The 114,872-nt window shown below is 40.4% G+C and carries 122 protein-coding genes and 5 tRNA genes (1 of these 127 only partly in view); 63 read left to right on the top strand and 64 right to left on the bottom strand.

The features are described from left to right. Nucleotides 1–118: 118 nt before the first annotated feature. From rplL to DX873_RS16695, 24 genes are all read right to left on the bottom strand, one after another. Nucleotides 119–502 (bottom strand): 50S ribosomal protein L7/L12, encoded by a 384-nt coding sequence (gene rplL / locus DX873_RS16810; protein ID WP_116185641.1) that lies wholly within the window; start codon nt 500–502, stop codon nt 119–121. Between the two features lie 55 nt (nt 503–557). Next, complete coding sequence (gene rplJ / locus DX873_RS16805; protein WP_116185640.1) at nt 558–1,076, bottom strand: 50S ribosomal protein L10; 519 nt, start codon at nt 1,074–1,076, stop codon at nt 558–560. Between the two features lie 27 nt (nt 1,077–1,103). Next, on the bottom strand, nt 1,104–1,793 hold the full coding sequence (rplA, locus tag DX873_RS16800; RefSeq protein WP_116185639.1) for a 50S ribosomal protein L1: 690 nt from the start codon (nt 1,791–1,793) through the stop codon (nt 1,104–1,106). A gap of 18 nt (nt 1,794–1,811) precedes the next feature. Beyond that, complete coding sequence (gene rplK, locus DX873_RS16795; RefSeq protein WP_116185638.1) at nt 1,812–2,249, bottom strand: 50S ribosomal protein L11; 438 nt, start codon at nt 2,247–2,249, stop codon at nt 1,812–1,814. Nucleotides 2,250–2,401: 152 nt separating this feature from the next. Next, complete coding sequence (nusG, locus tag DX873_RS16790) at nt 2,402–2,953, bottom strand: transcription termination/antitermination protein NusG (RefSeq protein ID WP_116185637.1); 552 nt, start codon at nt 2,951–2,953, stop codon at nt 2,402–2,404. A gap of 6 nt (nt 2,954–2,959) precedes the next feature. Next, the gene (gene secE, locus DX873_RS16785; protein ID WP_116185669.1) at nt 2,960–3,148 is read right to left on the bottom strand and encodes a preprotein translocase subunit SecE; all 189 of its coding nucleotides are present in this window, start codon (nt 3,146–3,148) and stop codon (nt 2,960–2,962) included. A 21-nt stretch (nt 3,149–3,169) separates the two neighbouring features. Further along, a tRNA-Trp gene (locus DX873_RS16780) sits at nt 3,170–3,242 on the bottom strand. 71 nt (nt 3,243–3,313) lie between these two features. Continuing rightward, nucleotides 3,314–4,501 carry an elongation factor Tu gene (gene tuf, locus DX873_RS16775; protein WP_116185636.1) on the bottom strand — a complete coding sequence of 396 codons (1,188 nt, stop codon included), beginning with the start codon at nt 4,499–4,501 and terminating at the stop codon, nt 3,314–3,316. A gap of 47 nt (nt 4,502–4,548) precedes the next feature. Beyond that, nucleotides 4,549–4,620: transfer RNA gene (locus DX873_RS16770), tRNA-Thr, on the bottom strand. Nucleotides 4,621–4,706: 86 nt separating this feature from the next. After that, nucleotides 4,707–4,779 (bottom strand) — tRNA-Gly (locus DX873_RS16765). Between the two features lie 77 nt (nt 4,780–4,856). Beyond that, nucleotides 4,857–4,939 (bottom strand) — tRNA-Tyr (locus DX873_RS16760). A gap of 23 nt (nt 4,940–4,962) precedes the next feature. Next, nucleotides 4,963–5,036 (bottom strand) — tRNA-Thr (locus tag DX873_RS16755). 101 nt (nt 5,037–5,137) lie between these two features. After that, nucleotides 5,138–5,440, bottom strand: coding sequence for a ribosome hibernation-promoting factor, HPF/YfiA family (gene hpf, locus DX873_RS16750; RefSeq protein WP_116185635.1), 303 nt, complete (start codon nt 5,438–5,440; stop codon nt 5,138–5,140). A gap of 55 nt (nt 5,441–5,495) precedes the next feature. Then, nucleotides 5,496–6,386, bottom strand: coding sequence for a tyrosine-type recombinase/integrase (locus DX873_RS16745; protein WP_116185634.1), 891 nt, complete (start codon nt 6,384–6,386; stop codon nt 5,496–5,498). Between the two features lie 91 nt (nt 6,387–6,477). Further along, the gene (gene rpsU, locus DX873_RS16740; RefSeq protein ID WP_116185633.1) at nt 6,478–6,672 is read right to left on the bottom strand and encodes a 30S ribosomal protein S21; all 195 of its coding nucleotides are present in this window, start codon (nt 6,670–6,672) and stop codon (nt 6,478–6,480) included. Between the two features lie 68 nt (nt 6,673–6,740). After that, complete coding sequence (locus DX873_RS16735; RefSeq protein ID WP_116185668.1) at nt 6,741–7,880, bottom strand: acyl-CoA dehydrogenase family protein; 1,140 nt, start codon at nt 7,878–7,880, stop codon at nt 6,741–6,743. A 36-nt stretch (nt 7,881–7,916) separates the two neighbouring features. Continuing rightward, nucleotides 7,917–8,765 carry a ComEA family DNA-binding protein gene (locus tag DX873_RS16730; RefSeq protein ID WP_116185632.1) on the bottom strand — a complete coding sequence of 283 codons (849 nt, stop codon included), beginning with the start codon at nt 8,763–8,765 and terminating at the stop codon, nt 7,917–7,919. 20 nt (nt 8,766–8,785) lie between these two features. Beyond that, nucleotides 8,786–10,393, bottom strand: a complete 1,608-nt coding sequence (locus DX873_RS16725) for an alanine/glycine:cation symporter family protein (protein WP_116185631.1) — start codon at nt 10,391–10,393, stop codon at nt 8,786–8,788. Nucleotides 10,394–10,478: 85 nt separating this feature from the next. Continuing rightward, entirely contained in the window at nt 10,479–11,486 is a 1,008-nt protein-coding gene (locus tag DX873_RS16720; protein WP_116185630.1) for a potassium channel family protein, read from the bottom strand. A gap of 2 nt (nt 11,487–11,488) precedes the next feature. Further along, entirely contained in the window at nt 11,489–11,716 is a 228-nt protein-coding gene (locus DX873_RS19120) for a PspC domain-containing protein (protein ID WP_116185629.1), read from the bottom strand. A gap of 8 nt (nt 11,717–11,724) precedes the next feature. Next, nucleotides 11,725–13,005, bottom strand: a complete 1,281-nt coding sequence (locus DX873_RS16710) for a DUF2851 family protein (protein WP_116185628.1) — start codon at nt 13,003–13,005, stop codon at nt 11,725–11,727. Nucleotides 13,006–13,026: 21 nt separating this feature from the next. Then, nucleotides 13,027–13,536, bottom strand: coding sequence for a DinB family protein (locus DX873_RS16705; RefSeq protein ID WP_116185627.1), 510 nt, complete (start codon nt 13,534–13,536; stop codon nt 13,027–13,029). A 3-nt stretch (nt 13,537–13,539) separates the two neighbouring features. Then, a complete protein-coding gene (locus tag DX873_RS16700; protein ID WP_116185626.1) occupies nt 13,540–13,851 on the bottom strand; it encodes a rhodanese-like domain-containing protein in 312 nt (103 codons plus the stop codon). A 116-nt stretch (nt 13,852–13,967) separates the two neighbouring features. Further along, the gene (locus tag DX873_RS16695; RefSeq protein WP_116185625.1) at nt 13,968–14,528 is read right to left on the bottom strand and encodes a TlpA disulfide reductase family protein; all 561 of its coding nucleotides are present in this window, start codon (nt 14,526–14,528) and stop codon (nt 13,968–13,970) included. Between the two features lie 134 nt (nt 14,529–14,662). On the opposite strand from DX873_RS16695, the gene DX873_RS16690 reads away from it, so the two are divergent. From DX873_RS16690 to DX873_RS16635, 12 genes are all read left to right on the top strand, one after another. Then, nucleotides 14,663–15,109, top strand: a complete 447-nt coding sequence (locus DX873_RS16690; protein ID WP_116185624.1) for a MarR family winged helix-turn-helix transcriptional regulator — start codon at nt 14,663–14,665, stop codon at nt 15,107–15,109. Nucleotides 15,110–15,117: 8 nt separating this feature from the next. Then, a complete protein-coding gene (locus tag DX873_RS16685) occupies nt 15,118–15,750 on the top strand; it encodes an NAD(P)H-dependent oxidoreductase (RefSeq protein WP_116185623.1) in 633 nt (210 codons plus the stop codon). Between the two features lie 24 nt (nt 15,751–15,774). Next, the gene (locus DX873_RS16680) at nt 15,775–16,350 is read left to right on the top strand and encodes a YceI family protein (RefSeq protein WP_116185622.1); all 576 of its coding nucleotides are present in this window, start codon (nt 15,775–15,777) and stop codon (nt 16,348–16,350) included. A 276-nt stretch (nt 16,351–16,626) separates the two neighbouring features. Continuing rightward, nucleotides 16,627–16,911 carry a GIY-YIG nuclease family protein gene (locus tag DX873_RS16675; protein ID WP_116185621.1) on the top strand — a complete coding sequence of 95 codons (285 nt, stop codon included), beginning with the start codon at nt 16,627–16,629 and terminating at the stop codon, nt 16,909–16,911. A 39-nt stretch (nt 16,912–16,950) separates the two neighbouring features. Continuing rightward, nucleotides 16,951–18,348 carry an anthranilate synthase component I family protein gene (locus DX873_RS16670; protein WP_116185667.1) on the top strand — a complete coding sequence of 466 codons (1,398 nt, stop codon included), beginning with the start codon at nt 16,951–16,953 and terminating at the stop codon, nt 18,346–18,348. Nucleotide 18,349: 1 nt separating this feature from the next. Continuing rightward, a complete protein-coding gene (locus DX873_RS16665; protein WP_116185620.1) occupies nt 18,350–18,922 on the top strand; it encodes an anthranilate synthase component II in 573 nt (190 codons plus the stop codon). 80 nt (nt 18,923–19,002) lie between these two features. Further along, nucleotides 19,003–19,998, top strand: coding sequence for an anthranilate phosphoribosyltransferase (gene trpD / locus DX873_RS16660; RefSeq protein ID WP_116185619.1), 996 nt, complete (start codon nt 19,003–19,005; stop codon nt 19,996–19,998). 81 nt (nt 19,999–20,079) lie between these two features. Next, the gene (gene trpC, locus DX873_RS16655; RefSeq protein WP_116185618.1) at nt 20,080–20,862 is read left to right on the top strand and encodes an indole-3-glycerol phosphate synthase TrpC; all 783 of its coding nucleotides are present in this window, start codon (nt 20,080–20,082) and stop codon (nt 20,860–20,862) included. An 89-nt stretch (nt 20,863–20,951) separates the two neighbouring features. Continuing rightward, complete coding sequence (locus tag DX873_RS16650; protein ID WP_116185617.1) at nt 20,952–21,653, top strand: phosphoribosylanthranilate isomerase; 702 nt, start codon at nt 20,952–20,954, stop codon at nt 21,651–21,653. Next, entirely contained in the window at nt 21,650–22,831 is a 1,182-nt protein-coding gene (gene trpB, locus DX873_RS16645) for a tryptophan synthase subunit beta (RefSeq protein ID WP_116185616.1), read from the top strand. The genes DX873_RS16650 and trpB overlap by 4 nt, the downstream gene beginning before the upstream one ends. Before the next feature lie 85 nt (nt 22,832–22,916). Continuing rightward, the gene (trpA, locus tag DX873_RS16640) at nt 22,917–23,678 is read left to right on the top strand and encodes a tryptophan synthase subunit alpha (RefSeq protein WP_116185615.1); all 762 of its coding nucleotides are present in this window, start codon (nt 22,917–22,919) and stop codon (nt 23,676–23,678) included. A gap of 32 nt (nt 23,679–23,710) precedes the next feature. After that, nucleotides 23,711–25,207 (top strand): M20/M25/M40 family metallo-hydrolase, encoded by a 1,497-nt coding sequence (locus DX873_RS16635; RefSeq protein ID WP_116185614.1) that lies wholly within the window; start codon nt 23,711–23,713, stop codon nt 25,205–25,207. Here the strand turns inward: DX873_RS16635 and DX873_RS16630 are convergent. The 5 genes from DX873_RS16630 to DX873_RS16610 form a co-directional block, all read right to left on the bottom strand. After that, nucleotides 25,204–25,869, bottom strand: coding sequence for a uracil-DNA glycosylase family protein (locus DX873_RS16630; protein WP_116185666.1), 666 nt, complete (start codon nt 25,867–25,869; stop codon nt 25,204–25,206). The genes DX873_RS16635 and DX873_RS16630 overlap by 4 nt on opposite strands. A 39-nt stretch (nt 25,870–25,908) precedes the next feature. Then, entirely contained in the window at nt 25,909–28,455 is a 2,547-nt protein-coding gene (locus tag DX873_RS16625; RefSeq protein ID WP_116185613.1) for a phosphoenolpyruvate carboxylase, read from the bottom strand. Nucleotides 28,456–28,622: 167 nt separating this feature from the next. Further along, entirely contained in the window at nt 28,623–29,384 is a 762-nt protein-coding gene (gene yaaA / locus DX873_RS16620) for a peroxide stress protein YaaA (protein WP_116185612.1), read from the bottom strand. Between the two features lie 91 nt (nt 29,385–29,475). After that, nucleotides 29,476–30,501, bottom strand: coding sequence for an RluA family pseudouridine synthase (locus DX873_RS16615; protein ID WP_116185611.1), 1,026 nt, complete (start codon nt 30,499–30,501; stop codon nt 29,476–29,478). A 2-nt stretch (nt 30,502–30,503) separates the two neighbouring features. Then, nucleotides 30,504–31,091 carry a PASTA domain-containing protein gene (locus tag DX873_RS16610; RefSeq protein WP_116185665.1) on the bottom strand — a complete coding sequence of 196 codons (588 nt, stop codon included), beginning with the start codon at nt 31,089–31,091 and terminating at the stop codon, nt 30,504–30,506. A 78-nt stretch (nt 31,092–31,169) separates the two neighbouring features. Between DX873_RS16610 and DX873_RS16605 the strand changes: the two genes are divergently transcribed. The 5 genes from DX873_RS16605 (at nt 31,170) to DX873_RS16585 (ending at nt 36,895) form a co-directional block, all read left to right on the top strand. Continuing rightward, nucleotides 31,170–32,144, top strand: coding sequence for a D-alanine--D-alanine ligase (locus DX873_RS16605; RefSeq protein WP_116185610.1), 975 nt, complete (start codon nt 31,170–31,172; stop codon nt 32,142–32,144). A 33-nt stretch (nt 32,145–32,177) separates the two neighbouring features. Then, nucleotides 32,178–32,636, top strand: coding sequence for a pantetheine-phosphate adenylyltransferase (gene coaD / locus DX873_RS16600; RefSeq protein WP_116185609.1), 459 nt, complete (start codon nt 32,178–32,180; stop codon nt 32,634–32,636). 165 nt (nt 32,637–32,801) lie between these two features. Next, on the top strand, nt 32,802–34,643 hold the full coding sequence (locus tag DX873_RS16595; protein ID WP_232520965.1) for a PAS domain-containing sensor histidine kinase: 1,842 nt from the start codon (nt 32,802–32,804) through the stop codon (nt 34,641–34,643). Next, nucleotides 34,630–35,043: a response regulator transcription factor gene (locus DX873_RS16590; RefSeq protein ID WP_116185607.1), complete on the top strand. Its 414-nt coding sequence runs from the start codon at nt 34,630–34,632 to the stop codon at nt 35,041–35,043. Before DX873_RS16595 ends, DX873_RS16590 begins: the two co-directional genes overlap by 14 nt. A 76-nt stretch (nt 35,044–35,119) precedes the next feature. Continuing rightward, entirely contained in the window at nt 35,120–36,895 is a 1,776-nt protein-coding gene (locus tag DX873_RS16585; RefSeq protein ID WP_116185664.1) for a M14 family metallopeptidase, read from the top strand. On the opposite strand, the gene DX873_RS16580 is transcribed toward DX873_RS16585, so the two are convergent. Beyond that, complete coding sequence (locus DX873_RS16580) at nt 36,885–37,484, bottom strand: NUDIX hydrolase (RefSeq protein ID WP_116185663.1); 600 nt, start codon at nt 37,482–37,484, stop codon at nt 36,885–36,887. The genes DX873_RS16585 and DX873_RS16580 overlap by 11 nt on opposite strands. A 7-nt stretch (nt 37,485–37,491) precedes the next feature. On the opposite strand from DX873_RS16580, the gene pyrE reads away from it, so the two are divergent. Next, entirely contained in the window at nt 37,492–38,133 is a 642-nt protein-coding gene (pyrE, locus tag DX873_RS16575; protein WP_116185606.1) for an orotate phosphoribosyltransferase, read from the top strand. Nucleotides 38,134–38,139: 6 nt separating this feature from the next. Beyond that, a complete protein-coding gene (locus DX873_RS16570) occupies nt 38,140–38,538 on the top strand; it encodes an SRPBCC family protein (protein ID WP_116185605.1) in 399 nt (132 codons plus the stop codon). Here DX873_RS16570 and DX873_RS16565 read toward each other — a convergent pair. Then, nucleotides 38,532–39,275: a biotin--[acetyl-CoA-carboxylase] ligase gene (locus tag DX873_RS16565; protein ID WP_116185604.1), complete on the bottom strand. Its 744-nt coding sequence runs from the start codon at nt 39,273–39,275 to the stop codon at nt 38,532–38,534. The genes DX873_RS16570 and DX873_RS16565 overlap by 7 nt on opposite strands. Nucleotides 39,276–39,357: 82 nt before the next feature. On the opposite strand from DX873_RS16565, the gene rsfS reads away from it, so the two are divergent. Genes rsfS through DX873_RS16535 form a run of 6 tightly spaced genes read left to right on the top strand, consistent with a single transcriptional unit; the run spans nt 39,358 to nt 44,060 of the window. Continuing rightward, nucleotides 39,358–39,735 carry a ribosome silencing factor gene (gene rsfS / locus DX873_RS16560; RefSeq protein ID WP_116185603.1) on the top strand — a complete coding sequence of 126 codons (378 nt, stop codon included), beginning with the start codon at nt 39,358–39,360 and terminating at the stop codon, nt 39,733–39,735. A 3-nt stretch (nt 39,736–39,738) separates the two neighbouring features. Then, nucleotides 39,739–41,679, top strand: a complete 1,941-nt coding sequence (ftsH, locus tag DX873_RS16555) for an ATP-dependent zinc metalloprotease FtsH (protein WP_116185602.1) — start codon at nt 39,739–39,741, stop codon at nt 41,677–41,679. Between the two features lie 53 nt (nt 41,680–41,732). Next, nucleotides 41,733–42,341 (top strand): LUD domain-containing protein, encoded by a 609-nt coding sequence (locus DX873_RS16550; protein ID WP_116185601.1) that lies wholly within the window; start codon nt 41,733–41,735, stop codon nt 42,339–42,341. Nucleotides 42,342–42,345: 4 nt separating this feature from the next. Further along, nucleotides 42,346–43,149, top strand: a complete 804-nt coding sequence (locus DX873_RS16545; RefSeq protein WP_116185600.1) for a phosphatidate cytidylyltransferase — start codon at nt 42,346–42,348, stop codon at nt 43,147–43,149. Then, nucleotides 43,139–43,804: a phosphatidylserine decarboxylase family protein gene (locus DX873_RS16540; protein WP_116185599.1), complete on the top strand. Its 666-nt coding sequence runs from the start codon at nt 43,139–43,141 to the stop codon at nt 43,802–43,804. Before DX873_RS16545 ends, DX873_RS16540 begins: the two co-directional genes overlap by 11 nt. Further along, nucleotides 43,797–44,060 carry an acyl-CoA-binding protein gene (locus DX873_RS16535; protein WP_116185598.1) on the top strand — a complete coding sequence of 88 codons (264 nt, stop codon included), beginning with the start codon at nt 43,797–43,799 and terminating at the stop codon, nt 44,058–44,060. Before DX873_RS16540 ends, DX873_RS16535 begins: the two co-directional genes overlap by 8 nt. Here the strand turns inward: DX873_RS16535 and DX873_RS16530 are convergent. The 4 genes from DX873_RS16530 to DX873_RS16515 form a co-directional block, all read right to left on the bottom strand. Further along, on the bottom strand, nt 44,057–45,325 hold the full coding sequence (locus DX873_RS16530) for a sterol desaturase family protein (protein WP_116185662.1): 1,269 nt from the start codon (nt 45,323–45,325) through the stop codon (nt 44,057–44,059). The two genes, DX873_RS16535 and DX873_RS16530, sit on opposite strands and share 4 nt — an antisense overlap. An 87-nt stretch (nt 45,326–45,412) precedes the next feature. After that, nucleotides 45,413–46,279, bottom strand: coding sequence for an RNA polymerase sigma factor (locus tag DX873_RS16525; RefSeq protein WP_116185597.1), 867 nt, complete (start codon nt 46,277–46,279; stop codon nt 45,413–45,415). 1 nt (nt 46,280) lies between these two features. Next, nucleotides 46,281–46,691: a YybH family protein gene (locus tag DX873_RS16520; protein WP_181899542.1), complete on the bottom strand. Its 411-nt coding sequence runs from the start codon at nt 46,689–46,691 to the stop codon at nt 46,281–46,283. A gap of 215 nt (nt 46,692–46,906) precedes the next feature. Further along, nucleotides 46,907–49,537: a valine--tRNA ligase gene (locus DX873_RS16515; RefSeq protein ID WP_116185595.1), complete on the bottom strand. Its 2,631-nt coding sequence runs from the start codon at nt 49,535–49,537 to the stop codon at nt 46,907–46,909. Between the two features lie 196 nt (nt 49,538–49,733). Here DX873_RS16515 and DX873_RS16510 point away from each other — a divergent pair, with 196 nt between their 5' ends. After that, nucleotides 49,734–50,123 (top strand): DUF1573 domain-containing protein, encoded by a 390-nt coding sequence (locus DX873_RS16510; protein WP_116185594.1) that lies wholly within the window; start codon nt 49,734–49,736, stop codon nt 50,121–50,123. Nucleotides 50,124–50,186: 63 nt separating this feature from the next. Here the strand turns inward: DX873_RS16510 and DX873_RS16505 are convergent, their stop codons facing one another. Continuing rightward, entirely contained in the window at nt 50,187–51,527 is a 1,341-nt protein-coding gene (locus DX873_RS16505; protein WP_232520964.1) for an aspartyl protease family protein, read from the bottom strand. Between the two features lie 150 nt (nt 51,528–51,677). On the opposite strand from DX873_RS16505, the gene DX873_RS16500 reads away from it, so the two are divergent. From DX873_RS16500 to DX873_RS16460, 9 genes are all read left to right on the top strand, one after another. Further along, nucleotides 51,678–52,871: a pyridoxal phosphate-dependent aminotransferase gene (locus tag DX873_RS16500; protein WP_116185593.1), complete on the top strand. Its 1,194-nt coding sequence runs from the start codon at nt 51,678–51,680 to the stop codon at nt 52,869–52,871. Further along, the gene (gene murB, locus DX873_RS16495; protein WP_116185592.1) at nt 52,868–53,884 is read left to right on the top strand and encodes a UDP-N-acetylmuramate dehydrogenase; all 1,017 of its coding nucleotides are present in this window, start codon (nt 52,868–52,870) and stop codon (nt 53,882–53,884) included. The genes DX873_RS16500 and murB overlap by 4 nt, the downstream gene beginning before the upstream one ends. A 198-nt stretch (nt 53,885–54,082) precedes the next feature. Then, nucleotides 54,083–54,649: an RNA polymerase sigma factor gene (locus DX873_RS16490; RefSeq protein WP_116185591.1), complete on the top strand. Its 567-nt coding sequence runs from the start codon at nt 54,083–54,085 to the stop codon at nt 54,647–54,649. After that, the gene (locus tag DX873_RS16485; RefSeq protein ID WP_116185590.1) at nt 54,646–55,404 is read left to right on the top strand and encodes an anti-sigma factor; all 759 of its coding nucleotides are present in this window, start codon (nt 54,646–54,648) and stop codon (nt 55,402–55,404) included. The genes DX873_RS16490 and DX873_RS16485 overlap by 4 nt, the downstream gene beginning before the upstream one ends. A 76-nt stretch (nt 55,405–55,480) precedes the next feature. Beyond that, nucleotides 55,481–55,690 (top strand): membrane or secreted protein, encoded by a 210-nt coding sequence (locus tag DX873_RS16480; protein WP_116185589.1) that lies wholly within the window; start codon nt 55,481–55,483, stop codon nt 55,688–55,690. Nucleotides 55,691–55,721: 31 nt separating this feature from the next. Next, nucleotides 55,722–56,285, top strand: a complete 564-nt coding sequence (locus DX873_RS16475) for an RNA polymerase sigma factor (protein ID WP_181899541.1) — start codon at nt 55,722–55,724, stop codon at nt 56,283–56,285. Nucleotides 56,286–56,345: 60 nt separating this feature from the next. Continuing rightward, nucleotides 56,346–57,221 carry a lipoyl synthase gene (gene lipA / locus DX873_RS16470; protein ID WP_116185588.1) on the top strand — a complete coding sequence of 292 codons (876 nt, stop codon included), beginning with the start codon at nt 56,346–56,348 and terminating at the stop codon, nt 57,219–57,221. Nucleotides 57,222–57,242: 21 nt separating this feature from the next. Continuing rightward, nucleotides 57,243–58,253 carry a type I glyceraldehyde-3-phosphate dehydrogenase gene (gene gap, locus DX873_RS16465; protein ID WP_116185587.1) on the top strand — a complete coding sequence of 337 codons (1,011 nt, stop codon included), beginning with the start codon at nt 57,243–57,245 and terminating at the stop codon, nt 58,251–58,253. A gap of 23 nt (nt 58,254–58,276) precedes the next feature. Continuing rightward, entirely contained in the window at nt 58,277–60,475 is a 2,199-nt protein-coding gene (locus DX873_RS16460; protein ID WP_181899540.1) for a response regulator, read from the top strand. Here DX873_RS16460 and lpxK read toward each other — a convergent pair. Next, entirely contained in the window at nt 60,472–61,470 is a 999-nt protein-coding gene (gene lpxK / locus DX873_RS16455) for a tetraacyldisaccharide 4'-kinase (protein ID WP_116185585.1), read from the bottom strand. The genes DX873_RS16460 and lpxK overlap by 4 nt on opposite strands. Before the next feature lie 48 nt (nt 61,471–61,518). Here lpxK and DX873_RS16450 point away from each other — a divergent pair, with 48 nt between their 5' ends. Beyond that, complete coding sequence (locus DX873_RS16450) at nt 61,519–62,613, top strand: Nif3-like dinuclear metal center hexameric protein (RefSeq protein WP_116185659.1); 1,095 nt, start codon at nt 61,519–61,521, stop codon at nt 62,611–62,613. Between the two features lie 3 nt (nt 62,614–62,616). Continuing rightward, nucleotides 62,617–63,396: a zinc ribbon domain-containing protein gene (locus DX873_RS16445; protein ID WP_116185584.1), complete on the top strand. Its 780-nt coding sequence runs from the start codon at nt 62,617–62,619 to the stop codon at nt 63,394–63,396. An 85-nt stretch (nt 63,397–63,481) separates the two neighbouring features. Here DX873_RS16445 and DX873_RS16440 read toward each other — a convergent pair whose 3' ends face one another. The 5 genes from DX873_RS16440 to DX873_RS16420 all read right to left on the bottom strand — a co-directional run bounded on the left by DX873_RS16440 (nt 63,482) and on the right by DX873_RS16420 (nt 67,409). Beyond that, a complete protein-coding gene (locus tag DX873_RS16440) occupies nt 63,482–64,837 on the bottom strand; it encodes an FAD-dependent oxidoreductase (RefSeq protein WP_116185583.1) in 1,356 nt (451 codons plus the stop codon). Between the two features lie 270 nt (nt 64,838–65,107). Then, the gene (locus tag DX873_RS16435; protein WP_116185582.1) at nt 65,108–65,656 is read right to left on the bottom strand and encodes a ClpP family protease; all 549 of its coding nucleotides are present in this window, start codon (nt 65,654–65,656) and stop codon (nt 65,108–65,110) included. A gap of 82 nt (nt 65,657–65,738) precedes the next feature. Further along, nucleotides 65,739–66,566, bottom strand: a complete 828-nt coding sequence (locus tag DX873_RS16430; protein WP_116185581.1) for a mechanosensitive ion channel family protein — start codon at nt 66,564–66,566, stop codon at nt 65,739–65,741. 24 nt (nt 66,567–66,590) lie between these two features. Further along, nucleotides 66,591–66,779, bottom strand: a complete 189-nt coding sequence (locus DX873_RS16425; RefSeq protein ID WP_116185580.1) for a hypothetical protein — start codon at nt 66,777–66,779, stop codon at nt 66,591–66,593. A 3-nt stretch (nt 66,780–66,782) separates the two neighbouring features. Continuing rightward, nucleotides 66,783–67,409, bottom strand: coding sequence for an RNA polymerase sigma factor (locus DX873_RS16420; RefSeq protein WP_116185579.1), 627 nt, complete (start codon nt 67,407–67,409; stop codon nt 66,783–66,785). 101 nt (nt 67,410–67,510) lie between these two features. Between DX873_RS16420 and DX873_RS16415 the strand changes: the two genes are divergently transcribed. Next, entirely contained in the window at nt 67,511–68,194 is a 684-nt protein-coding gene (locus DX873_RS16415; RefSeq protein WP_116185578.1) for a hypothetical protein, read from the top strand. 13 nt (nt 68,195–68,207) lie between these two features. On the opposite strand, the gene DX873_RS16410 is transcribed toward DX873_RS16415, so the two are convergent. Continuing rightward, nucleotides 68,208–69,359 carry an MFS transporter gene (locus tag DX873_RS16410; protein WP_116185577.1) on the bottom strand — a complete coding sequence of 384 codons (1,152 nt, stop codon included), beginning with the start codon at nt 69,357–69,359 and terminating at the stop codon, nt 68,208–68,210. A gap of 125 nt (nt 69,360–69,484) precedes the next feature. Between DX873_RS16410 and DX873_RS16405 the strand changes: the two genes are divergently transcribed. Continuing rightward, nucleotides 69,485–70,342, top strand: a complete 858-nt coding sequence (locus DX873_RS16405; RefSeq protein ID WP_116185576.1) for an AraC family transcriptional regulator — start codon at nt 69,485–69,487, stop codon at nt 70,340–70,342. Here DX873_RS16405 and kynU read toward each other — a convergent pair. Continuing rightward, nucleotides 70,325–71,608: a kynureninase gene (gene kynU, locus DX873_RS16400; protein WP_116185575.1), complete on the bottom strand. Its 1,284-nt coding sequence runs from the start codon at nt 71,606–71,608 to the stop codon at nt 70,325–70,327. The genes DX873_RS16405 and kynU overlap by 18 nt on opposite strands. A gap of 51 nt (nt 71,609–71,659) precedes the next feature. Next, a complete protein-coding gene (locus DX873_RS16395) occupies nt 71,660–72,169 on the bottom strand; it encodes a GNAT family N-acetyltransferase (RefSeq protein WP_232520963.1) in 510 nt (169 codons plus the stop codon). A gap of 21 nt (nt 72,170–72,190) precedes the next feature. Between DX873_RS16395 and DX873_RS16390 the strand changes: the two genes are divergently transcribed. Next, entirely contained in the window at nt 72,191–72,832 is a 642-nt protein-coding gene (locus DX873_RS16390) for an O-methyltransferase (protein WP_116185574.1), read from the top strand. On the opposite strand, the gene DX873_RS16385 is transcribed toward DX873_RS16390, so the two are convergent. The 6 genes from DX873_RS16385 to DX873_RS16360 form a co-directional block, all read right to left on the bottom strand. Beyond that, nucleotides 72,798–73,370, bottom strand: coding sequence for a phosphatase PAP2 family protein (locus tag DX873_RS16385; RefSeq protein WP_116185573.1), 573 nt, complete (start codon nt 73,368–73,370; stop codon nt 72,798–72,800). The genes DX873_RS16390 and DX873_RS16385 overlap by 35 nt on opposite strands. 3 nt (nt 73,371–73,373) lie before the next feature. Then, complete coding sequence (locus tag DX873_RS16380; protein ID WP_116185572.1) at nt 73,374–73,652, bottom strand: Sec-independent protein translocase subunit TatA/TatB; 279 nt, start codon at nt 73,650–73,652, stop codon at nt 73,374–73,376. Nucleotides 73,653–73,739: 87 nt separating this feature from the next. Then, nucleotides 73,740–76,052: a M1 family metallopeptidase gene (locus DX873_RS16375; protein WP_116185571.1), complete on the bottom strand. Its 2,313-nt coding sequence runs from the start codon at nt 76,050–76,052 to the stop codon at nt 73,740–73,742. 61 nt (nt 76,053–76,113) lie between these two features. Further along, the gene (locus DX873_RS16370) at nt 76,114–76,641 is read right to left on the bottom strand and encodes a DUF6702 family protein (RefSeq protein ID WP_116185570.1); all 528 of its coding nucleotides are present in this window, start codon (nt 76,639–76,641) and stop codon (nt 76,114–76,116) included. Nucleotides 76,642–76,728: 87 nt separating this feature from the next. Beyond that, the gene (locus DX873_RS16365) at nt 76,729–77,526 is read right to left on the bottom strand and encodes a hypothetical protein (protein ID WP_116185569.1); all 798 of its coding nucleotides are present in this window, start codon (nt 77,524–77,526) and stop codon (nt 76,729–76,731) included. Then, nucleotides 77,516–78,256, bottom strand: a complete 741-nt coding sequence (locus DX873_RS16360; protein WP_116185568.1) for a carboxypeptidase-like regulatory domain-containing protein — start codon at nt 78,254–78,256, stop codon at nt 77,516–77,518. The genes DX873_RS16365 and DX873_RS16360 overlap by 11 nt, the downstream gene beginning before the upstream one ends. A gap of 215 nt (nt 78,257–78,471) precedes the next feature. Between DX873_RS16360 and DX873_RS16355 the strand changes: the two genes are divergently transcribed. The 5 genes from DX873_RS16355 (at nt 78,472) to DX873_RS19195 (ending at nt 83,446) form a co-directional block, all read left to right on the top strand. Next, nucleotides 78,472–80,376, top strand: a complete 1,905-nt coding sequence (locus DX873_RS16355; RefSeq protein WP_147296681.1) for a hypothetical protein — start codon at nt 78,472–78,474, stop codon at nt 80,374–80,376. Next, nucleotides 80,376–81,542 (top strand): gliding motility-associated C-terminal domain-containing protein, encoded by a 1,167-nt coding sequence (locus tag DX873_RS16350; protein WP_116185566.1) that lies wholly within the window; start codon nt 80,376–80,378, stop codon nt 81,540–81,542. The genes DX873_RS16355 and DX873_RS16350 overlap by 1 nt, the downstream gene beginning before the upstream one ends. Nucleotides 81,543–81,623: 81 nt before the next feature. Next, the gene (locus DX873_RS16345) at nt 81,624–82,358 is read left to right on the top strand and encodes a M15 family metallopeptidase (protein ID WP_116185565.1); all 735 of its coding nucleotides are present in this window, start codon (nt 81,624–81,626) and stop codon (nt 82,356–82,358) included. A 39-nt stretch (nt 82,359–82,397) separates the two neighbouring features. Further along, nucleotides 82,398–83,162: a M48 family metalloprotease gene (locus tag DX873_RS16340; protein WP_116185564.1), complete on the top strand. Its 765-nt coding sequence runs from the start codon at nt 82,398–82,400 to the stop codon at nt 83,160–83,162. A 116-nt stretch (nt 83,163–83,278) separates the two neighbouring features. After that, the gene (locus DX873_RS19195) at nt 83,279–83,446 is read left to right on the top strand and encodes a DUF6747 family protein (protein ID WP_313777751.1); all 168 of its coding nucleotides are present in this window, start codon (nt 83,279–83,281) and stop codon (nt 83,444–83,446) included. Between the two features lie 97 nt (nt 83,447–83,543). Here DX873_RS19195 and DX873_RS16335 read toward each other — a convergent pair whose 3' ends face one another. Beyond that, nucleotides 83,544–83,930 carry an ankyrin repeat domain-containing protein gene (locus tag DX873_RS16335; RefSeq protein WP_116185563.1) on the bottom strand — a complete coding sequence of 129 codons (387 nt, stop codon included), beginning with the start codon at nt 83,928–83,930 and terminating at the stop codon, nt 83,544–83,546. A 207-nt stretch (nt 83,931–84,137) separates the two neighbouring features. Here DX873_RS16335 and gpmI point away from each other — a divergent pair, with 207 nt between their 5' ends. From gpmI to DX873_RS16310, 5 genes are read left to right on the top strand one after another with little or no spacing between them, the layout of a single operon-like run. After that, nucleotides 84,138–85,655: a 2,3-bisphosphoglycerate-independent phosphoglycerate mutase gene (gene gpmI / locus DX873_RS16330; RefSeq protein WP_116185562.1), complete on the top strand. Its 1,518-nt coding sequence runs from the start codon at nt 84,138–84,140 to the stop codon at nt 85,653–85,655. Nucleotides 85,656–85,666: 11 nt separating this feature from the next. Further along, complete coding sequence (locus DX873_RS16325; RefSeq protein WP_116185561.1) at nt 85,667–87,799, top strand: glycoside hydrolase family 97 protein; 2,133 nt, start codon at nt 85,667–85,669, stop codon at nt 87,797–87,799. A gap of 60 nt (nt 87,800–87,859) precedes the next feature. Continuing rightward, nucleotides 87,860–88,678, top strand: a complete 819-nt coding sequence (gene map, locus DX873_RS16320) for a type I methionyl aminopeptidase (RefSeq protein ID WP_116185560.1) — start codon at nt 87,860–87,862, stop codon at nt 88,676–88,678. Between the two features lie 40 nt (nt 88,679–88,718). Beyond that, entirely contained in the window at nt 88,719–89,093 is a 375-nt protein-coding gene (locus tag DX873_RS16315; RefSeq protein ID WP_116185559.1) for a GxxExxY protein, read from the top strand. Between the two features lie 26 nt (nt 89,094–89,119). After that, on the top strand, nt 89,120–89,884 hold the full coding sequence (locus DX873_RS16310) for a class I SAM-dependent methyltransferase (RefSeq protein ID WP_116185558.1): 765 nt from the start codon (nt 89,120–89,122) through the stop codon (nt 89,882–89,884). On the opposite strand, the gene DX873_RS16305 is transcribed toward DX873_RS16310, so the two are convergent. From DX873_RS16305 to DX873_RS16270, 8 genes are all read right to left on the bottom strand, one after another. Further along, nucleotides 89,885–90,889, bottom strand: a complete 1,005-nt coding sequence (locus DX873_RS16305) for an FAD:protein FMN transferase (RefSeq protein ID WP_116185557.1) — start codon at nt 90,887–90,889, stop codon at nt 89,885–89,887. Continuing rightward, the gene (locus DX873_RS16300; protein WP_116185556.1) at nt 90,890–91,249 is read right to left on the bottom strand and encodes a Na(+)-translocating NADH-quinone reductase subunit F; all 360 of its coding nucleotides are present in this window, start codon (nt 91,247–91,249) and stop codon (nt 90,890–90,892) included. Nucleotides 91,250–91,355: 106 nt separating this feature from the next. Next, the gene (nqrF, locus tag DX873_RS16295; protein WP_116185555.1) at nt 91,356–92,666 is read right to left on the bottom strand and encodes an NADH:ubiquinone reductase (Na(+)-transporting) subunit F; all 1,311 of its coding nucleotides are present in this window, start codon (nt 92,664–92,666) and stop codon (nt 91,356–91,358) included. 2 nt (nt 92,667–92,668) lie between these two features. Continuing rightward, complete coding sequence (gene nqrE, locus DX873_RS16290; protein ID WP_116185554.1) at nt 92,669–93,409, bottom strand: NADH:ubiquinone reductase (Na(+)-transporting) subunit E; 741 nt, start codon at nt 93,407–93,409, stop codon at nt 92,669–92,671. A 10-nt stretch (nt 93,410–93,419) separates the two neighbouring features. Beyond that, nucleotides 93,420–94,067, bottom strand: coding sequence for an NADH:ubiquinone reductase (Na(+)-transporting) subunit D (locus tag DX873_RS16285; protein ID WP_116185553.1), 648 nt, complete (start codon nt 94,065–94,067; stop codon nt 93,420–93,422). 1 nt (nt 94,068) lies between these two features. Further along, entirely contained in the window at nt 94,069–94,818 is a 750-nt protein-coding gene (locus DX873_RS16280) for a Na(+)-translocating NADH-quinone reductase subunit C (RefSeq protein WP_116185552.1), read from the bottom strand. 2 nt (nt 94,819–94,820) lie between these two features. After that, nucleotides 94,821–96,083, bottom strand: coding sequence for an NADH:ubiquinone reductase (Na(+)-transporting) subunit B (locus tag DX873_RS16275; protein WP_116185551.1), 1,263 nt, complete (start codon nt 96,081–96,083; stop codon nt 94,821–94,823). A gap of 1 nt (nt 96,084) precedes the next feature. Further along, nucleotides 96,085–97,437, bottom strand: coding sequence for a Na(+)-translocating NADH-quinone reductase subunit A (locus DX873_RS16270; RefSeq protein ID WP_116185550.1), 1,353 nt, complete (start codon nt 97,435–97,437; stop codon nt 96,085–96,087). A 150-nt stretch (nt 97,438–97,587) separates the two neighbouring features. On the opposite strand from DX873_RS16270, the gene DX873_RS16265 reads away from it, so the two are divergent. From DX873_RS16265 to DX873_RS16230, 8 genes are all read left to right on the top strand, one after another. Continuing rightward, nucleotides 97,588–98,832, top strand: a complete 1,245-nt coding sequence (locus tag DX873_RS16265; protein WP_116185549.1) for a type IX secretion system plug protein — start codon at nt 97,588–97,590, stop codon at nt 98,830–98,832. Nucleotides 98,833–98,858: 26 nt separating this feature from the next. Next, a complete protein-coding gene (locus DX873_RS16260) occupies nt 98,859–100,052 on the top strand; it encodes a DUF3667 domain-containing protein (protein ID WP_116185548.1) in 1,194 nt (397 codons plus the stop codon). A 3-nt stretch (nt 100,053–100,055) separates the two neighbouring features. Continuing rightward, nucleotides 100,056–100,442 carry a Co2+/Mg2+ efflux protein ApaG gene (gene apaG / locus DX873_RS16255; protein ID WP_116185547.1) on the top strand — a complete coding sequence of 129 codons (387 nt, stop codon included), beginning with the start codon at nt 100,056–100,058 and terminating at the stop codon, nt 100,440–100,442. 71 nt (nt 100,443–100,513) lie between these two features. Beyond that, nucleotides 100,514–102,142 carry an L-glutamate gamma-semialdehyde dehydrogenase gene (gene pruA / locus DX873_RS16250; protein WP_116185546.1) on the top strand — a complete coding sequence of 543 codons (1,629 nt, stop codon included), beginning with the start codon at nt 100,514–100,516 and terminating at the stop codon, nt 102,140–102,142. A gap of 91 nt (nt 102,143–102,233) precedes the next feature. After that, nucleotides 102,234–103,169: a GlxA family transcriptional regulator gene (locus DX873_RS16245; RefSeq protein WP_116185545.1), complete on the top strand. Its 936-nt coding sequence runs from the start codon at nt 102,234–102,236 to the stop codon at nt 103,167–103,169. A 97-nt stretch (nt 103,170–103,266) separates the two neighbouring features. Next, nucleotides 103,267–104,304 carry a DJ-1/PfpI family protein gene (locus tag DX873_RS16240; RefSeq protein WP_198412979.1) on the top strand — a complete coding sequence of 346 codons (1,038 nt, stop codon included), beginning with the start codon at nt 103,267–103,269 and terminating at the stop codon, nt 104,302–104,304. A 71-nt stretch (nt 104,305–104,375) separates the two neighbouring features. Continuing rightward, nucleotides 104,376–105,284, top strand: a complete 909-nt coding sequence (locus DX873_RS16235; RefSeq protein WP_232520962.1) for a prolyl oligopeptidase family serine peptidase — start codon at nt 104,376–104,378, stop codon at nt 105,282–105,284. A 155-nt stretch (nt 105,285–105,439) separates the two neighbouring features. Beyond that, on the top strand, nt 105,440–106,111 hold the full coding sequence (locus DX873_RS16230) for a hypothetical protein (RefSeq protein ID WP_116185543.1): 672 nt from the start codon (nt 105,440–105,442) through the stop codon (nt 106,109–106,111). A 259-nt stretch (nt 106,112–106,370) separates the two neighbouring features. On the opposite strand, the gene rsmG is transcribed toward DX873_RS16230, so the two are convergent. Beyond that, complete coding sequence (gene rsmG / locus DX873_RS16225) at nt 106,371–107,012, bottom strand: 16S rRNA (guanine(527)-N(7))-methyltransferase RsmG (RefSeq protein ID WP_116185542.1); 642 nt, start codon at nt 107,010–107,012, stop codon at nt 106,371–106,373. A 116-nt stretch (nt 107,013–107,128) separates the two neighbouring features. On the opposite strand from rsmG, the gene DX873_RS16220 reads away from it, so the two are divergent. Together DX873_RS16220 and DX873_RS16215 are read left to right on the top strand one after the other, a co-directional pair. Next, nucleotides 107,129–108,232 (top strand): fatty acid desaturase family protein, encoded by a 1,104-nt coding sequence (locus DX873_RS16220; protein ID WP_116185541.1) that lies wholly within the window; start codon nt 107,129–107,131, stop codon nt 108,230–108,232. Nucleotides 108,233–108,245: 13 nt separating this feature from the next. Beyond that, nucleotides 108,246–109,430 carry a pyridoxal phosphate-dependent aminotransferase gene (locus DX873_RS16215; RefSeq protein WP_116185540.1) on the top strand — a complete coding sequence of 395 codons (1,185 nt, stop codon included), beginning with the start codon at nt 108,246–108,248 and terminating at the stop codon, nt 109,428–109,430. 54 nt (nt 109,431–109,484) lie between these two features. On the opposite strand, the gene DX873_RS16210 is transcribed toward DX873_RS16215, so the two are convergent. Both DX873_RS16210 and trkA read right to left on the bottom strand, forming a co-directional pair. Further along, entirely contained in the window at nt 109,485–110,975 is a 1,491-nt protein-coding gene (locus tag DX873_RS16210) for a TrkH family potassium uptake protein (RefSeq protein ID WP_116185539.1), read from the bottom strand. Further along, a complete protein-coding gene (gene trkA / locus DX873_RS16205) occupies nt 110,975–112,324 on the bottom strand; it encodes a Trk system potassium transporter TrkA (RefSeq protein WP_116185538.1) in 1,350 nt (449 codons plus the stop codon). Before trkA ends, DX873_RS16210 begins: the two co-directional genes overlap by 1 nt. 196 nt (nt 112,325–112,520) lie before the next feature. On the opposite strand from trkA, the gene ubiE reads away from it, so the two are divergent. Together ubiE and porT are read left to right on the top strand one after the other, a co-directional pair. Beyond that, complete coding sequence (ubiE, locus tag DX873_RS16195) at nt 112,521–113,249, top strand: bifunctional demethylmenaquinone methyltransferase/2-methoxy-6-polyprenyl-1,4-benzoquinol methylase UbiE (RefSeq protein ID WP_116185536.1); 729 nt, start codon at nt 112,521–112,523, stop codon at nt 113,247–113,249. A 4-nt stretch (nt 113,250–113,253) separates the two neighbouring features. Continuing rightward, entirely contained in the window at nt 113,254–113,952 is a 699-nt protein-coding gene (gene porT, locus DX873_RS16190; RefSeq protein WP_116185656.1) for a type IX secretion/gliding motility protein PorT/SprT, read from the top strand. 6 nt (nt 113,953–113,958) lie between these two features. Here porT and DX873_RS16185 read toward each other — a convergent pair whose 3' ends face one another. Then, nucleotides 113,959–114,678, bottom strand: a complete 720-nt coding sequence (locus tag DX873_RS16185) for a TrmH family RNA methyltransferase (protein ID WP_116185535.1) — start codon at nt 114,676–114,678, stop codon at nt 113,959–113,961. 72 nt (nt 114,679–114,750) lie between these two features. Between DX873_RS16185 and tamL the strand changes: the two genes are divergently transcribed. After that, on the top strand, nt 114,751–114,872 hold the start of the coding sequence (tamL, locus tag DX873_RS16180) for a translocation and assembly module lipoprotein TamL (protein WP_232520961.1). 2,416 nt of this gene lie beyond the right edge of the window; the window shows 122 of its 2,538 coding nt (coding positions 1–122); its start codon is at nt 114,751–114,753; the stop codon falls past the right edge of the window.

Raw genomic sequence — 114,872 nt, 5'->3', positions numbered from 1 at the left:
ATTTTGATCGTGAAATATTACTGTGGGTGGTGTACGACTTAATACACTCCTATTAAATAGGCTAAGGCCTAACCACTATAATGGAAAGACCTTAACCAAATTTGTATGGTAAAAGCTATTATTTAAGCTCAACTTCTGCTCCTGCTTCTTCCAATGATTTTTTGATACCTTCTGCCTCATCTTTGGCAACACCTTCCTTAACAGCTTTAGGAGCGCTGTCAACAATGTCCTTAGCATCTTTCAAACCAAGACCGGTCAACTCTTTTACAAGTTTAACAACAGCCAATTTGGAACCACCTGCAGCTTTAAGGATTACATCAAATTCTGATTTTTCCTCAGCAGCTTCACCTTCACCACCACCAGCGGCAGCACCACCAGCAACGGCTACTGCAGCAGCAGCAGGCTCAATACCGTATTCTTCTTTTAATATATCGGCCAACTCATTTACCTCTTTTACTGTAAGGTTAACCAATTGTTCTGCAAAATCTTTTAAATCTGCCATTTTTCTATCGTTTAATAAAAATTTTTAAAAATATACTTAGTTTATTGTGCGCGAATTATTCTTTCTCAGATAATGTCTTGAGGATTCCGGCCAGTTTACCACCACCAGATTTAAGCCCAGAAATAACATTCTTGGCTGGTGATTGCAACAGTCCGATAATATCTCCAATAACCTCTTCTTTGGACTTGATATTAACAAGTGCCTCAAGGTTTTCGTCCCCTACATAAATGGCTTCCTCAATGAAAGCACCTTTAAGTACAGGTCTATCTGATTTTTTTCTAAAGTTCTTGATAAGTTTCGCAGGAGCGTTCCCTGTTTCTGAAAGCATCAAAGATGTGTTGCCCTTCAATACTTCAGGAAGTTCACCAAATTCCTTATCAGAAGCTTCCATTGCTTTTGCAAGCAAGGTGTTCTTTACGACCGCAAGTTTAATGTTTGCCTTGAAACACGCTCTTCTTAAATTGGAGGTGTCTACAGCATCCAAACCTGAAATATCCGCCAAATAAATATTGGTGTTTTCAGCTAACTGCGCAGTCAAGTCTTCTATTACGGTTGCTTTTTCTTCTCTTGTCATCGTTATAAATTATTGAACTACCAGTTATTAAACTGCTTTAGGGTCTAATTGAACACTAGGACTCATGGTACTGGACAAGTAGATGCTCTTCATATAAACACCTTTTGCTGCTGCTGGCTTCATTTTGTTCAATGTATCCAACAACTCTTTGGCATTTCCTGCAATTTTGTCTGCAGAGAAGGAAGCTTTTCCTATTGCCGCGTGTACAATTCCTGTTTTGTCCACTTTGAAATCAATCTTACCGGCCTTAACATCAGACACCGCTTTTGCAACGTCCATGGTTACGGTACCGGTTTTTGGATTGGGCATCAATCCCCTTGGTCCCAAAACTCTACCTAAAGGACCTAGTTTACCCATAACGCTTGGCATAGTGATGATAACATCAACATCTGTCCAACCGCCTTTGATCTTATCCAAATATTCATCCAACCCAACAAAATCAGCACCAGCTTCTTTAGCTTCTGCTTCTTTGTCTGGAGTCACCAATGCCAAAACCTTAACATCTTTACCTGTTCCATGAGGAAGGGTAACAACGCCACGCACCATTTGATTTGCCTTTCTTGGGTCTACCCCTAAACGAACTGCAAGGTCAATGGAAGCGTCAAACTTTACATTGGTTATTTCTTTTATCAAAGCTGATGCTTCATCCAAAGAATAGAGTTTATTCTTGTCTATCTTGGCGTGAGCTTCTTTTTGCTTTTTAGTCAATCTTGCCATTATAAATTGCTTTAGATTTTAAAAAGGTCTTTTTCCAGCTACTTTGAGTCCCATGGAGCGTGCAGTTCCTGCAACCATACTCATTGCAGATTCTACGGTAAATGCATTCAAATCGACCATTTTGTCTTCAGCGATTGCTTTTACCTGATCCCAAGTGACTGAACCAGATTTAACCCTGTTAGGTTCGCCAGATCCTTTTTTAATCTTAGCTGCTTCCAACAATTGAACTGCCGCGGGTGGTGTTTTTACAACAAACTCGAAAGATTTGTCTTTGTAAACGGTGATAACAACAGGTAAAACTTTACCTGGTTTGTCCTGTGTACGAGCATTAAACTGCTTACAGAACTCCATAATGTTAACACCAGCAGCACCTAAGGCGGGTCCAACCGGTGGCGATGGATTCGCAGCACCTCCCCTAACTTGTAATTTAACTACCTTATCTACTTCTTTTGCCATTGTTTTTAATTAAAATGAAAGTGTGTTAATTGGAAGCAACACAACTTTATATATGTAACAGCTCTATTTTTTAGTCTTGAGATTTTAGATTCTAGATTTGAGAAGTTGACAATAAAAAGTCTCACATCTCCCATCTATATTCTAATATCTACTTATACTTTTTCAACTTGCATGTAGCTGAGTTCCAATGGGGTTTTCCTTCCGAAAATCTTTACCATTACCTCCAGCTTACGCTTTTCTTCATTGATTTTTTCAACAGTTCCATTGAAGCCGTTGAAAGGACCATCAATAACCTTCACCGTTTCACCCAGCACAAATGGAATCGCAACATTGTCCGTATTAACAGCCAACTCATCCACCTTACCAAGCATACGGTTAACTTCAGCTTTTCTAAGCGGTACGGGATCTCCTCCTTTGGTCTCACCCAAAAAGCCAATTACATTGGTAATGGATTTGATGATGTGAACCATCTCTCCTCCCAAATTGGCCTTGATCATAATATATCCTGGAAAATAAACACGCTCTTTGCTGATTTTTTTTCCATTTCTGATCTGCACCACCTTTTCAGTTGGCACAAGTACCTCATCCAGATAATCCCCAAAGCCAGCACGTTCTACTTCACTCTCTATGTAGCCTTTGATTTTATTCTCTTGGCCACTGACAGCTCTTACCACATACCATTTTTTTTCCAGAACTTCAGACATACCGAACTATCCTATTATATTATCGAAATACAATCTGATCAACTTACTGAAAAGTGAATCTACCCCCCAAGTGGCCAAAGCAAACAAGATGGAAAAAACCGCAACCACAACCATAAGGTTAGATGCATTTTCCCTGTTCAGCCAGGTAACATTATTCCTTAATTCCTCAAATGATTCCTTAATGTAAGTGATCATAATTTTTACTGTATTTTCTAGCACGGGAGGAGAGACTCGAACTCCCGACACCTGGTTTTGGAGACCAGTGCTCTACCAACTGAGCTACACCCGTTTATAATTACACTGAAAGGTATCCCGAGAAATCCGGGACACCCTTTAGCGTAATACTTATTGTAAAATGAATTAATCCAAAATCTCAGTAACCTGACCTGCACCTACTGTTCTACCACCTTCACGGATAGCGAAACGTAGACCTTCGCTCAATGCGATTGGCTGGATCAAATCAACTGTAATGGTCAAGTTATCACCTGGCATTACCATTTCAACACCATCAGGCAAGTTAATGTTACCTGTTACGTCAGTTGTACGTACGTAGAACTGTGGACGGTAGTTGTTGTGGAATGGTGTGTGACGACCACCTTCTTCTTTCTTAAGGATATAAACCTCAGCTTTGAACTTAGCATGCGGCTTAACAGAACCTGGCTTACAGATTACCATACCTCTTTTGATATCGGATTTTTCAATACCTCTCAAAAGGATACCAACGTTATCACCAGCTTCACCCCTATCCAAAATCTTACGGAACATCTCTACCCCAGTAATTGTGGAAGCAAGCTTTTCAGCACCCATACCAATGATATCAACAGCATCACCTGTATTGGCAACACCGGTTTCGATACGACCAGTTGCAACAGTACCACGACCAGTAATGGTGAATACGTCCTCAACAGGCATCAAGAAGTCTTTATCAACATCTCTTTTTGGAAGCTCAATCCACTCATCAACTGCCTTCATCAACTCCATCACAGTATCAACCCATTTTTGCTCACCGTTAAGTGCTCCAAGGGCAGAACCAGAGATAACAGGTCCGTTGTCACCATCATACTCATAGAAAGAAAGCAATTCTCTTACTTCCATCTCAACAAGCTCCAATAGCTCTTCATCATCCACCATGTCAACTTTGTTCAAGAAAACAACGATACGTGGAATACCTACCTGACGTCCAAGAAGGATGTGCTCACGAGTCTGTGGCATAGGTCCATCAGTTGCAGCAACAACCAAGATAGCACCGTCCATTTGAGCAGCACCAGTAACCATGTTCTTTACGTAATCCGCGTGACCTGGACAGTCAACGTGTGCGTAGTGACGGTTTTCAGTTTGATACTCAACGTGAGACGTGTTAATTGTAATACCCCTTTCTTTTTCTTCAGGAGCATTATCGATAGAATCAAAGCTTCTAAGCTCTGACAACCCCGCATTAGCCAATACGGTAGTAATAGCAGCGGTCAATGTAGTTTTACCGTGATCCACGTGTCCAATAGTACCAATATTTAAGTGCGGTTTGGAACGATCAAAAGTTTCCTTTGCCATTTTAAATAATTTTAATCTTAGTTTATATTAGTGTACAAATCGTTTTGAGCCAATGACGGGATTTGAACCCGTGACCTCTTCCTTACCAAGGAAACGCTCTACCCCTGAGCTACACCGGCGTAAAGTGTTGAATCAACTACCTCTAAAATCCTTTAAAGGAAGAGATTCCTGCCTTCGCAGGAATGACATTATAGTCTTAATCTAGAGCGGGAGACCGGGTTCGAACCGGCGACATTCAGCTTGGAAGGCTGACGCTCTACCAACTGAGCTACTCCCGCATTTACTTTGGGCCTTGCCCAAAAAATCAATATTTCAAAAAACTTCCCAGTTCTCGTTGTTCTTGGAACAACTTTAGTGGGGAGAGCAGGATTCGAACCTGCGAAGGTAAAAACCAACAGATTTACAGTCTGTCCTCGTTGGCCGCTTGAGTATCTCCCCCGCCTTATTTTCAGTAACTTACGAGCCGATAGAGGGACTCGAACCCACGACCTGCTGATTACAAATCAGCTGCTCTAGCCAGCTGAGCTATATCGGCATTTATCCGCCTTTTTTCCATAAAAAAAGTCCGCTATTTCTAACGGACTGCAAATGTATATATTTATTTTTTTAATCAAAATAAATTTTCAAAAATTTTAATCATGCTTTGGCCCTTAATTTTTCTTTCTTTTTCACCAACTGCCTTTCTAAAGAACCGCATGCAGAATCCACAGCTTCCTCAAAGGATTTACATTGTTTTTTTACGATGAACTTATCTCTGGGAACAAGTACTTTGATTTCAACAATCTTATTTTCTTTTGCACTGGTGTTATCCACCTTTAAATAGACATCAGCGCCAACCACCTTATCATAGAACATATCCAGTTTATCCATTCTCTTTTGGATAAAATCAAGAAGTTTTCCATCAGCCACAAAATTTACCGATTGCGTGTTTACTTTCATATGGTGTAGTTTTTAGTGCTACCAAGGGCAGCTTAGTTAAACATTACAAGAAATATTATTTCTTGTTCCTTGGGTGGGCCTTGAGGTGAACTTTTTTCAATTCGGCTATACTGTTGTGTGTGTATACCTGTGTTGAAGCCAAACTGGCATGGCCCAGCAATTCTTTGACAGAATTTAAGTCTGCCCCCCTATTTAGCATGTGTGTTGCAAAGGTATGCCTTAAGATGTGCGGGCTCTTTTTTACCTTGGGGGACACCAAACTAAAATACTTATTTATAATGCGATAAACAAGTGTTTCATAAATTTTAAGCCCATCCTTGGTCAGGAAGAGAAAGGGAGAATCTGCTCCGTTTTCAATTTTTGAACGATGTGATTTATACTCCGCTATCAAATCTAGTGTAGAAGGTAACAAAGGAAGAATTCTCTCTTTGTTCCTCTTGCCCAGCACCTTCATTGATTTGTTCTCGGCATCAACATCATTCAACTTCAGGTTTACCAATTCCGTTCTTCTGAGACCTGTGGCATACAACAGTTCAATGATAAGCTTGTCTCTACACCCTTCAAAGTTATCCTCAAAAGGAATTGAGGACAGTACCTTTTCCATTTCCATTTCTGAAAACGGGATTTCCACTTTCTTTTCTGTTTTTAATGCTCTGTGCTTTGCCAGGGGAGATTTCTGGATCTCTCCTATTTTCTGAAGAAACTTGTAGTAAGCACGTAATGAAGATATTTTCCTATTAATGGACCTATTGGCGACTCCTTTATCTACAAGTGACACGATCCAACTTCTAATAAGACTGTAATCCACGTCGTCTATGGACTGAACTTCAAAATTTTGCTCACAGAACTCTGCAAATTGCTCAATATCCCTTTCATATGCACCCAGGGTATGCTTGGAATAGTTTTTCTCTAGTTTAAGGTACGCTATGAAAGAAGGTACGGGCATAATCCAAAGTTAGCCAAATTTAATCTCGGGGATAAAAAAACTCCCGTTCCATAAATGGAACGGGAGTTACTATATATTCTTAGATAAGAGCTTAGATTTCTTCTTGATCCCTCAAACTTTGGATATATTGGGCTTTTTGAATAACCGCTCTACGCTTTACAGAAGGTTTTGTAAACTGTTGTCTGGTCCTTAACTGACGCATTGTTCCAGTTTTATCAAACTTTCGCTTAAAACGCTTTAAAGCTCTATCGATGTTTTCTCCTTCTTTAACAGGTATTATTAACATGGGCTACAACCTCCTTTCTTTTAAATTTTGGAGTGCAAATATAAATGTATTAAATAGAATTGCACAAATTACTTTAGGATATTTCTTGAAATCACCAATTTTTGGATTTCAGTAGTCCCTTCTCCAATGGTGCAAAGTTTTGAATCTCTGTAGAATTTTTCAACAGGGAAATCTTTGGTATATCCGTATCCTCCGTGTATCTGCACCGCATCATTGGCAATCTTTACACAAATCTCCGAAGCATACATTTTACTCATTGCACCCAATTTGGTCATGGGCCTACCTTCATTCTTTAAAAAAGCTGCTTTGTGCAATAACAGCTCTGCTGCCTCTATTTCGGTAGCGGCATCGGCCAGTTTGAATGAAACTCCTTGAAAGTGACTTATGGGCTTTCCAAATTGAATACGTTCCTTAGAATATTTTAAAGCTGCCTCATAAGCTCCCTTGGCCACCCCCAATGATAATGCGCCTATGGAAATCCTTCCTCCATCTAAAACTTTCATGGATTGTATAAACCCATCTCCTACTTCACCCAAACGGTTTTCATCGGGTATCCTACAATCCGACATAATCAATTCTGCAGTTTCGCTGGCACGCATTCCGAGTTTGTTTTCTTTTTTACCGCTAGAGAATCCCGGAGTACCCTTTTCAATAACAAAAGCTGTCATGCCATGGCTATCCCCTTTTTCTCCAGTACGAGCAATCACCACGGCTACATCACCACTTTTTCCGTGGGTGATGAAATTCTTGGCTCCGTTCAAAACCCAAAATTCACCATCCTTAACGGCTGTAGTGTTCATTCCACCAGCGTCTGAACCTGTATTGTGCTCGGTCAGACCCCAGGCGCCAATCCATTCTGCAGTGGCCAACTTAGGAATCCATCTTTCTTTTTGCTCATCATTTCCAAACGATAAAATGTGATTGGTACACAAAGAATTATGCGCAGCAACTGAAAGTCCTATGGCAGGGTCCACTTTTGAAATTTCATCCAATATGGCAATATATTCATGGTAACCTAAACCAGACCCGCCCAGTTCTTCAGGTACCAAAACACCCATGAATCCCATTTCCCCAGCTTTTTTAAACACCTCAATGGGAAATGTCTGGGCCTCATCCCACTCCATCACATATGGCTTAATGTATTGTTCTGCAAACTCTCTTGCCGATTCGGTAACCATCTTCTGGGTCTCCGAATAATCAAAGTTCATGGTAGACAACGTATCCATTATCATTCTCAACAGTTTTTATAAGGACAAATATAACTTAATTCTATCTTTTTTGTTTATCGGAAATCCATTAATGTTAAACAATTCTTCATAAGAGCCTATACGTCCATTTTCATTCCTTAAAGTGACAATATCTTCAGCTACTTTCCTACTTATATAGACCAAACGGGAGATTTCTTCGGCTGTTGCCTTGTTAATATCGATTTTTTCAATTTTAGGAGGATGTAATACTCTGAACTTTTTGAACGCCCTTTTTACAACTTGCGGTTCCAGACCGTAAACATCGTACAGCTGGTCATCTAATAAGAATCCGCCTAGTCGGTCTCTAAATTTGATAATCCGTTTTGAAAGGGTTTTACCTATTCCGTTGATTCGCATTAAGTCTTCAGCGGTTACCTGGTTCAAATCCTGTATTGATGCCTCTCGATCATTTACCAGTACATTTCCTTTTCTCGAAGCGCTTCTTCTACTCCATTCTGGAAACTTAAAATAGGGAGATAAAATGGAAAGCAGGGAATCAGAAACCAAAGTCACTTTTTGAAACTCTTTGGGTGAGTTCACATACTTGTTCTGTTTTCGGAAGGCCAGCAATCTATCAATTTCCAATGTTGACATTCCCAAAGTGTAGCCTTTATGATCACTAAGATAGTTTGGATTGAATGGGAATAGTTTAAATGATTCTGGGTTGGGTAAACTTTTCAAACTATCCAACCTAGTCTGTTCCATTTCATTTATGGTCAATGCGGAACTTCCTTTAAAAGGTAGAGTCTTTGCATAAAAATACGCTCCCTGCAGAATAACTATAATCAATAACAAAAAGAAAATCCCACTACGTTCTTGCTTATTGAACTTGAAGTGGGATTTCATTATGTTGGTTCTTTAGCGAGTTATTTTGAAGCCCGTATGGCATCCATATATCTGCCCAATTGTTTTTTCACCTCTGGGAATAGGAAGTATAACCCTACCATATTTGGGAATACCATGGCAAAGATCATAGCATCTGAAAATGCCCAGATGGAATCCATACTTGCCGCAGCTCCTATGATGACAAAGGTCAAAAACAATAGCTTATATGTTAAATCGGTTCTCTTTCCTCTTCCAAAAAGGAACTTCCAGGACTGAAGACCGTAGTAAGACCAAGAAATCATGGTTGAAACTGCAAATAACACCACTGCAATGGTTAGGAATACGTTAGAGTAAGGTATGTACTCTGCAAATGCTTTTGAAGTAATTCCAGCACCTTCATAAGGCATACCATCTATCATCACCACACCTGTGCCATCACCTCCGTAGTCGAACACACCGCCAAAGTTAAAGATAATAATCACCAACGCGGTCATGGTACAAATTACTACAGTATCAATAAAAGGCTCCAACAAGGCTACCAATCCTTCGGATGCTGAATATTTTGTTTTAACTGCCGAGTGGGCAATGGAAGCAGAACCTGCACCTGCTTCGTTTGAGAACGCAGCTCTTCTAAAGCCTACCAAAAGTACACCGATAACTCCTCCTACTCCAATAGCAGTTGGGTTGAATGCCTCGGTAACGATTAACGAAATAGCATCATCGATAAGTCCAAAGTTTCCAAAAATGATATAAAGACAGGCCAAAATGTACAGTAACGCCATGAACGGCACCACCTTCTCGGTAACCGAGGCTATTCTTTTAATTCCACCAATAATTATGATACCAACCAATACGGCCAAGACCACACCTATAATTGTTCCGGCCATTGCGCTTTCCCAACCAAAAAGCTCTTTAACCACAATGGTGGCCTGGTTGGACTGTGCTGCATTTCCTCCTCCGAAAGAACCTCCGATACAGAAAATTGCAAACAATGCCGCTGCAATTTTACCCAAGGTTACAAATCCTCTTTTCTTGAGTCCTTTACTTATATAGTACATGGGACCTCCATAGACCACTCCATTTTCATCCACATCCCTGTATTGTACCCCCAAGGTACACTCCACAAATTTGGTGGACATACCTAAAAGACCACAGACAATCATCCAAAACGTAGCTCCAGGTCCACCCAAGGCTATTGCTAAAGCAACACCAGCGATGTTTCCGTTTCCAACAGTACCGGATACCGCAGTTGCCAATGCTTGAAAATGGCTTACTTCTCCTTCATGACTTTCATCCCTGATAGTATCTGGTAAATCGCCATCAACAATATTTACTTCTGCTTTCTCAACTCCATGGCCTCCAGCACCTTCCAAAGCATCGTATTTTCCTCGAACCACATTTATCGCGGTCCAGAAATGTCTAATATTGGGAAACTTGAAATACAGTGTAAAGAATAGGGCACTTCCTACCAATAAGATCAACACAAAGGGTGTCCCCATAATCTCAAAGAAAATGACGGTATTAAAAAAATCGGAAACCGGAGCAAAGGCTTGATCAATTTTTTGATCTAGTCCAATTTCTTCGGTTTCTTGGGAAAAAGTGAGTAAGGGAATGAAAAGGGTTAGAGCAGTAAGAAGTCTATACTTCATAATAATTATTTGGTTATGTTAATTTGATGTAAAGTGGGCAATATCCTAAAAAAAATCAACGGAATCAAATTTCAGGGTTGTTAAACTACCCTATTTGGAACATTTGGTTGAGTTTTTTTATCTGCTCCGGTCTTCCCAGAACTATGACCTTTCCCTTGGGTTCCAATTGAAGGTCTGCCTCAGGGTTGATGATGTATTTGCCTTCGGGATCAATATATCCAATAATGGTACAACCAGTCTTTCTGCGAAGATCTAAATCCCTAATGGAATTACAATCCATCTGATCGGTAAAATCTTCGATTTCAACTTCTTCCAAATTGGTAGTGTTTTCACCCTCAACGGAAAGTTTATCCATAAAAGTAATCAGATCGGGCATGACCACAAGTGAAGCCATATGGTCCCCTCCTATCTTATCTGGCATGATTACTTTATCTGCCCCGGCCAAGGCCAACTTTGTTTGGGAAGTAATCTGTGAAGCTCTACTGATGATAAAAAGTTTCTTGTTCAATTGTCTTGCTGTCAATACAATGAACAAATTGGCCGCATCATCGGGCACTGCAGTAATTAAGTACTGGGCCCTCTCTATGCCGGCTTGCAACAAAACATCATCCTCATTGGCATCGCCTTCAACAAACAATACCTCATCTTCATGGCGTTCTATAACTTCTTTATCTCTTTCAATGACCACAAAGGGCTTTTTATACGCCCTCAGCTTTTCCGCAGCCTGCATTCCGTTTCTTCCAAATCCGCAGACCACTACGTGGTTTGACAGGTTTCCAATTGCTCTTTTCACCTTTTTTTTCTTTAAAATTTGAAGTGAGTTCCTTCCCAATAAATATTCCGTAACCACCGATAAGGCATAACCAAATATAAAAACGCTGGTAACAATTAAAAATACCGTAAAAATTTTAGCATTGGGATCCAGGGGCCTTACTTCTGCAAAACCCACCGTGGTCACGGTGATAATGGTCATGTAAATAGCCTCTATCCAGGTAAATCCATACAAAAGTTTGTACCCTACAACTCCAAAGAGCAGTACAAATGCCATTAAACCTATTGCCCAAAATATCTTAGATCGAAACCATCGTAACATAATCACAGATCAAATACAGAAGTTCTTTTAGTGTAGACCAAATCTTTGATCCTTAGCCAAAATGCGATGAAAAGGTAAAGGGCAAAACCAAAGCCTAGGGTCACAAAGGTTAAATATATAAAGGATGTTCGAACGACTCTAGCACGAATTCCCAAACGTTCCGCGATGCGCCTGCAGACCTCAAAGCCTCTTTTTTGGAAATAATAGAGCGTGTCATAAAACAAAGCCATGGCTAAAATTATGTATTTCTATTCAATAAATGCATTCCCAATGCGCAGTTCAGGCATTTATTTTTAGAACAATACTGGGTATACAATTGAATTTTGGCCTGACTTTCCAAGGCATTTGCTGTACCAGAGCCGAGAGCCTCAAAATTGGCAATAATGGAATTTGATTCGCTTTTAACTTCGGAAACCATGGAAATTAAGTGGTTGCTCCAGTCCTGACCAATATATTGGGAATAGCAAAATTTTAGTGGGATCACTGCGTTGATCACCAATAGATCAATAAACTTCTTGGTCAACCTTTTTTTACTCTTTCTTGAGAGTTTACCAAAGGTAAAATGGTCATCCCAATAGTCACTGGCCCCAACATTGAAGAGCTCATATATATTCTTCAACTGTTTTTGCTCCATCAGCAATGAGAAGAGATGTTTTTGTTGATAAAACAATTGGGCAAGTTGAGATAACCTCAAGGTTGGAAAGTTGGAAGGCCTCAATCCAAAAAACTCTGGCCGGTCATAATTTGAGGGTAATTCATATTTTCTTGTCAAATACTGATACTCCTTTTTGAGTTTCAGAAAGTATCCATCTGTACAGTCCTTTTCAACCAATAGGCCAAAATGTCCAAAAAACAAGCTTTCCAATGTCAAAAGATCATGGCATTCTTTTCTAATAATGGAAAATGACAAACTTTTGGCCCTATAAAAAAAGAAATCCCCATTTACCTTGGTTCCAAAACTCTTGGCCAACAACACAAAGAGTGTTCCTTCCCAGTCATTATTCGAGGCTTTTAGCAAGCTAAAAATGAGTTTTGACTTTTGTTCCAGCCTTTCCAAATACAATCGATCCAAAAAGCTATGTACCCGCAGGGAATCGAATTGTGGAAAATCGCGTTCACAATTTATAAAGGATGGATTAAAATGATTGAAGAGTTCCTGATACTTTGTCAATAAGGCAGGGTCCACATGGTTTTTGAGTTCCAAAGTTTCAATTTGGCTACCATCCTTTCGGAATATGGTAATATCGTCTTCCCAAACCACGTGGAGCACTACATTATCATAGTTGTCATCACTTTCATGATGGTGGGCATACCAATCCGAAGATTTGAGGTGCATTTCTATATTTCCTGCCCAAAGTTGGCCGCCAACCTCAATCAAAGCATTGAAAAAGTCAGGACCAGAACCTTGATTCAAAGTTCCCGGTCTTTTAATCACAATGTTTTGAGAGGTTGTAGTGGTGAGTGGTCGTCCTTGAAGCTTATCGCACCTCCATATAAAATGGAGTAGGTCTTCCTTCATGCAACTAAAATAGTGAAATGATCACCATTTTCCTGCATAACTTAATGAATCCCCAGAGCTTTGTTTTAAAAATGCGTACTTAATCTTGTTGATTTGACGAATATGATGATAGTCATGCGCCAACCAATTCCAGAGAAACGAACGAGCGGAAATACTTCCTAGTTGTGGGTGTTCAATAGTGTTATCCCAATTCATGTCTTTTGTGGTCCGCAACCAAGTGATAGATTCCCTACGTTCATCGTCAAAGCGCTTAAGCATAGTATCAAAGTCCTGACCGTTGTAGTTTCTTTCTACAATCCATGCGATCTGATCAAAGGGCTTTAAAGGTTCATTAGGTCTGATCAGAGTATGCTCTACCCTGGCCCTGAAATCTTCGACCTCTTCATCTACCAAATGACAAATTATCTCCAATAGCGACCAATCTTTAGGATTGTTCTTCCAATAAACAAGCTCCAAAGGAATACCGGATAGTGTTTCTTGAAATATTTTCCGGTTCCGTTTCAGTTCCGCTATGACCGATTCAAGAAGCATATTTTACTCGGATACTTCGCCTTCCCAGTTCATAAAACCTCCTTCAAGGTTATAAGCGTTTTCAATACCAATACTGTTCATAATGGCACACGCTTGACCGCTTCTATTTCCAGACCTGCAATAGACATAATAGTTTTTGGATTTATCCAATTTTTCCAATTCATCCAAAAAACCTTGTCCTAGATAGATATCAATATTGGTTGCTCCTGGGATATAACCTTCCTCTACTTCTTCTTCGGTACGTACGTCCAAAATAAAGGCGTTTGCATCACTACTAAGTTGTTCCGCCCATTCTTCTTGCGATAGATCTGACATTTTTTCTGTTTTAGGTTCTGCAAAAATAAAAATCCGGAGCATTACCCCGGATCAGAACTTTGTTATTTTTTGTGTTTTTTAGTTTATTCCAAAGCCTAAAGCTTTTCCAGTTTGGACTAGTTTACGAATTTGCCCAACTCCTTATTTAGTTCCTCATAGGTAAAACCATGAGGATAAAACATGCGCTTTTCTTTGTTATAGATCAATGTAGCTGGTATACCTCCACCCCAGTTCTCATCTATCTTGGAAATCCATTCGCTCTGCTTTGGGTCATCAAGAATGACTATTTCAGATTTTAACTGCTTTTTTTCAACATAAGGTTCCATCCTCGTTTTCCACATACTGGGCATATCCAGGTTCACCAAAATAACCTTTACATTGTTATCTTTTTGTTCGGCATTTACACGTTCAAAGTACGGCATCTCTTCAATACAAGGCCTGCACCAGGTAGCCCAAAAATTGATGATATAGGTTTTACCATCCTGCCTGTGTAACATAGGCTCCAAACCTTCAAAATCATATATAGGAAATTTAGACTGGTCATCTGTATTTATGGACGTTGCTTCCGCATAGTGTGCCATATCCTCTTGTTGATGCTTGGTTTCTTGTTTTTCCTTGTTGCCGCAACTGGTCAATAATAAAATAGCGATAGCTATGACCGACTTCAAACCCTTCATTGTCTGTGTTTTACAGTGATAAAATTAAGTAACGCCCTATGCAAGACCTACCTTTTAACAAAACTTTATCTGTCAAAGATACCATTTCATTAAAAACATTACCATACATTTGTACATACAAATATTGTTTATACATGAATGTGGAAGAAGCAATAAAGACTACAAAACAAATTCCTTTGGAACCAAGAACACTGATTCATATAACATTGGTGCACAATAAGGTCTATGAGGTTATTGGCAATGCATTGAAACCTTTTGGGATTTCTTTGCAACAATTCAACGTACTTCGGATTCTCAGGGGACAGCAAGGGCAGCCTGCCAATCTATCTACTCTTAACGAACGTATGGTCACCAAAATGAGCAATACCACTCGTTTGGTGGACAAGCTTTTGGCCAAGGAATATGTAAGTAGGTCCATTTGTGCTTCTAACCGTCGTAAGGTTGAAATTGTAATTACTCCACTAGGGATGGATGCGCTTTCCAACATGAGCAAAGCTGTTGCCGAGGCAGAAAACAATATTGTTAAGAATCTCAACAAACAGGAATTAGAACAATTAAATCACTTATTGGATAAATTTTAAACTAAAAAATGAACAACGTTTTAGAAAATAGAGCCTGGCGATACGCCACCAAAAAATTTGATGCTGGCAAAAAAGTGTCAGATGAAGATTTAGAGACCATTTTAGAGGCCACACGATTGAGTGCTTCCTCATATGGCTTACAACCCTATCATGTGTTTGTCATCACCAATCAAGAGTTAAAAGAAAAACTCAGACCCTATTCTTGGAACCAATCTCAAATTACAGATGCCTCTCACATATTGGTATTTGCCAATACCACTGATTTTGGCGAAGAATTGATTGAGGGATATGTGCAAAATCTAAGCGAGACCCGGAATGTTCCATTGGAAAATCTAAAAGATTACGCCGATTTTATGAAATCCAATCTATTGGACCTTCCAGTTGATATCAAAAACAATTGGACCGCCAGACAGGTATACATAGCATTGGGCAATGTGATGCAAGCAGCTTCTGAATTAAAGATAGATACCTGCCCCATGGAAGGTTTCCAAGCCGATGAATACAACAAAATCCTTGGTCTTACCGAAAAAAATCTCAATACCACGGTTGTGCTACCTATTGGATACAGGTCTGATGAAGATGAAACCCAGCATTATCCCAAAGTAAGAAAATCCAAAGAAGAATTATTTACACACATATAAACAAGAACAATTAAAAACACAATCATGAAAAAGACAATTTTAAGTTTGGCCCTAGCGGTTATTTTTGGATCATCGGCATTTGCCAATCCAATCGATGGTGAAAAGAAAGCCATAAAGACCAGTGAGAGCAAAGTTACCTGGAAAGCGTACAAGGTAACAGGATCACATACCGGTACCGTAGACCTTAAATCAGGATCCTTGGAATTTGATGGAGACAAATTGGTAGGTGGTGAGTTTGAGGTGGATATGACCACGATTGCCAATACCGATCTTGAAGGGGAGTACAAAGGCAAATTGGAAGGACATTTAAAATCCGATGACTTCTTCTCAACGGCTTCCAATCCAACTTCCAAATTGGTTTTTACCAAAGTAAAAGCTTCAGGAAAGAATTCTTATCAGGTAACCGGAGACCTTACCATTAAAGGGATTACCAAACCTGTAACTTTTGATGTTTCCATTTATGGAAGTAAAGCTACTGCCACTTTGAAAGTTGACCGTGCAAAATACGACGTAAGATATGGTTCCGGAAGTTTCTTTGAAAACTTGGGGGACAAGACCATTTACGACGAGTTCGACTTGGTTGTTGATTTGCAGATGTAATCAGCTGTGTTTAGTGTTTGAAAATCCCATCTGATGCTTTGTCAGGTGGGATTTTTTAATTTCACAAAACAAAATTTGCAAGTTATAATTTCCTTTCTATCTTTGAGGCAATGAATAACAGAACAGTAAATACTTGGTGGTGGATCAACTTACGTCAAATGTCGTGAGCTAGTCCCCATTGTAACAATACAAAAGGCTTGTCATCACGACAGGCCTTTTTCTTTTAAAGAACTTTAGTTCTTGTTTCCGCAAAGGCGGAAATCTTAAGATTACAAAATGAATTTTTATGTCTACATAATATCCAACAAAAAAATGGGAACTATTTATATAGGTTATACCAATGATTTGAAAAAGAGAATGTATAGACATAAGCGTGGGGCGGGAAGTAAATTTGCCAGTAAGTACAACCTCAATCTTTTGGTATACTACGAAAAATTCAAGTTTCCCATGCCTGCAATAAAAAGAGAAAAACAACTTAAAAAATGGAATAGAAACTGGAAAATCAACCTAATCAATGATTTTAATCCAAATTGGGAAGACTTAACCTATTTCTTTGATTAACTAAAATAGCTTTCCACCTTCGTGGAAATAGAAACAAAAATGAAATATCAATTAAAAACACATTACAAAAAAATTCTGGCGGACACCATTACTCCCGTGAGTGTCTACCTGAAAATTCGGGATAAATTTCCCAACAGCATTCTTTTGGAAAGTAGTGACTATCATGCCAACGATAATAGCTTTTCCTACATCTGCTGCAATCCTATTGCCCATATTAAAGTGGAGAATGACACTATTACCCAAAAGTTTCCTGATGGTTCCAAAGAAGTGTCAAAAATTACCGCTGAAACTGATGTAACCGATACGATCCATAACTTCGGGAAGCGGTTTTCTGTAACCCAGAACGGTTTCAAATTCATATATAATGGTCTCTTCGGTTATATGTCCTATGATGCCGTTCGCTATTTTGAAGATGTGGAGATTTCCAAAAAAGAGGATTCCATCAATATTCCGGATATCTATTATGCGGTCTACCAAAATATCATCGCCATCAACCATTTTAAAAATGAAGCCTACCTGTTTGCACATTGTTACGACAACGAAAGTAATGTGGATGAAATAGAGCAGCTCTTCACCGTTAGAAATTTCGCCTCATATAATTTCTCAAAGGAAGGTGCACCAAAATCCAACCTAAAGGACGAAGAGTATAAAGAACATGTGGCCTTGGCCAAAAAGCATTGTCAACGGGGAGACGTTTTCCAATTGGTATTATCCAGACGATTTTCCCAAGGTTTTAAAGGTGATGAATTTAACGTGTACCGAGCATTGCGCTCTATTAACCCTTCTCCTTACCTTTTCTATTTTGATTATGGGAATTTCAAAATTTTCGGTAGCTCGCCTGAAGCGCAATTGATCGTGAAAGATGGAAAAGCCGAAATTCATCCCATTGCCGGCACATACAAAAGAACCGGAAATGATGAAAAAGATGCGGAACTGGCCAAAGAACTGGCCCAAGATGAAAAAGAAAACAGTGAACACGTAATGCTGGTAGATCTAGCCCGTAATGATCTTAGCCGAAATGGTAACGCAGTCAATGTGGAAACCTATCGCGAAGTGCAATATTTCTCCCATGTGATTCACTTGGTCTCCAAGGTAACCGGCCAAAAGAAAAAAGATATCCCTACCATGAAAATTGTGGCAGATACCTTTCCTGCGGGCACCTTAAGCGGGGCACCCAAACATATGGCCATGCAATTGATAGAAAAATATGAAAAAACAGGCCGCGCCTATTATGGCGGTGCAATCGGATTCATGGATTTTAAAGGCAACTTTAACCATGCTATCATGATTCGTACTTTTTTAAGTAAAAACCATGAATTGCACTACCAGGCAGGTGCCGGATTGGTAGCCGCCTCAGACCCTGAAACGGAATTACAAGAAACCTATAACAAACTGGGCGCTTTGACCAAGGCGTTGGAAATTGCAGAATCCATCTAAGATGAAGAGAAAGATATTGATGATAGACAATTACGATAGTTTCACCTACAATTTGGTGCACTATCTGGAGGATTTGGACTGTGATGTTACCGTAAAACGAAACGACCAACTGACCTTGGACGAAGTAGAGCCTTTTGATGAGATTGTACTATCCCCTGGTCCTGGAATTCCGGACGAAGCTGGATTATTGAAGGATATCATCAAGAAATATGCTCCTACCAAACGTATTTTGGGAGTCTGTTTGGGTCAGCAGGCCATTGGTGAGGTATTTGGAGGAAGCCTTGTGAACCTGGACCAGGTCTATCATGGTATTGCGACCACCATTACCGTTACCCAAGATGATATTATTTACAAGGGTTTACCCAAAGAAATTCAAGTAGGTCGATACCACTCTTGGGTGGTCCATTCAGATTTGCCCGATAGCTTAGAGGCCACTTCGGTAGACGAAAATGGTCAAATTATGTCACTCAGGCACAAAACTTATGATGTTACAGCAGTGCAGTTTCATCCAGAATCAGTACTGACCCCTCAAGGAAAACAAATGCTAAAAAATTGGTTAGAAAATAAGAAGTGAGCATTAAATATTGGGTATTGAGATAGCATATTCGCTCAAAATTCTCAATACTCAACTCTCACATCTGAATACTATAAAGTATGAAAGCAACACTCAATAGACTCATTAATCACGAAATACTGTCCAAGGCAGATGCCAAACAGATTTTGGTCAATATTGCCAAAGGAGATTACAACACTTCCCAAATAGCCGCTTTTCTAACGGTTTACATGATGCGAAGCATCACTATTGAAGAGCTGGAAGGCTTTAGGGATGCACTGTTGGAGCTTTGTCTTGCCGTTGACCTATCTGATTATAATCCCATCGACCTTTGTGGTACTGGTGGCGATGGAAAAGACACGTTCAATATTTCCACATTGGCCTCCTTTGTTACCGCAGGAGCGGGAATCAAAGTGACCAAACACGGTAATTATGGGGTTTCCTCTAAATGTGGAAGTAGCAATGTGATGGAATTTTTGGGAATTAAGTTCAGTAATGAGGCCGATTTCCTTAAAAAAAGTATCGATGAAGCCGGAATTTGTGTGCTGCACGCCCCGCTGTTCCACCCTGCCATGAAAAATGTAGCTCCCATCCGAAGGGAATTAGCTGTAAAGACCTTTTTTAATATGTTGGGGCCCATGGTAAACCCGGCATTTCCCAAAAACCAAATGGTTGGTGTCTTCAATTTGGAATTGGCCAGAATGTACGGTTACCTCTACCAAAACACAGATAAAAATTTTACAGTATTACATGCCCTGGACGGGTACGATGAAATTTCGCTTACAGGTGATACTAAGACCATATCCAACAATTCCGAAGGAATTTTGGCTCCAAGCGATTTTGGCGTTCAAAAAATTACCCAAGAAGAAATTATCGGCGGTGATGATGTGGCAGAATCGGCTCAGATTTTCATGCAAATATTACAGGGAAAGGGAACAGAGGCCCAAAACAGTGTGGTCTGCGCAAATGCCGGGGTCGCAATTGCAACCGTTGAAGGTTTGACTCCAAAACAAGGATTTGAAAAAGCCAAAGAATCTTTGTTGGGAGGAAATGGTTTAGAAGCATTGAAAAAATTGCAAGAAATAAGTAAAAACTAGCTGTCATGTCGAACGAATGTGAGACATCTCTTCAAAAAAAGATTTCTCAATCGCTTTGCTCATGTCGAAATGACAAAACTTATGAACATACTAGACAAAATAGTAGCGGATAAACGCAAGGAAGTTGATTTAAAAAAATCTCTGATTCCTGTTTCGCAGTTGGAAAAGTCGGTTTTAATGGAGCGAAATACGGTTTCCCTGGCCTCAGCACTTCAAAATAGTACTTCAGGGATAATCGCCGAGCATAAACGTCGTTCCCCTTCAAAGTCAGTCATCAATCAAGATTTAAACGTTCAAGACGTTGCCAAAGGTTACGAATCGGCTGGTGTTTGCGGTATGTCGGTGTTAACAGATGGAAAATATTTTGGAGGCTCATTGGACGATTTGTTGTTGGCCAGGGCTTCAGCCAATATTCCCTTGCTGAGAAAAGAATTCATCATAGATGAATACCAGATTCTGGAAGCTAGGGCGCATGGTGCCGATGTTATTCTATTGATTGCTGCCATCCTAAATAGAACTGAAATCAAAGTGCTTTCAGAAACAGCAAAGAGTTTAGGGTTGGATGTACTTCTGGAAGTGCACAATGAGGAAGAACTGCAAAAATCTATCATGCCCAGTTTGGACATGCTGGGGGTCAACAACCGAAATCTTAAAACTTTTGAGGTAAGCTTGGAAACCAGCAAAAATCTTTCAGAAAAAATTCCGAACGATTTTGTCAAAGTATCCGAAAGTGGCATCAGCACAGTAGAAGCCATTAAGGAATTGCAACCCTACGGATATCAAGGTTTTTTGATAGGCGAAAACTTCATGAAAACAAATGATCCCGGTAAGCATGCAAAAGAGTTTATAAGTCAACTAGTATGAATGAACTGTCATCTCGAAATGAGCAAAGCGATTGAGAAATCTTTAGGTTAGATTTCTCACTTTCGTTCGAAATGACAAAAAAATAAAATATGAAACTAAAGGTTTGCGGCATGAAATACAATCCGGAAGAAGTTGCAAAATTGCAACCGGATTATCTGGGTTTCATTTTCTGGGAGCCATCTACCCGCTATTTTGATGGAAGGGTACCAGAATTGCCTAAATCCATCAAAAAAGTTGGAGTTTTTGTAGATGCCAGCGTGGAGGAAGTTTTGGAAAAAGTGAAAGAACACCAGTTGGATGCCGTGCAATTACATGGCAAAGAAAGTCCAGCGTTTTGTATGGAATTAAAAAACAACTTTCTGTCATTTCGGGCGGATTCGAGAAAAAAGAAAGGTGATGAAACAAAAGAGGTTTCGACTGCGCTCAACCTGACATCACTTGAAATCATCAAGGTTTTTTCAATAAAAGATGAATTTGATTTCTCCATCCTCAAAGCATATGAAACAGTGTGCGATTACTTCTTGTTCGACACCAAAGGGAAGCTACCTGGAGGGAACGGGTATACGTTTGACTGGTCCATCCTAAAGGATTATCCTTCATCTAAACCCTATTTTTTAAGTGGAGGTATCGGGTTGGATTCGACAGAAAAATTGGAAGATTTTTTGGCCAGTCCTGCTTCCCAATATTGTTATGCCATTGATGTCAACAGCAGGTTCGAGACCGAACCTGGTTTAAAAAATATAGAAGCATTGAAAAAGTTTAAAGAATTGCTAATTGAAGATCAACTATGAGCTATCACGTTAACAAAAAAGGTTATTATGGCGAGTTCGGAGGTGCTTTCATCCCAGAAATGCTGTATCCCAATTGCGAGGAATTACGTCAAAACTACCTCAAGATCATGGCAGAACCTTCTTTTCAAGAAGAGTTCGATCAATTATTGAAGGATTACGTAGGCCGACCCACCCCACTATACTTTGCCAAACGCTTATCAGAAAAGTACAACACCAAAATCTATTTAAAACGAGAAGATCTCTGCCACACCGGAGCGCATAAGGTCAACAACACTATTGGGCAGATATTGATGGCCAAAAAATTGGGCAAAAACCGAATCATTGCTGAGACCGGTGCAGGTCAGCATGGAGTGGCCACAGCTACGGTCTGCGCTTTAATGGGGATTGAATGCGTGGTCTACATGGGTGAAATAGATATAGCACGTCAAGCTCCCAACGTGGCCAGAATGAAGATGTTGGGTGCCGAGGTAAGACCGGCACTTTCGGGAAGTAGAACCTTAAAAGATGCCACCAATGAAGCCATCAGGGATTGGATCAACAATCCTGTGGACACTCATTATATTATTGGCTCGGTCGTGGGGCCTCACCCCTATCCAGATATGGTGGCCAGATTCCAGTCGGTTATTTCTAAAGAAATACAGTCCCAACTCTTGGAAAAAGAAGGAACCGAAAATCCAGACTATGTTGTAGCCTGTGTGGGTGGCGGAAGTAATGCTGCCGGGGCTTTTTATCATTATTTGGACAATCCGGATGTAGGGATCATAGCTGTGGAGGCGGCAGGAAAAGGAATTGATACCGGTGAAAGTGCAGCTACCTCTGCCTTGGGTAAAGTCGGAATCATACACGGTAGCAAAACCCTTTTGATGCAGACCCAGGATGGACAAATCACTGAGCCCTACTCCATATCGGCAGGACTTGACTACCCAGGTGTGGGGCCAATGCATGCTCATTTGTATAAATCTGGCCGTGCCGAATTTATATCCATCACGGATGATGATGCCATGACCGCCGGACTAGGGCTTTGTCAATTAGAAGGTATCATTCCCGCTATTGAATCATCACACGCTTTGGCCATTTTTGAGGACAAAAAATTTAAACCATCAGATGTGGTAGTGGTCAATCTCTCCGGTCGTGGAGATAAGGATTTAAAGAACTATATTGATTATTTCAAATTATAAAACGTCATGCTGAACTGGTTTCAGCATCACATCAAACAATAAACCAAAAGATTCCGAAACAAGTTCGGAATGACTAAACGGAAAAATGAACAGAATACAAGAAAAACTTCGAGAAAATAAAAAACTCCTGTCCATATATTTCACGGCCGGTTATCCCAATTTGGACGACACCGTTTCCATAATCCAAGATCTGGAAAAAAATGGGGTGGATATGATTGAAATTGGTCTTCCTTTCAGTGATCCATTGGCGGATGGACCTACAATTCAGGACAGCTCTACCCAAGCTTTAAAAAACGGAATGCATACCGCTTTGCTCTTTGAGCAATTGAAGGATATCAGAAAAACAGTATCAATTCCCCTCGTAATGATGGGATATTTTAACCCCGTGTTGCAATATGGAGTGGAAGAATTTTGTAAAAAATGCCAGGAAATTGGAATTGACGGTATTATTTTACCAGATTTACCTCTTGATGTTTACCAGGAAGAATATGAAGCCCTTTTTAAAGAATATGGCTTAATCAATGTCTTTCTGATTACCCCACAGACCAGCGAAGAAAGAATCCGTGCCATTGATGAAGCTTCCGATGGGTTTATTTATATGGTAAGTTCCGCCAGTACCACAGGTGCCAAACAAGGCTTTGGGGATGAACAACAAACTTATTTTGAACGCATTAGTGCCATGGACCTGAAAAACCCTCAAATTGTTGGGTTTGGAATCAGTAATTCCGATACATTTCTTCAGGCTACGGAAAAAACAAAAGGAGCGATCATAGGTTCAGCTTTCATCAAACATTTGACCGAAAAAGGAGTTGGACAAATTGCGGAGTTTGTGCAGGGAATTCGTTAATTTCACCCCCGGAATTAACCCTACTATCGACTATGAAAAAAGTTTTCTTTTTACTGTCATTATTACTCACAACTTCAATTTTTGCCCAAGATGACATGGCCATTAAATCCCAGGTGGCCCACGCCATTACAGAATTGAGGGATTTTGTTGCCATTCCCAATGATGCCTTGAATGCAGATGATATTGACGATAACATCCTTTGGTTAAAACGTAAATTTGGGGAGCGTGGGTTTAATACCGCAGTGCTGGAAACAGAAAATCTTCCACTGTTCTTTGCTGCGTTTCCAATAGAAGACGATAAGCCTACCATACTCGTTTATATGCATTTGGACGGTCAATCTGTAGATCCTTCCAAATGGGACCAACCCAATCCTTATGATGTTGTGCTCAAATCCAATGAAGGTGATGGTTTTAAAACCATTCCTTTTGACCAATTGGATGATGATATCAATTACGATTGGAGGCTTTTTGGACGTTCCACTTCAGATGACAAAGGTCCAATTGTGATGCTCTTGAACACCATTGATCTTTTAAAAAAAGAAGGCAAGGAAATACCATTCAATATTAAGGTGATTTTGGATGGTGAGGAAGAAAAAAGCAGCAAACCTCTCCCCAAGGCAGTTAAACAATATCGGGAATTGTTGGAAGCGGATTTTTTGGTCATCGTAGATGGACCGATGCATTCTTCGGAAGAACCGACAATTGTGTACGGGTGTCGCGGCATCACCACACTTACTTTGACCACTTTTGGACCAATAAAACCTCAACATAGTGGTCACTACGGCAATTATGCTCCAAATCCTGGGTTTCAACTGGCTCAACTTTTGAGCGGTATGAAGGATACCGATGGAAGGGTGACCATTCCAGGGTATTATGATGGCATTACCATAGATGACTCGGTCAAAGAAGTTTTGCAAAGTGTGCCTGATAGCAATGAGGCCATTGCCGAAAAACTACAGTTTAAATCTGCGGAGAAAGTGGGCAATTCCTATCAAGAAGCCCTACAGTATCCTTCCTTGAACATACGTGGGCTTGGCTCAGGATGGGTCGGCGATAAGGCTCGTACCATAGTCCCAGAAAGTGCTACGGCCGAATTGGATCTTCGTTTGGTGGTGGAAACCGATGGAAATCGATTAAAAAAATTGGTCAAAAACTATATCAGCAAACAAGGTTATTTTATAGTTGACCATGTTCCATCCAAGGAAGAGCGTATGGCCCATGAAAAGATTGTGAAGGTAACCGAAGGAAGTGTCACCGATGCTTTTAGAACCGACTTAAACAACCCATATGGGCAATTCTTGGCCCAAACCTTAAAAAGTTCCTTTGGAAAAGAGGTCATTCAAATCAGGACTATGGGCGGAACAGTCCCAATTGCTGCCTTCATCAACGAATTGAAGATTCCAGCATTTGTTGTTCCCATGGTGAACGCGGACAATAATCAACACAGTCCTAATGAAAACTTGAAGATTGGTCAGTTGGCCTATGGTATCAAAGCTTTTTACGGGATTTTGAGCAGCTCGATGAATTAGAAGAAATCTCTATACTGCATTACCCTGAAATCCAACGTATTGAATTCAGGGTTTTTATTTTTTAGGTCTTTATACAATTGCAAGCTACCCACTGCTCTATTGGCCGCTCCAGATGGTGCAGTCAAGGAAACTGTTTTTACTATTCGGCCATCAATCTCAACTTGGTGGATTCTGGGCACGGTATCTGAAATTACTTCCAAGGGTAGTTTGTACTCTTTCAATTGTTTTCTGAAAAAATATTCAGGACCATTTTTGCTATTGCCACCCATGAACAGAACAGTTTCTAGATTTGGGTATTTCTTCAAGTAACCTACCAAATCCCGAAGCTTAACGTTTTGCATCCCCAAATCGGAAGCATCTATTTTTTGACGTTCAGCGCTGTGGACAATATCGCAAACGCCGATCTTTTGTTCCAACAAAAAATTCTTACGCTGGGCAACAGCTTCCATAGTAGTCTCAAATTTTAGCCCAAGGCCAAAGATTCGGTCTAAAATGGGCCAAAGCATTCCGTTGCAGCTGCCATAACAGAAATCCACATCTTCTGGTTTTAGCTCACCTGTGGTGAACCTGGGAGGAGGCAAGGTCCCAACAATGAGTTTGGTGGCCTCTGGGTATATAAAAGGCTCGTAGGGATGTGTGTGCAAAAATGGTTTTGTACTCAAAAATTTGAATTGAAAATTCAAAAATAAGGTTCCTAACTCTTATGCAGAATTTCTACTAGCGTTAATATTACCATACAGGGATCGAGTAACGATTTTTTCATAAAGTTCCCTGAACTCGGAGTTCTGCGTAATATGGTACAATGCATTTTGCTGAATTACCAAAAGTGGCAACACAATTTTTTCCCTAATCTTCACGGACTCCCTTGAAACTTCTTCGTCTTCCATTAATATTTTAAGTCCAGAAATCTGCAAGAGCATTTTTTTAGACAATTGGAACTCATCGTTCAAAATATTCCAGAACTCTCCGTATTCGGAATCGTCCTTCATATAGCTGGTAAGATCAAAATTGGTTTTGGCCAAAGACATCATACTGTTGTGCATGAGCGCTCTAAAGAATGGCACATCCTTGTAAAGTTTCTTCACCTCGCGCAATCTGCCCTCTTCCTTCAGTTTTAGTATGGCCGAGCCCAGACCAAAGTATCCTGGTACATTTTGTTTCAACTGGCTCCAGGAGCCTACAAAAGAAATGGCCCGTAGGTCGGACAGGGTCAATCGCTCTTTATTGCCTCGTTTTCCGGGCCTACTACCAATATTGGCCTTGGTGTAGTATTTTAAGGTGCTTCTATGTTCCAGATACGGAATGAACTTTTCATGCTGCTTTAATGCATCATATTTACTGAAACTCAATTCTGAGAGTTCTTCAATCAACTTTCTTTGGGCTGCTGAAATGGTATGTTCTTTTCCAAAAAGATTATTGCTCAATCCCGCGGTCAACAGCTGCTCGGAATTATGCATGAATTGCGCTTTGGTACCATAGGTACTGGTTATGGTCTGCCCCTGAATGGTCAATTGTATTTCGTGATTGGCCACGTCGTTGGTCTGAGAAGAGTAAAAGCGATGGGTCTTACCACCACCCCTGGCAGGCGGTCCTCCCCTACCATCAAAGAAAATAGCCTTGATTCCATTTTTCTTGCACACTTTGCTCAAAGTTTCCTTGGTCTTAAGAATGGACCAGTTGGCCTTTAGATAGCCTCCATCTTTTGTACCATCCGAGAAGCCCAGCATTATGGTATGGGAATCTTTTCTTTGTTCTAAATGTTTACGGTAGATTGGCGTATCGAACAAAGTTTGCATAACCTCTTCTGCAGCATCCATTCCCTTCATGGTCTCAAAAAGTGGGATGATATCAAAAGTTATCTCATCCGTTTTCCATCCACTCCATCGAAATAATGCAAAAACGAAAAGTACGGCATAAATATCTTCAGAATTACTGATGATATATCGATTACATCCTTCCTCGCCGTTTTTACCCTGAATCTCTTTTAGCTGTTGAATATTGGAAATGGTATCGGCCACTATTTCTTCATCAAAATCCTTTGGATTTAACTTTAAATTTTTCTCCAATAGCCAATGGAGCATCTCCGTTTGCTCCAATTCGGCTAAATCTTCCTGAATGGCACCTTGTTGTTTCAATATAGCCCGTACCGCCAATTTATGTTTACTATGGTCCTGCCTAATATCAAGACTTGCAAAATGGGTCTTGAATATGTGGACCTTATCAATAAATTGGTCTAATCGGTCCAAGTAGAGTTCATGATAATCTGAAGCCAGCTTGTCTTTGATTGCTTCCAAACGGGTTATGATCTCCTCATACCCTATAGAAGCATTTGCATCGAACATAGCCTTATAGAGTTTGTTGCTCAACTTGTTAAGGTCATCTTGAAGTCCCTTGAACGTAAGCTTTCTGCGCAATTCCTTCAACTCGTTGTAGTAGCACTTCATTAGGGTGAGCCTAAGCTCCTCTGCCACTTGTTTGGTGATTTTTGCAGTTACAAAAGGGTTACCATCTCTATCACCACCCGGCCAGAATCCAAGTTTAATAAGTCGATAATTGTCAAAGTCCTCCTCATGGATGTTACTCTTTACATATTGAAAAAGTTCTCCAACCGCATCATAATAGGTATGTCGTAGAATGTAGATGATATTCTTGGCCTCATCCAACGGGGTAGGTTTTTTGGCATTCACCAATGAGGTGAGTCCCAATTGTTGGAGGGTAAGGTCAATATCGTGTATCCTATCCTCATTGATCAAGGAGTGGAGCTCAGCTATAATATCCAAGACAGCGGGAGTGTAAAATTGTGTAGGGTGGGCAGTAAGTACAATTCGCGCACTAAATGAAGAGAGCTTTTTAGATACTTTATCCCAGTTTTTGGTCCTATTCACCAATTCAAAATAATCTTTAATGGAAAGCGAAGGGGAATATTTTTGAAGCTCGGGAAAAGCGGAATCTTCCACACTGTCATAAAGCACAACCTGTCTTTCAACATATTGAATGACCCTGAACATAAAATCCAATCGTTCCCTTTCATCCTTCATTCCAATAAAGTTGGTGAAGAAGGTTTCCAATATTTCCTGTGGATTTTTTCCGGCCTTAAGTCCTTTTTCACATTGATCAAAAAGTAGTGGAATCAGCATCCCTACGTTTTCAACATTCTGGTAAGGCAAGCTCAAAAACAAACTATTGTAGATATTGAACTTGTTAGTGACCGATTTTTTGAACTCCTCTAAACGTTTAGACTGATGCATGAATGGTTTTGGTTTAATTTACTTCGCTGTGTTCAAACCCAAAGGTCGTGATAAAAGCATAACCTAAGGGGTTAATTTATGGGCATCACAAATTTAAGATAGGCGCTTCATAAAACTAACAACCAAAACAAAAAACCGAAGTACTTTTTTCTATTTACTCCTCTTCCCTATCTCACAAAGACAGGTTGGTTTTCCTTAAGGGCATGTTCTTGGCTAAAATGGTAGTCGTCATAATCAAAACCTTTGATGTCTTCCAGGTTCTGTGCATCGGTATCCAAGATGTACCTCACCATGGAACCTCGTGCTTTTTTAGCAAAGAAACTGATTACTTTGAGCTTGTCATTCTTCCAATCCTTAAAAATCGGTGTGATCACGGGAACCTTTAGTCCTTTTTCATCTATAGCACCAAAATATTCGTTGCTGGCCAGATTGACAAACAACTCGTTGTCCTCCAACTCATTGTTCAAGCGTTCGGTGAGCTGTTTTTGCCAAAACTCATATAAGTTTTTCTTTCGCCCAACTTTGAGTTTGGTCCCCATTTCCAATCTATAGGGTTGAATAAGGTCCAATGGCTTAAGTATTCCATACAATCCGGATAAAATCCGAAGCGTGCCTTGTAATTTTTCCAGCTTTTCCTCTGGGATGGAGTATGCATCCAAACCTTGATACACATCTCCATTAAAGGAATACACTGCTGGCCGGGCATTATCTTGGGTAAACGGAGTTGAAAATTGTTGGTTTCTCTCCCAATTCAACTCTGCAAGTTTATTTGAAATGGACATGAGTTCAGATAAAGCCTTAGGCTTTTTCTTGGCCAAAACGGCATTCAATTTCTCAGCCTGTTCTAAAAATAGTGGTTGTGAGAATTGCGAAGTGGGCAAAGCCGTTTCAAAGTCCAATGATTTAGCTGGGGAGATAACAATTTTCATGAAATTTTATTTTTAGTAAAAATAGGGATGATATTGGACTTTGAGTAATATGCCCAAAAGCTGTTTTCAATGCTGGAATCGAAGAAACCTATTATCCACTGTGTTTGGCATAAGAGCGCCATTTTTCAATACAAGTGACCATGTCTTCGGGCAACTCCGAATCAAAGCTCATGAATTTGCCAGTAGCTGGGTGCTCAAAGCCCAAGGTCTTGGCATGCAAAGCCTGTCTGGGCAAAATTTTAAAGGCATTCTCTACAAATTGTTTGTATTTGGTAAATGTGGTTCCTTTTAAGATTTTATCCCCGCCATAGCGCTCATCATTGAAGAGGGTGTGCCCAATGTATTTCATGTGCACCCGTATCTGATGCGTACGTCCTGTTTCCAATTTGCAGGAAACCAGGGTAACATAGCCCAATCTTTCCAAAACCTTGAAGTGTGTCACGGCTTTTTTTCCATTGTCACCTTCCGGGAAGACCATCATTTGCAAACGATTCTTGGGATTTCTGCCAATATGTCCTTCCACGGTACCCTCGTCCTCTTCAACATTTCCCCATACCAGGGCAACATATTCCCGTTCACTGGTCTTTTCAAAAAACTGTTGGGCCAAATGGGTCATGGCCTCTTCGGTTTTAGCTATGACCAAAAGACCGGAAGTGTCCTTATCAATACGATGCACCAATCCTGGTCGTTCTGAGCTATTCTTGGGTAGATTATCAAAATGATGCACTAATGCATTAATCAGTGTACCGGAATAATTTCCATGCCCAGGGTGAACCACCATCCCAGCTGGTTTGTTCACCACCAGGAGGGTTTCGTCTTCGTAAACAATATCCAAAGGAATATCTTCCGGGGTCAGCAAGAATTCGTAGGGCGGGTGTTCAAAAAGAACCTTCACCTCATCCCCTGCCTTAACACGATAATTTTGTTTTACTATGGTTCCATTGACCCAGATATGGCCATTTTTGGCTGCTTGTTGGATTTTGTTCCGGGTGGCATTTTCAATGAAGTTCATCAAGAATTTATCTACCCTTAAAGGTTCCTGTCCTTTGGCGGCAACAAATTTGTGATGTTCAAAAAGTTCTTCTTGGGAGAGTTCTTGGTTATCCGAAATATCCATGTCTATTGCGAATCAGCCTGTACACGTGCACTTCCAGGAATCTTACCATTACCACAGATCAATTCTATCTTGGAGGTCTTGGGAAGTTTATCTCCAGGCTTTATATATTTTCCCTTGTGCTTCATATTGTAGACCATGTCCTTTCCCAATTCATCTATATAGGTTATGCGTTGCACATCGAGACCTACGGCACGCAACATGGATGTTGCATTCCGTTGGGTGACCTGAACAATATCGGGCACGGTTACTTTTTTATATCCTGATGGGTTGACCGTAAAATAAATTTTACGGTTGGTCTTCACCTTATTTCCTGCTGGAGGGTTCTGTTCCAAAATGGAAAATCTTGGATAATCTGGATTGTAATTGGAGGAATCCAATACTTGGTAACGCAATCCGGCATCTTCCACCGTCTTTCTCATTTCCATTACGGACATTTTGGAGAAATCGGGAACTTCCACAAATTCTCCGTGGTGTGTGGAACTCTTCAACCACTGTAACGCCAAAAGAGACAGCAACACCAACGCTACCACTGCCAATCCCAAATGGATGAAGAAAATTTTGCTCTTTAAAAACCTGAAAAAATGTTTCATGCATAATGCCTTATCGGAACAAATATAGGAAACCAGTCCTTTTTTCTTTACTTTGGCCAAGCGATATTCGATAAGTGGATGAAAAAGAACATTGCCATTGTAATGGGTGGATACTCCAGCGAGTTTGGTATTTCCATCAAGAGTGGAAACGTGGTGTATAAGTATTTGAATAGAACAGCTTATGTTCCGTATCGAATAGTCATTACCAAGGACAAATGGATCTATTTGGATGAGCAGGATAAAGAGTTCCCAGTAGATAAATCCGATTTCAGCATATTCCTGGGACAGGAGAAAATCTATTTTGATTGTGTTTTCAATGCCATACACGGCACCCCCGGTGAAGATGGCTTGCTGCAGGCCTATTTAGAATTATTAGGGATACCCCAGACATCCTGCAATCATTATGAAGCCGCACTTACTTTCAATAAAAGAGACCTACTGAGCACTTTAAAACCGTATGGAGTACGATGTGCCACTTCCTACTATGTAAATAAAGGACAATCAATTGACACAAAAGCAATTGTTGAAAAGGTTGGCTTGCCTTGTTTTGTAAAAGCCAATAGAGCTGGTAGCAGCTATGGGATTTCCAAAGTATACCAGAGTGAAGATTTGGAGAAAGCTATTGACCATGCTTTTTCTGAGGACGACCAAGTCATTATTGAATCCTATTTGGATGGAACAGAGGTTTCAGTTGGAGTGATTACTTATCAAAATGAGGTCAAAGTACTACCCATTACCGAGATTGTCTCAGAGAATGATTTTTTTGATTTTGAAGCCAAATATTTAGGAAAATCCCAAGAAATAACCCCAGCAAGAATTTCCAAAGTGCAGGAATCCAATGTAACCGCGCTTGCAGAGTTCATCTATAGAACCCTTGGACTTAAGGGATACAGTAGAAGTGAGTTCATTTTTATGGGTGACGACCCTTATTTGTTGGAAGTCAACACCACTCCTGGATTAACCGAGGAAAGTATTCTACCCCAACAAGCCCAGGCTGCCGGAATTAATTTGGAACAATTGTTTGCCAGTGCCATTGAAGAAGCAATACAATAGAAAATCTGTATTTTTGAACAAACCTTGCCAACCATGAGACGCGCTATTTTTCCTGGCTCCTTTGATCCACTTACTCTTGGTCACTATGACATTATTACAAGAGGAATCACTCTGTTTGATGAACTGCTGATTGCCATTGGAATAAACGCGGACAAAAAATATATGTTCTCGCTTGAGGAGAGGACAAAATTCATCGAAGATGCCTTCAAGGACGAACCAAAGATAAAGGTGGTCACCTACGAAGGGCTTACGGTGGACTTTTGCAAGGAAGTCGATGCCAATTTCATATTAAGGGGATTGCGCAATCCTGCTGATTTTGAATTTGAAAAAGCCATAGCCCATACCAATAGAAGATTATCTGAAATAGAGACGGTCTTCTTGCTTACCTCTTCGGGAAAATCCTATATAAGTTCTTCCATTGTAAGGGACGTCATTCGCAATGGTGGGGATTACACTGTACTGGTTCCGGATACAGTAGTGATTAAGCGGTAAACTTCATTTTATAGCAAGTCTGCAATTCAATCTTACCCTAATAACCTCGAGGGAAACAACATTTTTGCCATAATTCACAACAATAAATCAACTAAAATGATCAATACTGTTATTTTCGTATGAAAATTCTTATAAATTGTAAAGGTTTAAATGTAGGTCCTAATTTTGAAAGCAGTTCAAACCGACATTCATCAGTATCTTCTAAAGCAGTTGCCCAAGGCAACAGCTCTGGTAAACATGGAACAAAAACTGGTGGGTGTGTCAGATTCATGGTCTGCAGTTTTTGACATCTCTTCAAAAGATATTTCCAAACTTAGTATTCAGGATTTATATGCGAAACATGACAAGGTTGATCAAAAAACCTTAGATAGGTTTTTTACCAAGAACAAATCTGGAAGATTGCGTCACCTAAAGGAAGAAAATGGTGATGAGCAATGGTTCGAGAGCACTTTTACCCCCTGGTTTGATGAAAAAGAGAATGTTGTTGGAACGTTGATTCAGATAGATGATATATCCGAGGAAGTTAAAAAAGAGCAAGAGCTTGAACTCTATAAGACATTGCACAAAACCCAGTCAGAAGTTGCCAAAATTGGGAGCTGGGAATATGACATAGCCACTGAGCAGGTATCATGGTGCGAGCAGACAAAAAAAATCCATCAAGTACCTTCTTCTTATCAACCTACCGTTGCAGAAGCTATAGCCTTTTATAAGCAAGGTTACAGCAGAAATAAAATTTCAATGCTGTTCCATAAAGCGTTAAAAGACGGTTCCTCATTCAATAAAAAATTAGTTATCGTCACCAAAAAAGGTGAAGAACGCTGGGTCATGGCCGCAGGAAAACCAATAAAAAAGGATGGCAAGATAGTTAAGCTTTTTGGAACCTTTCAGGATGTTCATGATCAGGTACAGGCCGAAACCAAAAGCAAGGAGAACCAACAGTTGCTGACCACCTTGATCAACAACATACCGCTCAATGTTTACATTAAGGACAAAGACTCCAGAAAGATTTTGGTCAACAAAGCAGAGTGTGAGTATTTAGGGAAGAAGGCCAAAGACCTCATTGGAAAAACAGATTTTGAGCTATATGATGCTGACATAGCCCAAATTTCACGTGAAGAAGACTTGGAAGTGATGCGGACCCAAAAAACGATTCTTGGCAAAGAGACCATGAGCATTAAAAAGGATGGTACCATTACCAACTTTCTAACTTCAAAGATTCCTCTTTTGGATTTGGAAGGTACGGTTACTGGGCTCATAGGGATCAGCATGGACATTACCCATCTTAAAAAGAAAGAGGATCAACTGCGTGATCTGATCAATGTTACTGCGGTTCAGAACAAAAAACTGATCAACTTTGCCCATATTGTCTCACATAATCTTAGATCACATACCGCTAATTTTTCCATGTTGTTGGAATTTTTGGTAAAAGAAGATGACGAAACAGAAAAAGAACGGATTTTGGCTATGCTGTCCCAAGCTTCGGACAACTTAATGCTTACCCTATCTGATTTAAACCAAGTGGTAGACATCAACACCAATATCAATCTTGAAAAGAAATCTGTAAAGATCAATGATGTAATCCATAAGGTCCAGCAAGATCTTTCAACTTTCTTGACAAAGAACCAGATAGAAATCAAGAATACCATCCCTGATGACCTATCTGTACTTTGTGTACCGGCTTATTTGGATAGTATTGTACTCAATTTAATGACCAACGCGGTTAAATACAGAAGTCCGGACAGGAAACCTACCATTACCCTAAGCGTTAAAAAACATCGCAAAAAAATAATCCTGAGTTTTGAGGACAATGGACTGGGCATAGATTTGGAAAAACATGGAAAGAAATTATTTGGACTCTATAAAACTTTCCATAGTAGAAAAGATGCCAGAGGCCTTGGGCTTTACATTACAAAAAACCAGGTTGAGGCCATGGGGGGTACAATAACAGTGAGCAGCCAAGTAAACAAAGGAACCACTTTTAAAGTTTATTTTGATGAAGAAAGTTAACAGCATATATATAATCGATGATGACCCGATTACGGTTTTCGGCATAAAAAAAATGCTGAGACCAGCTGCAACTTGTGATGATGTCCAGGGATTTGAAAATGGACTACCAGCGTTGAACGACTTAAAAAGAAGACTGGAAGAAGGTATTTCCGTACCTGATGTCATCTTTCTGGATATTAATATGCCCATTATGGATGGGTGGGACTTTTTGGAAGAGTTTATCACCTTGGACATCCCTAAAAAAGTTATTGTAAACATCATTACCTCCTCCATTGATCCTTCCGATTATCAAAAATGGACCGAAATCAGGTCAAAATGCCAACATCACCTCAATTTTAAGAACAAGCCCTTGTTCAAAATTGAACCTTCTGATTTGGATGCCATCGATATGGCCTCATAATCGTAATATTCCCTATTTTTATGCCACAAAATAATAATTGAATGGATTTAAACCCCAAACTGGCATACGAATAACCTTGAAGTATTTTACGTTTTTTGTTTTCTTGATTTTGTTTTACTCCTGCGAGACGGTAACCCAGGACGAGACCTCTTCGTACCTCACTTTTTATGAAACTTCCGAAGGTACCCAAACTGCAACTTATGAGGAGACCATCTCCTACTACATAGAATTGGCACGTGATTTTCCCGAAATCAATATCCACACCATTGGCGAAACAGATAGCGGGTATCCCCTGCATATGGTCACTTTTAATCCAGATGGAGACTTTAATCTGGACAACGTTAGAAAAGAAAAGGCCATTATCCTTATAAACAATGGCATCCACCCTGGTGAAAGCGATGGAATTGATGCCACGATGCTGTTGTATCGGGATTTAGCGACCAAGAAAATGCCAAGCCCCAAACATTCAGTCCTGGTGACCATACCGATCTATAACATCGGAGGGGCACTCAACAGAAACTCCAATACCAGGGTAAATCAGAATGGCCCGTTGGAATATGGTTTCAGAGGGAACTCACAAAACTATGACCTAAACAGGGACTTCATTAAAATGGACACCAAAAATGCCAGAACTTTTGCAGAAATTTTCCATCTGGTAAAGCCTGACGTTTTTGTGGACAACCATGTTAGCAATGGAGCCGACTATCAATATACCTTAACACATCTGTTTACCCAGCACAATAGGTTGGGTGGAAAATTGGGTGATTACTTGCACAATTCGTTCATGCCAAATTTGGAAGAGAACTTGGCGGAGAACAAATGGGACATAACCCCATATGTGAATGTTTTTAATAGACCTCCAGAATATGGTTTCAGTCAATTTATGGACCATCCAAGGTATTCAACCGGTTATACTTCTTTATGGAGTACTTTGGGATTGATGGTGGAAACCCACATGCTCAAACCCTACAAAAAACGGGTTGAAGGTACCTACCAATTGATGCAGAGCTTGCTAACGGTGGTAGAAAAAGACCATAAGAACATTAAAAAACTTCGTGAAGAGACCCTGGAAGATAATCTTGACCTTTCCAACTATTATTTCAATTGGCAGGTGGACACCACCCGCACCACGACATTGAAATTTAAAGGTTATGAAGCCGATCAAATTGAAAGTGAAATAACTGGGTTGCTCCGCTTAAAATACGATCAAAGCAGACCATTTACCAGAGAGACCACATATTATAACTACTATTTTCCAATGGATACCATTTCGGTGCCCGATGCCTATATCATCAAACAAGGCTGGCAAAGGGTCATGGAAAGACTGGATGCCAATAATATTGAATATTTTGAGATTGAGGAAGATACCACCCTGGAGGTAGAATCCTATAAAATCCTGGGATATGGCACCCGGAAAATGGCATACGAAGGACATTATCCCCATTTCAATACCCAGATTAAAACAAATACCCGAGAACTTTCCTTTAGAGCCGGTGACATTGTGATACCAACCCAACAACCTGGCATTAGGTACTTGCTTGAAACTTTGGAACCCCAAGCTTCAGATTCGTTTTTCAACTGGAACTTTTTTGACACGGTCCTTCAACGAAAAGAGGGTTTTTCCCCTTATGTTTTTGAAGATTTAGCCCTGGAAATTTTGGAAAAGGATACACTGTTAAGGCAAGATTTCTTGGCTAAAAAAGCATCTGATGCTGATTTTTCCGAAAATTGGTACGAACAACTGGATTGGATCTATAAGCGTTCAAAATATGTAGAGGATGCGTATCTCAATTATCCAGTGTATCGCATACCAAAAGGCAGTAAGGCTTCAGCCCTGTTATCTAACGACTAGGCCATTCCTCAAAGAGCACTTTTATATTGAAATAGGAATTTTCCAGTGCCTTTCTCGCCTTTTTAGGACCTTTCCACTTTACTTTTAAGATTCCCTCGGCTTCTTCAGCTACCAGTTTCCCCTTATATTCGGTTGACATGGCAAACCAATGCACCTTTTTTAGCCTGTATTCTCCACTACGCTTAAAAATATGGTATGTGGTCCTGAGGAATTTTTCAATCTTCAGGTTTTTTACCCCAGTTTCTTCCTCTACCTCTCTAATAGCAGCCTTTTCAATTGATTCCCCTTTGTCCACTTTACCTTTTGGCAAATCCCATTTACCATTTCTGAAAATAAAGAGCACCTTCCCTTTTTTATTCATCACAAATCCACCACCGGCCACAACAACCGGAATTTTGTGCATAAAAATGTCCAAAACCTTTTGTTCATCCGGATGGTAGAGATAGGCAACATCCAAATTACCTTTGGCCAGTGAATCAATGGCTTCCATAATAGAGTCCCCGTCCAATGAAAACAGGTTGCCATTGGAATTTTTCGGCCGCTCGTTTGTTAAAATGAGTGGAGATTCATTAACAAAAACTTCATACATTTGCGCAATGGTTTTAGACAAGGGAACTGCAAAAAAAACTGCCGAACTTCTATTACAAATTAATGCAATTAAGTTGGAACCGGAAAATCCGTTTACATGGGCTTCCGGTTGGAAATCTCCTATTTATTGCGATAACAGGATAATGTTATCCTATCCTGAGATACGGAATTTTGTGCGTGAAGAAATGGCAAAACAGGTGGAAACCCTGTATGGAAAACCCGATGTTATAGCCGGCGTGGCTACGGGTGCCATTGGTATTGGAATACTCGTTGCCGAAGCTTTGGGACTACCTTTTGTGTATGTAAGGCCCGAACCTAAATCCCATGGTCGCCAAAATCAAATTGAAGGATATTTGGAAGCTGGCAAAAACGTAGTGGTCATTGAAGATTTAATCAGCACGGGAAAAAGTAGCCTTAATGCGGTAAGAGCCTTAAAGGAAAAGGGTGCCAATGTAAAAGGGATGGTTGCCATTTTTACCTACGGTTTTCCTGTGGCCAACGAGAATTTTGAGCAAGAAGAAGTTACCTTGCACACTTTATCAGACTATGACCATCTCATTGAGCAGGCCTCTGAGACACATTATATAAAAGATTCACAGTTACAAACCTTATTGCAGTGGAAATCCAATCCACAGCAATGGAAACAATAAAAGATTATGCATATTGAAGTACCTAAAAAGAAGTTGGCCAAAAGTGATAAAGAAGTATTTGACTTTTTGACCGATATCAAAAACTTTGAAGTACTAATGCCCGATAACATTGACAAGTTTGAAGTATTGGATGAAAAAACCTTCAAATTTGCTTTAAAGGGTATGCCAGAAATTGTTCTAAGATTAAAAGAGCAATTCCCCAATGAAAAAGTTATTTTGGGTGCGGCCAGCGATAAATTACCATTTACTTTGACCGGAGATATTACCGCTTTGGGGGAAAATGAAAGTGAGATTGGATTAAGTTTTGAAGGTCAGTTCAATGCCATGATGGCCATGATGATCAAAAATCCCATTACAAACTTCATGGAGACCCTATCCAACAACATGGACAAGATTGGTCAGTAGAGCAGGGAAACCTCTTTCAGCTCATATTCTTTAAAAATGTTGTCTTCCAGCTCCAGAACAAGTTTTCCGCTTGAAGAAATTTTTCGGATGAACCCCATGAAAATGTTTCCGTTCCCATCTTTGAACGTCGAAGGTTTATCCTTTCTGAACAAAACTTTTTCATAAGAAGGTAGTAACTGGCTTACGGTCTTGCCCTCTATCCCGGCGAACTGATACTCCATCCTTTCCAAGATCTTGTGCAATAACTCGTCCAAATCAAAGGATTTTCCAGTTATCTCCTTGAGTGAAGATGCATTTTCCAAATTCTGAAATCCGGTCTGGTTTACATTTAAACCAATCCCGATTATGGATTGTTGTAAAAATTGCCCTTTTAGGATATTTTCTATCAAAATACCACAAATCTTAGTTGAACCTGACATAATGTCGTTAGGCCATTTCACTTTTAAATTAGGTATGCCCAATTGCCATAGTACATCGTGAATGACCAAGGAGGTACAGATGTTCAGCACAAATTGATGTTGCACATGAAGCGCATCAAAGTTCTTCAATACACTAAAAGTCAAGTTTTTACCTGTTTCAGACTGCCAAACGGACCCTACTTGCCCCCTACCTTTTGTTTGATTTTTGGCAACAACAACAGTACCGTCCATAAGTGCCTTCGACCGCAATAGATCCTTTAAATACAAATTTGTAGAATCAGTGGCATCAAGTTTGATTATTTGAGTGTGTTCTCCCATAAGTGGTGCGCCCAAGGATATGTTAAAATCTAGGGCTAAGAAAACAAAAAAAATATAACTTTGTAGAAACTAAAATTTTTGAATGCAGAAAACGAAAGCTAGTGCAGATGAACTGATTGCCTTAATTTTACACGGGATAGAAGAAGTAAAAGGAGTTGATATAAACCTGCTGGATCTTAGGGAAATTGAAAATACAGTTTGCGACTACTTTATAATCTGCAATGGTACTTCCAATACGCATGTCAACGCAATTGTTTCGTCCATCCAAAAAACAGTAAGTAAATCCATTCAAGACAAACCTTGGCATATTGAGGGTTCTGAAAACGCAGAATGGGTTTTAATGGATTATGTGAACGTCGTGGTACATGTATTTCAAAAACATATTAGGGAATTCTACGACATTGAAGGACTTTGGGGAGATGCCAAAGTGACCATGGTGGAGAGCAGTTATAATTCGTAAAAAATGGCAAAGGAAAACAACAATAATACCCCGAAAAAACCTCGTTTCAGCTCATGGTGGGTCTACGGCGTGGTAATTGCTTTGATCGTAGGTTTCCAGTTCTTTGGAGGAAATAGTTTCTCCAGTACTGAAAAAACAACTACTTCAGAGCTTCAAGAATTCTTAAGAAATGGTGACATTTCTGAGATTCTCATCATAACCAATACAAGGCAGGCCAAAGTGTTCTTGACCGAAGAAGCACTGCAAAAGGATGTTCACCGAAACGTGGCGGACAAACCTTTTAATTTCTCTGCCGGTAAAATTCCTCAGTATATTTTGGATTATGGTGATCTTCAAAACTTTGAGGACGAGATCAACAGCATCAAAAAGGAAAACAACCTGGATACCATAGTAGATTTTGACACGGAATCCAATGTTTTGGGTGAGTTGCTACTCTCTCTATTACCTTTTGCTTTGATTATTGGTATATGGATTTATCTTATGCGAAGAATGTCTGGTGGCGCCGGAGGTGGTGCAGGAGGCCAAATCTTCAATATTGGAAAATCCAAGGCCAAGCTTTTTGATGAAAAGACCGACACCAGAACATCCTTTAAGGATGTTGCCGGACTGGAAGGTGCAAAAGAAGAAGTCCAGGAAATAGTGGAGTTCTTAAAAAACCCTGACAAATACACTTCTTTGGGAGGTAAGATTCCAAAAGGTGCTTTGCTTGTAGGACCTCCAGGAACGGGAAAGACCTTATTGGCCAAGGCTGTGGCCGGTGAAGCTAAGGTTCCTTTTTTCTCTCTTTCGGGCTCTGATTTTGTAGAGATGTTCGTAGGGGTGGGTGCCTCTAGGGTAAGGGACTTGTTCAAACAAGCCAAAGACAAATCCCCTTCCATCATTTTTATTGATGAGATTGATGCCATTGGACGTGCAAGGGGAAAGAATAATTTCACAGGTTCCAACGACGAACGCGAAAACACACTGAACCAGCTCTTGACAGAAATGGACGGATTTGGCACCAATACCAATGTTATAGTACTGGCCGCAACAAACCGAGCAGATGTGCTGGACAAGGCTCTTATGCGTGCAGGTCGTTTTGACCGTCAAATCTATGTGGACCTTCCGGATTTACGTGAAAGAAAAGAGATTTTTGAAGTCCACCTTCGCCCTATTAAAACAGCTGAGACTTTGGATTTGGACTTCTTGGCAAAACAAACACCTGGATTCTCTGGGGCTGATATTGCCAATGTTTGTAATGAAGCTGCATTGATTGCCGCCAGAAAAGAGAAAAAAGCGGTGACCAAACAAGACTTTCTAGATGCTGTGGATAGAATTGTTGGTGGTCTAGAAAAGAAAAATAAGATTATCACTCCAGAAGAGAAAAAGACCATTGCATACCATGAAGCTGGCCACGCCACAGTAAGTTGGATGCTGGAACATGCTGCACCACTGGTCAAAGTAACCATTGTCCCCCGAGGCCAATCATTGGGGGCCGCGTGGTACCTTCCTGAGGAAAGACTTATAGTGCGACCAGAGCAGATGCTTGATGAGATGTGTGCCACCATGGGAGGTAGAGCTGCAGAAAAAGTGGTTTTCAATAAAATTTCCACAGGTGCTTTGAGCGATCTTGAAAAAGTGACGAAACAAGCTCGCGCCATGGTTACCATTTATGGTCTCAACGATACATTGGGAAATATCACCTATTATGATTCCTCCGGGCAGAACGAATATGGGTTTACCAAACCGTATAGCGAAGAAACTGCCCAAAAAATTGATATGGAAATATCAAAGATTATTGAAAAGCAATATCAACGCGCTATAAAATTATTGGAGGAAAATAAAGATAAACTGGCAGAGCTTGCAGAAAGATTATTGGAAAAAGAAGTTATCTTTAAGGATGATTTAGAAAAAATCTTTGGCAAAAGGCCATTTGAAAAAGAAGAATTGGAAACTGCTGGATAAAACCAGTCACGAATCATCTTTAACCTGTATACTAAATGTTCTTGAATCCGTAAATGGGTGTTTTTGGGAAACTATTCGGAGGTGGCAAAAAGGTCTCCAAGGAAACCTTGGAAACTCGAGGAGAGCATATGCCCGACTTAAAGATTCCCGTAGATGAGAAATTCACCATTTATTTCAAGAAAAACGGGGGCAAATTCATTTACTGTGAAGATTTTGCAGAGGTATCCGAAGCCTTAAAAAACATCATTTCCGAAAACGACTGGCAAAGCCGTTTTTTCTATTCCCTGGATTCTAGGTTAACAAGCCGATTTGCTTCAGAAAACATCACCTTCACCGAAAACAGGCAAGAAAGCGATATTTTCTTCACAACCTGTGAGCATTTAATCGCACACAATGGCTCTATCCTAGTATGCTCCAACCAAATCAAAGAGAAAAAACTGGATGAGCTTCCTTCCAATCTCATTGTTTTTGCCACTACAAGTCAGTTGGCGGATTCGATCAGTGAGGCATTGAAAATCATCAAAGAGAAATACCAAAAAAATATTCCAAACAATATTACCACACTGAAACACTTCCAACCCACCCCGGAAAATAAGAATGACTTCCTTTCCTACGGAAGTGCCTCAAAAAATGTATATCTTTTGCTTCTGGAAGATTACTAGATCAATGAAAGAAATTTTACGGCGCTCCATTACAGGGGTCATCTATGTGGTACTGCTTTTAGGTTCCATTTTTTTAAGTTCCGATGCATTTGATTTCCTTTTTATGGTTTTCGGACTTGCCTGTCTATACGAGTTTAAACGTATAGTGCGACTCAAGGGATACTACATATTTATTGCCTATCTGGCGCTATGGTGGACCTATATCTATTTGGTACAGGACAGAACCTTGATTATTGGTTTGCTGTTACTGACTTTGACCGTTGATTTTGCTTTACTTGCGTTTTTGTTTTCCAAAAAATCAAAACACTTTAACGACTTCCAAAAATTCATCATTGCGGTATTGTATATAGGAGGTGGTTGCATCTTTTTAACTATGATCCCATACAAACAGAAGGATTTTGCCCAATTTTTGATTATGGGCATCTTTATTCTGATATGGGTCAACGATACATTTGCTTATCTGGTTGGGCGTACATTGGGTCGAACAAAACTTTATCCGGCAGTTTCTCCAAAAAAAACCATTGAAGGTTCTGTAGGAGGTCTTATTTTTGCACTGGTCGCTGCGTATATCTTGGCCGACTATGAAACCTCGCTGACACTATCTGAATGGATGATTCTTGCCACAGTTATTGTATTGGCTGGAAGTCTGGGGGATTTATTGGAGTCCAAGTTTAAGCGTATGGCCGGAGTTAAGGACAGTGGGGCCATCCTTCCGGGACACGGAGGGGTTTGGGACAGATTGGATAGTTTGGTCTATGCAGCCCCTTTCGCTTATTTGACACTAAATATTTTTTCCTATGTTTCATAAAGAGGGGCAAAAAATAATTATCGCTACTTTTTTTATTGTAGTTGCCATCCTATTGGTAACACAGTTCTACATTGATTTGGATTGGATTAGATGGTCAGCACAAATTGCGGCTCTTATTCTATTGATATTGATCTTACAATTCTTTAGAAACCCGAAAAGACCGGTTACCCCCAATTTTGATGAAATTTTGGCCCCGGTTGATGGAAAAGTGGTGGTTATTGAAGAGATAGAGGAAACAGAATATTTCAAGGACAAACGCAAACAAGTGTCCATTTTCATGTCGCCATTAAACGTCCATGTTACGCGCTATGCGGCCAGTGGAACAGTGACCTACTCCAAATACCATCCGGGAAAATATTTGGTTGCTTGGCATCCCAAGTCGAGTACGGAAAACGAACGAACCACCGTGATTGTGCACACTCCAAAGTTTGGAGAAATTGGATATCGGCAGATTGCCGGGGCTTTGGCGCGCCGAATAGTGAATTATGCTGAAGAAGGAGAACAGGTTACCCAAGGACAGGATGCCGGTTTCATAAAGTTTGGTTCCCGCGTAGATCTTTTGTTGCCATTGGACTGCGACATTACTGTAAAATTGGACCAAAAAGTGGTTGGAGCGAGAACTTGTATAGCTTCAATCCGTAATAAGGATGATTGATGAGGAACTACATAAGCAGTTTGAGGAAGCCGTAGCCTATGTCAACAGCTACACTGAACCCATGCCTGCGGATTTGTTGCTCAAATTATACGCCTACTATAAAATTGCGAATAAAAATTACGATAACCCCGGCAGTAAGACCCCTTTGATCAATGCCTTTAAGGCCAATGCCCTTATTCAGGCCCAAAATATTAGCATGGAAGAAGCTATGCGCAATTACATAGACCTAGTCAATAACAAAATAAAAAAGCTTTAAGAAGCCATATCCGGAGCCACAAAGTTCTTTTCCGAATACGAGAAGTAAATCCCACCGAAAATGGTGATTAGGAAATAGATTCCCACCAAATAACTTCCATAGGGCACAAATAGGTCCAGGCCAAACCAATCACCAGTAATATAAATCAGCATTAAGCCTGCCATACCTCTAAAAACCTCAATCCATACCGCATAGGGTTCTTTATCCATCAAAGTGGTGTAGCCATAAATACCTACAAAAATATAGGCTCCGAACAGTAGTAGGCCACTAAATCCTATTTCTGTATAATTATAGAACATAAACAACATGAGAACGGTATTCGCGGTCAATTGAAAAATGGAATAGCCCTTCAAAGCTTTTGAAGCGTGAGGTTTGTATTTTTTGAAATTATAGACGTCTTCAATACCGGTTATGGGATATTTTTCTTTTACATCTGATGGACGCCATCCTGTGGGCATAAACCAAATCCGAATTTTATCCCATATACTTTTGGTACGCCAAGCATCCTTTGCCAACCGCCATAAATGTTGAAAATTGATTACAATGGGATTCCACGTTGCAGCCGGTTTTAAAACCCCATATTGTGGTGGCACTTCTTTCAATTCCTCTTGGAATGTTCCAAACATTCTATCCCAAATACAAAATATCTGTCCTAAATTCTTGTCAATGTATTCCGGGTTAATGGCATGGTGCACTCGATGTTGCGAAGGGGTAACAATAATATATTCCAACCATCCCATTTTACCAATATGCTGGGTGTGGTACCAAAATTGGGCAAAAAGCTGGATGGGTGCCAAGATTGCAATGACTTTATGTGGAACACCCAATAATGCCGCTGGAATCAACAATATTGGGAAATAGCCCAAAAGATTCGAGATTGACTGGCGTAAAGCACAGGCCAAATTAAACTCTTCGCTGCTATGGTGTATTACATGCTGGTTCCAAAAAAAATTGATATGATGGCTCAAACGATGGTTCCAGTAACCGGCAAAATCCAATGCCAAAAAACCGACTACCCAAACTACCCACGTAGTTTTGATTTCCATCAACGCAAGATGCTCCAGTAGATATGGGTAAGTAACGATAATGATGCCAAGCCCAAGGGAGTCTTTAACCACATTGGTAAGGCCGGAGCTGAGACTGCTCACGGTATCCATAACATTGTGCTTCTGTTTCTTGGCCAGATGCCCGTAGAGCACTTCAAAAAGCACCAAAATTATAAAAAACGGTATGGCATATAACAGGGCAGTTGCATAAGACTCCATGTTCCTAATATATAAAAAAAGAAAAAAATCGTTGATTTTTCGCCTTAGCAACCCTGCTCCTACCAAGCCACATCATGCCTCGTGATTTTACAAATCAAATGTTTGTTTAAGTGTATCCTTGGAAAGCATTTCCCTAATGGAGTCCAGTGTTTCTGGGCTTCTCAAAAATGGATGTTCCTGATATATTTCCTGATAATCTGATATGACCTCATTGGAGAAGGCCTTAACCTTCTCTTCCACAACCTCGTTGATTTTAGAGATCACCCCTTTTTGAAAATTCAGCTCAACAGGGTCAACATATCCCATCTTGATAAAACCTGCTGTTTTTCTATGACATCTACAGGGGTTGGATTTTTTGATCAGACCACACTTATCGTCCATAAAGCCATATAGTTGTTTTTTAGCCCTATGTAGTTTTACCCTAAAATTCTGTTTGGAAATCTCCATAATTTCACTTCCCACGGAATCTGGAAACTCAAAAAGTTCCCCTAGGATATAAATCAGTCGTTGCTCCCGATCAAGGCAGAGCAACATTCCTTTCATACAACTGATCTTGGCTTCCTCCACCAACATTTTTTCTTCAACTTCATAAGAGTAGTCCGCCAGAGATTCATCCTGTATTTGGTCCAGTCCCTTACCAAATTGTTCAAAAGTGAGCGAATCTACCTCTTGTTTGCCCCTTTTCATGTTTAAAAAATGGTTTTTTACAATTCGGTACATCCATGTTCTAAAAGCACTTTTACCTTTAAATGTTTCAAGTTTGGTGATAACCTTGATAAGTACTTCCTGCGTTAAATCTGCAGCTTCATGAGCGTCTCCCACAAAATTTAGCGATACATTGTAAATCCAATCTTGGTGTTTTTTTATTAATGTTTCCAAGGCCGATTTATCCCCGGAAAGGGCCCTTTCAATAAGGGCCTCGTCCGGGATATTGTTGTTTTGTTCGATATCCATGTTATTTGCTCATTAGATAACTACCATGGGGATTGTCAAATGTCAATAACCATGTTCCATTGAACTGTTTTTCCAAGTTTGCTACAGAGAGCCCACTTTGCTTGATTTCCGTACCATCAGGAGCTGTGCCCGTCATTACCCAGGGGGCTATATGAGTTGCCACATCACCGTTTACAAAGACCTCGTGACCCTGCGGATATTCAAATTTGGGACTTATTGTAAAAGCTCCCAGGAACATTTCCCGTAATTGATTGTGGTCCGTAACCGGGTTTTCAGGTTCAAAAATGACCAAAGCACCAGCCCTATAGCTGGACATTACTCCTTCAATATCTTTGCTGTTGAAAGCCAGGGTCATTGATTCCACTGCATCAAGAACATCCTGTTGATCTGTTGAAATTACTGTTTTTTCCATTGATTTTTGTGTTTGAGAATTAATACTTGTGACCATACCTAAACATATGATCAGGACCGCGTAAATGCGTCTTTTGTATGTCATAATTTTTGGTTTATGACTTTTAGACACATCTCAAAACACGACTGTTACAGTAATAATAGATGTTGTGCCTCAAAACTGGAAAACAGCATGAAATGCTCTTTGCGAACGGTACTTTACTCCCTGGCACCGACTTACTCCAGTCCTGCCAAACTTTTTTCCAAAGTCTCAATTTTAGCCTCGGCATCCGCAGCTTTCTTTTTCTCAAGGGCTACTACCTGTTCTGGGGCATTGTTGACAAAGCGCTCATTGCTCAATTTCTTTTGCACAGATTTTAGGAATCCGCGGGTGTAATCAAGCTCTTCGGAAATCTTTTTAATCTCGGCCTCAACATCTATAGCATCACCCATAGGGATAAAATACTCACTGCTCTTTACCCGAAAGCTCAGAGCCCCTTCCAAACTGGAACCTACGGTTTCCAATTTTGATAGGTTGGCCAATTTAATGATCACGGCATCCATTTGATTGCTGATACCTTCGGTATTCAACATGGAAAGCTCCAAAGTTTCCTTTTGTGGAATATTCTTTTCTTTTCTTATGGTACGTACACCAGAAATCACCTCAGCTGCAAAATCAAAATCTGTAATCAACGAGGCTTGTGCATCACCAGCCTCTGGCCAATTGGATATCATCAATGCCTCCTCAGGCGTACGCTCTGCCATGTGTTGCCATACCTCTTCCGTTAAAAATGGCATGAAAGGATGCATCAACTTCAGGTTTTCTTCAAACAATCGAATCACCGCATTGTACGTGGTTTGATCAATAGGTTGTTGGTAGGCAGGTTTCACTATTTCCAGAAGCCACGAGCAAAAGTCGTCCCAAACCATTTTGTAAATAGCCATCAGGGCATCCGAAATTCTATATTTTGAAAAATGGTCCTCAATCTCCTTCAATGTTTTATTGAACTTAGCCGTGTACCAGTCAATTCCAATTTTGGCAGCTTCAGGTTGTGGTAAATCAGCCACTTCCCACCCTTTTACCAATCGGAACGCATTCCATACTTTATTGGCAAAGTTGGCTCCTTGTTGGCATAAGGATTCGTCAAACATGATGTCGTTACCAGCGGACGAACTCAACAGCAGTCCAACACGGACACCATCAGCACCAAAATCTTTGATCAATTTAAGTGCATCTGGAGAATTTCCCAACTGTTTAGACATTTTACGACGTTGTTTGTCCCTTACCAATCCCGTGAAATAAACATTTTCAAAAGGTCGTTTATCTCGATATTCATACCCGGATATGATCATCCGTGCCACCCAGAAGAAAATAATGTCTGGAGCGGTGACCAAATCATTGGTGGGGTAATAATAATTGATCTCTTCATTATCCGGGTCCAAGATGCCTCCGAAGACGCTGATGGGCCATAGCCAGGAGGAGAACCAGGTATCCAGTACATCTTGATCTTGATTCAGGTCCTGCAATTTTAATCCTTGGTTTCCAGACTTTTCAATGGCTAATTTCAAAGCCTCTTCCGGGGTTTCTGCCACCACAAAGTCTTCTTTGCCATCTCCATAATAATATGCCGGAATCTGTTGTCCCCACCACAACTGGCGGGAAATGTTCCAATCCCGTATACCCTCCATCCAGTGACGATACGTGTTTTCAAACTTTTTGGGGTAAAATTTGATGTCATTTGTTTTTAACACCCCTTCAAGGGCCGGTTTGGCCAAATCTTCCATCTTTAAAAACCACTGATCGGACAGTCTGGGCTCAATAACCGCCTTGGTACGCTCTGAAGTTCCAACTTTGTTGGTATGTTGCTCAACCTTCACCAAGAAACCTTTTTCTTCCAGTTCTTTGCTGATTTCCTTTCGCACTACAAAACGGTCTTTCCCTTCATAATGAAGGCCGTAGGAGTTCAAGGTCGCATCTTCATTGAAGATATCCACTATCTCCAGGCCATGCTTATCACCAAGGTTTTTGTCGTTTTCATCATGCGCAGGAGTCACTTTTAGACACCCTGTACCAAATTCGACATCTACGTAGTCATCCTCAATAATTGGAATTACCCTGTTACATATCGGTACAATGGCTTTTTTCCCTCTTAAATGATAATATCTTTCATCATTAGGATTGATACATATGGCGGTATCACCTAGAATAGTTTCAGGTCGCGTAGTAGCAATTGTTACTTTTTCGTCTGAACCTTCTATTGCGTAGGACAGGTAATATAGATTTCCCTGCCTTTCTTCATAAACGACTTCTTCATCGGAGAGGGTGGTTTTTGCCTGCGGGTCCCAATTTACCATGCGATAACCTCTGTAGATCAGTCCTTTTTTGTACAAATCCACAAAGACCTTGATCACGGAGGCTGACATATCGTCATCCATGGTGAATTTTGTGCGGTCCCAATCGCAGGAACAGCCCAGTTTCTTCAACTGCTGCAGAATTACCCCACCATATTCATTGGTCCATTCCCAAGCATGCTTTAAAAAGTCCTCTCGGGTCAAATCTGCCTTATTTATGCCCTCTTCTTGCAATTTTGCAACAACTTTGGCCTCCGTAGCAATGGAAGCATGGTCCATTCCAGGGACCCAGCACGCATTTTTGCCTAATAATCTGGCCCTGCGTATCAAAACATCCTGAATGGTATTGTTGAGCATATGGCCCATATGTAGTACTCCGGTTACGTTAGGCGGGGGTATTACAATGGTATAGGGTTCTCTTTCATCGGGTTTTGAACTAAAAAAATCATGCTTCATCCAGTATTGATACCAGTGCTCCTCTACCCTATTGGGCTCATATTTTGATGGAATTTCCATTTTTCGGTATAGTTTTTGTCTTTTTGGAACCGAATCGGTTGCATTAAGGAGGTGTTCTATGTTAAATTTACACTATTCTTAACTTGGGAACTGATTCAGAAATACGAAACAAAAATAAGTAACGTTATTACATAACAAAAGAATTTTGGATGCAGGTGGGAAAACATCTACATTTGGAGTTCACCCAAAACTAGAAATGATGAAAAAAACTGTACTCATGTTGTTTGTTGGATTGCTTTCCTACGGTGTTTATGCCCAAGATGCAACAGCAAAGATTGAATTTAAGAATGAGACCATTGACTATGGTGAAATTGAAAAAGGCAGTGACGGTGTTCGTGTATTTGAGTTTACCAACACTGGAACGGTGCCATTGGTCATAAGTAATGTAAGATCAAGTTGCGGATGTACTATTCCAAAGAAACCAGAAGATCCTATTTTACCGGGAAAAACTGGTGAAATTCAGGTGAAATATGATACCAACAGGGTTGGACCTATCAGGAAGGCCATTACGGTAACTTCCAATGCTGATACTCCTACCAAGGTTTTAAAAATAAAAGGAACCGTTAAAGGAGAAGGAGCCAAATAAATAGGCAATACCTAAAGATTTAACATAGTTAAGCCTCAAAAATGTAAAGTTTTTGGGGCTTTTTTAATCGTCAAAGACTTTTTTGAGGACAAAGGTGAACATGAGGTCACGATCATAACGTTCTATCAAGACCTTGATTCGTTTACCTTCCTTTTCGTTGAGCATTTTAAGCACTTCTTGAAGTTTGTATCTGTGAATGCTCTTTCCATTTACGGCAAGAATTACATCTCCTTCTTGTAAACCGGCCTCGTGAGCAGGGCTTCCTGCCCTAATACCCGATACCACAATTTCTGGAACCAAGCTCAAACGCGTCTTGTTTTCAAGTAAAATCTGCACGTTTCCAAAGCTGGAATCGTCCTCTCGGACCACACCGTTAAAATCAGCTATACTTTCTGCGATATACCGCAATCCGTTATGTTGAAGGGCTATCCCCGCCAAATTATATTGAAATGGAGCTCTAAAGTTTCCGTTCTTTTTTAGCGTTACCTGCTCCCTACCATAATCGAAAATGATATTGAACCGTTTTAATATCTCTCCTCCAACGCTTCCATTACGGTCTCCCAGATTGTTGAAAAATCCAAACGATTCGCGATATGGGAAGGCAGCTTTAGCATCTTTCAACTCAAAATCCCCAATTTTAATCCCGCTGACCTTGGTACGTTTACCAAAAATATCACCGCTAAGCCCTCGACCTAAATAATCTTCATAGTTCTTCTCCGGGATTTCAAGGCCCTTCTCTGGTTCATGGAAAAGCCACAAAGCATCACTGCTACCGGTATCCACCAATAATTTAACTGGAACATTTTCTGAATCCTTAAACAATACCGTACCTTGTAAGTAGGCCTTTTTCCTGTCAATAGAAAGAGGGAGTGTCTGCGATTTTCTGGTATTGGCAGGTGGTCTATATAATTCTGGGTTGTGCAATTTTATACTCTGGGCGCCATAGTTGATTTCAACCACAAAATCCCGAAATAACTCGTATCCCAAAATCCCATGTACCGGAATGCCCAAGGAAGTGGAAAAATTTATTTCCTTGTCCAACACCACATACAGCTCCTGATTGTAGTTCTTTGCTTTTCCAAGTTTGAAGGCGTTACCTTTAGATTTAAGAGCTTTCATGGGTTCCCCATCACCCAATCCCCGTATGGTAACTTCGGAAACATTATTGATTTGAAGGGAATCTTGATCGGAAAGATTGAAAAGAATTGGTTTCCCAACACCTGAATCCAGCACAAAGGTTAGTTTGGCCCCGTTGATTTCCAGAGGAACAATGATCAAATTATTGATCATCTCAAAATTGATTTTTTGGAACTTCTGATCTTTGGGTAATTTGAATCCTTGCGCTGAAATCATAAATGGCAACAGCGCCACAAGAAGTGTAAGAAAGCGTAGTTTTCTTTTCAATTTACTTGCTTCTAACCGGTTAAGCTTCTTAAATATACTAAAAAGAGGGCAAAAAGACTTGTAATTTAACATTCACATAACGAATCAAATAATGGGCAAATGTGTTGTTTTCGAGTATTGGTTTTCCCATTTTTGCTTAAAATTTTACGCATGCCAAGTATATCCAGAAAAGGGGTGTCGATGCCTGAATCCCCCATTAGAAAGTTGGTTCCATTTGCCGAAGCAGCCAAAAAAAGAGGGGTTAACGTAATTCATCTCAACATTGGTCAACCTGACATCAAAACACCTAAAGTAGCCCTGGACGCCGTTCGAAATCATGACATAGATGTCCTGGCGTATAGTATGACCGAGGGTTCTGAGCAATATCGCCAGAAAATTGCTGAATATTACGCAAAGAACGACATTCAAGTTACTTCTAAGGACTTAATTGTGACCACTGGAGGTTCAGAGGCATTGTATTTTGCTATGGGGACCATTATGGATGCCGAGGATGAGATTATCATCCCAGAGCCTTTTTATGCCAATTACAATGGTTTTGCGACAGCTTCGGGTGTAAAAGTAGTTCCGATTGTATCGACGATTGACAATAATTTTGCACTTCCACCCATTGCTGATTTTGAAAAACTTATTACGCCCAAAACAAAAGCAATACTAATCTGCAACCCTGGAAATCCTACAGGCTATCTGTATAGCAAGGAAGAAATTCAGCAGCTTGCCAAATTGGTGAAAAAACACAATCTCTTCTTAATTGCTGATGAGGTATACCGTGAGTTCACCTATGAAGGCAGGGAGCACTACTCCATTTTGCAAGAATCTGGACTGGAAGAGCATGCCATTGTTGTGGACTCTGTTTCCAAACGGTATAGTATGTGCGGAGCCCGGATAGGTTGTTTGGTTTCAAAAAATAAAGATGTCATACAAACCGCTCTTAAATTTGCCCAGGCAAGATTATCGCCGCCAACCTTTGCACAAATAGCTAGCGAAGCTGCTTTAGAGACACCTCCGTCTTATTTTGATGAGGTTAAAAAAGAATATGTTTCCAGAAGAGACATCTTGGTTTCTGAACTTAAAAAACTGGATGATGTTAAAGTTGCAGTTCCTCAAGGTGCTTTCTACTGTGTGGTTGAGCTTCCAGTGAAGGATGCAGATGATTTTGCCCAATGGTTACTTGAGAAATTTGACGCAAACGGAAATACGGTCATGGTTGCTCCAGCTTCTGGCTTCTATGCCACAAAAGGCATGGGTAAAAACCAAATCAGGATTGCCTATGTTCTGGAAAAGGAATTACTTGTAGAAGCTGTACAAATTTTAGGAAAGGGCTTAACACTTTATGCAAGTCGGTGAACATTCAAGAAAACATATCCCTAAAACATTACAATACCTTTGGTATTGATGTTAAAGCTCGCTTTTTTGTTGAAATCACGGGTTTGGCCCAACTTCAGAAAATACTTGAGCTTGAGGCCTATCCAAATAGGTTTGTCATAAGTGGCGGGAGCAATATGTTGTTGACCAAAGACATAAATGCCTTGGTGATGCACATCAACTTAAAGGGCATCAGCATTGTTGATGAAGATGAAGATACCGTTGAAATCAAGGTGATGGCAGGAGAAAACTGGCATGAACTGGTCCTCTGGACACTGGACCATGGCTATGGCGGCCTTGAAAATCTTTCTTTGATTCCAGGAAATACAGGTACGGCTCCAATCCAAAATATTGGTGCCTATGGGGTAGAGTTGAAAGATGTTTTCGCAAGCTGTGTTGCCATGGAAGTGGATACTGGAGAATTGGTAACCTTTGATCATGAGAGCTGTAATTTTGGTTATAGGGATTCCATATTTAAAGGAGAAGCCAAAAATAAATATATCATCACCTCGGTAAATCTTAAGTTGACCAAAAAAAACCATACACTGAACACAGGGTATGGCGCCATTGAAGGCGAGTTAAAAAAAGTGGGCATTGTATACCCCACTATCAGGAATATCTCCGATGCCGTTATTGCAATCCGTCAAAGTAAACTACCAGACCCAGAAGAGCTAGGGAATAGTGGAAGCTTCTTTAAAAACCCTGTTATCTCCAAAAAAGCATTTGAAAAATTGAAAAAGGCTCATCCCAATGTCCCCTCGTACCAAATGGATGACAATCAGGTTAAGATTCCAGCAGGTTGGTTAATTGAACAATGTGGGTTCAAGGGCAAAAGAAAAGGAGATGCCGGAGTTCATGAGAAACAGGCGCTGGTTCTTGTAAACTACGGAAATGCCACAGGTAAAGAAATCGTAGAGCTGGCAGAAGAAATCCAAGAAGAAGTAGCTCAAAAATTTGGCGTAACCCTTCAACCTGAGGTGAATATAATAAGATAACCCCCGCATTGTGACAATAACAGGGGTTATACCAAACCAAACTAACCAAATTTATTTATACCGAACGGGCCAAGGCCCTATATTTTAATCGAATTGTATAGCTGCAATAATCCTTTTTACTTTGCAACGTTGTAGTATATACGATATAAACCTTATTTTAGATTTTGCCCCCAGAAATTTTACCTTATTGAACCTTAAATGAGTACACTAATTGAAAAACATATTGTTTCACTTCTGGCGGAGAAAGATGACAAAGCCATATCTCTGTTATACGACAACTACGGAGATACACTCTACGGGGTCGCCTATAAGGTGGTGAAGGATGAAGAATTGGCTCAGGATGTATTGCAGGAGAGCTTCATTAAAATATGGAAAAAGGCAGATTCCTACGACCCTTCCAAAGCCAAACTCTTTACCTGGCTGTTCCGAATTATACGAAATACGGCCATTGACAAATTGAGAAGCATAAACAATAAAACCGACAAAGAAGTCCAAATAGACGTTTCTGACGTATATAACCTAGGAGTTGATGGCATACGGCCAGAGCATATGGATATCCAGGAAAACCTGGATAAATTGGAACCTAAGTACAGAATTGTCCTCGAAGCCTTATTTTTTGAAGGAATGACACAACAAGAGGCAAGTGAAGAATTGGAAATGCCCTTAGGAACCATTAAATCCAGATTAAAAATTGGCCTTAGAGAGTTGGGAAAAATTTACGGTACCACATTGGTCATCATTCTGTTGATAATTTTGTTGCCATGAAAGAAAAAGTAAAAATATTTTTGGATTCCGATATTCTGGAGAAATATCTTCTGGACCAAACCAGCAAAGAGGAGACCCTAAAAGCTGAAAGGTATATTGCCATGTACCCGAAGGTAAGGGAAACCTATAACGAGTTGCAGGATAATCTAGAGGCATTTGCAAAAATGTATTCCAGAAATACACCAGATGGACTCAAGGAAGTCATTCTAAGCAGTGCCAAAAGTCAGAAAGTGGTCAGCAGAAGGTTCTTCAGATATGCCATAGCGGCAAGTGTGGCCATCATGGTATTTGCTGGTTCCTCTTACTTCTTCTGGAACCAGAACAAGGCTCTCCAAGAGGAAAACACTTTAGTGACCAACAAAATCAAGTACTTGGAGGAAAACATGAGGACCCAACTTGAAGATGTTAGAAACCAGTTCATCGTCCTTAACAATCCAGCTACAAAAAAATATAACCTAAGGGGCAAAAAAGAAGGAAAAGAGCTGAAAGCCATAGCTTATATCAATCCAGTAAAGAAGCTTTCCTATATCAATGTCAGCAGTGTTCCCAATCTCCCTGAAAACAAATGCTTCCAGATGTGGGCAGAAGTGAATGGAGAGCTGGTGAACCTTGGGGTCATCAAACAGTTTGAAGACAAAGACAAACTAATGGCCCTACCCTATGCAGAAAATGCAATTGGTTACATTACAATTGAGCCTGAAGGAGGAAATACATCTCCATCCGTAGAAAACATAGTGGCCAATATCACCTATTAAATACGAACCCTAAAGTATCCTTAAACTTGGGCCTTCTTTACAGGGGTATTTTGTACCTTTGTCCAAAAGTTGGAATATGAAGTTAGCCCTTTTGACCATTGGTATTTTGGCCCTCGCTTTCGCTGGGATTGCCATAAAAATTTGGTCTAAAAAAGATGGAAAGTTTGCTGGTACATGCGCAAGTCAAAACCCTTTCTTGAACAAAGAAGGTGAAGCCTGTGGTTTTTGTGGTAAACTTCCGGATGAACAAGAATGCAAAAAGGATTCAGTTCCCGAATTACAATAGTTTACCCTAAGGTTTTTCTACCTCAAAACACATGTTGGAAAAGACCGAACAGTCCATTAAGGAAAATATACAAAAGGCCAAAGCGGGCAACCAAATGGCTTTTAGCAGCCTTCTGGACACTTTTTGGAACGATGTCTACAGTTTTCAACTCCTTCGCACCAAAAATGAAAATGATGCCGAGGACATTACCATCCGCACCTTTTCCAAAGCTTTTGATAAAATCAATACCTATGATGAAGCCTACGAGTTCAAGACATGGCTCATCACAATTTCCAAAAACTTGCATGTTGACCTGATCCGAAAGAGGAAAAGAAGCCTTTTGGACGAAATGGACTCTCATGGCGAGGAGGTAAAACGGGTCTTGGATGAAACCCCATCAGTAGAAGACCGCTTGATTACGGAGCAAAATCTTGCAAATCTCTTGCGAGACATCAAAAAATTGAAGCCCCACTATCAAAAGGTCATCAACCTAAGGTATTTTAACGAAATGAGCTATGCCGATATCGCAAAAGAGCTCAACGAACCTGTCAATAATATCAAGGTAAAGCTCCTCCGGGCCAAGAAACTACTTGCGGAGATCATCAAAAAAAAGTGAACTGGCCCTTCAATCAAGTTTCCTTAGCAGTTTAGTATCTTTGTACCTTAAAAATTTCTTATGAGTACAGGTATAGCAGAAAACGTTTTACCACCCAAAGGAAAACCAAAATGGCTTAGGGTAAAACTCCCCACAGGCAAAAAATACACGCAGTTGAGAGGTCTTGTGGACAAGTATGACCTTCACACTATATGTACCTCTGGAAGTTGTCCGAATATGGGGGAATGCTGGGGAGAAGGCACCGCAACATTTATGATTCTTGGTAATATTTGTACTCGATCTTGCGGATTTTGTGGTGTACAGACCGGCAGACCCGAAAGTGTGGATTGGGCCGAACCAGAAAAAGTAGCCCGATCCATCAAAATAATGAACATTAAGCACGCGGTCATTACTTCGGTGGACAGAGACGACCTAAAAGACATGGGGTCCATTATTTGGGCCGAGACCGTAAAAGCCATAAGAAGAATGAATCCAGAAACCACTCTGGAAACGCTCATCCCCGATTTTCAAGGAATTGAAACCCATTTGGACAGGATTTTGCAAGTTGCCCCAGAGGTTATTTCCCATAACATGGAAACCGTAAGAAGGCTTACCCGGGAGGTACGTATCCAGGCAAAATATGACAGAAGCCTTGGAGCATTGGACTATTTAAAGAAGAATGGTGCCAACCGTACCAAATCTGGAATTATGTTGGGACTAGGGGAAAAAGAAGACGAGGTTATTGCCACCATGGAAGATCTTAGACAGGTCAATGTAGACGTAGTTACTATTGGCCAATATCTACAACCCTCAAAAAAACACCTTCCTGTAAAAGAGTTTATTCTGCCCGAACAATTCAAAAAATACGAGGAAATAGGTTTAGAAATGGGCTTTAGACATGTTGAAAGCGGAGCTCTGGTACGTTCCTCTTACAAAGCACACAAGCACATACAGTAGCCCACTTTTTATATCCTTTACATGAAAAAGATAACCATTGGCATTAACGGCTTTGGCCGAATTGGCAGGACCCTTTGTAGATTGGCCGAAAAACATCCATTTATTTCCATTGGTGCAATAAATGACCTTGCCGATGCCAAAACGCTCTCACATCTACTAAAATATGATAGTATCCACGGTCCCTTTGATGCTGATATCAGTCACACAGATAACGAACTTGTCCTAAATGGACACAAAATCACTGTGCTCAATCAAAACTATCCAAAGGATATTGATTGGAAGGTCCACAAAGTGGACATTGTTGTGGAAGCCACGGGAAAGTTCAAAAAAAGCGAAGATTTAGAACATCATTTAAAAAATGGGGCCAAAAAAGTGATTCTTTCGGTACCGTCAGTAGATGAAAGTATAAAAATGGTTGTACTTGGGGTTAATGAAGATCAGATAGAAGATAGTGACCATATTATCTCCAATGCCTCTTGTACCACCAATAATGCCGCCCCAATGATCAAGGTGATCCAAGAACTGTGCGGTATAGAACAAGCTTATATTACCACAATACATTCCTACACTTCGGACCAGAGTCTACATGATGCCCCTCACAGAGACCTTAGAAGGGCACGTGCTGCTGGACAGTCCATTATTCCAACCACCACAGGTGCAGCCAAGGCATTGACCAAAATTTTTCCGGAATTATCCAACGTAATCGGAGGATGTGGAATCCGTGTACCGGTTCCAAATGGGTCCCTGACCGACATTACTTTCAATGTTAAAAGACCAACTTCTATTCAGGAAATTAATGCTACCTTTAAGGATAATGCCGAAAATGGACTAAAAAACATACTTCATTATACGGAAGACCCTATTGTTTCCATCGATATAAACAATAGTTGTCATTCTTGTACGTTTGATTCTTTGATGACCTCCGTAATTGGAAAGATGGTAAAAATTATCGGCTGGTACGACAACGAAACTGGATATTGCTCCAGAATTATTGATTTGATAGCTTTGCTTATAAAGAAAAAATACGTTTGACCTCAGTTTTACCACACAAATGGATGGGCGCTAAAGCGCTGTTTCTGCTGTGCACCGTATTGTGCACCCAGATTTTCTATGGTCAAAACGATATTAGCTCCACGGCAAAAGTCCAGTCCATATTTGACACCTTCATACAGTACAGACATCAGAACAAGATAGATAAGGCACTGGAAACCCTTGATGAAGCTGCCAAAATTGCGGAGAACAATGAAGATGCAAAGCTCTTATTGGATACCTATCATCAATATGCAAGGTTGTTTTTGGAAGAAGGAGACCGTGAAACTGCCATATTCTATTGGGATAGAGCCAGTATTCTGCTAAAAGACATCTCCTACTCATTCGGACAGGCATTCCATCATTACCTTGATGCTTTTCTGCGTTTGGACGAGGGCAACAATTTCCAATCCCTTAAATCATTGGAAGAATCAAGGATGTTGAGCAACAACAGAAACCTTAGCAATAACATTCTTCTACTTGAGGCATATATCTTCACCAATATTGAAAAATATGACGATGCCATCAAGAACCTCCATGCACTTATGGTGAATGCGGATGATCAGGAACGTGCCTATTTGGCAACCAAGGCCAACATCCAACTGGCCAATATAAGTCTGGAATTAAATGATCTGGAAGAAGCTGTCATCCATGCCAATGCGGCCCTGGAGCTGGCAGAAAAAAATGGATTCTTCAAGGAAATCAAAATTGCAAACGAACAACTTTCTGTCATTTATGAGAAAACTGGCCGTTTTGACCAATCGCTACAATACAAAAAGGAGCTGGAAAAGATAAAAGACTCCATATTCAACATAGAAAAGGTGAAATTGGAAGCAAAAACCGGGGACAAAATCAGGTTTGAGCACCAAATGAATGAGATTAACAAGCTCACGGCCAAAAATGAAGAGCTTAGCGAATCCAAAAACCGCTCGGAAATTACTGCGATTCTTACTTCTGCTTTTTTGACGATAATCTCATTGCTTGCCGTATCACTTTTTAGAAATAACCAGATTAAGCTTAAGACCAACGATCTTCTGTACACCAAAAACAAAGAATTGGAGTTGGCAAGAGACTCGGCAATCTCAGCCATGGAGGCCAAGACCAATTTCTTGTCTACGGTTACCCATGAGCTCAGAACGCCACTTTATGCGGTTACAGGACTCACACACCTACTGTTGGAAGAAAACCCGGCGGAGCATCAAAAAGAGCATTTAAAATCATTAAAATTCTCTGGAGAATATTTATTGAACTTCATCAACGACATTCTTCAAATCAACAAGATAGATGCCGATAAGCTAGAGCCATTGAGTATTGAGTTCAAACTGAAAAAGATTCTTACCGAAGTTGTGGACTCTCTGCAGCAAAATGCCGGTGATAATAATACGGAACTTGTCCTGAGTTATGACGAGAACATTCCGCAACAGCTTTTGGGAGACCCTATCAAGTTGTCGCAAATATTCATGAATCTTGTTGGAAATGCCTTGAAATTCACTAAAGATGGAAAGGTTGAGGTCATTGCCAAACTCCTAAACAAAGAAGAAGAAAACGTTAAACTTTATTTTGAGGTCAAGGATAACGGTATAGGAATTTCTGAAGAGCAGCAAAAAACCATCTTCGATAGTTTTGAGCAGGGCTCCATTCAGATTAACCGAGAATATGGAGGTACGGGACTTGGGCTTACCATCGTAAAAAGTCTTTTGGGAATTTTTGGAAGTACCATCAACCTGGAAAGTGAAATTGGTCATGGAAGTTCCTTCTTCTTTGAAATGGACCTTAAATGTGATGCCAAAGTCGCTTCTGAAGACGTACCTTTTGAATTGGATTCTGAAGAATTCCAGTTTGAAGGATTGCATATTTTAATTGTGGAGGACAATAAGATCAATCAGGTAATCACCAAAAAAATGCTTACCAAAAAAGAGATGACATGTGATATCGCCAACAACGGAAATGAGGCCATCGATCTAGCCAAAGCAAATACGTACGATGCCATTTTAATGGACATACACATGCCAGGAATCAGCGGAGAGGAAGCAACACGTCAAATCCGTAAGTTCGATCAGGAAATTCCAATCATTGCCCTTACGGCCATTTCTTTGGATGATAGTTTAGACAGTTTTTACCAGGCAGGCTGTAACGATGTAGTCACCAAACCATTTAAACCGGAGGTTTTCTATCAAAAAATTGGGGAAAACATCTTTAAGAAAAAGACCGAAGGACTGGTCTAAATTAAACCTTTAACGGCCTGCACCAAAATCTCATGGTCTTTTGAATCAAATCCGTGGGCCACTTCCAAGTAATACAAATTTTTCATTCTTCCTTCCAGGCGCACATAATCCTTTTCCGTGGTCAGTACTATTTCAGAGTTTTCAAAACTCCGGATTTCACCTTCAGTGAAATTATGATGGTCGGGATATTCAAAATGCTCAAAATCAATTTTTTTAGATTTTAAATACTTCAACAATGGACCCGGAGAAGCAATGCCCGTAACCAGAGCTACTTTTTTATTTTGAAGGTCCAGCAGCGGCATTGCCTTATTACCATTTTCCTTGATGGTATCCGAATAAACCAACTTTGAAAAAAGTACATTTTGGTTTTGTTTCGGATTTAATTTTTTCAGAATTTTACCTCTATCCTTCTCCGAAAACCCCTCCGGACATTTGGTCACAACAATCAAATCAGCTCTTTTTGCTTCCAATTTACCGTCCCTAAGATTACCGGTGGGCAAATACCAATCCTCTACATAAAGGTTATCATGGGCAGTCAACAATATGGAAAATTTAGGTTTTACTTTTCTATGTTGAAAAGCATCATCCAACAAAATGATATCAGGTTTTACAGTGGATTCTAGCTGTGAAATACCCCGTCTTCTATTTGAATCGACCACAAGGGTAATCTGTGGAAACTTTTTATACATCTGAAAGGGTTCATCTCCCAAATCTTCCACTTTTGAATTAGGATCCGCCATTAAAAACCCTTTGGACTTTCGTTTGTAACCCCTACTCAGCACAGCTACGTGATAATCTTCCAAAACGCGAATCAGATACTCAATCATAGGGGTTTTGCCCGTACCCCCAACACTAAGGTTACCCACGCAAAGGACCGGTGTTTGAAAAGATTTTGATTTAAAAACCCCAATATTGAACAAAAAGTTCCTTATCAAAACAATCAGGGCGTAGATCAAAGAAAAAGGAAATGCTATTTTACGAAGCAGTTGTAGCATAAGGCGAAAATATAATATTTTATCTTTAGCCTCATGAAGAAAAATGAAATGACAGTACGGGATATTGCCAAAAAACTGGAAGAATTGGCCCCATTACAGCATGCAGAGGAATTTGACAATGTAGGTCTATTGGTCGGGAATCCAGATATGCAAGTCCGTGGCGTTTTGGTCACCTTGGATACTCTTGAAAATGTTGTCGACGAGGCTATTGAAAAAAAATGCAATCTAATTGTCAGTTTTCACCCAATACTATTTAAAGGATTAAAGAAGATAACCGGAAGCAGCTACGTGGAGCGGGTTGTTTTAAAGGCCATATCCAATGATATTGCCATTTATAGCATGCATACGGCCCTGGATAATAGCAATATGGGGGTGAATGCCAAAATCTGTGAAGTCCTTGGCATTAAAAACCCAAAGATTCTGATTCCCAAACAGAAAACCATCAAAAAATTGGTCACTTACGTACCCAATTCCGAAGCGGAGAAGGTAAGGTCAGCCTTATTTGAAGCTGGAGCAGGTGATATCGGGCAGTATAGTAATTGTAGTTTCTCAATAGAGGGTACAGGAAGTTTTAAAGCAGGAGAAGATGCAAACCCCACTTTGGGTGAAATTGGAAAAGTACACTTGGAAAAGGAAACACAGATCAATGTCATCTATTCCTTTGAAAGAGAAAAGAACATCCTGAAAGCACTTTTTGAGTCGCACCCCTATGAAGAGGTGGCTTATGAAATAAGCTCTCTGGACAACACCCAACAAAATATTGGAATGGGAATGGTTGGTATTCTTGAGCAAGGAATGGAAGAAGAAGCTTTTTTAAGTCTTGTAAAAGACAAAATGAATGCACCCGTGGTGAGACATTCAAAACTGTTGGAAAAAAAAGTAAATACAGTTGCCGTTTTGGGAGGAAGTGGGGCTTTTGCCATTTCGGCTGCCAAGAGAGCGAAGGCAGATATTTTCATTACTGCCGATGTAAAATATCACCAGTTTTATGAAGCAGAAAACGAACTTGTGATAGCCGATATCGGGCACTTTGAAACTGAGCAGTTTACAAAAGATTTATTGGTTGATTATCTTACAAAAAAAATTCCTAATTTTGCAATCATTTTATCGGAGAGCATAACGAATCCCATCAACTATTTTTAATATATGGCGAAAAAGAAAGAAAGCACCGTGGAGGAAAAGCTGAGAGCATTGTACGATCTTCAACTTATTGATTCCAGGGTAGATGAAATACGCAATGTACGAGGAGAGCTTCCTTTGGAAGTTCAGGATTTGGAAGATGAAGTACATGGACTTAAAACACGGATTGATAAGTTGAAGGTTGATGTGGAGACCATCAATTTTGAGATTGCAGCCAAGAAAAATCTTATTGAAGAGTCCAAAACACTCATAAAAAAGTATTCCGAGCAGCAGAAAAATGTAAGGAACAGCCGTGAGTTCAATTCCTTGAGCAAAGAAGTGGAATTCCAAGAGCTTGAAATCCAATTGGCTGAAAAGAACATCAAGGAGTTCAAAGCCCAGATAGAGCAGAAAAAAGAGGTAATCTCCGAAACCAAAGAAAAGCTATCTGAAAGGGAAGGACACCTGAAGCACAAAAAAGGTGAACTTGACGCTATCCTTGCCGAGACGGAAAAAGAGGAAAAAGCTCTATTGAAAAAATCAGAGGAATTTGAGGAAAAAATAGAGGAACGCTTGGTACAAGCCTACAAAAGAATTCGTCATAATGTGAAAAATGGTTTGGCCGTAGTTCCCGTGGAGCGTGGAGCATCTGGTGGTTCATTCTTTACCATTCCACCACAGGTTCAGGTTGAAATTGCTTCCAGAAAAAAAATAATCACCGATGAACACAGTGGAAGAATTTTGGTAGATCCGTTATTGGCAGAAGAAGAGCAAGAGAAAATGCATGCGCTCTTCTCCAAAATCTAAATACATCAATTACAATACAACAAAAAGCCACCTTTAGGTGGCTTTTTTATTTTTAAACAATCTGATATCTAAACATTCCCGAAGACTATTCTTCATAATCAGCAAGTAATCCCAAAATTTTCTGCTCCACTTCCAAGGAATCCCATTTGGACTCAATTTCTGGAATAACCATAACTTCCTTCATAATGGTCTCCTGCATATCACCAATGGCCAGGGCTTCGGCATAGGGCCGGTCAGAAAAAGTAACACGACTGTAGACCGGCACCCATTTATCTGGATGTTTTTGTGCAAAATGCTTTTCTATTCTTTTCTGGAGCAAAAACATTGGGTCTGCCGTTTTACTGCTCATTTCCACAAAATTTCGGTAACTCAGCTCCGCAATGGCATCTGCATTGGGCTTGCGTTCCTTTTGGTATTCCATAAATATGGTGTCCCAATCATCACCATATTGCTCCATTAGTTTATTTAAAACATAGATATCTTCAAAGCCGGCATTCATTCCCTGTCCGTAAAATGGAACTATGGCATGTGCGGAATCCCCGACCAGTGCAACCTTGTTCCAGTATGTCCAAGGATAGCATTTCATAGTCACCATGGCACTTGTTGGGTTCTTGAAAAAGTCCCTGGTCAAATTTTCAATTTCCTTTCTTACATTGGGAAAGTATTGTTTGAAGAATTCTTGGGCCTCCTTTTTTGTGGTAATATTTTGAAAAGAAACAGGGCCTTCAAAAGGTAAAAACAAGGTGCAAGTGAAGCTTCCGTCCAAATTTGGCATGGCAATGAGCATGAAATTTCCTCTGGGCCAAATATGAAATGAGTTTTTGTCCAACTTATGGGTTCCATCCTCATTTGCAGGAATAGTAAGTTCTTTATAGCCTACGTCTATGAATTCTTGGGAATAATTGAACCTACTACGCCGTTGCATTTTATGCCTAACCCTTGAAAAGGCTCCATCACACCCAAAAATTAAATCAAACTTGTATTCCTTCCATTCACTTTTTTCGGATTCACCGGTAAAAATCTTGGCATTGGGCAGATCTACGTCCCAGACCTTTTCGTTAAATCGAAATACAGTACCGGCCTGTTCGGCAAGATCAATCATTTTTTTATTCAAAACTCCTCTCGAAATAGACCAAATGGCTTCGCCTTCCTTGCCATATTTTTGAAAGTAGACCGGTTTATCATTGATGTGCATAGCCCGTTTATCCAAAGGAATGGCTATTTCCTTGACCTGATCTTCAAGACCTACTTCACCAAGTGCCTTCCATCCCCTATTGCTCATAGCCAGGTTAATGGATCTTCCAGAAAACTCGATGGTCCTGATATCAGGTCTACGGTCAAAGACCATGACCGAATGTCCTATTCTACGTAAATAAACCGCTAAAAGGGAACCCACCAATCCTGAACCGATGATGGCTATATTTTTAGGAGAACGTGCCATAAATTGCCTTGCGGCCAAATCTAGTTAAATCTCAAAAATAAGGAATTTGGGACTTATGAAACGAAACCGGAAATCTGTGGTTATGAGAAGAACATACCTTTCCTAGATGATCATAAAAGACAAATCTGCCTTTTAACATTTCCTTAGAATCTTTTGGTATACATATTGCAATATATAGTATAGAATATTCCGCTACGGCGTCCATATATATGCAAAAAGTCCTTCACAAACACTTGCGAAGGACTTTTTTCCTTGTTATACCATGCTGGTTTATTCCAAAATGCCGTCTACAATTCCGTATTCGACCGATTCTTCCGCACCCATCCAAAAATCACGATCAAAATCCTTCATGACTTTCTCAAAAGTTTGACCGCAGTTTTCGGCAAGAATCTTGGCTCCAATTTCCTTGGTTTTAACTATTTCCCTAGCCTGAATCTCAATATTTGAGGCCTGTCCCTGGGCACCCCCGCTTGGCTGATGAATCATTACCCTAGCGTGGGGCTGTATGAACCGTCTTCCCTTCTCCCCTACTGAAAGTAGGATAGATCCCATAGAAGCCGCCAAACCAGAACAAACTGTTGAAACCGGACTTTTAATCTGTTTTATTGTATCGTAAATGGCAAAACCAGAGGTTACGTAACCTCCAGGGCTATTGATAATCAACTGAATTTCATCATTGTTCTGCAAATCCAGATAGAGCAATCTATCAATAACATGTTTTGCCGAGTCATCATCCACCATTCCCCACAAAAACACCTTTCGCTCCTCTAGAAGCTTTTCTTGGACCAACTCGTTAACTTTTCCTTTTTTTGAACTCATTTTCTAATTGTTGAAGTCTCAAAAATAATGAAAATCCAAGGATTTTATCCAGGTCAACACAACGAGCTTCGAAATAAAATCATTAAGATTTTATCTCCACCTTTTGTGAGACCACATCCTTGATGGGTATTACAAATTTTCCGGTTTTGGTGACCAGTGTCAAGGTGTTGTTCTCAATGGCCTCAATGGTTCCTGTGTCTTCTCCTATTACCACTTTATCCCCAACTGCATAGGTGCGTCTTGTGTAGAAGGAACGTAAAAGATCCGCAATCACATCTCTTGAGCCCAACCCAAGGCCAATAGCAAAAGCCAATAGGAAGGCCCCTAAAAACATGGTAATGTTATTGGTGATAATTGTGGTATCTATACCTGCCTGGTTCAAGGCCGTAATGGAAATAAAGATGACAATAATGTAGAACAACAGGTTGCTCACAATATTAGAACCTCCAAACTCCAAGGAATCAAACAATTTCTTGACAGTTTTTTTAATGAAATTCCCAATGTAGAGACCTATCATCATCAAGGCCAGGGCACTGAACAATCTAGGTAGGTAACGCAATAGATTTCCTATTTCTGTTGAAATGATGTCCCAGCTCAAAATATCTGCCGCTACAATCAAGAATACAAGTAGCAACACCCATTTTGCAAAGCCCTTTATAACTTTGATGATGTCTATTTTAAAATCGCCCCTGCCCAATAGATCCATTTCATTGATCTTTTCACTTAAGGCATCCACTTTGGCCAATTTTAAGACCTTTCCAAGAACAAACAGTATGATCTTGGTGACCAACCACCCAATAATAAGGATGACCAGAGCGCCTATGATTTTAGGGAACGCAGAAGCTATGTCCCTCCCCATTGTGGTTAGGGAGTCGACCGTTATGTCTTTCCATTCGTTAAGTGTTTCCATATCTAAAGATTTTATAGTGTAGTTTTAATTATTTCCAAGTGTTCTAAAAAGTCTACGCAGCGCCGATCCCAAATTGAAGGAGAACAAGGATGCCATATCCATAATCAATTTGGCCGCTGCTATATCGTTCATTACCTTTTTCTTCATTCCAGGTGGAACCTCTCTTAGCGAAGCCTCCAATTCCTTGAACGGGTTTCTTTTTTTCTTTGCCATCTATTATAAGGTATTATAGATTTCCAATAGTTTTTCCTTGGCCCTCTTCAGCCTCATTTTTACTGCGCTGTCGCCAATTTCCATCAAGGCAACAAGGTCTTTAATCGAAGCCCCATCTTGATACTTTAGCAACAACAGGGACTTATCCTCCGGAGCTATGAGCTCCAATGCTTTTTTTAACTTTTTGCTTTTCATTTCAAAAAGGCTCTCATCCGGAACCTCTTCGGTCAACTTATACTCTGAATCTTCAACCGGAACCGACTTATCGCTCATTTTGCGCTGCTTGTTCCTATTTACATAGTTTACACAAAAGTTGTAGGTAAAGGAATAGAGCCAAGTTGAAAACTTGGATTTCCCTTTGAACATCTTCAGCTTAATGAACAATTGTAGAAAGACATCTTGTGTAAGGTCTTCCGCTTCATCATCCGATCTAGCAAACCCATAACATTTGTTATAGACCATTTTGGCATAACGATCGTAGAGTTTCCCAAATAGCAATGGGTTGTTGTTCGCAACGATTTTCTTTACCAATTCCTCATCCGATAGATGGGCATATGGATCATCTGTTTCCAATGAATTCTTATCGAGATTATTTATAAGAATTAGAAACAGCCTTTTTAGAAAAGTCACTTGGAGCGGTTTATTAGGTTTTTTTACCCGTCAAAAAAATCTTTGCGGAAGTACAGGACAAGATAACCTAAAATGACTTTATATTTGATGAAAAATTAACCATGAAAACCCTTTTTACCTCTACTCTGTTACTTGCTTTCATTTTTTTGGGATGTAAGACCGAACCAAAAGCTTCTACTGACCAAAAAAAATTAGATGAGAAAAGCATCCTGGAAAAAGTTGCCCATGCCCATGGTTTTGAAAATTGGAAATCTGTAAAAGAATTTACTTTTACTTTTAATGTGGATAGGGATAGTTCGCATTTTGAACGCACCTGGACATGGAAACCAAAATCGAATGACATCACTGTTTTGTTCAATGGTGATACCATCAGCTACAATCGAAATTCCATGGACAGTGTTACCACCAAATTAAATGGAGGTTTCATCAATGACAGGTTCTGGATTATTGCTCCTTTTAACCTTATTTGGGACTCAAACAATTTCACCTACGAACTTCATGAGGATCAAAAAGCACCTATCAGTGGAAAAAATATGCAAAAACTGACCATTGTTTATGCCAATGAGGGAGGTTATACCCCTGGTGATGCCTATGATTTTTATTTTGAGGATGATTTTATTGTCCGTGAATGGATTTACCGTAAATCCAACCAAGAAGAGCCTTCATTGACCACAACTTGGGAAGATTATGTTGAAATTGGTGGTTTAAAGCTTCCTCAGGATCATCAAAAGGCGGAGCCTGGCTTTAGCTTGAATTTTACCAATCTAGCGGTCACGCTGAAATAGAATTTCGAAATATTTATCTGGATTTGTTCCGGCGCAAAATAAAAGTAGTCGCAAATACCAATAATGCACATCCCAAAAGGGCATAAAAGCTATGCTTTAGCGATGCGCTTTCGGCCAAAAACCCCAAAACTACAGGGCCTACCAAAAAACCAGAATATCCGGAACCGGCTATGAAGGAAACTCCTTGTGCGGATTCAATTCCCTTTACATTGCCACCAATACGGAACAGTTCAGGAACAATTACTGAAAAACCCAGACCATTGAGAGCAAACCCAATGATGGCTAAAAATGTGTTTCCGGAAAGCACCATGATGTAACCCAAAACGGCTATTAAAGAACCTAGGGCAACAATTTTAACCGAACCTATTTTGGCACTAATACCATCTCCAAGAAAGCGCCCCAGAGTCATTGTGGTGGAAAATGCCAAAAAACCAGAACCAATAAGCATTTCAGGTGCAATGGTCACCTCTTTCAGATAGAGACTGCTCCAATCTATAATTGCACCTTCGCTGCCGAAGGCAACAAAACTGACCACTCCCAATAAGAACAAAGGCTTAAATATTTTAATATTGAAAGGTTCTTTTTCAACTGGAGCAGAGACAATCTTTATATACTTCTTGTAAAAAATAAGGTTGACAAAGAGTACCAGAACCACATTGATACCCATGTGCAATGCCGGATTTCCAATGACTGGTATTAAAAAACTTCCCAATCCTACCAAAACTCCGCCCAAACTAAAGAAGCCATGGGCAGCCGACATAAAATTTTGTTTGTCCTCTTTTTCAATTTCGGTAACCAGGGTATTCATGGAAATATCAGTAAGTCCATTGGAAGCTCCAAAAAAGAACAGGCTGATCATCAGCATGTAATAATTTGGTGCCAAAAGCGGGAATAATGCTGTTACGCTACTTGTAAGTACTCCAATCCAAGTTGCACGTCCCACTCCAAGTTTGTTGATAATCTTGGGTGCTAAAGGAAACAAGGTAAAAACCCCCAGGGCCAGGCAAAAAATCGCAATTCCCAGATCGGCCTTGTCTATCCCCAGTTTTTCTTTTACTGCTGGAATGTACACTGCCCATGTACCGAACCAAATATTAAGACTGGCAAAGACCCACGCTGGACCAAAGTATCGGGGATTTGAAATAATTAAAAAGAGGGATTTCATATGCATTATTATCTCTACAAAATAACAAAGGCTATATGAATAAATTTTACGAGATATTATTCAAATTATAAGACATTTCATTCTCATATAAAAATTTTCACATCCATTAATGGTAATTTTGCTTTATGAAACCCATGCTTGAGTCCATAAATCTAGATGCAAATGCTTCCCTTAAAATTGAAGCTTATCTAAACGACACCTATTGCGAATCGGCTGGTTGGCATGTACACCCGGAATACGAAATGGTGTATGTTAAAAATGGTGCCGGACAATTGAACATTGGAGCCAAAAAAAGGACATATACTAATGGGGTCTTGGTTTTTCTAAGTGGCCATATTCCTCATGCCGATTTTGGTAACAAGGACAATGAGGACAATCTGGAAATTGTAATTCAGTTTAAAAAGGAGTTTTTGGAGGAAAAACTTAAAGTTTTTCCGGAGCTGGGCCAAATCATGGAGTTGGTCAAAAAATCAGAACATGTATTGATTTTTGATGAAGAAACCCACAGAGCTCTTTGGGATGATTTCAGAAAGTTTGAAAATCTGGACTATCAAGGTAAATTGATCAATCTGCTCTCCGTGCTTGATTTTCTATCCAAAAAAGGAACCTATGAGCAATTGTTTGAAACGTTTCCCATGGATAGCCATAGAAAAGATGAAATCAGGAGACTAGAGGAAATTTTTGAATATGTGAACAACCGATACAGTCAAAATATTTCCATAGGTGAAATTTCTGCCCAAGTAGGGCTTACTCCAAACTCTTTCTGCAGGTTCTTTAAAAAAATGACCAAAAGGACATTTATTGGCTTTGTAAACGAATTTCGCACGGGAAAGGCAGTTGAGTTTTTCAACGAATCCAATTCCACCGTCACTGATGTTATGTACAGATCGGGTTTTAATGACCCATCTTATTTTTCAAGGCAGTTTAAAAAATATCAGGGCAACACTCCTTCCCTCTATTTGAAATCAAGATACGGTAGCTGATTTTTGCAGTATGCCCTCCTTCAAAATCTGTCCAAAGTTGTACATGTCGGCAAATGAGCAATAAAACGGCGCAGGGGCCAATCGTATTACGTTGGGCTCCCTCCAATCGGTAATGACACCATTTTTCATGAGGTAATCAAATAAGGGCCTACCCTCTCCATGTAAAAAAACTGAAAGTTGGCAACCACGGTCTTCTGGTGTAATAATTTCGAAAGTGCTTTCTACCTCCTTGTCTATTTGATGCAGAACAAACTCCAAATAAGCCACAATTTTTCGTTGTTTCTCAATAAGGGCTTCCATACCCACTTCTTCAAACAGCTCCAAGGAAGCCAAATACGGAGCTACTGATAATATTGGCGGATTGCTCAACTGCCATGCATCTGCTGAATCGATAGGGTCAAATTCGGGTTGCATCAAAAATCTAGTCTCCTTTTTTGTTCCCCACCACCCTTCAAAACGCGGTATATCTTTTTTATTGAGATGTTTTTGGTTGACAAAAATGCCAGCGGCATTCCCTGGACCACTGTTCATGTATTTATAACTGCACCAAGCGGCAAAATCGGCATTCCAATCATGTAGCTTCAAGGCTATATTTCCAACACCATGAGCCAAATCCCAACCTACAAATGCCCCTACGGATTGTCCGGCAGCTGTGATTGTTTGGATATCCAGTACCTGCCCATTATAATAATTGACCCCACCCATTAAAACCAGGGCAAGCTCGTCTCCTACTTCATTAATTTTTTGGATAATGTCCTCTGTTCTCCAAAAATGCTCCCCTTCTCGTTTTTTGACTTCTACAATAGCATCTTTTGGGTCAAAGCCATGAAACCTAGCCTGACTTTGCAACATATACTGATCTGAAGGAAATGCTTTTTCCTCACAAATAATCTTATACCTTTTGGAAGTGGGCCTGTAAAAAGAAACCATGAGCAAGTGCAGATTCACCGTTAAGGTGTTCATTACCGAAATCTCCTCCGGATGTGCACCAACAATCTTACTTAGGGATTTGGAAAGACGCTCATGATAATCCCACCACGGTTTTTCCGCATAAAAATGCCCTTCCACGGCCAATTCCCTCCAATCTTTCATTACATCATCCACAAACTTTTGTGTACGTTTAGGCTGCAGTCCCAAGGAATTTCCCGTAAAATAGATTACGTCCTTTCCATTTACCTGTGGATAGTGGAATTCTTCTCTATATTTTGCCAATTTGTCCTCTGCATCAAGTTGCTGGGCAAATTCCAAAGTATTTTGAAATGTCATGCTTTTCGGTTTGGTTTCAAAAGTACAATTTGTGAAAGTATTTTAATCAAATCAGTCCAATCGCATTTCAATGAGATGACTTTTGAACCCTACTTTTTCATAGGCCTTGATTGCTGGAATATTATCGCTGTAGACTGTTAATCGAACTTCTGTGAAACCATTTTCCGAAGCCCATTGTTTTAAAACCTTGATAATTCTGGCATTGATTCCCTTCCCCCTAAAATCTGGGCGAGTGTACATGAAACCCAGGTAGGCATACCATTCATGATCCAGATAATGTCTTGCCCTTTTGGGAATTCCATAGCCTGATGCCACTATTTTTTCATCAACCTCCGCCACCAAAACACAGGCTTTGTCATCTAAAACCATCTGTTTAAGATCATAGTAGCTTATAGGGTCTTTATCAATGGTAACATCAAAAGGACGTTCAGCTTTTATAAGCTCTTGTTCAAACTCAAGTAAAATAGGTAAATCCTCAGGTCTCGCATTTCTGATCTTTGCATCATCAGTTAGCATAATGGTAAAAAGTTTAAATGAGAAAACAATGTAGCTCTTTTCCATATTTTTGCGAAAAATATATCCATGCATTTTCTCTCTTCTTTGTTGGAAAAATATATTTCGGACCATTCGGAACCAGAACCGGAATTGCTATCAGAACTTACCAGGGAAACCCACTTGAAAGTAGTTCGACCCCGAATGATCACAGGACACTTTCAAGGTAGGGTCTTGAGCCTGCTCTCTAAAATAATAGCACCAAAATATATTCTTGAAATAGGCACTTATACTGGCTATTCTGCCATCTGTTTGGCAGAGGGGCTTCAAAAAACAGGAAAATTGCATACGATTGAAGTCAACGAGGAGCTTCAAGATATGCAGCGTAGGTATTTTGAAAAAAGTGGGTACGGAAACAACATCAAACAACATATTGGAAATGCTCTGGAGATTATACCCAAATTAGATCATTGTTTTGACCTGGTTTTTATTGATGCCCACAAGGTAGAGTACGATGCCTATTTTGAAGCAGCCCTAAAAAAAACAAGACCTGGTAGTGTAATTCTTTCTGATAATGTACTCTGGTCCGGAAAAGTGATAGAACCTCTTCAAGAATCCGATAAGGCCACCGCTGCTTTGCTAGCTTATAACCAAAAGCTTAAAGATGACCCGAGAGTGGAATCGGTTCTCTTACCTATTAGGGATGGTTTGACATTGAGTAGGGTGCTATAAACTGTTTGTAGAGGAAATAGAAAAAAATTGCCGAAGCTATTCCTACCAAAGCTCCAACCATGATGTCAGTTGGGTAATGGACCCCAACATAAATGCGGCTGTAAGAAAACAGTAAAGGCCAAATAAAAAACAAAGGAGCCCAAAAAACTCTTTTACGCAAGAAAAGGTACATTAACATGGTAATGGCCAGAGAGCTCGAGGCATGCCCTGAAAAGAAGCTATAGTCTGTTGGTGTTTTTAATATCCGTAGGAGATCATTGATGTCCTCTGAATTGTTTGGACGTAGACGCGCCATAAATGTTTTGGTGAGAAACGTGATAGAGGTTATAAAGGCAATCAAACCCGACAATGTTAGAAACTTAAGAACTGCCTCTTGCCTTGGAAACTTTCTGAACAACAGCACTAAGAAAAGTACAAAAAGTGGAATCCAGGTGGCAATATTGGTTATAATGGACCAAAATGTATCATAGGTCTCAACACCCAGACCATTGAGATAAATCAATGTTTCTCGGTCCCATTCCAGTAATTTTTGTAACATGGATTATTTGGTGCTTCGTTTAACGGCGCCCGTAACCTCATCTACATTTTTCTTGACCTCATCCAACTCTTTTCGGATATCTTTTGTAAAATCCGTATCAATGCCCTGTTTTTCGGCACTTTTCTGGATTTCCCGTTTTATGTCGTCGGTGGCATCTCGAAGTTGGCGCATGCCCTTACCAAGACCTTTGGCTATTCCGGGAATTTTATCGGCACCAAAAACCATCACCACAATAAAAAGGATGAAAAAGATTTCTGCACCGCTGATGAATAGAAAATACATGAAACAAATATAATGAGAACTTATATGGAAAATAAAAAAAGCCCCGTGAAATCACAGGGCCTTTAACAAAGGTTTTACGGTATTGTCCTATCCTTTAATGTTTTCCTTGAAGTTCTCGAAGTCCGACTTCTCCTCTTTCTTAGGCCAAGCATTATTGGTAGTATCAATATCCGCTGTTTCCAGTTTTGGATCTATTACGATTCCTACCAACTCCTTTTGGGAAGAAATCACTCTTCTGACCTCATCATCATTTTTTCTCCATATTTCTGGTGGATAGGTAACACTTTCCGTTGTTCCATCGGCATAGGTGTACTCCACGATCAAAGGCATTGGAATACCGCCTGGCTTGTCAAAGGTAATCTCATAAAAGTACTTAGGTTCTTTTACCTGAGTTCTTTCTGCTTCGGTCATATTGTCCATCATAAACTCTTTCAAGTTTTGTGATGTCTCTGTAGGTGACTTGCCTTTAAGTTCTGGCATAAAATCGTCGCTGTCCTCTTCCGCCAAATAAACCAAAGGAGGGAAATCTGACTCTGAAAGATTACGATCTTCCATGTATTTTTTCATCTCTGCAGTAGGCTCGTTGGTGACATAGTATTTTTTAACACCTTTGACCCCTATATCCACATAATCCGTGGTATAGAACCAGCTTCTCCAGAACCAATCCAAATCCACCGCAGATGCATCTTCCATGGTACGGAAGAAATCCTCTGGGGTTGGGTGCTTAAATTTCCAACGTTGTGCGTATGTTTTAAAGGCATGATCGAAAAGTTCTGGCCCCATGATGGTCTCCCTAAGTATGTTCAACGCTGTTGCCGGCTTTCCATAGGCATTAGGTCCTAACTGATATACATTCTCTGGATTGGACATTATTGGCGAAATATGGCTTTGATCTCCACCCATGTATGGGACTATCTTGGCCGCCTCTCCTCTTCGAGAAGGGTATTTTTCATTTGGTGCAATCACATCTGGATTGTTCCTTCCAAACTCTTGCTCTGCCAAATATTGCATGAAAGTATCCAGACCTTCGTCCATCCATCCCCATTGACGCTCATCGGAATTTACGATCATAGGGAAGAAGTTATGGCCTACCTCATGGATAATTACACTGATCATTCCATACTTGGTTCTGTCTGAATAGGTTCCATCTTCGTTTGGACGACCATAGTTCCAGCAAATCATTGGGTATTCCATCCCCTGGTTTTTGGCATGGACGGAAATCGCCTTGTGATATGGGTAATCAAAAGTATGTTTTGAATATGTTTTCAAGGTTTGTACCACAGCTTTGGTAGACTGCTCTTCCCAGAGTGGGTTACCTTCTTTTGGATATAGAGAAACAGCCATTACGTCTTTTCCTCCAATCTTAACGGCCTGCATATCCCAAACAAATTTTCTGGAAGTAGCAAATCCGTAGTCACGTACATTAGTAGCCTTGAATTTCCAGGTTTTTTTCTTTTCAGAAAAGCCTTTTTCCGCTGCCTCAGCTTCAGCCTGGGTTACAATAACCACAGGTTTGTCATAAGATTTTTTCGCTGCTTTGTAGCGTTTCATCATCTCTTTGGAGAAAACCTCGTCCCTGTTCTGTAAAACACCGGTGGCATCCAATACATGGTCTGCTGGTACGGTGATGTTCACATCGTAATTTCCAAATGGAAGGGCGAACTCACCACTTCCCCAAAATTGATGGTTTTGCCATCCTTCCACATCGCTATAGACAGCCATTCTTGGGAAAAACTGTGCTATTACGTAGGCACGGTTGCCATCTTTAGCAAAATATTCAAATCCTGACCTAGCCCTGTTTACGGTATGATCAGGTATGTTGTACCACCATTTAATGGAGAAAGATACTTTTTCACCACTTTTAAGGGCCTGGGGTATATTTACCCGCATCATGGTCTGATTAATGGTGTAAGATAATGGTCTACCATTGGCATCCTTTACAAATTCGATATTGAAACCACCATCAAAAGGCTCAGTGATATAGGTTTGGGTAAAATTACCAGCTGTGTAAGCAATGTTCACCCCATTTCCATTTCTTAGGGGAGATTTAGAGTCCTTTGCCCGGACATTTTGATCTAGCTGTACCCACAAGAATTCCAAATCATCCGGAGAATTATTATGATATGTAATGGTTTCTTCCCCATAGATCTTTGCATTTTTATCATCCAACTCAATATCCATCACGTAATCTGCCTGCTGTTGGTAATAATCTGGTCCGGGAGCACCGGAAGCCGACCTGTAAGTATTGGGAGTAGAAAACTCTTCGTACAACTGTTTAAATTTGCTCTGGTTGTAATGGCCTGGTTCTCTTTCGGGTTTAGCTTCCCCTTCTTCTTGCGCTATGGCCATAGCTCCTATCAGGAACAACGCAGAAGCAAAAAAGTACTTGATTCTGTTCATTTTCTATTTGATTTTAAAACGTGGTAAAATAGCTCTTTTTTAACCAATTGTTAACAATACGTTACAAGTTTAACATTCCTTTATTATTCTCCCGAATCAACACAAAACTCTTTTTTTGATCTTTCCATTTAAAATGGACAATGTTTTGTTGTTCTTCGAACATATCGGTAAGAATTTCATTTTGTACTGCGATGGTTTTCACCTCTGAAAGATTAACATTGGGCAACTCCAAATAACATACGACCACATCATTGTCATAGCGTTTCCCCAAAAAAGAATATTTGGCTGTTTCACCATTGAGTTCTATAGAAAACTTTGCATTAAAATATTTTTCAATATAGGCATCCGCAATACTTGCCTCTCCGGGAGTGGCCAATTCTGCCTCAATGCCATAACGTTCCTTTAGGACATCGTCCAAATCATCAATGAAAATTCTACTCGTTATCTGAAACGCAGAATCTTTTTCGGAATAAACCATATTGGTCACACTTACGTAGAATTTATGTGCCGTAGCAAAAGACATCAATATAACTGCCAGCAACAGTGTTCCCAGTGTTTTTTTCTCGTACATTGTAATAATAGACTTCATAATCAGAATTATGTTACATTTTTATAGGAATTTTTGCTCTCTATAATTCCCATGGAATCTATGGCAAACTGTATGCCAAAGAAAAGACTAATCCAATTTGTTGTTTTCCCTATAGGCCCGGCTTTTTAACACCATAAAATCCCATATCAGCAACTTGTCCTTTGAATCAACCACCTCTTGAAATTCTTCATCCACCTCACAGAAGTACATAAAATCATCCACTTTTTCCAAAGGAATTTTTAGCGTGGCCACAAAAAGAGAGTCCACATAAAAATCCTGGACACGTTGGGTCCGCGCATATTTTTCATCCACTTTTACCCTATTCTTCAACATTTTGGTACGGCCGGTTATAGCATTGATTATCGGGTTTAGTCCAACAGCCAAAGGACGACTGAGAGAATACATACCGGATGATGCTTCTTGTAATTTCCGTTCACTTTGTGTGATTACTTTAACATTTGCATTTGGAAGCCCCAAAGCTTCGGCCCCAACATCTTTTGGAAGGTCAAGATTGGACACATCTTGGTTTAAATCCCCTGATAGATTATAAGGCTGGACCACTACTTCTCTGAGTTCATTTACAAATTCTTCCAAGGGTACCGTGATAAAATTTGTGTTGAAGATCACCTCATTTACAGGCAGCATCTTCCTTTTAAAATGCACCGCCGAAAATGCCAATGTATCATTAAGCTGGACCTGAATGGAAAAATTTCCGTTCACATCGGTAATCACAGCCTTTTTAGAAGAAATATTCTGTATCACAACCCCTACTACATCCCTGCCTTCTGCAACAACCCTACCGTTTAGGTCCTTGAGCTCATCTTGCTGGGCAGCAGCATTGAAAACCAATATTAAAAGAAATGGAAAAAGAAATCTATTCTTCATTCAACGTGGTCAGATAAGCTTTGCTCTGGGTTACCAAGAAATCTATGAGCTGGAACTCATTTTCCTTGCGCAATAAGGTTTGTGATGGAATTTTATCATCGCAATACAGCAAGAATGCATCAATCTTGTCCTGAGGCAATCGCAAATCCGCCACAAAAAACTCATCATCATAAACATGGCGCAATACCTCACTTACCTTTAGCGCTGGCCTTTCTTGTCCTTCAGTTGTGCTAGGCTTGAAGAGTGCCTTGAAAATATTCACAAAGTTCAACCCATCTCGCATTCCTCGAATAGTGCGCGATTCTGCTACGTTCTCAACCTCAGTGCTACGATCGATTTCATATTCAAATTCTTTAAAATCCTCATTTTTCACTTGAAGAAATCGCTCCTGGTTTTCTGGGGTAACCACCACTTCGTCCAATTCCCTGATCTTTTCAGTGACTTCCACCACCAAACGATTGTTTCTTAAAATCTCCGCTGATATTGTAACCACTTCCAACTGATAATTTACTGCCGTAAACACCAATTGGTCTCCCAATCTTACTAAAATGGCAAACTCACCGTCATCATTGGTTATGGTGGCCACTCCTGTGGTAGAATTAATTACATTTTCATTGGGCACATTGGAGCTTCGGTACAGTACCTTGCCCCTTAGTATTTGACGGCCATCTTGCGCCAAAGAGATTCCAGTAAACATCAAAAAAAACAGTATCGCAATCGTGTTTCTCATACAAATTGACCTTTAGCCCAAGGTAAAGAAAACCTTTGAAGGGTATATAAAAAAATAAACCAGTTCTAAACTTTTGTTAATTCTATAAAATTACCAATACCAAAGGTACGTTCCGTTCACCCTTGAACTTCGTATTTTGACGGTAATAATTAGAATAATCCCCCCATAAGATTAGATTTGCCCTTACGTTTGTAAATCCTCAAATAACAAACACTGTGAAAACACAAATAATTTTTGTGATCATTGGCCTACTTATGATCAACACCCTTAGCGGGCAGATTAAAATTGGTGACAATCCTCAAAACATTGACCCAACTTCTGTTTTAGAACTGGAAAGTACTTCACGTGTATTGGTAATCACACGTCTTACAGATGCACAAATGGGCAGCCTTTCCCCTTTGAGAGGAGCAATAGTCTATAATACAGACCAAGACTGTCTTCATTATTATGACGGTACGAGTTGGATCAATATCTGCGAAGCATTTGACAATTCTTTTACGGTAAGTACCAATGCTGTGTTCAATCTATTTTCCAGAGATAGTACGGTAGTGGTCACACAGACCGATACCAACTATAATTTTGAAGTCAACCAGATTACCGGCGAGAATATTGTGGACACCTCTATCAATGGTGCCAGTGAAATCCAACAAGGGTCCATTACCGGCCTACAACTTCAGGATTCCACAGTTACTTTTGACAAGTTAGCTAGAGGAGGAAACACTGGGGATCTATTGAAATGGAATGGCGCTCAATGGGTTTTGGAAAATGAAAGTGTAATTGATATTACCGAAAAAGATAGCATTGTTGGAAACGAAATATTGGATGCCCGGCTAGGGGGTTCTTTAGAACGCTTTGGAGCTGGCTCCGATATTGATCCTTTTACCCTTGATGTATTAGACGGAGGGATAGGAAATGATGAATTGGCCCCTAACGCTGTTACTACGGATAAAATTTTGGATGGTGAAGTGAGCACGAATGACATTTCAGACAATGCCATTAACTCTGCCAAGATTGAAGATGGCCAAGTAGATACCCAAGATATAGCGGATGATGCCATAACTATAATTAAAATGGGATTAGGTTCCGTGGGAACAAACCAAATTGTGGATGATGCTGTAACCAGGGTAAAACTGGAAAATGGAATCAATCCGGGAGAACTAATGCAGTGGGATGGAACCAACTGGGTTTTGATCAATGAAACAGCTTTAAACATAACAGAGGTTGATGGGGATCCAGAAAACGAGCTGTCTGACATCGGTGTGGATGCCAGCAACATCCTGACCCTGAGCAACCCCGCAACACCGGGCAACCAGGTGGACCTCACGCCCTATGTCAACGACGACACCAACGAGCTCTCCGACATCGGTGTGGACGCCAGCAACATCCTGACCCTGAGCAACCCCGCAACACCGGGCAACCAGGTGGACCTCACGCCCTATGTCAACGACGACACCAACGAGCTCTCCGACATCGGTGTGGACGCCAGTAACATCCTGACCCTGAGCAACCCCGCAACACCGGGCAACCAGGTGGACCTCACGCCCTATGTCAACGACGACACCAACGAGCTCTCCGACATCGGTGTGGACGCCAGCAACATCCTGACCCTGAGCAACCCCGCAACACCGGGCAACCAGGTGGACCTCACGCCCTATGTCAACGACGACACCAACGAGCTCTCCGACATCGGTGTGGACGCCAGCAACATCCTGACCCTGAGCAACCCCGCAACACCGGGCAACCAGGTGGACCTCACGCCCTATGTCAACGACGACACCAACGAGATACAAGACCTTACACTGACCGGAAATACACTGGCTCTTTCTGCAGACGCAACCACTGTAAATCTGGCTATAAAACCGATTACATCTCTTGTCACTGATGACACTCTAGACAATTCACACTATACTGTTTTATTAAATGCTGGTATAAGCAATTTAGGATTTCCAGTCGCAGGCGGTGCTAATACCGGAAGGATTTACATTATTAAAAATATATCTGGAGGACTTGTTAACACAGGTAGTTATCAAGATCTTCTGAATACAACTCAAACAACCATCAACAACAACACGACAATTACCATACAGAGTGACGGAGCTACTTGGCAGCAAATCAACTAATGAAAAACCTCCTCTACATACTATTTCTGTTTTCCCTTATCGTTCAAGCCCAACAAGGTCTGTACAACGGTAGTGGAGCTATTCGTATCCATAATGGAGGCAACATAGGATTCCACACCAATTTGATCAATGACGCTGCCTTTGACCAAAATCAAGGTCTGGCTGGTTTTTACGGAAACAATGTATTACAGGTACAAGGAAGTATCCCCCCAGACTTTCAAGATTTGGAGATAATGACAACCAGCAACCTATTTTTACAGAATTCCATTAACGTAAGTAGCAATGTAAATTTCATCGACGGCAATATACTTACCCCAAAAAATGATGAGACCATCTTTCTCAATTTTTCGGACCAAGGTTTTTTTACCGGCGAGAATGATACATCTAAGGTAACGGGGTTTGCTGCCATAATGGACCGAAGTTTTTTCTCTTTTCCTGTTGGGGACCAAGATCAATTACGTCCTCTTATGATAGATTCAGAAGCCAATTCTTCTTTGGCCATTTGTGCTTATTTCTTTGAAAATCCCTCCAATCCTTCATCAATTTTGGAAAGCTTCAATATAAATGAAAAATCAAGGGAAATTGGAACTGTATCCAATAGGGAATTTTGGGTTCTGCAAAGCAGTGTTCCTGCTACCGTGACCATCAGCTGGAACCAACGTAGTGCATTATCACTTATTCCCAATGCCACTTTTGAGTCCATTTTAGTAGTTGGATGGAGTAAATCTTCAAATCGATGGGAGGTTATTGGGAATACAAGTCAAGGTGGTGACCTCAACCAAGGGTTTATAACCTCTCAAACATTTACTCCAAGTGACTATGCCGCCATCACTTTTGGTACCGTTCCATTACCCAAGGATACTTTTGCGGTCAATAACCCAACTTTGGGCAACTACTACATAAGTCCTAATAATGATGGACTCAACGACTTTTTGGTCATTGAAGGTTTATCTGATTCGCCGAACAACAGCGTGCTTATCTATAATCGTTTTGGTCAAAAAGTTTTTGAAAAAAGTAATTATGTGGATGAGTTCACTGGTGTTTCCAACACTGGAAGCTTAATCATGAGCCAAGATATTGGTTTGCCCGAGGGAGTTTACTATTATCTGGCTACCCTCGATGACCTTGAGTTGGAATATACCGGTTTTCTTTTTTTAGATCGATAAGCGGTTTTTTGGAAATCTTCATGGGCTGATTCAACCAAAAAGACTGAAAAATACTTCTTAACTTGGTCCAAAATCATTTCTATGAAAAGAAGGACCTTCATTAAGACCACATCTGTTTCCGGTCTTGCTTGCACAATACCTCCAATTTTTACAAGGTTCAACGACCCGGTCTTTACAACCTCAGAATTAATGGGAAAGGCAGATATTGATTTGTTTGGCGAAGGAATCAACCTTAGGAAAGATGCCTACGAAGCCTTTATCAAAATGAAAAAAGCGGCGTATTCACATGGTTTTGACATTAAAATGGTCTCCAGTTTTAGGGACTATTACAGACAGCTGGGAATTTGGGAACGCAAATATTTGCGATTTACCGATGAAGATGGACTGTCTCCTCTTGATGCTATCGAAAAAATCATTGAATATTCCACCATACCGGGTACCAGCAGACATCATTGGGGAACAGACATAGACATTATTGATGGTTATCCTAAATCATCAGGAGACGTTTTGGTTCCAGAAAAATTTGAAAGTGGCGGTCCATATGAAGGCCTGAAGCTTTGGTTGGATGAGAATTCGGAAAAGTATGGTTTCTATCTAGTCTATACCAAAGAACCTAAAAGAAGGGGATTCAAATATGAGCCATGGCATTACAGTTACGCCCCTATATCCATTCCCATGCTATCGGCCTACAGAAAGCTCAATATTGTTCACTTACTTAGAGAGGAGGATTTCTTGGGCTGCGAACACTTTACCTTGGGCTTCCTGAAGACCTATATCCAAGACAATATTTTGGATATTAATCCCGCTCTTCTATAGGTCATTTTTTGTATCTTGACTTCGCTATAACACTAACACATGAGAAGAGGAAGTTGGAAAATTCGCGTTCTGATCGGATTGGCCATTGTGGCCTTTGCCTTTATCCGAAGATGTAACAACAAAGAGGAAAACCCCTATACCGGAAGAATTCAAAACATAGACATGACCGCTGAGCAGGAGATCGCTATTGGTCTGCAAAGTCGGGGCGAAATGGCACAGCAACACGGGGGGCTTTATCCAGATGAACGTATGCAGGCCCTTGTGGATGCCGTGGGGCAAAAACTGGTAAGAAATAGCATAGCTAGAGAAACACCGTATGAATTTGATTTCCACTTATTGGCAGACGATAGGACCATCAACGCCTTTGCCCTTCCCGGAGGGCAGTGCTTTATAACCTATGCCCTGTTCTCTCAACTCGATGAAGCCCAACTTGCGGGTGTCTTGGGGCATGAAATTGGCCATGTGATCGGAAGACACTCTGCAGAGCGTATCGCTGAAAGCACCTTCTGGCAGACCTTGGCCACTGGGGCTTCCGTTGGTGGAGATATGGGAGGCTTGGTCAGTGGAATAGGCCAAAATACCCTTTTAAAGAATGGTAGAGGTGATGAATTGGAAAGTGATGAACTTGGAGTATTGTTAATGATTCAATCTGGATATGACCCTTATCAAATGATCAAGGTGATGGAAATCTTAAAAGCTGCAGCGGGACCAAATAGAGTACCAGAGTTTCAAAGCACCCATCCAGACCCAGAAAATCGTATTGAAAAAATAAAAGAGGCCATCAAAAAATATTCAGGTCGATGATTTGTTCTGTTTATCGATAAAAAAGTGGTTTTGGCTGGATTTCACTACCTTTGAACGACCCCCAAATCTCAACTATTTTCTTTTTGCCCATTTGTGCTATCTAAAGAGGAGAACACATGGGAACACTATTACATTTTAAGCACCTCTACAATGAGGCATTTGACGACTGCAAGCCCAGTTACGTGGTTGTTTTATTAAAGGGATATTCAATATTTTGCGCCATTTTGTTTTTGATGGCATTATATGCTTTTCTTTATAGAGCATTCACAGGTTTTGATTTTTAAACCTTAAGGCTTTACTCTTTTACAAGAACACTAAATGTAAATGAACAAAAAGGCCCATCCTTAAGGATGGGCCTTTTTTGGATGAATAAACTCCTGTTTATTTTTTCATAGCGTTTTCAATGACCTCCAGGGCCTGTGTGGCATTGGACATTTCAGCATATCTTTTGGCTGTATACCCCTTGTCAGATCTTTTCTTTAGGTTGGCTCCGTTTTCAATCAGAAGTTTCAAAATCTCGGGTTGATTGTAACGAGCAGCAAAATGAGCTGGTGTCATTCCCAGTGATTTTCTGTTGACGTCCTCACCCAACTCAATTAGTTTTTTTACAGTTTCAACATCACCTTTCATTATGGCTTTACAAAAGGTGTTTGGCTCAAATGCAACCGAGTAAACATCGGTACTACCTGCTAAGGAGGGTTCGTTGGCAGAAATGCCATTAGCAACTAACATGCAAATAGCTGTTAGCGCAAGGATTGTTTTTTTCATGATGAATAATTTTTGATTATAGAATTACTTGATACAAAAATAGACTCCCCTACAGCCCAAATGTTACAGCATTAACAGTTAAATAACCAAATTTTAACAATCCCGTATTTGAAGGCCTTAAGAATTCACAAATCTGCAATCAGAAAACCCCTAAAACACTAGGGGAAACAGTAAGATTACGCTAATTTTGAAGTACAATTTTACATCATGAACAAAAAGGTAATCCTAATGATTTTGGATGGTTGGGGAAAGTCTCCAGATCCAAAAGTTTCCGCTATTGAACAAGCCAATACTCCCTTTGTAGACTCGCTATATTCAAAATATGCCAATGCCACTTTACTTACAGATGGTATGAATGTAGGCCTTCCTGAAGGACAAATGGGAAATAGTGAAGTAGGACACATGAATTTGGGTGCAGGAAGGATTGTATACCAAGACTTGGCCAAAATCAACAAGGCCGTTGCGGAAGACACTTTAAAAAGCGAACCTGTATTGAAAGAAGCATTTGAACATGCAAAATCGCAAAACAAATCAGTTCATTTTCTGGGGTTGGTGAGCGATGGGGGTGTACATAGCCATATTGACCATTTAAAGGCCCTGATCAAGGCTGCTCATGAAAGCGGAGTGCAACAATCCTTTGTACACGCCTTTACAGATGGAAGGGACGTAGACCCTAAAAGTGGAAAAGGATTTCTTGAGGATATTGTCAATTTCTGTTCGGATAAAAGCACAAAACTTGCCAGTGTTATTGGTAGATATTATGCCATGGACCGGGACAAAAGATGGGAACGTGTCAAATTAGCCTACGATGTAATGGTAAATGCGGTGGGCGAAAAAGTCCAAGATATTGGCACAGCCATGGAAAAAAGCTATTCTGAAGGAATCACCGATGAATTTATAAAACCCCTGGTACTGACTGATGACCATGGTAATCCGTCTGCTCAAATAAAAGAAGGGGATATTGTCATTTTCTTCAACTTTAGGACAGACAGAGGAAGGGAACTCACCCAAACCCTGAGTCAGCAGGACTTCCATGAGCACAACATGCATAAATTGGACCTTTACTATGTAACCATGACCAATTACGATGATACCTTCAAGGGAATCAAAGTAGTGTATGACAAAGAAAATATCAAGGATACTTTAGGGGAAATATTGGCCAGTCACAATAAGAAGCAAATACGAATTGCCGAGACCGAAAAATACCCTCATGTCACGTTCTTTTTCAATGGCGGTCGGGAAGAGCCCTTTGAAGGTGAAAAAAGGATTCTATGCCCTTCACCAAAGGTGGCAACCTATGACTTGCAGCCTGAAATGAGTGCGTACGATGTTAGGGATGCCATTGTTCCTGAGCTGGAAAAGGCTGAAACTGATTTTGTCTGCCTCAATTTTGCAAATCCGGATATGGTTGGGCATACAGGAGTTATGGAAGCTGCCATCAAAGCCTGTGAGACTGTAGATGAATGTGCCAAGGATGTGGTTACCGCTGGTCTAGAAAATGGCTATTCAAGCATCATTATTGCAGATCACGGTAATTGCGATACTATGATCAATCCAGATGGTACACCAAATACAGCGCACACCACAAATCCTGTTCCTTTAATCTTAGTGGATAATGATATCAAAGAAATCAAAGACGGTGTTTTAGGGGATATTGCTCCTACAATCCTAAAATTAATTGGAATACCTCAACCTGAGTTAATGACGCAAGATTCACTTGTTTAAAATATAGCCTTATGAAAAGAATAGCCGCTTTCTTTCTGTTGTTGCTTCCGTTTTTGGTCTTTGGCCAAGAACTGCTGTCCCCCAATTCAGAGTTTAAAATGGTGTTTGAAATCAGAGATGGAAAACCTACCTATCAACTTTTACTTGGTGAGAACAGTATTATTGAACAAAGTTCACTTGGTTTTGACCTTAAGGACATGGAAGATTTATTGGAAGGTTTTTCCGTCCTTTCCACAGAGCAAAGCACCTTTAATGAAACTTGGGCTCCTGTTTGGGGAGAACAGGGCGAAATTCAGAACCATTACAACGAATTGTTGGTGAAATTGGAGCAAAAATCCACCAACCGGTTCATGGATGTCCGTTTTAGACTGTATGATGATGGATTGGGTTTCCGGTATGAATTTCCGGAACAACCCAACCTTACTTACTTCATCATAGCTGAAGAGAAAACCCAATTTGCTTTAACAGGCGACCACACGGCCTTTTGGATTGCCGGGGATTATGATACCCAGGAATACGACTATACCACTTCAAAGCTATCCGAAATTTCAAGCTTGATGGACAAAGCGGTAACTCCAAATGCGTCCCAGACTCCTTTTTCCAAAACTGGAGTTCAAACGGCGCTTATGATGAAAACGGATGATGGAACCTATATCAACCTTCATGAAGCCGCACTGGTAGAATATCCAGGCATGCATCTGGAATTGAACCCAGAAAATATGGTCTTTCAATCGCATCTTACCCCAGATGTGTTGGGCAACAAAGGCTATATGCAAGCTCCCAGGCCTACCCCTTGGAGAACCATCATGGCCAGTAAGAATGCGGGTGATATCCTATTGTCCAATCTAACCTTGAACCTCAACGAACCTTGTGCCTATGAAGATACCTCGTGGATAAAACCAGTAAAGTATATTGGCGTATGGTGGGAGATGATTACCGGAAAAAGTTCCTGGTCCTATGCAGATGTGCCCAGCGTAAAATTGGGTGAAACCGATTTCTCAAGTCTAAAATCCAACGGAAGGCACGCTGCAAATACTGAAAAGGTAAAACGCTACATAGACTTTGCGGCCGAACACGGTTTTTCACAAGTGCTTGTGGAAGGATGGAATGTAGGCTGGGAAGATTGGTTTGGAAAATCAAAAGACTATGTCTTTGACTTTTTGACTCCTTATCCCGATTTCGATGTTGAGGCTTTACGGGATTATGCAATGGAAAAAAATGTGCGTTTGATGATGCACCACGAAACTTCTGGCTCTGCAAGAAATTATGAACGATTCATGGACAAGGCCTATCAATTTATGGCGGATAACAATTATAATTCCGTGAAGAGTGGTTATGTTGGAAACATCATTCCTCGGGGCGAATACCACTATGGCCAATGGATGGTGAACCACTACCTCCATGCCGTTAAAAAAGCTGCGGAATATAAAATTATGGTCAATGCCCATGAAGCAGTAAGACCTACGGGCTTAAGCAGAACATATCCCAATTTAATTGGTAATGAATCTGCCCGTGGAACCGAATTTGAAGCTTTTGGGGGAAATAATCCTGACCATACCACCATATTGCCCTTCACCCGACTGATTGGCGGTCCTATGGACTACACCCCTGGGGTTTTTGAACAGGACATCAGCAAATACAACCCTCAAAACAACTCTTGGGCAAATACCACGATAGCCAGACAATTGGCCCTGTATGTGACCATGTATAGTCCGTTGCAAATGGCAGCTGACCTTCCCGAAACCTATGAAAAACACTTGGATGCCTTCCAATTCATCAAAGATGTAGGTCTGGATTGGCAAACTTCATTGGTTTTGGAAGCCGAACCAGGGGATTTTATCACCTATGCCAGAAAGGAAAAAGGAACCCAAAACTGGTTTGTAGGTCGCACCAACGATGAAGAACCAAGAACTTCGAACATATCATTCAATTTTTTGGACAAGGACAAAGAGTATATCCTAACTCTATACAGTGATGCCAAAAATGCACATTATAAAACCAATCCAAAGGCCTATCAAATTAAAAAGTACAGGGTAAACTATAAATCCAAGTTAAGTCAGTACTGCGCTCCCGGAGGTGGTTATGCCATTAGTATTGTACACGCTGAGGATAAAAAAGAACTGAAAGGACTCAAAAGATTATAGCATCTTGTTGCGATTATCGGTGCTTCATGCGTTTTTTCAAATCGATGTATCTTTGCACCCATGATTAAAATTAAGACCGAAGAGGAAATAGAATTAATGCGCGAAAGTGCATTGGTGGTTTCACGTACCTTGGGCATGTTGGCCTCAGAAATAAAACCTGGAGCAAATCCGCTAAAATTGGATAAAATGGCCGAGGATTTTATACGGGAACAAGGCGCCGAACCGGGTTTTTTGGGGATGTACGACTTTCCAAACACCCTTAATTGGAGTCCAAATGCCCAGGTGGTCCATGGCATTCCAAACAATGAGCCTCTTAAAGAAGGGGATGTTATTTCTGTTGATTGCGGAGCTTTGAAAAATGGCTTTTACGGAGACCATGCCTACACTTTTGAAGTAGGAGAAGTAGAACCGGATACAAAAAAACTACTCAAGGTAACCAAAGAGTCCCTTTATGTTGGAATCCGACAATTCAAGGAAGGAAACAGGGTTGGAGATGTAGGTTATGCCATTCAAAAATATTGCGAAGACCATGGCTATGGGGTGGTTAGGGAGCTTGTGGGACATGGATTGGGAACTGATCTGCACGAAGACCCCCAAATGCCCAATTATGGCAAACGCGGAAGGGGCAAGAAGTTTATAAACGGTATGGTAGTGGCTATAGAACCCATGATCAATATGGGTACTCGTCGTATTAAACAATTAAAGGACGGATGGACCATATTGACCGCTGACGGAAAACCAAGTGCCCATTTTGAACACGATGTTGCATTGATTGACGGAAAACCTGAGCTACTCTCTACTTTTCAATACATTTATGATGCTTTGGGCATCAACAGTGATGAAGAAGAGGAATTCCGAAGTAAGAAATTGGTACTTTAGCGGTCAAGTTTGACACTAATTTCACCAATAACTCGAATAAATGTCCCAAATCATTTACAAACACGAGTCCTACTTTGTCATTGGTTTATGTATGGATGTCCATAATGAATTAGGTAAAGGATTCAGTGAAGCTGTTTATGGAGATGCTCTAGAAATTGAATTAAAATCAAATGGGGTACCTTATCAAAGAGAAGCCAAGTTCAATATTAACTATAAAGGAGAAATTTTAAGACATCACTATTTTGCCGATTTTGTGATGGACAATAAAATAATTCTGGAACTAAAAGCTGTAGAAAAAATAAGCTCCGGACACGTGAAACAAACATTGAACTATTTGGCTGCTTCCGAGTTAAAACTTGGAATAATTGTGAATTTTGGTGAGGATCAACTTACATATAAGAGAGTGTTACTTTAAGTAATTAGTGAAAATTCGTTTGATTCGTGTCCAAAATATTTAAATACCTACTCAACTTTTTTCCTCGTCCCTGGCTTATAAGAGCAAGTTATTGGGTACGTCCGTTGATTGCTCTTTACTATAAGGGAAAAACCTATACCGACCCTATTGACGGAAAAAGCTTTAAGACCTTTCTCCCTTATGGATATGAAAATCCAAGAGAAAATGTACTTTCTCCTTCCACCCTATCCCTGGAAAGACATCGGTTGTTGTGGCTATACCTTAAAAATGAAACGGATTTTTTCACAAAACAGCATAAGGTGCTCCATTTTGCTCCAGAGCAAGCCTTTTACAAAAGATTCAGGAAGTTGGAAAACCTGGAGTATACCACTACAGACCTTAATTCGCCCCTAGCTGATGTAAAAGCCGATATCTGTAATCTTCCTTTTGATGACAACTCTTTCGATGTGATCCTGTGCAACCATGTTTTGGAACACATCCCAGATGACACCAAGGCCATGCAAGAACTTTATCGTGTGCTAAAACCGGGCGGCTGGGGCATCTTTCAGATTCCACAAGATTTGAAAAGGGAAAAGACCTTTGAAGACGATTCCATTACGGATAAAAAGGAGCGCGCCAGGGTCTTTGGCCAATATGACCATGTCCGTATTTATGGAAGGGATTACTTTGTTAAATTAAGAAGCATTGGCTTTGAGGTTGAAGAAGTGGATTACACCCACAAGCTATCTCCCGAGGAATTGGAAAAATATCGTTTGGCCAAAGGAGAGATTATTCCATTGGTCAAAAAATAATTATTGGCTCACAAATTCTTCAAAACCTGGGGTCATATATTCTTGGGTAGCCCCATTTTCATCTAAAAATATTATATAGGCCTCCAGCTCATCGGCTTTTTCCAATATCTCTTGGGATTCCTTCAAATTCATGGCCATAAATGCGGTGGCATAGGCATCAGCTTCCGCACAGGTTTCTGCTACAACGCTGGCTGCCAAAACATAAGAGTTTTTGGTATATCCCGTTTTTGGGTCGATAGTGTGCACGTATTTTTCACCTGTCTCATCATCCACCCTAAACTTTCTATAGTTACCAGATGATGCCATGGCCTGGTTCTTCAATGACACAATCAATTTCAGTTGTCTACCAATTTCAACCTGGGGATCGTCTATACCTACCGTCCATTGTTTTCCAGAAAGAAGGTTTTCTCCTTTGGCCAATACTTCACCTCCAACTTCTACCAAATAGTTCTCAATACCCTTGGCATCCAGCATAGCCCCTAAGCGATCAATAGCGTAACCTTTGGCTACCGCGTTGAAATCAAATCGAATTGAGGAATGGGTTTTTGCTATGGTATTATCTTCGTTTAACTGGACTTTGTTCCATCCTACATAACCAAGCAAACTATCTACCCTAAGACTGTCCAACTCTATTTGTTCTCCCGGTCCGAAGCCCCATGCATTGACCAAAACCCCAATAGTAGGATCAAAATAACCGTTGGAAGCTTTATAAACCTCACTAGATACTTCAAAAACTTCTCTGAACATCTTATCTACCACAATAGTGGAATCTCCGTTATTGATCTTTGAAATATCTGAATCTGGGATATAGGTTGAGAGGGATTGATTCAACACCTGAAAAACAGAATCAATCTCCTTTTGAAAATTGTGTTCCTCATGGGCAATATATAGTATGGAATATGTTGTACCCAGGGCGTTTCCCCTATTTTGGTTCTTTACCCATGTCTTAGGGCTACATCCCCAAAAGGCAGTAGCTATTGCTAGTACAAGTATTTTTTTAAACATCTATATCTCTATTAATCCTTGATAGTCCACTATATATTCCTCATTCAAATACACCGGTAAATTTTGGTCGGAAGCATTGGAAAGTCCTACTCCCGCAAAATAGGTTCGAGCTTCAAATTTATTGGCGTGATTCTTCATTTTTTGCATCATTTCCTCATCGAACTCATTTGGGTCTTGGGGAAACATCACGTTTCTTACCACAATGAAATGTAAAGTTTTCGCCTTGAGACACACATACTGTGGATTCTTCTTGAGCTTGCTGTTAATGGCCATAAATTCAAACCCATTCGCCTCAAGTTCCTTGCCTACAATATTCATGGCCAAGTTATGCAATTCTTGTTCGGTCAATACTTTGCCCATAAAATCAAAAAAAACCGATGCCTAGGCATCGGTTAGTTATTATTACCTCTCGATGGTTCTGCTATGTTTTCAGAATTTCATCTCGAGGCTACACTTAAACATAAACTTATCCTCCAAAGTCATCAAACCTGATGTTCTCATCTGGGATACCAAAATCTTCGCCCATTTTCTGAACGGCTTTGTTCATCAAAGGTGGTCCACAGAAATACAACTCTATATCTTCAGGTGCTTCGTGATGATTCAAATAATTATCGATAACGCAGTTATGGATAAACCCGACAAAACCATCGCCTGTCTCATCATTAATGTCCGTTTTGACTTTCCAGTTGTCCTCCTCAAGAGGTTCGGAAAGCGCCATATAGAACTTAAAGTTTGGAAATTCTTTTTCCAGTTGTTTAAAATGGTCAATATAGAACAACTCCCTTTTGGAACGACCTCCATACCAGTAAGTAACCTTTCTATTGGTCTTAAGGGTTTTGAACAAGTGGTACAAGTGAGACCTCATAGGTGCCATTCCAGCACCACCGCCTACGTACAGCATTTCTGCTTCAGACTCGTTGATGAAGAATTCACCAAATGGTCCAGAAATTGTAACTGGGTCGCCCGGTTTCAATCCAAAGATATAAGAAGAAGCTACTCCTGGATTTACGTCCATCCATCCATTTTTGGAACGATCCCATGGCGGTGTGGCAATACGTACGTTCAACATGATCTCTCTTCCTTCTGCAGGATAAGAAGCCATGGAATAGGCACGCTCTACGGTTTCAGGGTTCTTCATGACCAACGGCCATAGGTTGAACTTATCCCACTCGTTCTGGAATTTATCCGGTGTCTCGTGTTCTTCGGGGTGAGCCGTAATGTCTATATCCGAATACTTTACCTCGCATGGAGGAATCTCGATCTGGATATATCCACCTGCCTTATAGTTCATTTCTTCAGGTATTTCCACCACAAATTCCTTGATAAAGGAGGCCACGTTGTAGTTACGCACCACTTTGGCAGCCCATTTCTTAATTCCGAAGACTTCTTCTGGAATGGAAATATCCATGTCTTGCTTTACCTTCACCTGGCAGGCCAAACGGGCACCTGACTGCAACTCCTTCTTGGAAAAATGAGGGGTTTCTGTAGGAAGCGCCTCTCCACCTCCTGCATGCACGTGGCACTCACATTGAATGCACGTACCTCCCCCACCACAAGCTGAAGGCAAGAATATTTTCTGATTCCCCAAAGTGGACAACAGGGAGCTCCCTGATGGCACCTCTATTTTCTTTTCATGGTTGATGGTAATGGTCACAGGTCCTGAAGGGGACAGTTTTTCCTTAGTGAACAGCAACAATGCAACCAATAACAACAATAATACAAGAAATGCTACTACTGTAATCAAGATAGTACCTCCGGTACTGGCGGCTAGAATCATTTTTATCTGTTTATGACTTCGTTATAAGAGACTGCCTTTTCCTCATCATCAATCTCCTTTTTAATTTCTTTTTCTTCTATGGTTTCCACTGTTGTGGTGTCTGTAGGCTCAGGAGGTTCGTTGTCTCCTGTCAACATTCCACCAAAACTTTGGAATCCAATTCCCATCAAACCTGTTATGATAAAGGTAATGCCCAACCCTCTTAAGGGAGCTGGAACATTGGAGTATCTGATTTTCTCACGGATAGCGGCAATGGCCAAAATAGCTAAAAACCAGCCTATCCCTGAGCTAACTCCATAGTTAAATGCCAAGCCCAAAGATGGAATCTCGCGTGCCTGCATAAATAGTGACCCTCCTAAAATTGCACAGTTTACGGCAATCAACGGCAAGAAAATACCCAAAGAGTTATATAGGGATGGCGAAAATTTTTCTACCACAATTTCCACCAATTGCACCATAGTCGCAATGGTCGCAATAAATAAGATAAATGATAGGAAACTCAAGTTATAATCGGCATATTCAGGACCTAACCATACCAAAGCTCCGTCGCGAAGCAAATATTGGTCCAACAACCAGTTTAATGGAACGGTCACAGCCAATACAAAGATTACCGCTGCTCCCAATCCTACCGCTGTGGACACCTTCTTTGATACGGCCAAATAGGAACACATTCCCAAAAAAACCGCAAATACCATGTTGTCAATGAAGATGGACTTAAAAAACAATTCTACATGCTCTAACATACCTATCTTTTTATGCTTCTTCTATTAATGCTCTATTTCTTGAACGCTGAACCCATATAATGATTCCCACCACAATCAATGCTGCTGGAGGAATAATCATGAATCCATTGTTTTCATATCCTGTGGCGTATAATCCAGTTTTTGCTATTGGGTCACCTAAAACAGGAACACCGAAAAGAGTACCTGAACCTAATAGCTCACGGAAAAAACCAACGATAATCAAAATCACTCCGTAACCTAAGGCGTTTCCAATTCCATCCAAAAAGGATTTCCAAGGCCCGTTACCTAAAGCGAAAGCCTCAAATCGACCCATGATGATACAGTTGGTTATAATCAATCCAACAAAAACGGCCAAGGTTTTGCTCAATTCATAGGCAAAGGCCTTTAACACCTGATCCACAACAATCACCAATGTGGCCACTACGATCAACTGTACAATGATTCGAATTTTTGACGGGATGATATTTCGCATGAGTGAAATCACCACATTACCCACTCCAAGCACGAACAAAACCGAAAGTGACATCACTACCGAGGCCTTTAGTTCTGCCGTAATCGCCAATGCGGAACAGATTCCCAATACCTGAATGGTAATTGGGTTGTTATCCGCTAATGGATCTAATATTAGATTTGCATCTTTTTTTGATAGAAGCCCCATATTATTTGGTTCTAATTGTTTCTAAATAAGGTTTGTATAGTTTTAACGTCTCTTTGATCATAGCAGAAACTCCATTTCCTGTAATGGTAGCTCCGGCCAAGGCATCAACTTCGTTATCCTCTTTGTCATTGTTCAAGGGGTCGTTATTTCCCTTGACCACAGCGATTCCCGAAATACGATTTCCGTCCAAAACGGATTCGCCGGTAAAATCATCCATAAAATAGCGTAGCTTGATATTAGCACCCAATCCTGGAGTTTCTCCCTTATGGTCAAAAACAACGCCTTGTACCACCATGTTCTCATCCAAAGAAATGTAGCCCCAAATGGCATCCCAAAGACCTTTTCCATACATCGGGATGATATAAAATTTCTTATTTTCTTTCTCTCCGATAAACAATGGCAACTCAGCTTCATCACCATTTTTGATGATATTGAGTTGTTTCTTCATGTCAATGAGGTAGGATTCTTCCCTTTGTTTAGTTTCTGAACCGACCACTACCAATTGTTCCTTGATGTATTTAGAGAACTCTTCCTCAACAACATTGGTCGGAATGAAATTGACACTTCCTGCATCCTCATTTAGATTTACGCCCATGGCGTAAAGAATATTTTGTTGCTTTTCAAAACGTTCGTTCTCGTCGATACGAGGTCTCAGTCCCGATGCCAAAAAGGCAAGCAAAGAACCTACAATGACCACCATTACCATGGCGAAAATTACAGTGTAGGTATTTTTTTCTGTATTAAGTGCCATAATTAAGCTGTTTCAGTTTTTAATGCATCAACTTCTTCTGAAGTTTTGGGATGTATTGTTGCCGTTTTCAATCGTTTCATTCTTCGTTTAACATTGCCCCTTACCACGTAGTGGTCAATAGTAGGTGCAAAAACATTCATTAATAGGATGGCCAAGAATACACCTTCTGGGTATCCTGGGTTGAAGACCCTGATCATTACCGAAAGGAACCCGATCAAGAAACCGTAGATCCATTTTCCTCTATTTGTCTGGGAACCGGTTACAGGGTCAGTTGCCATGAACACAATTCCGAAGGCCAGACCACCTACTAGTAGATGCTGCCAGAACTCAAAGCTCATCAATCCATAAAATTTACTGTATTCAGGAATCCAGCCGGCATCAACGATACCGTTAAATATCAATCCCATGGCTAGTGAACCCAACACGGCGCTGAGCATAATCCTCCAAGATGCTATTTTAGAAAACACAAGGAAAAGTCCTCCAAGGAGAATCAATAGCGTTGAAGTTTCTCCCACTGAACCGGGAATAAAACCATAAAACATTTCTGCTAAATCATACTTCTGGAACATTTCGGTTGTGTTGCCCTGTGCCAAATAACCCAATACCGTCTCTCCAGAAATTGCATCTGCAGTTCCAGCCATATCCACGGCTCCATGCACCCAAACTTTGTCACCACTCATCCATGTAGGATACGCGAAGAACAAAAATGCACGAATAGTCAAAGCAGGATTCAAAATGTTCATCCCTGTACCTCCAAAGACCTCTTTACCGATTACAACTCCAAAAATAACGGCCACGGCCAGCATCCAAAGAGGTGTATCAACGGGAACGATCAATGGAACCAACATACCTGTAACCAAATATCCTTCTTCTACTTCGTGGCCTTTGATGACTGCAAACAAGAATTCAATGGCCAATCCTACTCCATAGGAAACAATGACCAACGGAAGTATAGTAATTGCCCCAAGCCAAAAATTATCCCAAGTAAGAAAGTGCTCAAACAGGGAAAAGTTTTCTGGAAATCCATTTATCGCAGAGTAGTGTTGGTAACCTGCGTTGAACATTCCGAACAGCAAACAAGGAACTAAAGCCATGATTACTGTGTTCATGGTACGTTTTAGGTCATCTGCTACACGAATATGTCCTCCCGAATGGGTGGTTTCATTTGGTGTATATAAAAAAGTATGGAGTGCGTTGAAGGCAGGTGCCATTTTCTTGCCCCTATACTTTAATTTTAGTTGATGTAATTTGTTTTTCATACCCATTTTATCCAAGTTCTTGTTGCAATAAATCCAATCCTTCTCTAATAATTTGTTGGTGTGGTTGTTTTGAGATACAAATGAATTCTGTCAAAGCAAAATCTTCTGGGGCCACCTCATATAGACCCAATTGTTCCATTTCATCCAAATCTTTGACCATACAGGCTTTTAGCAATTGCAACGGATAGATATCCATTGGAAAAACCTCCTCGTAACCTCCGGTTACCACAAAAGCCCTGTGCTCCCCATTGGTATTGGTATCCAAATCGTACTGTTTTTTAGGTTGGAGCCAGGAGAAAGTTAAAGCACGAGTAGTGGACATTTTATTGAATACGGGCTTGTTCCATCCGAAGAAATCATAATCATCTCCCTCTGGAATTGCCGTAACGGTGTTGTTATAGAATCCCAAATATCCTTCAGGGTCAGTTTTAGAGCCCGTAAGTACATCTCCATTGATAAGCCTGAACTTGTCCTCATTTACCCCACTGGCATACAAAAAGGTCGAAATCTCGGCCCCAATCTTCGTAGTGTAGTATTTAGGGCTCTTAACAACCGATCCCGCAAGGGCAATTGTTCGCTCTGCATTGAACTTACCGGTAAGCAACAACTCTCCAATAATCACTAAATCCTGAGGTGAAACGGTCCAAACCACTTCTCCTTTGTTTACGGGATCAATTTTATTGATTTGGGTACCCACTAAACCAGCTGGATGGGGTCCCGATATTTTATGCAGGGTAATCCCCTGTAATTTTTGAAGAACAGAACTACTGGATTTACCTATAGTAACATGCACATGCCCTGGGGTGAGTTTTCCCAATGCGGTAATAGCTGCCTGTATTTCATCAAATTTGCCTTCCAGTACATAATCTGCATCTGCCGCTAACGGAGCCGTGGTACATCCCGAAACAAAAATGGCCTTGGGCGTAGCATCTGGATCAGCAATTACGTCATAAGGACGTTGTTTTACAAACGGCCATGCCCCTGATTGCAACAAAAAAGTCTTTAAGCCGTTGGCATCAACACTATCTAAATCTGGGGTTTTATTGAAAACATACTCTTGTTCCTTGTCTGCCAGGATCTTCAATGTTAAAATTTTTCTTCTAGCTCCACGGACTATTTCCACCAACTCTCCGCTCACAGGTGACACAAAGCGCATTTCCTCTTTGTTCTTGTTGTAAAAAAGAGGCTCTCCCGCTTTTACTTCTTCACCTTGTTTGACCAACATTTTTGGTATAATTCCGTGAAAATCATCTAGGTTTAGGGCGTAAACGTTACTCAAAACGGCTTTGGAAGTAGTCTGCTCTGCCGCCCCTACGAGGTTGATATTCAACCCCTTTCTAATCCGGATGTCTTTAGACATATTGTTGTAGACCTTTTGTTATCAAAATTGCGGCAAATTTAGCACTTAAAGGATTGTTTTCATAATTATTGTCCATAAAATTGGGATTACATCGAGCTAAATTTTCAGGGCACACTTTTTGTTTACCTTTACCCAAAAAATATGCACTAAATGCGCATTTTATTTAAACAATTGTTCTTTTGCTTCTTTATTTCCGGCCTATCTGCACAGGTAATGGAGGAGGTAAATCCACCCGCCCATATTAAGACCGTTATCTTCAAAGGACCAACCGAAGATCAGTTCCCGGTTATCCAATTGGGTGAATCCATGACCTTGGAATTTGATGATCTCACGGCCAAAGAACAAGACTATTATTATAAGATTATCCATTGTGACTACGATTGGACTCCTTCACAATTGTTGAAATCCCAATATTTGGTAGGCATGGACAATCAGCGCATCATTAATTACGAAAACAGCTATACAACGCTTCAGCCCTATTCCAATTACAGATTGACCATCCCTAACCAGAATATAAGATTAAAGGTAACCGGGAATTATGTACTTGAAGTGTACAACAGTTATGGAGACTTACAGTTTTCTAGAAGATTCGTGGTTTATCGGGATGCTGTATCAGTTGCCGGTATTGTAAAACGCTCTAGGGATTTCAATTTCTTAAATGAAAAACAGGTCGTTCAGTTCTCTATTAACACGGCAGGTTTTCCAGTGGTCAATCCTAAAAAGGAGGTGAAAGTGGCCATCATACAAAATCATTTTTGGCCCACCGCGCTTTACAACATTAAACCACAATTCACTATTGGAACGGAACTGGTTTACAAGTACGACCAAGAAACCAGTTTTTATGGCGGTAATGAATTCTTGAACTTCGACACCAAAGATCTACGTTCTCCAACATTTGCAATTTCAAAAATTGAATTTAAGGAGCTGTACAACCACTATCTGTTCACCAACGAGTATCGCTTCAATGAACCCTACACCTATTTTCCTGATATAAATGGTGACTTTGTGGTCAGAACCCTCCAGGGAGATGATGTTTCCCGGGAAGCTGAATATTCCAAAGTACACTTTAGCCTGCCCTATACCAATGACATTGGCCTAGACCAAGTGTATGTGGTTGGAAAGTTCAACAACTATGATCTATCCGAAGAGAACAGAATGGTATTCAATTCCGAAAATGGAAAAATGGAACTGGCTTTTCCCATAAAGCAAGGATTCTATAATTATAAATATGTTGTTGAACGCCAAGATGGCTCAGTGGACCTTAACCATGTTAGTGGGAATTTTCACTTTACAGAAAACAACTATCTTATTTTAGTGTACTACCGGGATTTTGGAGATTTGTATGATAGTATCATTGGTATTGGGTCTGCAAACTCCAGAACTATTAGCAATTAGTTATCTTTAGCCAAATCCTTTCAGGAATGGGCACAAAAAAAGGTTTGATCACCAAGGGGCGGTACGAGCTTAAATTTCGAGGAACGGAATGCCTTAATTGTGGGCATATCTTAACCATAGATGATAAATACTGCCCTAACTGCGGCCAAGCCAACAGTACCAAAAAGTTAATCCTAAAGGATTTTTTTGATGAGTTTTTCTCCAGCCTCATCAATTACGACTCAAAACTTTTAAAAACACTCTACGCACTCCTTATCAAACCCGGTACCATTACAAAGGACTACGTTCAAGGGAAACGCATCTCATATACCAATCCTTTTCGATTTTTATTGAGCCTTGCCTTTCTCTATTTTTTAATGTTCACCTATAACAGCAATCTTTCCAACCTAGATGATATGGGTTTAGCGGACAGGTTAAAACAAAATGGCCCCATCTTTAGTTTTAATAATGGTGAAACCGTCTCTGACACTACAAATATTCAACAACAGACTGAACAAGTACTTGGGCACCTTGATTCCCTTGAGAATTTAGAGAGAATTCCCATCCCAGGAATCAAAAAGAATTTGGATTCACTACAAATCGCAATAGACCAAGGAATCCAAAATGAAGCAAGAAAAGATTCTTTTATGGTTGCCAATCCCAGAAAGTATTTTGAAAATCTTCAAAATGGGAATTCTGCCAGTCTTACGGAAAGAATGGAGTTTTTCTACACATTTTTAAGAAGGGACTCCGTCAGCACCTTTAAAGATGTACAAGACAAATATGGAGTTAGAGACAGCTGGAAAAACAGGATTGCCTTTAATGGCTCTAAAAGTTCTTTGAAAGCCATTGCGCAGCCAGGGACATATTTAAATAATACAATTGGTAAATTGCCTCTCGTCATCTTTTTCTTTTTGCCTCTGTTCACCGTATTCATTTGGATGGCATACATCAGAAAAAGACACACCTACACCGATCATCTCATCTTTAGCTTTCACAACCAGTCATTATTATTTATATTGCTCATCCTTAGCTTGATATTGGATACTGTTTTGGATATTACAAGCGCAGGTATTTTTATCACTATTTTCAGTGTATACCTATTCTTGGCAATGAAGCGGTTTTACGGGCAGGGAACATTTAAAACAATTGTCAAATATCTCTTTCTGAACACTATATTTACCATTTTGGCAGTATTGGCGGTAATCTTGTTGTTTACAGGGAGTATTTTTACCTACTAAAATATGTTCACCCAAGTAACAAAAGGAATAAAAGTATCGGTACAGACCACATTTGAAGGCACTTTCTTCAAAAACTACAAGATGCACTACGCATTTGGCTATACCATCACCATCGAGAATTTGAGCAAGGACACTGTTCAATTGACCGCACGTCACTGGGATATTTTTGATGCACTGAAAGAAATGGAGACCATTGATGGCGAAGGAGTCATAGGTAGAAAACCTGTACTTAAACCTGGTAAATCCCACACCTATAGTTCTGGATGCTTATTGGCTTCACCCATTGGTGCCATGAACGGGTATTATGAAATGGTGAACTTTACCACATCCGAGGAATTTGAAGTGGATATTCCTACTTTCAAATTTGCAGCTCCGTTTGCCATAAACTAGGCCACATCTTTCTTAATCATTTTCGGTTTCATTACCTTTGGTGGAATTTTTAACACATAAAAAATATCACCATGGGAAAAGGATTTTTTCAAGTTCCATCTGCTTATAACGAACCGGTAAAAAGCTACGCGCCCGGTACACCAGAACGAGAAGAAGTACTTAAACAATATAACGATTATTACAACGGAACCGTTGAGGTACCACTTTATATTGGATCTGATCAGATCAAAACCGGGAACACAAGACCTATGTCTCCTCCACATGAGCATCAACATGTGGTAGGACATTACCATCTTGCAGAAAAGAAGCATGTTGAAGAAGCCATTTCCAACTGTTTGGAGAGCAGAAGTGCTTGGGCCAATCTTCCATGGGAGCAACGAGCGGCAATTTTTTTGAAGGCCGCTGAACTCCTTGCCGGACCTTATCGTGCAAAAATCAATGCGGCCACCATGATGGCCCAATCCAAGACCATACACCAGGCCGAGATTGATGCTGCCTGTGAATTCATAGATTTTCTTCGGTTCAATGTAGAATTCATGTCACAGATCTACGCTGAACAACCAGAATCTTCAGATGGAATTTGGAACCGAGTGGAATATCGTCCATTGGAAGGGTTCGTATATGCCATTACCCCGTTCAACTTTACGGCAATAGCTGGAAACCTTCCGGCCAGTGCGGCCATGATGGGTAATGTAGTGATTTGGAAACCTAGCGACAGTCAGGTTTTCTCAGCCAAAGTTATTATTGATGTATTTAAAGAAGCTGGATTGCCAGATGGCGTTATCAACGTGGTGTTCGGAGATCCTGTTATGGTTACGGAAACTGTACTTTCCAGCCCAGATTTTTCCGGTCTTCACTTCACAGGATCAACCTTCGTCTTCAAAGAACTTTGGAAACAAATCGGAACCAACATCCACACCTATAAAACTTACCCAAGAATCGTAGGGGAAACAGGTGGAAAGGATTTCATCGTAGCCCACCCATCTGCAAACCCAAAACAAGTGGCCACTGCCATTGTCAGAGGTGCCTTTGAGCTTCAAGGGCAGAAATGTAGTGCCGCTTCCAGAGTATATCTACCTAAATCCATAGCCAATGAGATTCTTGATTTAGTGAAGGCTGATGTAGCCTCTATCAACAAACCTGGATCTCCTGCCGACATGAGCAATTTCGTTACGGCAGTTATCCATGAAGGATCTTTTGACAAATTGGCGAGCTATATTGACCAAGCTAAAAAAGATGACGAGGTTGAAATAATTGCCGGTGGAGGATACGACAAATCTGTAGGATACTTTATTGAACCTACGGTTATTTTAACGAAAGACCCAAAATACACCACCATGTGCACTGAGCTTTTTGGACCTGTCGTTACCATTTATGTCTATGATGACAAGGATTGGGCAGAAACACTCAAGTTGGTTGATGGCACTTCGGAATATGCATTGACCGGAGCTGTTTTGGCAACTGACCGATATGCCATTGAGGAAGCTAGCAAAGCATTACAAGATTGTGCTGGAAACTTCTATATCAATGACAAACCGACTGGAGCAGTGGTAGGGCAACAACCTTTTGGTGGGGCGCGAGCCTCAGGGACCAACGATAAGGCAGGTTCTGCTCAGAATCTTCTGCGTTGGGTTTCTCCAAGATTGATAAAAGAGACTTTTGTAGCTCCAGAGGATTATCGTTATCCATTTTTAGGCTAAACCAAAACCAATTTTAAAGTTTGAATAGCCGTTATCCTTATAAGGATAACGGCTATTTTTATACCTTCAACCTTCATTAAGTTTCAACATCATGGGAGCTGATCATCGTGTATTTTTTCTTGTCCCTCCAGAAGTACAGCTTCTGGACATTACCGGCCCAGCTCATCTTTTTTATGAAGCCCAGGAATACGGTGCAGAAATTGAAACCTTCTATCTAAGTTTTGAAGAATCGAACAAACAAATCTCATGTACTGGACTTCTGCTTGGAAACCTGATTCCGTTTAGTGAATTTACACTTGCCTCCAACGACCTAATTTTTATACCGGGATTTGAGTCAAATTATTTTTTATCTCCCAATTTTAAGTTTGAAAACAGAACGTTTTTGGAATGGCTTCGGGAACAACATGAAAATGGGGCCAAAATCTGTTCAATATGTACCGGGGCATATATTCTGGCTCATGCAGGCTTACTTGATGATAAACACTCCACCACCCATTGGAAGTATCTTGAGGACATTCAATCGAGATTTCCCAAAACCAAGATTTTACCAGATAGGTTGATTGTAAAAGATGGCAATATCTATTCCAGTGCTGGGGTTTCCTCAGGAATAGATTTGGCTTTATTTGTGATGGAAGAGCTTTTCGGACCCGTTTTCACCACAAAAATTGCCAAGGAAGTTGTCATTTACATGAGACGTACCGAAAGTGACCCTCAATTGAGTGTTTTTTTACAATATAGAAACCACATCGAAAATCGGATTCACGAGGTACAGGATATCTTGGCACAAAACCTAAGGAACAAGATTAATATCACTGAGCTGGCCGAGAAAATCCACATGAGCCCGAGAAATCTGACCAGATTGTTCAAAAAAACTACGGGAATCACCATTGGGTCATACTTGGATAAACTTCGGATTGAAAGGGCAGAACAATTGCTTTCGAGCGGTTCAAAAGTTAGCGCTGTAGCCCAGGAATGTGGGCTTCAAAGTGCCAATCAACTTAGAAATCTTCTCAAGAAAAAATCCTAACCCTTAGAGAAAAGTAGCGGTTATTGTCCCAATACTGCGGAAGTTTGTCCTTTTCCCACCTTTTACTTTGGCATAATTTTGACCAAATCATCAAAAAATGAACAAAGTAATCCTATTTACCGTAATGCTCTTGAGCTCAATTTCAGGTATGTCCCAGAACTTTCAAACTTCAAATGAAATTTATGTTTGCCCTCCTTGTGGGAGCGAATGCGATAAAACCGAACACCATGGTCCAGGCGTTTGTAAGCATTGCAACATGCCTTTGATCAAGAAAAATGCAGCCAAAACCATAGCTTTCTATCTTCAGGATGGCGTGGAAGTGCTTGATTTTGCAGGACCATTAGAGGTTTTTGCCTATGCTGGTTACCAGGTTTTCACGGTTTCAGCCACACAAGAACCCATTAAATCCCAAGGAGTACTGACCGTGGTCCCCGATTATAGTGTTGAAAATGCCCCAGAAGCCGATATTCTGGCATTTTTTGGAGGAAACTCGGGAGCAGCATCACAAAACAAAAAGGTCATAGAATGGGTAACCAAACAAAGTGATGTGGACTACCACTTCTCAGTATGTACAGGTGCCTTTGTGCTAGCGGAAGCTGGCATTTTAGATGGAAAAATAGCCACAACTTTTCATAGTGCCTTGGATAATTTAGAAGCAGGATATCCAAAAATAGATGTCAGAAAAAATGTTCGTTTTGTGGACAATGGAAAAGTCATTACCACCGCTGGTATTTCTGCCGGAATTGATGGCGCCCTGCACTTGGTAGCAAAGCTTCAAGGACTGAACGCAGCCAAGAGAACTGCATATTATATGGAATATGATAATTGGAACCTTGGGGATGGTCTTATTCTGGCCGAGGACAATCCTTACCTTAAAACTGTTCAGGTTTCTTTCCTTAAAAATTTTGAAGGCACGTACGAACACAAAAACGGGGGTAAACTTGAATTGGTCTATGATACAAAGAACAACAATCTTGTTGCCCTTATGGATGGAAATGAATTCCCTATTTACCATGAAACCGAGGATGTTTTCTCCGATGTTGGTGGTGAACCTGTTTTCTTTAAAAGAAATACCAATGGCGACATAGAGGGATATGCTCAAGAAGAAAATGGAGAAATCTTCAAAAAGCTATAATGTATCTGTTTAAACATGCAGTTTTACTAGCAATATGTGGATTATCCCTGTGCTGTGCAGCTCAAGAAACTATGTACAAATGCCCTCCATGTGCTTCAGACTGTCATGATACCATCTATAATGCACCTGGAATTTGTCCGGTGTGCGAAATGGCTCTAGTTGAGATAAAGGACAATCAATTTGAAGGGTATTCAAAGAAAAAAGTTTCCATTGAAAGCAAGGGAATATCATTAAACGCAGCGTATTACGCCCCCAACAACAAGAATACCTTAAAGGGAGCTTTGGTTATAGTCCATGGTTCTGCACCTTCGACATATGAAGATGTGAGCTACTACACCAAAATAGGAATTAAGTTAGGTATGGCCGTACTGGCCTATGATAAAAGAGGAGTTGGGGGATCAGGAGGAACTTATCAATCCTTTACGGTCGAAGGAAGTAAAAATTGGTTCAACTTACTGGCATCTGATGTATTGGCTGTTATTTCGTGGTTAAAAGAACAGCCCGAACTAGAGAATGCTAAACTTGGGCTTTTAGGAGGTAGTCAGGCTGGCTGGATTATGCCCCTGGCCGCCTCAAAAACAAAAGAAGTCGATTTTATGATTATCGGAGCAGGGGTTGCCGTTTCGGCTGGGGAAGAACACTTTTTTAGTCAGCTAACCGGTGATGGAGAAGAAAATGGCATTTCAATACAAGAAGCTCATAAAAAACTCGAAGGTTTTCAAGGAGAAAAAGGCTTTGACCCAACAAAAATTTTAAAACAACTTAGGACTAGTACCTTATGGTTTCTGGGCACCAACGACCCAGTCATTCCAGTTGATGCCACCATTGAGGAGCTCGAACGGATCAATAATCCAAATTTTGAAATTGTTTTATTGCCCCATGGAGATCATAACTTTAGGAATACCAAAACCGGAGAACCTTATAACCTTATTGGTTTTATTCAACCTTGGTTAACCGAGTCTGGAATATGGAACAAATAGAGCTTTATCTAATCTGAAAAATTTAGAATCCCCCAACACACCTTTCATTTCATCATTGCACCGTCTACTTTGCAATTGCCAACAAAAGGTTAAAGTAGATGAAGTACTTCCTTGCTTCTGACCATAGGCTTATTTTAGTGTAAAATCATCTAGAAATGAGAACTATAACTGCCTTGGTTTTATTCTTGTTAGCAACCCACATTTCTTTTTTCCAAGAAACCAAAACCTTTGTAAAACTATTGGAAAACAATGACCTTATTGCTTCCAATGTAATCATAAAAGACACTGTTCATAAGGGAGTTAATGCAGTTAGAGTACTGGATGATGGCAACAATACGGAAGCCAAGTTTGTTAAAATTCCTGATTTGAATTTTGACTCTGGCACAATAGAAGTTGAACTTGCTGGTGCACCCATGACAGGGGCTTCTGCAAATGCTAGGGGTTTTGTGGGCATTGCTTTTCGCATTAGCGAGGATGATTCACGGTTTGAATGTATTTATCTAAGACCCACCAATGGAAGGGCCAGAAACATGATACGCCGTAACCATTCCGTTCAATACATTTCGTATCCGGAGTTTCCCTGGTTTAGATTACGAAAGGAGTTCCCAAAAAAGTATGAAACCTATGTGGATTTGGCCCCAGGAGAGTGGACCAAGGTCAAAATTATGGTCCAAGGAGAAACCGCCGAGTTATATGTTCATGGAAGTGATCAACCCACTTTAATCGTAGATGATCTAAAACACGGAGGCGATGGTTCCGGAAGTATCGGACTTTGGGTTGGTCCCGGAACAGAAGCCTATTTCACCAATCTGACCGTTACCAAGTAACACATTTCATTCTTTTTTTTTACAAAATCAGCTCTCTTTTTAATCCATCTGGAAGAGAATTATTTTGATGATGCAGTTTTTTTATGTAAATTTAATGTAAATTAATTGTTAATTTAACGTAATTGATTGACATGTACCCCATAAAAAAAACACTACGAACATTGAGGAGGACGCTAACTGAGCGCTTTGACGCCATGTGGAGTTATGCCAAAGAATACTCAAGAAAGTGTAGGATAGTATACTACAACATGAGGAACATTTAGGCCCCTCCTTTAAATTTTTGAGGTAAATACACCACTTTTTTGGTTTCAAAGAAATCTTCTTGGAAATAATCCTTCAAATCAAAGATTTGAACAGTCTTGTACTCCTTTAGCTCATCCGTTAGGTCGCCACCTTTGAGGTATAGTATGCCATTTTTTCTTTCATGGGCAGAGTCTTTCTTTATTTTGCCCTTGGTCCAATGAACAAAAGTGGGCATAGCTGCTACTGCCCTGCTTACAATAAAGTCAAACTGCCCAGAAATCTCCTCTACTCTAGAGTGTTTTGCAGTCACGTTTTCAAGTTTTAACCCATCAATCACCTCCTGCACCACTTTTATTTTTTTCCCAATGGCATCAACCAGGGTAAACTTCACTTCGGGAAAAAGTATGGCCAATGGAATTCCAGGGAACCCCCCTCCCGTTCCTACATCCAAAATTTCGGAACCTTCATTGAAACGCTGTATTTTGGCAATTCCCAAAGAATGTAGCACATGACGCAGGTATAATTCATCAATATCCTTTCTAGAAACCACGTTTATCTTCTTGTTCCAATCCTGATAAAGGGCCTCTAAAAGGGCAAATTGACTTTTCTGTTCATCAGAAAGGTGGTCAAAGTACTTAAAAACAAGGTCCGAGTTCATATTGCAATCTGTTAATTTTCCCCAAAACTAATACTTTTGCTCTCCTTAACATCGTTGTATACATTATCTATGCATTCCGAAGGTCAATTTGGTTACCTTTGCAAAAACTTTTTTCTATGAACAATAGCCCCATCCGGTTTTCAAGAAAGGATTCAACTCAATTCTTCAGAACACTAAACAAAAGAGTAAACCAATACTTTAGTGAAAACAAAATAAAAAAGACCGGAAATTGGAAACTTCACCTGAAGACCATTGTGATGTTTGCCCTCTTTTTGACTCCCTACTTTTTAATGCTCACCCTTGACTTGCCCTTTTGGGCCTATGTCTTGCTATCCATAACCATGGGTGTCGGAATGGCCGGAGTTGGTATGAATGTAATGCACGATGGTAATCATGGATCATATTCCAATAAAAAGTGGGTTAACAAGTTAATGGGCGGTAGCATTTATATCCTTGCTGGAAATGTATACAACTGGCAAGTACAGCACAATGTATTGCACCATACTTATACCAATATCCATGAGCATGACGAAGATATGGAAGCAGGGCGAATTCTAAGGTTTTCAAAACATGCCGAATGGAAAAAACACCATAAATTCCAACACTACTATTCCATTTTCCTATATGGTCTTTTAACCTTTAATTGGGCAATTACCACGGATTTCCAGCAGATGTACAGATACATGAAAAGAAAGCTGTCCTATGGCAAATTACCCAACCCGGTAATGAACTGGAGCACGTTGGTAATTACCAAAATGATTTATCTCACCATCTGGATAGTACTTCCATTGATTTTTGTGAACATAGCCTGGTGGCAAGTTTTATTAGGTTTCTTTATTATGCACTATGTGGCCGGAGTAATTTTGAGTGTTGTTTTTCAATTGGCTCATATTGTAGATGATGCAGAAACTCCACTACCTGATGAAGAGGGTAATATGAAAAATACATGGGCAATACACCAATTGTTTACCACTGTAAATTTTGGAACCAAAAACCGAATCATAAACTGGTTTACGGGAGGACTCAACCATCAGGTAGAGCATCATATTTTCCCTAACATCAGCCATATTCATTACACAAATATTTCCAAAATTGTGAAACAAACAGCTAAGGAATTTAATTTGCCGTACAACGAATATAAAACTACCAGAAAAGCTATAATTTCGCACTTCAAACACTTGAGGGAGCTAGGAAAAAATCCTGCACTTCAGTACCAGTAAAACAATGTGACCAATGAGCAACCACTTATCTGACAGGATCCAGAAAATGTCCACGTCGGCCACTTTGGCTATGGCCGCCAAAGCACGAGAACTTAGAAACGAAGGAAAGGATATCATTGGATTGAGTTTGGGTGAGCCTGACTTTAATATCCCGGATTTTATTAAAGATGCCGCCAAACAAGCCATTGATGACAACTATAGCAGCTATACTCCGGTAGATGGTTATGCGGAGCTTAAAGAAGCTATATCAAAGAAATTTAAGAGGGATAATGATTTAGAGTACAAACCAAGTCAAATTGTGGTGTCCACAGGTGCCAAACAATCCCTTTTTAATGTTGCGCTGGTTGTGATAAATCCAGGGGACGAGGTCATCCTTCCCGCTCCTTACTGGGTAAGTTATAGCGATATTGTAAAATTGGCAGAAGGTGTTCCCGTTGAGGTAAAAACCGGTATCGAGACCGATTTTAAGATGACCCCGGAACAGCTTGAAGCTGCAATTACCCCAAAAACAAAGATGCTGTGGTTCAGCTCGCCATGTAATCCAAGTGGTTCAGTTTACAGCAAAGCTGAACTGGAAGGATTGGCCAAGGTACTGGAAAAACATCCGGACATCTTTGTGGTTTCCGATGAAATCTACGAGCACATCAATTTTACCAGTGGTCATGTGAGTATCGCTGGGATAGAAGGAATGTACGATCGGGTCATCACCGTAAATGGTGTATCCAAGGCGTTTGCCATGACCGGTTGGAGAATTGGTTATATCGGTGCTCCAGAATGGATTGCCAAAGCATGTACTAAACTTCAAGGGCAAGTTACCAGCGGTGCCAATGCCATTGCGCAACGATCAGTAATTACAGCTTTAGAAGCTCCCAAGAGTAAAATACAATACATGATTGATGAGTTTCATCAAAGAAGAGATATTGTTCTTCAACTTTTAGGAGAAATTGAAGGTTTCAACGTGAATGTTCCCGAAGGGGCTTTTTATGTTTTCCCTGATATTTCATCATATTTTGGGAAAACCTTAAATGGGGTAAAAATCAATAATGCTTCGGATTTTGCCCTATATCTATTGGAACATGCCAATGTAGCAACGGTTACCGGAGAGGCTTTTGGCAACCCCAGTTGCATTAGAATATCCTATGCAGCATCCGAAAAAGAGCTAAGGGAAGCTATTGCCAGAATCAAGGCAGTAGTCTAAGTAAAAAATCTCGCAAGAATATAAACCTCTCGGACCAGTTTCCTTGAGGTTTTTTTATGTCTTTTTCCAAAAATAGGGAACAAATAAGATTAGGACAGTAAAAAGCTCCAACCTACCTAGCAACATTAAAAATCCGCACCACCACTTTCCAAAAGCGGGCAATTCGCTAAAGTTGACGACTGGATTGAGCTCACCCAATGCTGGACCCACATTGCCAAGAGAAGAAGCCGCTCCACCAATCGCCGATTCAAAATCGAGCCCCAAGTATCCCAATACCAAGGCACCTATAATAAATAGAAGCATGTACAAAACAAAAAAGGCTATGATGTTGTAGACAATATGTTCACTAACGGTTTTTTGGTTATATCTCACCGGGATTATGGCATTGGTATGCAGAGTTCGCTTGAACTCTAAAATTCCGTTCTTAATGATGAGTAAATGGCGCATAACCTTGATACCACCTGCAGTTGACCCTGCTGACCCCCCTAAAAACATCAATCCAAAAAAGAATACAGTCAAAAATGGGGTCCAATTGGTAAAATCTGCGGAAACAAATCCTGTAGTGGTAACAATGGCAATTACCTGAAAAAGCGCATGCCTAAAAGCGCTTTCTGCCTCGCCCAAAACCTTTGGGTGGTAATCCGAAATAGGAACATTCGCCTGAAAATAAACTATAAAGCCAGCTATGATGGTGAAAACAACCACTAAAGTGGTATAAACCTTAAACTCCTCATCCTTCAACACGCGTTGTACCCTTCCCGTAAAGGCAAAATAGCTCATTACAAAATTTGTCCCCGCCAAGAACATAAAGACAATAATAATGTATTGGATCAGTGGTGAATCATTCCAATACGCCAAACTTGCATTTTTGGTTGAAAACCCTCCGGTTGACAAGGTCGAAAGTGCATGGTTTATCGCATCAAAAAAGGACATCCCCGCCAATTTTAGAAAGATGGTCTCCACCACGGTGTATCCAAAATAAATAAACCATAACCGCTTTGCGGTATCAGTAATTCGTGGATGCAATTTATCTCCCCCAGGGCCGGGTGCTTCAGCCGCGAACAGCTGCATTCCCCCAATTCCCAAAAGTGGCAGAATTGCTATGGCGAGCACAATAATACCCATACCGCCAATCCAGTGGGTGAGACTTCTCCATAGGAGAATTCCCTTGGGCAAGGATTCTATATCATTAAGAATGGAAGCTCCAGTAGTGGTGTAGCCCGATATGGTTTCAAAAAAAGCATCCGTTACCGAGGGTATGGCCCCAGAAAAAAGATAGGGTAGCATTCCGGATATGGACATTATCACCCAACCAAAGGTGACCACCATATATCCTTCCTTACGTTTTACTTCCTTTTTATGACCCCTGGTGTAGAACATGGCCATTACCCCAAAGAGCATGGTGACAATGGCCGCAAGGGCAATATCCAAAGTAGCGCCATCTTTATAAATGCCACTGGCAAACGTGGCCAAAAGCATAAATGACCCATTGCACAGGAGCAAAAGCCCCATAATATGGATAATGATACGGACGTTAAAGTTCATTAGAGGAAGAGTTTTTCTATTCTAGGGATAGCTTTGGGCAAACAACAGACCACAACGCGGTCCCCTTCGGTAATCTTAAAATCACCAAGTGCAATGATACCCTCATTATTACGGATTACCCCTCCAATAATCGCTTCCCTTGGAAAATTAAGTTCACGGATTATCTCTCCGTTGACCAATGAAGTAGCTTTCACCTCAAACTCCAAGATTTCCGCATTTAAATTGTTCAAACGGGTTAGCGCAAGCACTTCTCCTCTTCGGATATATCTAAATATATTATTTGCGGCCAGAAGTTTTTTGTTGATGAGCGTATCCACTCCAATGGAATGGGACAACTGGAAGTAATCCATATTTTCAACCATGGCGATGGTCTTCTTTATCTTTTTTGACTTTGCAACCAGGCAAGACATAATATTAGTCTCCGAATTACCAGTTACCGCAATAAAGGCATCCATGGAGTCCAAACTTTCCTCATCCAGAAGCTCCACATTCCTACCATCACCATTGATGACCAAGGCATGTGGCAGGTCATCAGCTAGATCTAATGCTTTTTCCTTGTCTTTTTCCACAAGTTTTACATTGAATTTCTTGCTGCAGAGATCTCTTGCCGTCTTGAAGCCTACCTTACTTCCCCCGAGGATCATCACGTTTTTGATTTCCTTTTTCTGCATTCCGGTAAGCTTATACAACTCATCAACCCCTTTATGCGAAGTAATAAAATAGACCTGATCACCCTCTTTAAAAACTGTATCGCCACGAGGAATCAATGTAAATTGTGTACCCATACGTTGTAGGGCAATGGGCATAAAGTGAATTTTCGGGAAGATCAATGCCGCTTCCTTAACCATTTTGCCCACAAAAGGAGCCGATTTTGGCAGGAATACCCCAATCATGGTCAACAGTCCCTCTTCAAACTCATAGGTATCATTAAATGCAGATTGGTTCAGCAATAGCTGAATTTCCGTTGCCGCCAGTTCTTCGGGAGAAATTAATTCGTCTATACCAAGATCCTCAAACTTTATAAGCTGTCTGTTATCCAAGAACTCTGTATTGGATATTCTGGCAATGGTTCGTTTACATCCCAATTGCTTGGCTAGAAAGCACAAGGTAATATTGGTGGTTTCCGATGCCGTTACAGCTATGACCAGTGCTGAACTTTCGACCCTGGCTTCACGAAGTACCTCAATAGAGGTAGCATCCCCTCTAAGCACTCTAATGTCAAGGTGGTTATCGGCGTAGGCCAAACTTTCTTTGTCGGTGTCTATCAATGTTATGTCCTGAGCTTCGTAGGACAAAAGTTTTGCCAAATGAAAACCTACTTCACCAGCTCCCGCAATAATAATTTTCATTGATCAGAGTAAGATATGTTCTTAATACTATTTAATCCGTGTCCACAATCGGTTAAAAAAGAAAAGGGACCACAGTCCATAAAACGGATTCTCAACATAATATGGAAAAGTTTTCCATTGTGCTGGGCAAAATTACATAAATATTTTTGTACCCCTTCCCTATCCCAAATTGTATATTTGCCTGCAAATTTCATTAATGTCCGAAAAAGTAAAGCCATACAAAGATTCCGACCTGGGAAAAAAGGACCAGGTTAAGCAAATGTTTGATAACATATCGAACAATTATGATGGTCTCAACAGGGTCATTTCCTTTGGAATTGACATAAAATGGCGGAAACGTGTGGTCTCCATCCTTAAGAAAAAACAACCCGAGAACATTTTGGACATTGCAACCGGAACAGGTGATTTGGCCATTGCCATGGTACAAACCGGGGCTAAAAACATAGTTGGACTGGATATTTCTCCAAAAATGTTGGAAGTTGGAAAATCCAAAATTCAGGAGAAAAAGCTGGACCATCATATTAAAATGGTAGTGGGCGACAGTGAAAACCTGCCTTTTAAAGACAACACTTTTGATGCTGTTACTGTTGCCTTTGGAGTACGTAATTTTGAAAATCTGGAAAAAGGCCTGCAAGAAATCCATAGAGTTTTAAAATCATCAGGTACCTTGGTCATTCTAGAGACTTCCGTTCCACAAAAAACTCCCTTTAAACAGGGATATCGTTTCTACACCAAATATGTACTTCCGGTAATTGGAAAAATATTTTCCAAAGACCGTTCCGCATATACCTACCTAAGCGAATCTGCTTCCGTTTTTCCACATGGTCAGGAATTCAACAATATTTTGGGCAAAATTGGGTTTATAGGTATAGAGAACAAACCCCAGACATTTGGGGTGGCATCTATATATGTCGCTACAAAATAATTTGATGAAAAACATTCTTTTGTTCACCATGCTGGCACTCCTTACCAGCACAAGTTCCCTGGCCCAATTTAGAAAGGACCCTATTCTCAATCTCCAAAATGAAGATAAAAAGTTCTTGAACTGGGGGTATTATCTGGGTTTTAACCAATATGATTTTCAGTTTGAGTATAAAAATGATGTTGGACAGGACATTTTGGTAGACAAAAGCTTTGGGTTCAATGTTGGGCTAATTGGTGAAATGCGTATCAACGAATTTTTGGATGCCCGTTTTGAGCCAGGATTGCTCTACACCGCCCGAACCTTAGGTTTTCCAGGATTTACTACTCAGGTTGATGCCATAAGGGAAGTAAAATCAACCTATATTAGATTTCCATTACTCATCAAGGCCAGCGCCAAGAGATTTGGCAATTGGAAACCTTTTGTAGTTGGTGGGGTCTACACATCCATGAACCTAGGGAGTAAAGAAGATAGCTTGGACGACAATAGCAGCGGGGAATTCAGGATGAAACAAAATGTCTATGGTTACGAACTTGGTTTTGGAATAGACATTTATACCGAATACTTCAAATTTTCTCCTTCCATTAGAGGGGTATTTGCACTGACCGATGAATTGGTCCCTGACGATGACCCCAATAGTCCATGGACAGGAAACATTGATGCCATGCGTACAAGAGGGTTCTTTATCAATCTTACTTTCGAGTAAGATTTGTCAATCCCTTCTCACCTCATTGAGAAGAATGGCCGTAGCCGTGGCCACATTTAAACTTTCAGCAGTTTCGGGTCCAAATTGAGGTATAGCAATTCGTTCAGACACCAATGCCTCTATTTCTTTGGAAATTCCATTGGCTTCATTTCCCATAACCAAAATCCCAGCCTCTGGCAATTTTTTACCGTAGACCACATCCCCATCCATAAAAGCCCCATAAATAGGTGCCCCTGAATTTTTGAGGTGCTCTTGCAAATCCGTGTAAACCACATTCACCCTGGCAATAGAACCCATAGTGGCCTGAAGCACCTTGGGATTGTAGCAATCCACGGTATCCAAAGAACAAAGAAGGTGCTCAATACCAAACCAATCACATAATCGTATGATCGTACCCAGATTTCCCGGATCTCTAACAGAGTCCAAGGCCACAACCCAATCTTTTGTTACAATTTTTTCTGATTCTGGAATATGAAAGACCCCCAAGATTCCACTAGGGCTGGACTGACTGCTCATTTGCTTCATGTCGGATGCCGAAACGGCCTCCACATTGGGAAAATCGTGGACTTCTTGAGGTTTATCAGAAAACAACCCAAAAACTTTGCACCCTGCCTCCAAAAGCTCCCTAACCGACTTTTTTCCCTCAACAACAAACAGCTTATGCTTAGTTCGGTACTTTTTTTGCTGTAGGCTTGTAACTAGTTTAATTTGGTTTTTCGTAACCATCTAAATCGTGTATTTTTGGCGTCTATGAGGGGTTCTTTCAGTCTATTGTGCAATTGGGCAAAAATAGGATTAATGTTGCTTATGTTGGCCATGACAAGTTGCAACACCCTAAAAAAAGTTGGTGATGATGAATTGTTGTTGACCAAGAACAGCATTTATGCCGATGAGGAGAAAATCACCGACAGCGATATCAA

It is taken from the genome of Flagellimonas nanhaiensis, from assembly GCF_003382275.1.
GTDB classification, from domain to species: domain Bacteria; phylum Bacteroidota; class Bacteroidia; order Flavobacteriales; family Flavobacteriaceae; genus Flagellimonas; species Flagellimonas nanhaiensis.
Note: the sequence above shows the minus strand (reverse complement) of the source record. Positions and strands in the feature narration are given on the sequence as shown.

Bases quoted from the DNA above. Each gene is read 5' to 3' on its own strand.
- DX873_RS16360 (WP_116185568.1), bottom strand. From the start codon at position 78,256: ATGAGAAACACGATTGCGATACTGTTTTTTTTGATGTTTACTGGAATC.
- rpsU (WP_116185633.1), bottom strand. From the start codon at position 6,672: ATGTTAATAATACCTGTTAAAGAAGGAGAAAACATCGATAGAGCTTTA.
- DX873_RS16680 (WP_116185622.1), top strand. From the start codon at position 15,775: ATGAAAAAGACAATTTTAAGTTTGGCCCTAGCGGTTATTTTTGGATCA.
- DX873_RS16450 (WP_116185659.1), top strand. From the start codon at position 61,519: ATGACAGTACGGGATATTGCCAAAAAACTGGAAGAATTGGCCCCATTA.
- DX873_RS16735 (WP_116185668.1), bottom strand. From the start codon at position 7,880: ATGAACTTTGATTATTCGGAGACCCAGAAGATGGTTACCGAATCGGCA.
- DX873_RS16475 (WP_181899541.1), top strand. From the start codon at position 55,722: ATGTTGGAAAAGACCGAACAGTCCATTAAGGAAAATATACAAAAGGCC.
- DX873_RS16535 (WP_116185598.1), top strand. From the start codon at position 43,797: ATGATTGATGAGGAACTACATAAGCAGTTTGAGGAAGCCGTAGCCTAT.
- DX873_RS16530 (WP_116185662.1), bottom strand. From the start codon at position 45,325: ATGGAGTCTTATGCAACTGCCCTGTTATATGCCATACCGTTTTTTATA.
- DX873_RS16725 (WP_116185631.1), bottom strand. From the start codon at position 10,393: ATGAAGTATAGACTTCTTACTGCTCTAACCCTTTTCATTCCCTTACTC.
- DX873_RS16335 (WP_116185563.1), bottom strand. From the start codon at position 83,930: ATGAAAAAAACAATCCTTGCGCTAACAGCTATTTGCATGTTAGTTGCT.
- apaG (WP_116185547.1), top strand. From the start codon at position 100,056: ATGTTCACCCAAGTAACAAAAGGAATAAAAGTATCGGTACAGACCACA.
- map (WP_116185560.1), top strand. From the start codon at position 87,860: ATGATTAAAATTAAGACCGAAGAGGAAATAGAATTAATGCGCGAAAGT.
- rsfS (WP_116185603.1), top strand. From the start codon at position 39,358: ATGCAGAAAACGAAAGCTAGTGCAGATGAACTGATTGCCTTAATTTTA.
- rplA (WP_116185639.1), bottom strand. From the start codon at position 1,793: ATGGCAAGATTGACTAAAAAGCAAAAAGAAGCTCACGCCAAGATAGAC.
- DX873_RS16405 (WP_116185576.1), top strand. From the start codon at position 69,485: ATGAAACCCATGCTTGAGTCCATAAATCTAGATGCAAATGCTTCCCTT.
- gap (WP_116185587.1), top strand. From the start codon at position 57,243: ATGAAAAAGATAACCATTGGCATTAACGGCTTTGGCCGAATTGGCAGG.
- DX873_RS16730 (WP_116185632.1), bottom strand. From the start codon at position 8,765: ATGAAATCCCACTTCAAGTTCAATAAGCAAGAACGTAGTGGGATTTTC.
- DX873_RS16525 (WP_116185597.1), bottom strand. From the start codon at position 46,279: ATGGATATCGAACAAAACAACAATATCCCGGACGAGGCCCTTATTGAA.
- DX873_RS16410 (WP_116185577.1), bottom strand. From the start codon at position 69,359: ATGAAATCCCTCTTTTTAATTATTTCAAATCCCCGATACTTTGGTCCA.
- DX873_RS16230 (WP_116185543.1), top strand. From the start codon at position 105,440: ATGAGAACTATAACTGCCTTGGTTTTATTCTTGTTAGCAACCCACATT.
- DX873_RS16210 (WP_116185539.1), bottom strand. From the start codon at position 110,975: ATGAACTTTAACGTCCGTATCATTATCCATATTATGGGGCTTTTGCTC.
- DX873_RS16435 (WP_116185582.1), bottom strand. From the start codon at position 65,656: ATGAGTTCAAAAAAAGGAAAAGTTAACGAGTTGGTCCAAGAAAAGCTT.
- DX873_RS16445 (WP_116185584.1), top strand. From the start codon at position 62,617: ATGGCGAAAAAGAAAGAAAGCACCGTGGAGGAAAAGCTGAGAGCATTG.
- DX873_RS16745 (WP_116185634.1), bottom strand. From the start codon at position 6,386: ATGCCCGTACCTTCTTTCATAGCGTACCTTAAACTAGAGAAAAACTAT.
- DX873_RS16500 (WP_116185593.1), top strand. From the start codon at position 51,678: ATGCCAAGTATATCCAGAAAAGGGGTGTCGATGCCTGAATCCCCCATT.
- DX873_RS16345 (WP_116185565.1), top strand. From the start codon at position 81,624: ATGAAAAGAAGGACCTTCATTAAGACCACATCTGTTTCCGGTCTTGCT.
- DX873_RS16490 (WP_116185591.1), top strand. From the start codon at position 54,083: ATGAGTACACTAATTGAAAAACATATTGTTTCACTTCTGGCGGAGAAA.
- DX873_RS16700 (WP_116185626.1), bottom strand. From the start codon at position 13,851: ATGTCAGATCTATCGCAAGAAGAATGGGCGGAACAACTTAGTAGTGAT.
- DX873_RS16485 (WP_116185590.1), top strand. From the start codon at position 54,646: ATGAAAGAAAAAGTAAAAATATTTTTGGATTCCGATATTCTGGAGAAA.
- DX873_RS16580 (WP_116185663.1), bottom strand. From the start codon at position 37,484: ATGTATGAAGTTTTTGTTAATGAATCTCCACTCATTTTAACAAACGAG.
- DX873_RS16665 (WP_116185620.1), top strand. From the start codon at position 18,350: ATGAAGAGAAAGATATTGATGATAGACAATTACGATAGTTTCACCTAC.
- DX873_RS16425 (WP_116185580.1), bottom strand. From the start codon at position 66,779: ATGGCAAAGAAAAAAAGAAACCCGTTCAAGGAATTGGAGGCTTCGCTA.
- porT (WP_116185656.1), top strand. From the start codon at position 113,254: ATGAAAAACATTCTTTTGTTCACCATGCTGGCACTCCTTACCAGCACA.
- DX873_RS16215 (WP_116185540.1), top strand. From the start codon at position 108,246: ATGAGCAACCACTTATCTGACAGGATCCAGAAAATGTCCACGTCGGCC.
- DX873_RS16480 (WP_116185589.1), top strand. From the start codon at position 55,481: ATGAAGTTAGCCCTTTTGACCATTGGTATTTTGGCCCTCGCTTTCGCT.
- DX873_RS16565 (WP_116185604.1), bottom strand. From the start codon at position 39,275: ATGGGAGAACACACTCAAATAATCAAACTTGATGCCACTGATTCTACA.
- DX873_RS16280 (WP_116185552.1), bottom strand. From the start codon at position 94,818: ATGGCACTTAATACAGAAAAAAATACCTACACTGTAATTTTCGCCATG.
- DX873_RS16605 (WP_116185610.1), top strand. From the start codon at position 31,170: ATGAAAAAGAACATTGCCATTGTAATGGGTGGATACTCCAGCGAGTTT.
- DX873_RS16440 (WP_116185583.1), bottom strand. From the start codon at position 64,837: ATGGCACGTTCTCCTAAAAATATAGCCATCATCGGTTCAGGATTGGTG.
- DX873_RS16615 (WP_116185611.1), bottom strand. From the start codon at position 30,501: ATGGATATTTCGGATAACCAAGAACTCTCCCAAGAAGAACTTTTTGAA.
- DX873_RS16220 (WP_116185541.1), top strand. From the start codon at position 107,129: ATGAACAATAGCCCCATCCGGTTTTCAAGAAAGGATTCAACTCAATTC.
- DX873_RS16430 (WP_116185581.1), bottom strand. From the start codon at position 66,566: ATGGAAACACTTAACGAATGGAAAGACATAACGGTCGACTCCCTAACC.
- DX873_RS16460 (WP_181899540.1), top strand. From the start codon at position 58,277: ATGGGCGCTAAAGCGCTGTTTCTGCTGTGCACCGTATTGTGCACCCAG.
- secE (WP_116185669.1), bottom strand. From the start codon at position 3,148: ATGATCACTTACATTAAGGAATCATTTGAGGAATTAAGGAATAATGTT.
- DX873_RS16305 (WP_116185557.1), bottom strand. From the start codon at position 90,889: ATGTTTAAAAAAATACTTGTACTAGCAATAGCTACTGCCTTTTGGGGA.
- nqrE (WP_116185554.1), bottom strand. From the start codon at position 93,409: ATGTTAGAGCATGTAGAATTGTTTTTTAAGTCCATCTTCATTGACAAC.
- DX873_RS16260 (WP_116185548.1), top strand. From the start codon at position 98,859: ATGGGCACAAAAAAAGGTTTGATCACCAAGGGGCGGTACGAGCTTAAA.
- rsmG (WP_116185542.1), bottom strand. From the start codon at position 107,012: ATGAACTCGGACCTTGTTTTTAAGTACTTTGACCACCTTTCTGATGAA.
- DX873_RS16610 (WP_116185665.1), bottom strand. From the start codon at position 31,091: ATGAAACATTTTTTCAGGTTTTTAAAGAGCAAAATTTTCTTCATCCAT.
- DX873_RS16705 (WP_116185627.1), bottom strand. From the start codon at position 13,536: ATGCTTCTTGAATCGGTCATAGCGGAACTGAAACGGAACCGGAAAATA.
- DX873_RS16340 (WP_116185564.1), top strand. From the start codon at position 82,398: ATGAGAAGAGGAAGTTGGAAAATTCGCGTTCTGATCGGATTGGCCATT.
- trpB (WP_116185616.1), top strand. From the start codon at position 21,650: ATGAGCTATCACGTTAACAAAAAAGGTTATTATGGCGAGTTCGGAGGT.
- DX873_RS16350 (WP_116185566.1), top strand. From the start codon at position 80,376: ATGAAAAACCTCCTCTACATACTATTTCTGTTTTCCCTTATCGTTCAA.
- DX873_RS16370 (WP_116185570.1), bottom strand. From the start codon at position 76,641: ATGAAGTCTATTATTACAATGTACGAGAAAAAAACACTGGGAACACTG.
- ubiE (WP_116185536.1), top strand. From the start codon at position 112,521: ATGTCCGAAAAAGTAAAGCCATACAAAGATTCCGACCTGGGAAAAAAG.
- DX873_RS16315 (WP_116185559.1), top strand. From the start codon at position 88,719: ATGTCCCAAATCATTTACAAACACGAGTCCTACTTTGTCATTGGTTTA.
- pruA (WP_116185546.1), top strand. From the start codon at position 100,514: ATGGGAAAAGGATTTTTTCAAGTTCCATCTGCTTATAACGAACCGGTA.
- DX873_RS16720 (WP_116185630.1), bottom strand. From the start codon at position 11,486: ATGTTACGATGGTTTCGATCTAAGATATTTTGGGCAATAGGTTTAATG.
- rplL (WP_116185641.1), bottom strand. From the start codon at position 502: ATGGCAGATTTAAAAGATTTTGCAGAACAATTGGTTAACCTTACAGTA.
- DX873_RS19195 (WP_313777751.1), top strand. From the start codon at position 83,279: ATGGGAACACTATTACATTTTAAGCACCTCTACAATGAGGCATTTGAC.
- tuf (WP_116185636.1), bottom strand. From the start codon at position 4,501: ATGGCAAAGGAAACTTTTGATCGTTCCAAACCGCACTTAAATATTGGT.
- DX873_RS16375 (WP_116185571.1), bottom strand. From the start codon at position 76,052: ATGAACAGAATCAAGTACTTTTTTGCTTCTGCGTTGTTCCTGATAGGA.
- DX873_RS16185 (WP_116185535.1), bottom strand. From the start codon at position 114,678: ATGGTTACGAAAAACCAAATTAAACTAGTTACAAGCCTACAGCAAAAA.
- gpmI (WP_116185562.1), top strand. From the start codon at position 84,138: ATGAACAAAAAGGTAATCCTAATGATTTTGGATGGTTGGGGAAAGTCT.
- DX873_RS16270 (WP_116185550.1), bottom strand. From the start codon at position 97,437: ATGTCTAAAGACATCCGGATTAGAAAGGGGTTGAATATCAACCTCGTA.
- DX873_RS16520 (WP_181899542.1), bottom strand. From the start codon at position 46,691: ATGGAAAAAACAGTAATTTCAACAGATCAACAGGATGTTCTTGATGCA.
- DX873_RS16625 (WP_116185613.1), bottom strand. From the start codon at position 28,455: ATGCATCAGTCTAAACGTTTAGAGGAGTTCAAAAAATCGGTCACTAAC.
- DX873_RS16285 (WP_116185553.1), bottom strand. From the start codon at position 94,067: ATGGGGCTTCTATCAAAAAAAGATGCAAATCTAATATTAGATCCATTA.
- rplK (WP_116185638.1), bottom strand. From the start codon at position 2,249: ATGGCAAAAGAAGTAGATAAGGTAGTTAAATTACAAGTTAGGGGAGGT.
- DX873_RS16300 (WP_116185556.1), bottom strand. From the start codon at position 91,249: ATGGGCAAAGTATTGACCGAACAAGAATTGCATAACTTGGCCATGAAT.
- hpf (WP_116185635.1), bottom strand. From the start codon at position 5,440: ATGAAAGTAAACACGCAATCGGTAAATTTTGTGGCTGATGGAAAACTT.
- DX873_RS16380 (WP_116185572.1), bottom strand. From the start codon at position 73,652: ATGTATTTTCTATTCATCAGCGGTGCAGAAATCTTTTTCATCCTTTTT.
- trpC (WP_116185618.1), top strand. From the start codon at position 20,080: ATGAACATACTAGACAAAATAGTAGCGGATAAACGCAAGGAAGTTGAT.
- trkA (WP_116185538.1), bottom strand. From the start codon at position 112,324: ATGAAAATTATTATTGCGGGAGCTGGTGAAGTAGGTTTTCATTTGGCA.
- DX873_RS16695 (WP_116185625.1), bottom strand. From the start codon at position 14,528: ATGAAGGGTTTGAAGTCGGTCATAGCTATCGCTATTTTATTATTGACC.
- DX873_RS16265 (WP_116185549.1), top strand. From the start codon at position 97,588: ATGCGCATTTTATTTAAACAATTGTTCTTTTGCTTCTTTATTTCCGGC.
- DX873_RS16385 (WP_116185573.1), bottom strand. From the start codon at position 73,370: ATGTTACAAAAATTACTGGAATGGGACCGAGAAACATTGATTTATCTC.
- DX873_RS16590 (WP_116185607.1), top strand. From the start codon at position 34,630: ATGAAGAAAGTTAACAGCATATATATAATCGATGATGACCCGATTACG.
- DX873_RS16650 (WP_116185617.1), top strand. From the start codon at position 20,952: ATGAAACTAAAGGTTTGCGGCATGAAATACAATCCGGAAGAAGTTGCA.
- trpA (WP_116185615.1), top strand. From the start codon at position 22,917: ATGAACAGAATACAAGAAAAACTTCGAGAAAATAAAAAACTCCTGTCC.
- rplJ (WP_116185640.1), bottom strand. From the start codon at position 1,076: ATGACAAGAGAAGAAAAAGCAACCGTAATAGAAGACTTGACTGCGCAG.
- yaaA (WP_116185612.1), bottom strand. From the start codon at position 29,384: ATGAAAATTGTTATCTCCCCAGCTAAATCATTGGACTTTGAAACGGCT.
- DX873_RS16710 (WP_116185628.1), bottom strand. From the start codon at position 13,005: ATGAAGGAAGACCTACTCCATTTTATATGGAGGTGCGATAAGCTTCAA.
- DX873_RS16685 (WP_116185623.1), top strand. From the start codon at position 15,118: ATGAACAACGTTTTAGAAAATAGAGCCTGGCGATACGCCACCAAAAAA.
- DX873_RS16390 (WP_116185574.1), top strand. From the start codon at position 72,191: ATGCATTTTCTCTCTTCTTTGTTGGAAAAATATATTTCGGACCATTCG.
- DX873_RS16275 (WP_116185551.1), bottom strand. From the start codon at position 96,083: ATGGGTATGAAAAACAAATTACATCAACTAAAATTAAAGTATAGGGGC.
- DX873_RS16240 (WP_198412979.1), top strand. From the start codon at position 103,267: ATGAACAAAGTAATCCTATTTACCGTAATGCTCTTGAGCTCAATTTCA.
- DX873_RS16325 (WP_116185561.1), top strand. From the start codon at position 85,667: ATGAAAAGAATAGCCGCTTTCTTTCTGTTGTTGCTTCCGTTTTTGGTC.
- coaD (WP_116185609.1), top strand. From the start codon at position 32,178: ATGAGACGCGCTATTTTTCCTGGCTCCTTTGATCCACTTACTCTTGGT.
- lpxK (WP_116185585.1), bottom strand. From the start codon at position 61,470: ATGCTACAACTGCTTCGTAAAATAGCATTTCCTTTTTCTTTGATCTAC.
- nusG (WP_116185637.1), bottom strand. From the start codon at position 2,953: ATGTCTGAAGTTCTGGAAAAAAAATGGTATGTGGTAAGAGCTGTCAGT.
- DX873_RS16245 (WP_116185545.1), top strand. From the start codon at position 102,234: ATGGGAGCTGATCATCGTGTATTTTTTCTTGTCCCTCCAGAAGTACAG.
- DX873_RS16550 (WP_116185601.1), top strand. From the start codon at position 41,733: ATGGGTGTTTTTGGGAAACTATTCGGAGGTGGCAAAAAGGTCTCCAAG.
- pyrE (WP_116185606.1), top strand. From the start codon at position 37,492: ATGGTTTTAGACAAGGGAACTGCAAAAAAAACTGCCGAACTTCTATTA.
- DX873_RS16395 (WP_232520963.1), bottom strand. From the start codon at position 72,169: ATGGAAAAGAGCTACATTGTTTTCTCATTTAAACTTTTTACCATTATG.
- DX873_RS16365 (WP_116185569.1), bottom strand. From the start codon at position 77,526: ATGAAGAATAGATTTCTTTTTCCATTTCTTTTAATATTGGTTTTCAAT.
- trpD (WP_116185619.1), top strand. From the start codon at position 19,003: ATGAAAGCAACACTCAATAGACTCATTAATCACGAAATACTGTCCAAG.
- nqrF (WP_116185555.1), bottom strand. From the start codon at position 92,666: ATGATTCTAGCCGCCAGTACCGGAGGTACTATCTTGATTACAGTAGTA.
- DX873_RS16510 (WP_116185594.1), top strand. From the start codon at position 49,734: ATGATGAAAAAAACTGTACTCATGTTGTTTGTTGGATTGCTTTCCTAC.
- kynU (WP_116185575.1), bottom strand. From the start codon at position 71,608: ATGACATTTCAAAATACTTTGGAATTTGCCCAGCAACTTGATGCAGAG.
- DX873_RS16235 (WP_232520962.1), top strand. From the start codon at position 104,376: ATGTACAAATGCCCTCCATGTGCTTCAGACTGTCATGATACCATCTAT.
- DX873_RS16415 (WP_116185578.1), top strand. From the start codon at position 67,511: ATGAAAACCCTTTTTACCTCTACTCTGTTACTTGCTTTCATTTTTTTG.
- lipA (WP_116185588.1), top strand. From the start codon at position 56,346: ATGAGTACAGGTATAGCAGAAAACGTTTTACCACCCAAAGGAAAACCA.
- DX873_RS16540 (WP_116185599.1), top strand. From the start codon at position 43,139: ATGTTTCATAAAGAGGGGCAAAAAATAATTATCGCTACTTTTTTTATT.
- DX873_RS16515 (WP_116185595.1), bottom strand. From the start codon at position 49,537: ATGGAAATTCCATCAAAATATGAGCCCAATAGGGTAGAGGAGCACTGG.
- DX873_RS16545 (WP_116185600.1), top strand. From the start codon at position 42,346: ATGAAAGAAATTTTACGGCGCTCCATTACAGGGGTCATCTATGTGGTA.
- DX873_RS16690 (WP_116185624.1), top strand. From the start codon at position 14,663: ATGAATGTGGAAGAAGCAATAAAGACTACAAAACAAATTCCTTTGGAA.
- DX873_RS16570 (WP_116185605.1), top strand. From the start codon at position 38,140: ATGCATATTGAAGTACCTAAAAAGAAGTTGGCCAAAAGTGATAAAGAA.
- ftsH (WP_116185602.1), top strand. From the start codon at position 39,739: ATGGCAAAGGAAAACAACAATAATACCCCGAAAAAACCTCGTTTCAGC.
- DX873_RS16670 (WP_116185667.1), top strand. From the start codon at position 16,951: ATGAAATATCAATTAAAAACACATTACAAAAAAATTCTGGCGGACACC.
- DX873_RS19120 (WP_116185629.1), bottom strand. From the start codon at position 11,716: ATGGCTTTGTTTTATGACACGCTCTATTATTTCCAAAAAAGAGGCTTT.
- DX873_RS16675 (WP_116185621.1), top strand. From the start codon at position 16,627: ATGAATTTTTATGTCTACATAATATCCAACAAAAAAATGGGAACTATT.
- DX873_RS16635 (WP_116185614.1), top strand. From the start codon at position 23,711: ATGAAAAAAGTTTTCTTTTTACTGTCATTATTACTCACAACTTCAATT.